The sequence below is a fragment of the Chitinophagales bacterium genome (assembly GCA_013816805.1).
Taxonomy (GTDB): Bacteria; Bacteroidota; Bacteroidia; order Chitinophagales; family UBA10324; genus MGR-bin340.
On sequence record JACDDS010000010.1, the window covers coordinates 1 to 115,343 of the forward strand.

The window sequence follows — 115,343 nt, forward strand, 5'->3', positions numbered from 1 at the left end:
CATACTCCTTGAGTATCCTGATAATTTGTTCTTCGGTGAATTTTTCTCTTTTCATGACCAGTTAAATTTAAAACTGTATTTTCTATTTTTAACTGGCCCTATTTTATGGGGAGCTTACACGTTGTCGATTCCGATATAACATCTCAATTTCAATTCCACATTGGTGCGATTAAAAGTTTCATCTGCCCTTACCGAACGGGTTAATATCCAATTTCAATTCCACATTGGTGCGATTAAAAGGTAGCAAAGAACCGGGAGGAGATATGCTACTTCGATTTCAATTCCACATTGGTGCGATTAAAAGCCTATGATGGTATTCCACTCTACCCTATCAGCCAGATTTCAATTCCACATTGGTGCGATTAAAAGTATGCTGAAATAAGCAGCTGTTCGGCTTTACTTAAATTTCAATTCCACATTGGTGCGATTAAAAGCTTCCGGACGTGATGGAAAAGGTGGAGTTCGGGTTATTTCAATTCCACATTGGTGCGATTAAAAGCAGGTAATCCGGTGCAGCAATCGTGACTACCTCGATATTTCAATTCCACATTGGTGCGATTAAAAGCCTTTACAGCATCGGCAGTGAGCTTAACCGTTACCTCATTTCAATTCCACATTGGTGCGATTAAAAGCATCATCTTATACTTATCCGAGAATACCTCTACCAATTTCAATTCCACATTGGTGCGATTAAAAGATGAGTAAAAAAACTGTTAGTAATGCCCCAACATAATTTCAATTCCACATTGGTGCGATTAAAAGAGCTGACTGCCCTGGGCAACGGTGCTTTTAAATGATTTCAATTCCACATTGGTGCGATTAAAAGCGCTCAATCCTAATATAAAAAGGGATATTGAGAACAATTTCAATTCCACATTGGTGCGATTAAAAGTGTTTCATCTGCCTTTACCGAGCGGGTGAGAATCCAATTTCAATTCCACATTGGTGCGATTAAAAGTAAATGTGATAACGCAGGCGTATGGATGGCAAACTTATTTCAATTCCACATTGGTGCGATTAAAAGACGGTATCAGCTGTGGTATCACCAAAGAAGGCGATAATTTCAAATCCACATTGGTGCGATTAAAAGCAGGCGCTGAATATGTATTGTTATCACTTCAAAATGGATTTCAATTCCACATTGGTGCGATTAAAAGAGTTCACCCTTTCGATGCATGAGAAAGCGAACCTCATTTCAATTCCACATTGGTGCGATTAAAAGCCATTACAGTTATCATCGAGGCTATTATTACATATCTATTTCAATTCCACATTGGTGCGATTAAAAGGGATGGCGCCTTACAAACTTTACAGTCCGAAACTCATATTTCAATTCCACATTGGTGCGATTAAAAGCGATAATCCTGCCGCATATAATATGGAATAGTCGCATTTCAATTCCACATTGGTGCGATTAAAAGATTGGGCTGGGAAACGTGCCAGTGACAAATTTAAACAGATTTCAATTCCACATTGGTGCGATTAAAAGCCACCTGCAGAAAGGAGCATCGATATTGTAAATGTATTTCAATTCCACATTGGTGCGATTAAAAGAGTCTGCCGGCATCGGTGCATATCACTTGCGTAAAAGAATTTCAATTCCACATTGGTGCGATTAAAAGTGCACGGTGGCATAGATCTGATTTTTTACAAAGCAATTTCAATTCCACATTGGTGCGATTAAAAGTTGATTGATGATCATTCTTTGTGCAGGAAAATATTTATTTCAATTCCACATTGGTGCGATTAAAAGTGTGGAGAGGGATTTTCTTGCGAAAGATATTTGTCTATTTCAATTCCACATTGGTGCGATTAAAAGTTACTTAGGATTACAATTTCTTGCTACACAATTCATTTCAATTCCACATTGGTGCGATTAAAAGAATTTTTAACAACAGATGGTGCAGGAAATACGTCAATTTCAATTCCACATTGGTGCGATTAAAAGCATCATCCGGATCCGTAAACACATAAGAGAAAGTTCATTTCAATTCCACATTGGTGCGATTAAAAGAACAATTCCCATATCATCCTTATTCACCCAAAACGGATTTCAATTCCACATTGGTGCGATTAAAAGTATCCTCATGCACTCCTATTGCAATGAAAATTATTTCAATTCCACATTGGTGCGATTAAAAGCATCAAACAGTGCAGGTGTGAGATCATAGAAATATAATTTCAATTCCACATTGGTGCGATTAAAAGTAGCATTGCCGAAAATATCCGGAACACAATCGCCGATTTCAATTCCACATTGGTGCGATTAAAAGACGGCACCGGATCAGGAACAAGCTTTTGTTCAAATCCATTTCAATTCCACATTGGTGCGATTAAAAGAATAATAAGAATGTGCATCCTAATGCTACTGAAGTCCATTTCAATTCCACATTGGTGCGATTAAAAGGGAAAACTCAGAAATGTTTTCAGTGATATCAAATCCCATTTCAATTCCACATTGGTGCGATTAAAAGTGCGTATTGAAAAGTCCGCGATCTCCATACCAGTTCAATTTCAATTCCACATTGGTGCGATTAAAAGTATATTCTGGCTAAAACATAATTCACAATCGGTGAATTTCAATTCCACATTGGTGCGATTAAAAGCTAATCTGATCGTGGATGTAAAAGGTGATAAGGGTATTTCAATTCCACATTGGTGCGATTAAAAGTATATGATTATCCGCGCTGAAGGCTTCAACCTTAAATTTCAATTCCACATTGGTGCGATTAAAAGTTTATTCTTATCAGTGCTTTGATCAGCATAGATCTCAATTTCAATTCCACATTGGTGCGATTAAAAGCCAAATAGGAAATATTGTAAAATCTAAAGGCCCTGACGATTTCAATTCCACATTGGTGCGATTAAAAGAATGCGCGTACTGCTTGCAAAGGCAGTGGAAATATTATTTCAATTCCACATTGGTGCGATTAAAAGGTTCCCTGGTACGCTGTATTCAATGAACTGTACTGAGATTTCAATTCCACATTGGTGCGATTAAAAGACAAGTAAAGTGCGATGGAATTTGTAGCCATATCGATATTTCAATTCCACATTGGTGCGATTAAAAGTACCGCCCAGAACAATAAGAAACAGGCCCAGGGAGCGAATTTCAATTCCACATTGGTGCGATTAAAAGTTTTTAAAACCGTGCGATGGATTTTGGGAGCGCTTTAATTTCAATTCCACATTGGTGCGATTAAAAGACATACACCATACCGTAATTGATAGCTTAGTTCACGGATTTCAATTCCACATTGGTGCGATTAAAAGTTTCGGAGATTTCGGAGGATCAACGAACAAACTTTAATTTCAATTCCACATTGGTGCGATTAAAAGTGCGGGCCGACCAGCAGATAAATCTCGGCAACGGAATTTCAATTCCACATTGGTGCGATTAAAAGCAGAATTAGAGGTCATTACTTAAAACCAATCACCAATTTCAATTCCACATTGGTGCGATTAAAAGCCGTTAAATAAATTTCCTTAAATATACAGTTTTCAAACACTTATAAAATCCAAAGACCCATTTTTTTAGGTCTATTCCCGTCAACCACCAATACTGCAATTCAAGTGCGGGATCGACAATACACCTTTTCAATGCCGGGAACAGATAAAACTTCTTTTTTCTATCTAATATGTCTCAGATCTGGTCACATCGACGCCTATAAAAACGTTTCTATCTTGTTTTTCTCGCATCCTACAATCTGCTTTTCGAGCCACTTCTCATCCCGGCTCTTGAAAATGATGATGCTGTCCTTTTCAAGAACCAAAAATTTTTTAGCACGGCTGATCAGCTCCTTCAGTTTCACCTCTGTGATCTCACCTTCAAATACCGAGTTCTGAATCCAGTTCAGGTATTGCCGGCAGAGCTTCAGCATCCTGCCAACTCTCCGCGCTTCAATGTCGTAAACGAGGATTACATACATCTACCACCACGTTTTAAAGGGTTTGTATGTCTCCACCCCCAGAATGTGCTTGCTGAGCTTATAACACTCCAGTTTTACCAGGTGCTTGTAGCTGACGCTCCTCTTCAGCGACCTATGCTGTATGGTTTCATTGATCCGTTCTTCGAAAGCCTTAACAAAAGTCTTTTTCGCTGCATCCTTCATTATGCACCGGTTCAGCTCGATGCGGAAATCATCCGCCTGAAGCTGCTTTTTATTAAGCACCGTAAAGATGGTACGGTCAACCAGGAGCGGCTTGAAAATTTCCGCAAGGTCAAGCGCAAGGGAATACCGGCGTGCTCCCGGCTCATGAAGAAAGCTGATGGTAGGATTGAGCTGGGTATGATAGATCTGTCCCAGGCAGAGGCTGTAGCACATCATGTTTCCGAATGAAATGAGTGCATTCACCTCGTTGGAAGGAGGCTGTTTGGTGCGGTTGCCCATCGTAAATTCATCGATGATGGTTTCAAACGCCTGGTAATAGCATTGCCGGATGTTACCTTCCAGCCCCATCAGCTCGTCCACCTCCGTATAACCGTGCAGCATTTCCATGAACTGCTCGATGGAATCGATTTGCGGCTGCACATTTTTCTCACGGTTATTGTAGTAGCGCAGGTTTTTGAGCATGTTAAAAGCGGCACCCTCTATAAAGAGCCGCGCCAGCACCATCCTTTTTTCTTTTTTCACGTGGTGCATCGTCTGTTCGATCTGTACCTTGCCTGCAAGCAAGTAATCCTTTGGCATGAAGGACCCGGTATAGTGCTCGTAATAGTCGAAGAAATGGACGGCGACCTGGCTCTTGCCCAGGAAGTTGTAAAGCGCAGAATTGGCATCAAGTGCGCCATAGCAATAGAGGTCGCTCACGCTTTCAATAGGGATGTATTTCGGAGGCAGCTCTTTTCCTTCCTCATCCTGAGGCGTGAATTGAAGGGTATTGTCTTTGCGGCTCATTCGCCCTGCATTGAAGAGGTAATAGGTTTTTTTCATAAGGAAATGGTTACTGTATTTATCAAAAAAATCCTTTACTGCCAAGCCGCATCCGAATGGCTTCGCGATCCGTCTTCAATATTCCTCTGACCAGCAGAAATCGAAGTAGGAGCAATACCGGCATTTCTTCTTTTCAATTTTGGGCGGGCAAGCTGGCGATGCGGTAAGTTCTTCAATATTGCGGATAGTTTTTTCTATATATATCTCATCGTCTTGAGTGAGCAATACGTCGGTGCATTGATGAAAGACCGGATATTCAATTTTCCCCGATACTCCCTCGATACCACTTTTTTTCAGCAGATAAATGTAGTATTTCACCTGCCACCCGTGTGCCACTTCGCGTGCGGCTGAGCGCTTGGTTTCATGGATCACCTTATTTTTTGCATCGTAAAAATCAATCTTTGAGCCGTCTATCTCCACTTCTGAGAACTTATCTGCCCTTCGCTCATATGAATTTTCATGGATGAACCTGCCATCTGCGACGAGGTCGGAGGTGTGCTCCATGGTGATGCCATTTGCAAAGAGCCACAGCTTGCGCCTGCAGAGGTGGTAGTAGGCGATGTGGGTGGCGGTGAGGGGCATAGTTTAAAAGTTATCTTTATCATCTAACACTAATCCCAAATCTGAATCGTAGTTGCTAGTACACCATATTGACTTCGATTCTTTATTATCTCCAATCCATATTTTATTTCTTTGATAGACTTTCCCATTTTTTCGGGCTTTTTGAAAAAGATAATTAGGGCAACTGATAACGTATTGGTTTCGGAAATACATAAATTCTTTGTAGTTGTCAAAGAAGCACTCTTTATGTTTATTCTTTTCTAAATCTTTGAATCTTTGAAGATTTTTTTCCAGATAATCATATGGATCTAAAACGTAAATATCAACTTGGGAATCAATGTCTCTGCTTTTCCACACATGCGTATTTTCTTCATCTTGTTCGGTTAGTGCTAAAGGAAGAATTAACCAATTATCGATAATATGATCTTTTAATTTATCTGCATTAATTTCCGTTCGGCTTGAAAACTTTGGCAATTCCTTATAAATCTTATTAACTAAATCAACCAATTCAAAAGCATTATAAGATTTAGGCTGCAGAAGATTAATAGTATCTTCCAAAGGTTTACTCATCGTCCAACCTTTCTTCATTATATAGTTTCCATAAGGAGCAGGATAAACTTCATTATCTTTGAATGGTATAATTACATTTAGTTTACCTGTTGCATTAATAAACTCAAATCTTGATAATCTGCCAATTCTTTGAACTAATCTATCAATAGGGCATATATCAGTTATCATATAATCAGCACTTATATTAACGCTCATTTCTCCAATCTGAGTAAGAATAGCTATTCCATTTGCCTTTTTATGTCGCCATGCCTCTTTGCCAAAATCATCCAATAGTAGTTCCTCTTTTTTTAATTTATCTGGTTCAGTAAATCTGCTATGATATAAAACTGGCAACTTTCCTCTATTCTTGAACCATTGATAAAATTCCACTGCTTTGGCGACGGTATTTGCATAAATGATAGTAGGTTGATCTAAAGATTTAACCAACAAATCCTGAAGTTCATTTACAACCTTATATTTCTTGATGTTTTCTATAGAACATCTTATTCTCAAATTCTCTGAAGTATCTTCTTTAATTTCCTTTGGTTTAAATCCTGTTGATTGATATAATTCCAAAGATGATTGAGGTAATGAAGCACTCATAATCAAAACCGGCACTTCCAAAAGTTTCAACACTTTTAATAACTGGAGAATATTAGCCTGAGTAAATTCATCATAAAAATCAGCTTCATCAATAACAACACAACTATGGGCTAAATTAAACGTAATGGAATGATGGTCTTCTCTGCTATGTGTAAGCGAGATTAATAAATGATCAATTGTACAAATAGTAACGGGAGTTTCTAAAAGCCGGGCAAATTCATGTTGCAGCTTTGCTTTATGCTCCGCTTCATAAGATTTCTTAGCTGTCTCAAAATGTCTCACAAACCAAGCACTGGAATGATATAAACCTGTTTCTGATAAAGAGCTTGCGACATTTATGGATAAAGCATTTGAAGTAAAACGTGTTGGCATTGCAATAACTAAACGATCAGCTTTGTCGTTTTCAATTTGTTTTTTTGCCCAAAGTAAAGCTGCATCTGTTTTCCCTGAACCTGTTGGTGCACGTAAAAGAAGTAACTCATCCTGCCAGTTATCTTCAGCTATTTTCTGAACATTTTTTCTTTCCCATTTGAGATTAAACCGATAATCAAATTCCCCAAATTCCGGAATTTCTTTTTTATCTTCTAATATACTTGCCCGGTGATCTGCTAATTGCAAATAGCTTCTTACTCCAGCAAATTCATAATTTTTTAAAATAGAATAACTGAAGTTTTCAGGATAGTTTAAGTCAAATGTTGTATAGCTTAATCTTTTGAATTCATTCCAAAATTCCTTGTATTTCCCATTTTCATCTTTTTCCCATCTTGTTTCCAATGATTGCCCTAATTTCCCATGATGTGCTGCTATTGATATTTTCAAAACTTCTGAAAAGGGATATTTATCATTTTGATGCAAGTAAAGACTTTCCATTTCATGACGTATGCCTGTTTTTTGCAAGTACCCACCATTAACCTTTTGAGTTTGTAAATAAATCTCATTTTCTTTCTTACAGGCAATTTGCCACTTCAAATGCTTCTTACCGTCGTCATGAAATTTTGCTGCAACCTTCAAACGCCTCTCTAAACTTTTACCAGTTAGCTGTTCATACTTTTTTATAACAAATGAATGTTTCTGAATAATTTTTTTTGCTTCGTTAGTTACATTTTCTATGTGCTCTTTTAGCGTAGTGCCTTTCGGTTTAGCTAATGGTTCATTATTCATTTGTCACAGCATTAGGCGTCTCATCAACTTGCGCAGCCTGCGGAAAAGCCTCGGTAAATGTTTTTATATTTTCATTACCACCATTTGGATCAAAGAGAGTAGATTTTTCTAATTCTTCTAAGGCTCTTTTATATGCTGTTTGAACGCTCACTTCACCAGTAGTATCATCACCAACAATATAAAATGCATCCCTTGCTTTTAATTCTTCAATGATATTTTTTTGCTGAGTTTTCCCTATTTCTGTATCATCATAATATCTGCAAGCCTTCCTACTCATCTTTGTATCAAATACAATCAATACTTTTTGTGGTTCTCCTGTTGAAGCGTTACGAGCTTCATTTGCATAATCTATCATTGATTTGGTTGCTTCTAAAAACAGCTTAACCCTTCTTCTTCTTTCAGCTTCATTTACATGCTTTACATATTCTGTTTTTACATGAAACCCCTTTTCGTAACTGAACTTTTTTGAAGCACTTAAATTGGAAATGTCAAGAAAAAAATTCATTAACATCATATCAGAATCGCTTTGCTCTTTTGTAGCCAATGCTTGCTTATCATCAGTTAAAGTGTCAACTTTTAATCTCACTAATAAGTCTCTTGTAATCTGACTTTGTTGTGTAGCGACCGCAGGTGTTACAGTTAATGGTGCTGTTCTTCTTCCTGAATAACTGCCTGCTGATGGATGCATGAACCCACCCATATCAGCCCGCAAATCAACCTCTATAGCATTTCCAATGCCATCACCATTGGAAACATAAGTATCACTTAATTTCTTGCCATTAGAAATCTCAACTTGATTATATTTCTGTTTTTCCTTTTTTTCTTCTCCGTTCGTTTTTAATACTACTTCAATATCATTAGTCTTGTTTTTTTCTTCTTCATTAATGCGGTGAATAGCACTAAATAAAACATGACGTTGCATTTGCCCGGAAATGTAAACACGTCCATCATTACGCCTTTTAATTGAGGAGGCATTACCCAATAATTTTTCACCGCCATTGGCAATGTGATTCTCCATTGGTGCGAGAATAGAAACTAGTATTCCTTTTATATTTTCCATTATTACAAATTTTTATGAGGTTTTTTAATGAGAAGCATCTGAAATTTCTTGGTCTTCATTTTCCAAGACCTGAGGAGAAGGATTGGAAGTATCCTTAGGCTGAGATGGATTTCTTATTCGTGCAAAAGCCATTAGTATACTCTTTGCATCTTCCATACTCATTTCACCAGTTAAAAATGCTTCCTGGAAAATGGTAGATTCAGAAGGTGCAGAATCTCCCGAAAGCCTGCCTGCTCTTGTAATTACATTAAGTATCTCTGCTGGTCTTCTTGAGCCGAAGATGCTACTTTCAAGCTCAACTAAACATTTTGCTTTAAGTTCATATTTCAGATGCGGTTTTTTCTGATTGTTAGCTTCTTTTAAGCCAACAAAGTAAGCTATTTGATTAAGCCATTTGCCTAGCACCAAAGCAGATTGCACCACTTCCTTTTTGATTTTAATTTGGTTCATTTCATTCATAAAAAATGTATTGAATAGTTCAATTAATTCAGGTTCATATTCAGCTCTTATTGATAGAAAATCCTTAAATGTAGATTTATTGAATAGTTGTAAAAATCGGTTGCTAAAAAGGTTAAAAGCCTCTTTACGGCTTTCAATACCCTTTTTATCTTTTTGTTTAGTTTCATCAAAAGGATGTATAAGTTTACTTTTTTGAATAGCAAAAACGATATCAGAAAGTTTATTCTCTTTGGCTAAATCAATAATATAATGATTGATGGTGACTGATTGCGCTTTGCCATATTGTATTAGATAAAGTGGTTTTTCTTTTAAACTTTCCAAAACTTCTTCTCCTTTTTTACTATAACCAGCTTCTTTACCCCATCTGCCTATAGCGCCTAATAAACCTACAACACCAAATGCAGAATTTTTCGGAGCATAAGGGAAATTACCGTCATAAATAGGTGGTCTGGTAAAAGTTGGTTTTTGACCTTCTTTTCTAAAAACCTTTTTTTGAAGCAATTTCTTTTTATTGATATTTCTATCAAGCATCATATTATAGAATTCAATAAACACCTTCATTTGATCTAAAGTTAAGTCAGGTATTATAGCAGTAGGAATAGGAGCGCTATCCCTTTTTTCTTTATAGCCAAAACATGGTTTTAAAGGTGTGCTTGTTGTTACGGCACAACAAAGAAATTCCAGAAACGATGTTTTTGTATAACCCTGAGAAGCATTGCCATTATTAATTTTTCCAGATATAGGTACAATGCTCATTGTTAGGTTACAATCCTTATACTTATCATTTCCAATAATAAATTTTTCCTTATGAATTCTCGAGATGTCAGAATTTAGTTTTAAGTTATTTCTTATTGTTTCTATGGCATCCCAAGTTTCAGACGCATCGTAATCAGATGTTAGAGTATTCGGAGCTAAATAAACGCCTTTGGAAGTGTCGCCATTTTTGGTTGAGGAAAACTCAAAGTTTATTATTTCATCATCCAGCGTATTAGTTGCCTTCAATCTAAAATGATTTAATCCTTCTTCCAAATACTTTTCAAACATAGTTGTCTGAACTTCTTGAACATTTTCTAAATTTTCTCGAAAAAGAACTAATGCTAAACCATATATGCTAAATGGATGTGTAAATTTCATAAACTTTCAATTTTTAAATCAACCCATCCTTCATTTGTTCCTAAATACAAGGGAGAAATTAGTTGATTAGTGCATTCATTCAAAAGTTTTAATAATTGAGGTGTAGACGTGACTATATAACCGTATTTATTTTTGACAATTATATATTCCCTTGTTTTTGGACTTGAATAATAATTTGACATTTTTTCATAACTTTTTTTCATTAGATCAGCTTCTAATTTTTTAATCTCTTTTTTTATTTCCTCTTGTTTTTTTTTATTTGCCTCTTTTTGTAATGATTCCCTTATTGTTTTCGATTTCGACTTAATTATTTTTAGTTCTTCTCTACCACTTTTTAAAATATTGACTTCTTGTTCCAAGGAGTAATCATAATTTCTGGAACCATCAAAATGCCTTATATCATTATGCTTTAAATGTTGCGTCCAATAATCCTCATATGAACCATAATAAGATGGTTTGAGTAATAATTGCTCAATTTTCAAATGATGTTGCAGTAAAGGCTTATAACCTACAGGGGTTTTAGCAAAATTTAAATTTAACTTGTATTGCTTCTTATAGTGACTTTTTAAATTTGTGATAATCGGGTTCCTTTCATCATCAGTAAAATGCCACCCTAATAAATTTTCCAACATTCCATAAATCATAAAATCAGATGGCTCTCGTTGACTCCTATAATATGCACCAGGCATGGAAGTGACTAACGACAAAGGAGCAAGCGGTTCAATGAATAAACTCGCTTTATGATTAAGTTCGGGCTTGTCAAAAAGTACTGATATGTCAATTGTGTTTGTCATTTTAATGCTCATTTAACCTCCCCCAGCCCCATCCCCATCGCATTCTTCTCCCCAAACCCCGCATAATATCCTACCCGCTGTAATTCTACAGGTGCTTTCAGCTCGAAGTCAAACATCCACCCGCGGATATTCGTGGCGGCTTCCGTATGGTCTTTGATCCTGATCAGCCTCGAACGTGGGGATGATAATACCTTCAATGTACATTGCTCCGGCAGGAAATCTTCCGAACTTCCTGCAACAGCATAAACACTGTGGTGCTTGTGAATGAGGTTCTGCACCAAAAAATTTTTATAATAGACATGGTCCGGTGAGAGAAACTCGTATCCTTCGCCGCCTTCATGGATGCGCGAGCGGGTGATGCACAGTGGCGAAAGCAGCCGGTAACGCATGGTATCGCTGAAGGCCGGAGCAGGCAATACTTCAATGGCAGCGATTGTAAAGCTTACATGGCTCACGCGGTCGCCGATCATGCATTCCTGGTTGCGGAAGCAGCCTGTAACAAAATGCGCTACCTGCTCATCGATGAGAAAGCTGATAAGGAGCTCCGCATTCGGTGCGTTGAGCGCCATCCGGTCGCCCTCCATCGTGAAGGAGCATTTCAGCTGCGAGAAGGTAAAGAGCTTGAAGCGCTTGCCTTGGTAAGAATATCCCTGCTCATGAAGCCACTGCGAGAAAGCCGGATCACCATGGAAAAGACATTTATAAATCCATGCCGAGACGGCATATTGGTAATTAACAGGCAGCACGCTTTGAGGAGGAACCTGAAAAGATAACCTGATACGCATGAAATATAATTGAAGGCAACAATATAAAAAATTACAGCCGCCCTGCAATAACAATTTTTTAAACACTTTTGACTTCCTTAGAAAGGGAGAGAGTCGCTATGGCTGCGATAAATTGGGAATGATCTTTGGCAGCCCAGCCTGGAAGTGGTAACGGGGAGTACTGATTTATTTCTTCCCATCTAAAACGGCTTTGCAGATTTATTCCAATCCTGCCCAGGATTTACTGATCGTAAAATTCCTGATGTTCATATTCAAAACGGGTATTGCACAATTAGAAACAACAATGGGGCTATTGTACAATTAAAACATTAACGAGAGATCAGAATACAATCACCTTTTCACTTTCTGAATTCAATAAAGGCTTATATACCAATGAGCTTTATTCTAATAACAGTTAGTACAATGGGAAATTCGAAAAACAATAAAAATCTTGGCTAATTAAACAGTTAAGCTATTCTATTGCCCTGGAGATCATCTAACGGTTCTGTTCCATACGCCTTTTAATGTCTTCAAGGGAATCAGAGCCTTCACCTGTTAATTCATTGACGTTAAAATTATGTAACCCTTCTATCTCCAGTTCATCATCATTACTAAATAAAATTTGACGCAGTTCGCTTCCTTTCATCGGAGCAAGTAATATTCCTAATACAAAGCCGGTTAGGAAGCCGGCGGCAACTGTAGAGAGTGTATTTGAATTCATTGTTTATTTTTTTTTTTCGATTATCAATTTTATAGCCAGAATGTTTAGCAGAGCATTTACTTTCTATCCCAGCCTATTTTTACTATACAATTTTTTGAACGTGAAAAATTGTGTATTAATATCAGTATTGTCAGAAGCCAGAGATAAAATATAATTATTTCATCAGCTCAAAATTGCCCTCTAAGCCGCCTTCCGAACTTCCGCCAAAAAAAACTTTAAAAGTCCCCGGCTCTGCTGCATAAACCATTTGCTTGTTATAAAATCCGAGTTCGCTGGCTTTTAAGGTTATGGTAACGGTTTTACTTTCACCGGATTTTAGTATTATCTTCTTAAAGCCCTTTAGCTCTTTTACCGGGCGTGTTACACTTCCTACCATATCACGGACATACAATTGAACTACTTCTTCACCATCAAATTTTCCTGTATTTGAAACCGTAACAGAAACCTCCAGGGAATCTGACAGGCTCAATTGTGTTTTGCTCAGATTTAAATTTGAATAACTGAATGTGGTATAGCTGAGGCCAAATCCAAATGGATACAAAGGGGTATTGGAAATATCAAGATATTTCGAAGTATACTTATTGTTTGCATCAAACGGCCGACCGGTATTTTTTGAATTGTAATAGATAGGAATTTGTCCTACACTGCGGGGAAAAGTTGTCGTTAATTTCCCGGAAGGATTATAATCTCCGTATAATATATCTGCAATAGCATAGCCAGCTTCCGTTCCTGCAAACCACGCCTCCAGAATCGCATTTGCCTGCTTATCTAACTCAGGCACTGCAAGTGGTCGCCCGTTTACTAAGACAACTACTATCGGTTTCCCTATTTTTTTTATCTGATCAAATAATTTTTGCTGAACACCTGGTAAACCAATATCGGAACGGCTTGCTGCTTCCCCGCTCATGGAAGCACTCTCCCCGAGAACCATTATTACAATTTCTGCCTTCTGAGCTGCAACCACTGCCTGAGAAAAAAACTGTGTTGAATCATCATTAATATTACACCCTTTAGCATAAAAAATTTTACCCTTTTCAACACTCCTTGCCTTTAATCCATCCAAAACTGAGATGGCTTTTTTTCCATCTCCGGCAGCAGCCCACGGTCCAATCATATTTTCAGGGTCATTAGCCAGAGGACCAATCACCGCAATAGAAGTTACATTTTTTAGGGGCAGAATTTCTTTATCATTTTTTAAAAGTACCATTGATCGTCGCGCTATATCCCGCTCCACATGTAAATTTTCTTTTGTCATAACGGAAGAAGCCTGGCGCTGTTCATCACAGTATAAATAGGGATCTTTAAATAGTCCTAAATCGTATTTTACTTTTAAAATCCGCCTGACTGCACTATCAATTTCCTGCTGGGTAACCTTTCCTTCTGTAAGCGACTGCCTGGTAAATTTTTCGTAAATGGCGCCCTGCATATCCATATCTACACCGGCGGTTAATGCCTCTTCTCCTGCCTGTTTTTCATCGGCAGCAAATCCATGCGGCACCATTTCATTAATAGATGTATAGTCTGTAACAACGAATCCATTAAAGCCCCATTCCTTTCTCAATATATCTGTAAGCAAAAAAGAATTTCCTGTTGCCGGCACTCCATTCAATTCATTAAAAGATGTCATCACGGTTGCTACACCCGCTTGTATTGCCGCTTTGTAAGGAGGAAGATAGATATCACGCAACATTTGTTCCGACATATCTACCGTATTATAATCTCTTCCTGCAGCTGCGCCTCCGTAAGCAGCATAGTGTTTTACACAGGCAGCAATAGTATTTGTCCTGGACAGATCATTACCTTGAAAACCCTTTACGCGCGCCTTTGCAATGAGCGAACCGAGATAGGAATCTTCGCCTGCACCTTCTGCTATTCGTCCCCAGCGCGGATCTCTTGCAATATCAACCATAGGTGCAAAGGTCCAGTTGATACCTTCTGCCGATGCTTCGATAGCAGCAATACGTGCTGATTTTTCAATTGCATCCAAATCCCAGCTGCATGACTCAGCAAGAGGGATCGGAAAAATGGTACGGTGGCCATGTATTACATCGTAACCGAAAATTAAAGGAATATGGAGTCGTGTCTGGTCGACCGCGACTTGTTGTAATCGCTTAACATATTTGGCAGTGAAGGCATTAAAGATTCCTCCAACTTTTCCCGCTTTTAAATCATTAAGGTAATTCTTATTCATAGTAGGTCCTGTCACATCCCAATCGGAAGTAAAAAGCGTCATCTGCCCAATTTTTTCATCAGGCGTCATAATATTTAAGAGAGAATCTACAAATTGCGCTTTTGATAGTTGAGCAACTGATTTAAATGGTAAAGCAAAACATAAGATTAACAGAACATAATAGCTTACTGATGAGATTTTATGCATGTAAGAGAATTTCCAGCGGAAAATATTTTCGAAAATTAATGTTCTTTGAAATATTTGACAAAAGTTATCAGTTACTTTATTTTGACTGAACTTTCAATTTGTAAAATCCAGCTTATCTATTGCAACGGATACTTCCGGACAACTCATAAATAAGTCCCATAACATTGCTGAGCGGTAATTTTCAATCATTACTATAATTGGCCCTTCATCTATTGCCAGGTCTGAGGTTCCATACCATCCATCCGTTGAATTAAACGCATCGTAAAAGCCATATGGCCCCCACAATTTATCACCTAATGTATAGTAAAAGAACTTAAGCGCATCCATTGAGTACTGAGGTGTGTATGGAATGGAAGAAATTGCAGCAGTGGGTGAAATAGTTCCGTTATCATTGGTAGGTGAATGCGCATCATATCCATCTGGGTCATCACTCGCAGTTAATCCCCAATCCTGATAACTGTATCCTACATAATTAAGAGGATTATCGATACAATAACCACGATTGATTTGGGTGTGATTCACGTTTTGCATCCAATAATCTGCATACTGGTCTTTCAGATTTCGGGGGTCAAAACCCAGGAAGGAGTAATGTGCAAAAAATAATGGTCCGCCATATGACTCTCCAAGCGGTAAGGTGAAGCCATAATAACTTCTTCCATTAATTATTCCTCCATTTCGCGCCCAGCCATTTGTGTACACCGCTTTATCAATAGTATGTGTGGGGGAAGCGGCCGCAAGGATATAAGTTATCAAAGCTTCATCATAACCTCCGATCTGTACATTTAAAATCCAGCCTTTATCCGGTGACCAATGCCAGTACAGTACATTCTGACCACCTTGTGTATACCAATCCCATTCCACGGTATTCCACAGAGCATTGATTTTTGTTATTAAACCGTTTTCCTGTGTATTAAACGGATCCAGGAATTGGCGGACGGTGAGCAAACCCTGCATCAGGTAGGCGGTTTCCACCAGATCACCGCCATTGTCGTTTGGGCTGAACGGAATCACTTTACCCGTGGTTCCATCCATCCAATGTGGAAATGCTCCATGAAAACGATCAGCAACGGTTAGAAAATTTACGATTTTTTCAAGCCTGTCGATGCCTTCCTGGCGGGTAATAAAATTTCGATTTATACCAACAAGGATTGCCATCACTCCAAATCCGGAACCGCCAATGGTTACCAGGTTACCTGAGTTTTCCCGTTCCCGTGCAAGACCACTTACCGGGTGAGCAAAATCCCAGAAATAGGTAAATGTTTGTTCCTGAATTTTGGTCAGCAGGTCGTCATCACTTAAAAGAGGAAATTTAGGTGTTGAATCAATGGAGGTATAAAATTCCTTTGAATATCCGGCAAAACTAAATTGATCCGTACCTTTTAACTGATTTGAAAAATATAAGGTGTATTTATCAAAATGAACTAAAAGGGAAGAGGAAGTAATAATTAAGGTTTTATTACTGTCGATAAAAGAGAAGGTTAAAGGAGCATTTTGCCCGGCTTTAAATAAAGAGACAGTAGATGGGGAGATGGACGAAGGATCAATGGAGTGATTAAATTGTACGACTGCTGAAAAACTGCGGTTTACATCAGTAACCCTGCCGGAGGTAAACAGGTTCTTACCAGAAACGATTATGGACAAAATTTTAAGTGTTCCGGAAACAGTGGTAAAGGAAACGGTGCTGCCTGTGAAAGCCCCGCCATTTGCACCTTTAAGCGTTTCCCTAATTTCAAGTGTATAGAATGTACTATTTATAAGATTGCCGGAGGGCATTATAGAGATCGTTTTATTTTCATTCAAAAATGAAAATTGTAGCGGAATGTTGTTTCCACCGTATGATAAGGATATTGAAGATGCAGCAGAAGCAGTATCGATAGCTTGATTAAATGAGACTGTTAAAGGTTGATCAGTCGGAACATTTACATTAGAGGAATCTGAGGTTAAATTTAAATTTGTGATACCTGCCTGAATAACAGAAACCTGAAGAGTATTTCCACTTTCTACAGGGGTATCTTTCTTACAGGAAATAAAGACGATAAAAAACAGGATAACAGGGATATAAAGTTTCACTCTCACTACTATTGTTGTTAGATTAAAATTCAAAAAACTTTTTATGTTAAACATTTAAATTAGTGCTTAATCACAGTGCCATAATTCTTTATTGATATTCTGACGATTAAAGTTCAATAATCTGCAAACAAAAAACCCCGGTAAGAACCAGGGTTAACAAATATCTTATTTATTAAATTAATTGGACCAGGGGGCTTGTCCTTCAATTGTTAATCCCATAGAGCGTGCTGTTCCCGCCACCATTTTCATTGCACTTTCAATTTCAAAACAATTCAGGTCACTCATTTTCTCTTCAGCAATTTTTTTCACCTGTTCCCAATTCACGCTGCCTACCTTATTTCTGTTAGGAACGGAGCTGCCCTTATCCTTTTTGGATATTTCCAGTAATGAAACTGCAACCGGAGTTTGCTTAATTATAAATTCAAAAGATTTATCCTTAAACACAGTAATGATAACAGGTAAAGTTTTTCCAATTTTATCCTGTGTTTGGGCATTGAACCGCTTACAGAATTCCATAATGTTTACCCCTTTAGCACCAAGTGCGGGTCCTATTGGTGGAGCAGGATTAGCTTGTCCACCCTTCACCTGAAGCTTAACGTAGGTTTCTATTTCCTTTGCCATAGTATTGAGAATATTAATTTATGAATGATATTATAATTAAACCAATGTTCAAATATTGATTTTACCATCATTGCTTTTCTACCTGAGCATATGCCAGTTCAACCGGCGTTTTTCTACCAAAAATTTTGACAGTAACTTTTAATTTTTTCTTTTCTTCATTCACTTCCTCTACTAATCCTAAAAAGTCGTTAAAAGGACCATCTGTAATCTTGACGGTTTCTCCTATTAAGAAAGGTTCATTAATTGTCTCCCCTACTTCTGCCATTTCATCAACCTTACCAAGAATACGGTTCACCTCAGATTTGCGAAGAGGCTGCGGCTTTTGCCCTCCTAAAAAATTGATAACCCCGGAGATATTTTTAATTGCAGAAAACATGTCGCCATTCATTTTTGTCTCTTCTGCTTCTACTAATATATAGCCCGGATAGAATGTACGTTCCTTAATTACCTTTTTGCCATTCTTAATTTTATATATCTTTTCCATCGGAACCAGCACTTGTGTAATAACTTCGTTCCATCCACTGCGATTTACTTCATTTTCAATATATTCCTTAATCTTCCGCTCTTTGCCACTAATGACGCGCATCACAAACCACTTCTTTTCATCGGTCATGATCATAAATATTTATTGGAATAAGTGATAGTAGGTGGACATTGCCAGGTCAGAAGCCTTATCCATACAAAATACAATGAGTGCAAGGATCATTGCAGCTACCGTTACAACGATAGTGCTGCTTTGTAAATCTTCCCATGATGGCCACGAAACTTTATTCATGAGCTCATTGTAGGTTTCATTAAAAAATAATTTTACTCTTTCCATATTGAAGTTAATTTCAATCCTATTTGATTAAAATGTCTAACCCATTTAATTTACAACAGCACGGGTGGAGAGACTCGAACTCCCAGCCAACGGTTTTGGAGACCGCTACTCTACCAATTGAGCTACACCCGTGTATGGCCTGGAAAGAATCAGCAGCAATACTATATCTTTCCTTTGCTATCCGCTGAAATTTTGTTACTTGACAATTTCCGTTACCTGTCCTGCTCCTACAGTACGTCCGCCTTCACGAATAGCGAAGCGTAAACCCTTTTCCATTGCAACCGGCATGATCAGCTTCACGGTCATAGCAATATTATCGCCCGGCATTACCATTTCCACTCCATCGGGTAATTTTACTTCACCGGTCACGTCAGTTGTACGCAGATAAAACTGTGGTCGATAATTATTAAAAAAAGGTGTATGACGTCCTCCTTCTTCCTTAGATAAAACATACACTTCACATTTAAATTCAGTGTGAGGTGTAATAGAACCTGGCGCGCAAACTACCATACCACGGCGAATATCATCTTTTTCCACGCCACGAAGTAAAAGTCCTACGTTATCACCAGCTTCCCCTTCATCCAGAATTTTACGGAACATTTCAACTCCTGTTACCGTAGATTTTAAGGACTGATCCTGTAAGCCAATGATTTCTACTGCATCTCCCGTATGGATCATTCCTCTCTCAATACGGCCTGTGGCTACTGTTCCCCGGCCAGTTATGGAAAATACGTCTTCAACAGGCATGAGGAAAGGTTTATCCTTAGCCCGCACCGGAACAGGAATTTCCTTATCAACAGCATCCATCAAATCCTGAACTGATTTCATGCCAGCAGGATCGTTATTTAAGGCTAACAAAGCAGATCCCCGAATCACGGCTGCAGTATCTCCGTCAAATTGATAGAAACTTAATAATTCACGTATTTCCATTTCAACAAGGTCAAGCAATTCAGGATCATCAACCAAATCCACCTTATTCATGAATACCACTACTTTAGGAACACCTACCTGTCGGGCAAGAAGAATATGTTCCCTTGTTTGAGGCATAGGACCATCTGTAGCAGCTACCACAAGTATGGCTCCGTCCATTTGTGCCGCGCCTGTTACCATATTCTTAATATAATCAGCATGGCCAGGGCAATCGACGTGAGCATAGTGACGCTTGATGGTTTGGTACTCTACGTGAGCTGTATTAATGGTAATACCTCTCTCCTTCTCCTCCGGAGCATTGTCAATAGAGTCGTATGATTTTACCTCTGCGAGGCCCTGTTTTGATAGTACATATGTGATGCCAGATGTCAAAGTAGTCTTACCGTGATCAACGTGACCAATAGTACCAATATTTACATGCGGTTTGGTACGTTCAAATTTTTCTTTAGCCATAGCTTGAATGATTAATAAAGTTAAAGTATGTTAAAACGATTATTTTAAAGTTAGAAAAGTAATAGTTACTGTTAATTATTAGATAAGAATCACTAAAAATAATAATGGTGCCTTTATAGGGCGACAAAACTTAAATTTGGAGCCAATGACCAGGATCGAACTGGTGACCTCATCCTTACCAAGGATGTGCTCTACCAACTGAGCTACATCGGCAATTGTAATGCTGCGACCACTGGAACTTTACCGAGACTACAGAGCGGGAGACGAGACTCGAACCCGCGACCCTCAGCTTGGAAGGCTGATGCTCTACCAACTGAGCTACTCCCGCTTATAACCTTAAATCAAAGAACTTTTACTTCATGTTTGGTGGGGAGAGGAGGATTCGAACCTCCGAAGTCATAAGACAACAGATTTACAGTCTGCCCCGTTTGGCCACTCTGGAATCTCCCCTGAATTTTCAGTTTAAGTTTATAATCAACAGCAGTCTTTTAAATACCCCGTATTTGCTGACTGTCGATCATCATCTTAATCTGAGCCGATGGAGGGATTCGAACCCCCGACCCACTGATTACAAATCAGTAGCTCTGGCCAGCTGAGCTACATCGGCAAAACCAGAGAAATTGAACATAAAAAATGTATCAGGAAACAATTTCAGCTGTTCCATACAGCACACCACATCCCTTCCGAAAAAGGTGCGCAAATATACATGAAAATACGAAACGAGGTAACCCTCTCTACTAATTCTCAACTTTCTGTTTATGTTTTGTTGAAGCACATTACCACTTATATTTTATAGGCACGCAAGTAACTGTATTATGCTTTGGGATGTGACTTTTTGTAGATAGCTTTTAGTTTTTCAATAGTATTATGCGTATAAACCTGTGTTGCAGCTAAACTTGAATGGCCAAGGAGTTCTTTAATAGCATTTAGTTCCGCGCCATTATTTAAAAGATGTGTCGCAAATGTATGCCGCAGCACGTGTGGACTTTTTTTGCTTACTGTTGTATTTGTTTTTAATAAAGTGCTTACTATGTAATAAACCTTTTTATCGCTCATTTTTTTACCATCATCAGAAACAATGAATGCTTCATAATGCGATGCCTGGAAATGGTTATTACGCTCGGATAGGTAATGCTCAATATGTATTTTTAAAACTTCATTAAATGGAATTATACGCTCTTTGTTTCCTTTACCCAGCACCTTGATTTGCTTACTGTAAAGATCCAAAGATTCATCTCTAAGGTTAATTAATTCTGAGCGCCGGATTCCTGTCAAATAAAATAACTGGAGGATCATCTTATTACGCAGTCCTTTGAATCCTTCACCGAAAGTGCCATGCTGCCATAATGTTTCCATCTGGTTACTATTAATAAAAACCGGCAGTCGTTTACCCACCTTGGGAGCGATCACCCTGGAAGTTGGGTCCTGTTCAATTCCTTTATTTTCCAGATGAAATTTGAAAAACGTTTTTAGGGTAGAAAGCTTCCGGTTAATGCTTCGCGGGCCGATCCCTTCTTCTATAAGATTTACAAGCCAGGAACGAATGTGCGTATGGGTTGCCTGAAAAGAATTTTCTAATTCATACGTTTGTCTGAGAAATTTGGAGAACTGAATAAGGTCGTTCTCATAGGCTATTATGGTGTGGTTGGAATAGCGCTTTTCGTACTTAAGGAATTGAATAAAATTGCGGATATCCATTTTTTCCTTATCGTAAATAAGCATAGATCCGAAAAAGCAGGTAATATCTTAACCTTCGAGGCTGCGAATCATCTCATCACGGTATACCGCACGAAGAACTTCGCCTCTACGACGTACGGAGGGTTTGACAAAAGATTGCCGCGCCCTTAATTGCTTAAGTGTACCAGCTTTTTCAAATTTCTTTTTGTACTTTTTTAAAGCTTTATCTAACGATTCGCTTTCGCGGGTGTCTATTATAAGCATACCAGAATTAAATTTTTTTTGCAAAGATAAACAATGGAAAGTAAGGCACAATAACTAAATTACTGATGATGGATTTACTCTGCAGGAAGTACTATCAACATTAATGAGATTCAGAATTTCTTGTTTCAGAATACACTTTTTGAATAGTGTTCACCATTTGCTCCCATGAGAATTTAGACTTTTCTTCAATAATATTTCTGCTAAACACCTGTTCTCTGCCTTGTTCATAAAAATCTATTATTGCTTTTGATATTTCTGAAGCATCCGGTTTTATTACGTAACCTACCTTCCCATCAGGCACTAATTCCGGCAAGCCCCCAACATTAGTTACAATCATTGGCTTATTGAACTGATATGCAATTTGAGTAACACCGCTCTGGGTAGCGTGGCGGTACGGCTGAACTACCAAATCCACTGCAGAAAAGTAATTTTTAACCTCATTATCAGGAATAAAATTAGTTCTCAAAATTACATGCTGTTGTAAATGAAGCCGTTCAATTAAATCGAGGTAGTATTTTTCAGCTTCATAAAATTCACCTGCAACAATAAGTTTTACAGGTAACTTTCTGAGCCGTTCATTTGCCATTGCATGTAACAATAAGTCAAGTCCTTTATACCTGCGGATAAAACCAAAAAAAAGCAGATAGTTAAAGGTGGGCTGCAGTGACAAGTTGTTTTTGGCTGCTTCCTTATTGATCGCTTCACCAAAATTATCATAAAGCGGATGAGGATTAAAAACAGCTGGCTTTACATTAGTGAAATTTCTTAAATCCTTTAATACAGACTGTGACATTGCAATGAATCCATCAGAAGCCCGGATATAATAATTAGTCAATAGCTTATCGCCGGCTCGCTTTTCATGGGGGAGCACATTATCCAGAATAGTGATCACTTTCGTATGATGATTATTTTTTACAACACGGGCAATAGAACCAAAGCAGGGAGCCATGAATGGCAACCAATACTTTATCAATAAAATATCCGGCCTTTTGTTTCGAATTTTAATCCCTGCAGATATCCAGTTTAAGGGATTAATGGAATTAACCTGTTGAGCAATTTTTATATCCAGTGGAGGAATTTCAGAAGAATACTGACTTTTTCCAGGAAATAAAAAAGAGGGATATTGAACAAGAAAGGTAAATATTTCGGTTTCATGGCCTAAAGCTTGAAATGCCCGGGCTAGGCGCTCGTTATAATTTGCCAATCCTCCCCTGAATGGATACGCAGTACCGAGGATCAGTATTTTTAGTTTTTGATTGAGTAGGGATGGTTGGTTTTGGTATGCCATTAACCAATCCGCTTTTCAACCTGGTATGAGTTTCTATCATTTGAATTTCTTGAAATCATTTCTGCCAGAAATCCTGCTACAAATAATTGAACCCCTATGATCATTGCGACCAATCCTAAATAGAACAGTGGCCTATCCGTCATTTTATAGACCTTAAAGAAAAATTTAGAGAAGGCGAGATAGATGGATATTACAAACCCCATAAAGAAAGAGATAAGCCCCAGCGATCCGAATAAGTGCATTGGACGCTTTCCAAATCTTGAAACAAAACTGATAGAAAGCAAATCGAGAAAGCCGGTAATAAACCTCTCCCAGCCAAATTTTGTATTACCATATTTTCTAGGATAATGCTCTACTACTTTTTCAGAGATTCTGATGAAACCTGCCCACTTTGCAATCACAGGAATGTATCGATGCATTTCACCATACACTTCAATATTTTTTACTACTTCCCTTTTATAGGCTTTCAAACCACAGTTGAAATCATGCAACTTAATTCCGCTGATGTTACTGGTTATCTGGTTAAATAATTTCGAAGGCCATCTTTTGCTAATAGGGTCACGTCTTTTCTTTTTCCATCCGGAAATAAGATCGTAATTATCAACAGCAATTCTATTATACAGCTCGGGAATTTCATCCGGACTGTCCTGTAAATCTGCATCCATAGTAATCACTACATCACCTTCTGCTACTTTAAAACCCTCGTTTAAGGCTGCGGATTTACCGTAATTCCTTCTGAATTTAATCCCCTTTATATTTAAATCTTCCGATACAAGCTTTTGAATAATATTCCACGAGCCATCCTTGCTACCATCGTCAATAAAAATGATTTCATAGGTCAGCCGATTGGCCTGCATTACTTTTCGTATCCATAAGGCAAGCTCCTGCAAAGAGTCCTGCTCATTAAAAAGCGGAACTACAACAGAAATCTGCATGGATGAACGGTTAGGTGGTTATCCATTTGTTACCACATCATCTTTGGGGGGTTCCATAAGGAATGGCCTGTTTTTCTTGATTATTGCGGATACAATTAAAGCTAATATGGTTCCGGCAATTAATAGTCCTGCAAAGCTCCAAACGGACATCCACACCGGCGTCATAAATTTTTTACTGATGTCCATAGCCATTTTAATTTGGTCTTCCGACATGCCTTTATCAAGCAATTTGCCTTCTGTCATTTTTTTTATCTGATCAATCATATCTGTGCCTATATATGAAATCATAATAAAGGATAGAACGGAAGCAGTGACAGCAGTGATCAATGAAAATAAAAATCCTGTTTTAAATGCTTCTCCAAAGGAAATAAAGCCGCCCTGTTCTTTTCGCATTTCAAGCATAGCCATTACCATGCCCAGCAAGAGCAGGATGTATGGAACCCAGCCAAGGGTGGGATTTAAATACGCTTTGGTCATATAAGTGATCATAGAAAAAACAAACATGGTAATTGCAGAAATAAGAGCCCATTTAAAAGCAGTACCAAAAGCAGATTTGTTCGATTGCATTTATTGAATTTTTAAAAACTGACCATGGTTAAAAATAGCTACAGCTTTTCCTAAAAGCTGTTTCCCGATAAAAGGTGTGTTGAATGACTTGGATAAGTTGTTCTCACTGTTAAGGTTCCATTCAGAATTAATATCAAAGATAGTTAAATTAGCATGTGAATCCTTTCGTAGAACAGGAGATGGAAGGCCGAGAATATCACGCGGTACTGTGGAGATTTTACTTATAATATCTTTAATATCTAATAGGTCTTTTAAGGCCATATATGCCAGGGCAAAACATGTTTGCAGGTTTATAATGCCAGCAGTAGCATATTCATATTCCAATTTTTTTCTTTCCTCATTTTGTGGTTCATGTGCCGAGCAAATTACATCAATGGTGCCGTCCTTTAACCCTTCTTTTAATGCTGCAATATCTTCTAATGACCTTAGTGGAGGAAAGATTTTCATATTGCCATCATATTCATTTAAAAATGAATCATCCAGGATCAGGTGTATAGGATTTACACCTGCAGTTACGGGTATATTTTTCTTTTTTGCCTCCCGAATACGATTGACGGCTTCTTTAGTTGAGATACAACTAAAATGTAATCTTGAGCCGGTATACTCAGCAAGTTCAATATCACGTACTACCATTAAATCCTCAGCAAGGTGTGGTATACCGCTCATACCGAGGTTCACACTCACAGCACCCTCATTCATCATACCTCCGGGAGCTATGGTCTCATCGTGAGGGAAGCTTATAATTACGCAACCGATCTTTTTTATATAAAGCAGCCCGCGCATCATGAGCCCTGCTACAGCAATCGGGTGCTGAGCATCGGAAAAGGCAACTGCTCCGGCTTTCGCCATATCATAAATTTCCGCCAGTTCTTTTCCTTCACATTTTTTGGTTACTGCTCCAATCGGAAAAACATCAACAATATTTCCTCGCGATTTATTGAGGACATACTCCACCTGCGATTTTGAGTCAATTACCGGAAAGGTGTCCGGCAATACCGCTACTCCCGTAAAACCCCCTGCAGCAGCAGCCCTGGAACCGCTGGTCAGATCCTCTTTATATTCATACCCGGGATCACAAAAATGCGCATACATATCAAACCATCCTGGTGATACATAAAGATTTTCAGCATTAAAAGTTTCTGTATTTAAAGGAATATCAATGTGATCTTCAATAGAGAAAATTGAATCTTCAATTATTAAGATGTCTTTTATTTGAAGATGAAATTCAGAGCGGGGATCTACAATAGTGGCAGAACGTATGAGCAAAGACATCTATTTCCAGAATTTGAGCAGCAAAATCTCTAATGCTATAAAGATCAAAACAAAAATAATTGAAACTTTCCAAAGGGGTAGTCCCAAATGCTGACCCTGAATAACTTCCTGAAGATTGCGTTTTGAATTCTCAAGAATTTTAATGCCCAAAGAAGCCCCGGATTTTTTTAAATCGTCAAGCGATAAAAATTTCAAATCCGATTCTTTACGGTCGTAGTTCAATGCATACTGAGCCTTGATTGTTCCGGCTTGATCCTGCAAAGCATAAAAGCCTGAGTGTTTAATATCATTCCCAAAAAGGAGTGTAATTGCATTATTTATCAGGCGTTGTTGCGGAATAAACTCGTCTTCATTACTCTTTAAATGCAATACGTGATCAGAGGTTGTAAAAGCACTATTTACTGTTATCTCGCTGTTTTTTCCAATAATATATGAATTCGGGGTAAAAAATTCTTTAGATACAGCCATTTTATAAAGCATCGGCGCAAAGAGAGGATTTAACGGAAGATCCGTATTCTTCTTATCGAGGGGAACAGCAAACAGGTAAAGAGTACCATTTCCAAAATGGTATTTGGAAACAAAAGATGTCCCGTCGCTGAATTTTAATAGTTGGCTGGCATTTGTAGCGGTATAATTCGTAAGCGTAAAACTTGCATTTGCCTCAGGTAAAAAAAGATTTTCAGGTATTTGCTGAAAGATGTCCGCAAATAACTGATCCTGAGTATTTATTCTATTAACTGTTTTTTTCCGGATTGTAAAATCCTTCAGCTGATCAGCATTTACGGACTGAAGAAACTGATTGTATGAATTCATACTGATACCTTCATCTGGAAAAACAATGAGGTTTCCACTGCCCGCAATAAACTTTTTTAATTCTGCAGAAAGTCCTGTTGAAAGTTCTTTTATCCCGTTCAGGATAATTAACTGCTGCCCCGGAAGGTCTGCATAATTAATCTGATTTAACCGGGAGCTTTCTGTCTGAAAAAAACTATTTTTTTCAAAGAATGCATTGAGGTAAGGATTATTACCTGATTCGTTTATGACCAGTACTTTTAAATGCTCTGCAACCTGGTAACTGAAATAGTAAGCATCATCAAAGGTAATGGGATGATCTACAATCGAAAGCTCCCCCTGATTCCAGCCATTATCCGTAATGGTATACAGGAGCGTATCAATAATGGATGTATTTAAATTTGCCGAAAAATTACTGATCGCTTTTATTTCATTGTTAATTTTTAAAGTCAACCGTCCATTGTCAATGTTATGGTTAGAATTGTTAGTGATTTGAACAAATAATAAAGAAGGTTGTCCTTTTATCTGAACAGGAGATTGCAGCCAGCAAGTGTCTATGTAGACATTTTCATTTTCCGCAGTACTTATTGGAACCAGGCTGACCTGGAGGGAGGTATCCTGTTTTAAATTAGAGATGTCGGAAAAGTTCTTCTGATAGTCCGACAAAACATACAGCAGCTTCGCCGGGCTATTAGATTTATACAATGCAACTTTCTGACGCGCAATAATTTCTGAAAGATATTTTGTGTCGGGTGAAAGATGTATTTCTTTAATCAGGTTATACATCTCATTTTTATCAACCAATCGCTGATGGCGGCCTTCAAAATCTTCTGTCAGGAGCTGAAACTGATCATCCTGGCTGTATGCATCAACAATTTGCTTCGCTTTCAACTTTGCCTGCTCCAGAAGAGGAACATCGCTGGCAAGCTGACCCATGCTGAAGGAATTATCAATAAAAATGCTAATGGCTTTCCTTCCAACTGCCTGGCTGATAGTTCTGTTTTTAATGTAAGGCTGAGCAAATGCAAATATTAAAAACACAATTGCCAGGATTCTGCAGAGTAACACCAACAGGTGCTTTAACCTTGATCTTGCATCTGTTTTTTCTTTAACATCCCGTAAAAACCTTACATTAGTAAAATAAATTGTTTTATATCTTCTAAAATTAAAAAGATGGATTATAATGGGAATGGCAATTGCAGAAAAGGCAAATAAGATAGTAGGATAAAGGAAGGACATTTATATTATCAGCAGGCGAATTGTTATCGCTTTAATTGGCGCGAAAGTAACGAAGAATAAACAGATTGATTGCAATGTAAAAGCGCCGCGCAATTCAACAATGATAGCAGAGGATAATTTTTTATTTTTTCCATTTACATTTGCAGCTTAGTTCATTTTTTCAATTCGGGGTGTGGCGCAGTTGGCTAGCGTACCAGCATGGGGTGCTGGGGGCCGGTGGTTCGAGTCCACTCACCCCGACTTGATTTTCTTCGTTTCCATTTTGAAAAGCCGGAAGGATTTTATATTGGTTCTACTACAGACCTGCGTAAAAGACTTGCTTTTTATAATGCCGGATAACAACGGTCAAGGAAGCACCGTTTTCATTTGATCGTTTATATTTTGAAGAATGTGCTGACCGAATGCCGGGCCAGAAAAGAAAAAAGCAAACTATAAAGGTGGTGATTCTTAATCCGTTAATCTTGCAACTTCAGCACGTCAAAATTAATAGTATAACCGACTGGAGCCCGGGATATATTTCAATATGTTAAAGATTAGTCCTAAAACCTTTTGGCTTTAAGCGACTATCGAATCTTATAATTGACAGAATCAATACTGTTATTGTCTTCAGGAAGGTTTACTGCTACATCCCCCTGAATCAATAATTGTTTTTGACCCTGACTGGAAATTTTAAGAATGGTTTCTGTTCGACTCGGATCAGAACAGCACTCATGTGACTCGTTAATAGAAGAAGGCACGATCATTTGTGAAGAAGGAAAAGAACCATTTGGATTATCAGTACCAGGATGCACCGCTATAGCAGGGGCTATTACCAAACTCACAATACTCATTAGTTTAATTAAGATGTTCATGGAAGGCCCGCTGGTATCTTTAAAGGGATCTCCAACAGTATCGCCCGTAACCGAAGCTTTATGCGGATCAGACTTTTTATAATACATCTGCCCCTGTATTTCCACACCTTTTTCAAATGATTTCTTTGCATTGTCCCAGGCACCACCTGCATTGGATTGAAAGATTCCCATAAGCACACCTGAAACTGTAGCACCGGCAAGCATTCCACCCAACACTTCAGGACCAAACGCAAAGCCAATCACCACGGGAGTTACCAATGCTATGGCACCCGGAGCCATCATCTTCCGTATAGAAGCCTGTGTAGAAATAGCGACACATTTATCATATTCAGGTTTGGCAGTCCCTTCCATAATTCCAGGAATCTCCCGGAACTGCCGGCGCACTTCATGAACCATGCTCATTGCCGCTTCGCCTACAGCGGAAATAGCAAGGGAAGAAAAAATAAAAGGAATCATTCCTCCAATAAATAAGCCTGCCAGAACATCCGCTTTATAAATATCAATATGTGATATGCCTGCAATGCCCACAAAGGCTGCAAACAATGCAAGCGAGGTCAAAGCTGCTGAAGCAATTGCGAAACCCTTTCCAGTAGCAGCAGTGGTATTTCCCACCGTATCAAGGATGTCTGTTTTTTCACGGACTTCCTTTGGCAATTCACTCATTTCTGCAATACCTCCGGCATTATCTGCAATAGGTCCGAATGCATCAATAGCCAATTGCATTGCAGTAGTTGCCATCATACCTGCCGCAGCAATGGCAACCCCGTATAATCCAGCAAGCTGATAGGAGCCATAAATGCCGCCTGCCAGAACAAGAATAGGAAAAACAGTCGATTCCATCCCTATGGCTAATCCACCAATAATGTTTGTTGCATGGCCTGTAAGTGATTTCTGAACAATAGAAGTAACAGGACGCTTGCCTATTGATGTATAGTATTCTGTTATCAGGCTCATCAGCGTTCCAACCACCAATCCTAAAATAATTGCTCCATAAACTCCCATTTTAGTAAAATCATGACCACGCAAGGTTAGCTGATCAGCTAATAAATAATCCACAATAAAGTAAGAAGCAATAGCGGTAAAAATAATTGCACTCCAGTTGCCCATATTGAGTGCCCGCTGAACGGAACGGGCTACAGCAGGAGCTGTTTCGCTTATCCTCACAAAGTAGGTTCCTACAATCGAAAAAATAATTCCTATACCTGCAGTCATCATAGGTAAAAGTATAGGACCAAGCCCGGAGAAGTTATCATTGGAGCGTACTTCTCTTCCAAGCACCATGGTACCTAAAATAGTAGCTACAAAGGAGCCAAAAAGATCGGCACCCATGCCTGCCACATCACCTACATTATCACCCACATTATCAGCAATGGTAGCAGGATTACGAGGATCATCCTCGGGAATTCCTGCTTCTACCTTCCCTACCAAATCTGCACCAACGTCAGCTGCCTTCGTATATATTCCTCCCCCAACACGCGCGAAAAGAGCAATGCTTTCTGCCCCAAGGGAAAAACCGGTGAGCACCTCCAATGCAGTTCTAAGCTGATTGGGATCGGTGCTGTCGTGAACGAACAGGTTATAAAAAAGAATAAATAAGGAACCTAATCCTAATACTGCAAGGCCGGTAACACCAAGGCCCATAACGGATCCACCGCTAAATGAAACAGCTAAAGCTTTTGATAAACTGGTTTGAGCTGCCTGCGTAGTCCTGACATTTGCTTTTGTAGCAATCCGCATTCCTATATACCCCGCTGTTGCAGAAAACAAAGCACCGCAGATGAAAGCCAGAGCAATCATAGGGCTTGAATTTTCATCGCTGTACCCCAGCACAATTAACAATACTGCTGCAATTGCTACAAAGTATCCGAGTATTTTCCATTCCGACTTTAAAAAAGCCATTGCACCTTCAGCAATGTACCTGGAAATTTCTTTCATTCTGTCGTTACCTGCATCCTGCTTCACTACCCATGCTGATTTTATTGCAGTAAAGATCAGCGCCACAATGCCAAAACAGGGAATCAGGTAAAACCAATTGCTCATAAGGTCAAATTTTTAAGTCCGCAAAAATAGGCGCCTAATAATGAATAAGGAAATTTTTACGAGTATTTCTTGAGAATCGAAATAAACAGCAGTAAGAAATCCAAGGATAAGGATTATTTCAACGGTTAATATCAGATTGCACAACAATGTGCGAATTACCGCTTTTAATTAGTCTTCAAAAATAACGTGTGTGGCACAAATCATTCTGTATTTATCATCCATGTCTTTCTTTACTATTGATTGAAAATTTTCTTTTATTAATAATTTTTTAATTTCCTCAGCAAACTTTTCATTTATTTCGAGAAATATTTTCCCTTTTGGAGTAAGATGAGTTCTGACAAACCGGAGAATAGATTTATAGAAAATAAGAGGATCGTGATCCGGAACAAACAATGCTTCAGGGGGCTCAAAATTCAATATATTTTTATGCATTGCATTCTTCTCCGAATCAGTTACATAGGGTGGGTTACTAACTATAACATCAAAATCAGAGAAAGGGAAATTCCATTCTTCACTTAAGATATCGTGCTGTATAAAATTAATTTGCGCTCCACATTCTTCAGCATTCTCTTTAGCTATTCTTAAGGCTTTTTCACTTAAATCTGTTGCCACAACCTGAAAAGAAGGATCAGCTAGTTTTAAGGCAATGGCAATACATCCACTCCCAGTTGCAATGTCTAATATTCTCAGCCCTTTCTTATCATTCTCTAAACTGCTATCTTTTAAAATCCATTCTACCAATTCTTCCGTTTCCGGCCTTGGAATAAGAACTGATTTACTTACTTTCAGTTTCAATCCAAAGAAATAGGAATAGCCCAATACATATTGTACAGGCTCCCCTTGCATTAAACGAAGCAAAGAATATGCAAGCTGATTGGCTTTTAATTCCGGGATATCATCGTTTCCATGAATTGGAAAAGCGGTACGATTCATCTTTATTTTATCTTCAAATACCCAATAGGAAATATTCTCCGCCTCTCTGGTTTCATATATTGAAGAAAGGGATTTTACATAAAAATCGAAAGCATTTTTCACAGTCATTAAGTGAATGTAACCAACCATTTTCTAATTCGTTTACATTTGTTTATGCCCGCAGTTGAAGAAATTTATTTGCAACGATGTCTCGATCTTGCCATTCAAGGCGCGGGAAATGTGGCACCAAATCCTATGGTTGGTTGCGTAATTGTACATGAAAACCGGATTATTGGCGAAGGCTTTCATAAACAATTTGGTGAATATCATGCTGAAGTAAATGCAATCAATTCTGTAAAAGAAGAAGATCAAAAATATTTGCCGGAATCTGTATTATATGTAAACCTGGAACCCTGCTCTCACCATGGCAAAACACCTCCCTGCGCAGACCTTATTATTGAAACAAAAATCCCGCGAATTGTAATCGGCTGTTCAGATCCAAATCCTTTAGTGGCCGGCCGGGGTATCGGGAAACTTAAGAATAACGGTTGTGACGTGCAGACCGGCGTTCTACATGAAGAAAGCAGAATGGTAAACAGAATATTTTTTACTTTTTTTGAAAAGAAACGCCCTTATATAATATTGAAGTGGGCGCAATCTTCTGATGGATTTATTGCGCCTGAAAATAGGCAGCGAATAAATATCAGCAACCCGTTTTCAAGAATATTAACCCATAAATGGCGAAGTGAAGAAGCAGCTATCATGGTAGGTACGGGTACTGCACTTCAGGATGATCCGATGCTTAATGCCCGGCTGTGGAATAATAGGAATCCAATTCGCCTGGTAATTGACCGAACCCTGCGGCTGCCCTCCTCCCTGCACCTTTTTGACCATTCCATTCCAACATTTGTATTTACAGGAATACAAAAACCAGACGAACATAATTTAAGCTTCATAGATTTTGATTTTGGAAAAAACTTACTTCAGCAAATACTGGAATGGTTATACAATAGACAAATAACCTCTTTAATTGTAGAAGGTGGTACGGCTTTGTTCAAAACTTTTATTGATAATAATTTATGGGATGAAGGCAGAATTTTTATTGCTTCTGAATTTATGGGAACAGGATTATCAGCACCTAAATTGAAACCAGCTTTTTATGGTGAGGAATCTATTGGAGATGACCGTTTACTAATACTATATAACGGATGATGATCTCGCTGCTTCTTAGCATTGCCTGTTCTACGTTTTTAGTGATATGCTTTAAATATTTTGATCGTTTTGGAATTCACCATTTGCAAGCCATCGTTTTTAATTACCTCACCTGTGTTATTACCGGCTGCATTATTTCTAAACAGTTTCCGGCATATGCAGAGTGGATGCACCAGCCCTGGTTTTTATCCGCCGCCTTTCTGGGCTGTTCTTATTTCTTCATTTTCAATCTTATGGCTTATGTAACCAGGCACATGGGAATTACCGTTACTTCTGTTGCCAGCAAGCTCTCCATGGTAGTTCCTGTAATAGCAGCAGTGATACTATACAATCAAAAATTTAATGTTATAAAAATATTGGCTTTGTTGTTAGCAATTATCTCCGTCTGTCTGACTTCTTACAGAAAAGATGACTTTCATGAAAATAAAAATCCGCTCAAGGGATTTTTACTTCCTCTGATAATTTTTACCGGCAGTGGAATTAACGATTCCATAGTTAACTACTCTTTTGCTAAATTTTTAAAACCTGACGAATTCGATTCCTTTAACATTAGCATATTTTCCTTTGCCTCCTTATCCGGACTTTTAACGCTAGTGCTAAGAAGTATTTTTTTCAATGAACCGATTGCCGTAAGGTCGATAATTGGAGGAGTTGTGTTGGGTATTCCAAATTACCTCTCATTGCTTTTTCTTTTGCTGGCCCTTGCAATCCCCGGATGGGAAAGCTCCAGAATCTTTCCACTTAATAATATGGGAATTGTAATCCTTTCAGCCGGGCTTGCCTGGATTCTATTCCGTGAAAAATTGTCAAAAAAAAATCTGGCAGGCATCATCATTGCCTTATTTGCAATCGGCTTAATGATTTACCCTGCTGATCAATAAAGCCCGATTTATTAATGCAATGCTACTTTTATGAATTCGTTATGTTACTCCATTGCCGGGCTGCCGAAAACTTCCCATTCCTCCTTAGCCGGACCATATAAGCCTGGAACTTTCAACCTGGCCTGGCGCATTAAAACCGTCATCTGGCCCCTGTGATGAATATGATGGCGAATCAAAACGGAAAGTCCAAATTTTCTTTGCCATGGTTCACGATACATCGGGACCTTCTCTTCCAGCCAATCATTATCCTGTTTACTTAATTCGGTTATAGAGGCAGCATTTACCTGATTCAATATATTCTGTAATTCTTTTGCAGTATCAGGCAGTTCCTCACTATAATCCTGTACTTGACATCCCATTTTTTTTAACATTTCAGCCGTGGTAAGAGACAAGTGAAAGGCCAATCTGGCAAGTGTTCTTCCTTCTGAATATACCTGTTGCTGCAAACCTTCATCACTTAAATATTCGAAAAGTTTTTCCGTATTAGCAGTTTCATGCCTCCAGTCAACAAAAAAATCTTCAATGGTGTTATACATATAAAGTATTTGCCTGGAATTCCTTTGAGGTTATATCATTCCCATATCAATTAATTACAGCGCTATTAAACTCCAACGAGTTTCTGCGATTGGTAACTGCCTTCTTTTAACTTTTCAGAAACTTCGCTAAAACAATTAAGCGTGAGGCGGATATCTTCTTCTGTATGAGCAGCTGTTGGAATTAACCTGAGCATCATTACACCTTTCGGAACAACAGGGTAAACCACTATTGAGATGAATATATTATAATTTTCACGGATGTCCATAATCATATTGGTGGCTTCTGCTGTAGAGCCATTCAGATAAACAGGAGTTACACATGTATTAGTTTTTCCAAGATTAAAGCCACTATCCCTTAGTCCGTTTTGAAGCATGCGCACATTTTCCCAAAGCTTGTCCTTTAATTCAGGTTTGGTACGAAGAAGTTCTAATCGCTTAAGATTGCCTGCAACTATAGGCATCGGAAGCGCTTTGGCAAAGATCTGTGAACGTGAGTTGTATCTTAAATATTCAATTACCTGCTCATCTGCGGCCATAAAAGCACCAATGCTTGCCATAGATTTGGCAAATGTAGAGAAGTAAAGATCTATCTCATTTTGAACACCCTGTTCCTCCCCTGCACCTGCGCCGGTTATGCCTAAAGTCCCAAAGCCATGCGCATCGTCAACCATTAACCGGAATTGATATCTTTCTTTTAAGGCTGCAATTTCTTTAAGCCTTCCCTGGTCTCCAGCCATACCAAAAACACCTTCTGTAATAACCATGATTGCTCCGCCAGTTTCTTTCACGAGCTCCGTGGCTCGCTGTAATTGCTTTTCACAACTTTCAATATCATTATGGGTGAAAACAAAACGCTTTCCCATGTGCATCCTCAATCCATCAATAATACAAGCATGGGATTCTGCATCATAAACAATCACATCACGCCGGTCTACAAGGCAATCTATTGCAGACATTATTCCCTGGTAACCGTAATTAAGCAGTATGGCCTCTTCCTTATCTACAAATTTTGCAAGTTCACTTTCCAGCTGTTCATGTAAGTCTGAATTGCCAGACATCATTCTTGCACCCATAGGCATTGCAAGACCATATTTCGAAGCAGCCGCTGCATCTGCCTCACGCACTTCAGGATGATTAGCTAAACCGAGATAATTATTTAAACTCCACACTATCTTTTCTTTTCCCCGGAAAATCATACGGTTTCCGATTTCACCTTCCAGCTTTGGGAACGCAAAATAACCGTGAGCAATTTTCGAATGTTGACCGATGGGACCGCGATTTTGAGCTATTTTTTCGAATAAATCCATATCGTACAGTATTAAAGATGAAGTAAAAAACTGAAAACTTAAATTTGATTTTAAAGAAAGCAGGCAAAAATAAAGAAACACAAAGAATGAAAAAATGAAAGTTATAAGTTATCAAAACGCAATTAGTATAAATTAAATATTTAAATAAATATAATTATCCACAGGTTTTATAGCTGCTGCCAGAAGTCCATCGCGTTTAGTAAGCACTAAATCCCTTGCCTTTACGTTTCGCATTTTTCAATTATCTTTGCAGCTTATGAAATTCAGGGGGAAACTCCTTTTCTTCTTAATTTTTGCAATTCAAATCGCACTTATTTCCTGCAGCCAGTATCAGGATCTTCTGAAGAGTGACGATTATACTTTGAAATTGCAAAAAGCCAAAGAATTTTACGAAAAGGGTGAATATTACAGAGCTCAGCCTCTTTTTGATGATCTTGTAAATTATTACAAGGGAACAAAGGTTATGGCCGATGTTTATTATTATTATGCATATACCTATTACGGGCTTGGTGAATATCTTCTTGCATCTTACCATTTTAAAACCTATGCCAATACCTATTCTGATGATCCCCGCGCTGAAGAGTGCCTGTTCATGAGCGCAAAGTGTTACTACAGGCTTTCACCAGGTTATGAATTGGAGCAATCTTATACAGAAAAAGCAATTGATGATTTCCAGCTGTTTGTTAATGCGTATCCATCCAGCAAGCTGGTTTCCGAAGCTAATCAGAACATTGATGATATGCGGAGAAAACTGGAGATAAAGGCATTCCATAGTGCTGAGTTATATTATAACATGGGGAAGTATGAAGGAGCCATTCTTGCATTGGAAAATTTATTAAAGGACTATCCGGAAACCCCAGATGCTGAATCTGCGTCTTTTCTGATTGTAAAATCAAATTATCTCTATGCAGTAAATAGTATTCCATCAAAACAGCATAACCGGTTTGAGAACACAATCAAGAGTTACCAATTTTATATTTCACAATATAATGAAGGAGCACATTTGAAGGATGCCCAGGATTTGTATGATTTATCCCAAAAATTTTTAAATAAAACGAAAAATAATGACCAAGAACAAGCGCAACGGAACTAAGGATATTTCTCCGGTAGTAGAAACCAGGAATCTCGAGGACTTACAAAAAAAATCAGGTAACGTGTATGAATCAATAGCAATAGTAGCAAAACGGGCAAACCAAATATCATCTCAACTAAAAGAAGAATTGCATAGTAAGCTGGAAGAATTTGCCACTACTACTGATAACCTGGAAGAAATACATGAAAACAGAGAGCAAATAGAAATATCAAAGTATTACGAGCGCATGCCTGATGCAACTCTTGTGGCAACTAATGAATTTTTAGAGGATAAAGTATATTTCCGCAATCCAACGCGCGAGAATAGTTCTTTGGAAGAATAGCGGCCCGGAACTGCTTAGCAATAAGTTGTTCTATGCTTTGTGTTAGTTCTATAGCAGACCTGTAATACTTAGCTTTTCGTATCAACGAACTACTGAACCTACTCTGATGGGTATATTATTCGGGAAAAAAATTCTGTTGGGCATTACTGGCAGCATTGCTGCTTATAAAAGTGCTTTCCTTATCAGGCTTTTAATTCAGGAAGAAGCGGTTGTTAAAGTGCTGATGACCAGGGATGCGAACTCTTTTATTTCCCCGCTCACACTTGCTACACTGTCAAAGAATAAGGTACTGTCGGAACTAACGGATAACGCAGGTACCTCTTGGAATAACCATGTTGAACTGGGATTATGGGCTGATGTATTGATTATAGCACCTGCTTCAGCCAATACCATTGCGAAATTTGCAAATGGCCTTTGCGATAATTTATTAACCACTGTTTATTTATCAGCCAGATGCCCCGTAATAATTGTCCCTGCGATGGATGAGGACATGTGGAAACATGCATCAACTCAAAAGAACCTGGCTCAATTGAAAAGTTATGGAAATCAAATTATTCCTGTGGGAACCGGAGAGTTGGCAAGCGGATTAACCGGAGAAGGAAGAATGGCAGAACCGCAGCAAATAATAAATTTCCTCAGTGATTATTTAGAGCCCATATATTTAAAAACAAAAAAAAAGTTAAGCGGTAAAAAGGCGCTTGTTACTGCAGGCCCAACTTATGAAGCAATAGATCCTGTAAGATTTATCGGAAACCGTTCCTCAGGTAAAATGGGAATCGCTATTGCTGAAGCGTTAGCAAAGGAAGGAGCTGAAGTGGAATTAATAACCGGCCCAACAGCTCTTTCAACTTCTAAATATAATATCCAAACAACCCGTATAACATCAACAGCAGAAATGCACGATGCTGTTATCAGGGCTTTTGAAAATGCGGATATTACTATCATGGCTGCAGCAGTTGCAGATTTTACTCCGGAGTACCCTTCCGTTAAAAAGATAAAAAAGCAAAACGGTACTTCTTTTAATCTTCCCTTGGTTGAAACCACTGACATTATAAATGCGTTAGGGAAACGCAAAAGACCTGATCAATTGCTTGTAGGTTTTGCTCTGGAATCTAATAACGAGATTACAAATGCTACAGAAAAACTAAAAAATAAGAATCTGGATTTTATTGTTCTCAACTCTTTAAATGATTATGGTGCCGGTTTTGAGCTGGACACCAATAAAATTATGATTATCGACCGGGATGAAAAGCAATATACTTTTGAGGTGAAACCTAAATCTGAAGTGGCAAAAGATATTGTTGATTTTATCGTTCAGAAATTAATAATATAGACAGAGATGGGGTAATGATCATCTCAAAAAATAAAACTATGCAAAAACTGCTTCTGATATTTTTTTCCATATACCTGTCAATTCCTGTTTCAGGACAGGAATTAAATTGCAAGGTGCAGGTAATAAATGCGAAGGGAACTATCAATAATCCCCAATTCATGCAAACCCTTCAAAAATCCATTTATGATTTTCTCAATAATCGCAAATGGACGAATGATAATTACGCTCAACAGGAACGCATTGATTGCAGCATGCTTATAAATATCAGTGATGAAATAAGCTCGGGAAAATATACGGCTCAATTAACCATCCAGAGCAGCAGGCCTATCTTTAATGCCAGCTATAATACTACATTGTTGAATTGGGTTGATAAAGACTTTCAATTTGATTATACAGAATATCAAACACTAGAATTCAATGATAATTCCTTTCAGTCCAATCTCTCATCTCTGCTGGCGTATTACGCATACCTCGTAATTGGCCTCGATTACGACAGTTTTACTCAGAATGGAGGCAATCCTTATTTTTTAAAAGCTCAGAATGTAGTGAACCAGGCTCAGAGTGCTCAGGAGCCCGGATGGAAAGCTTTTCAAAGCACACGTAACAGGTACTGGATGGTTAATAATTTACTTGACAGTAAAATGGCTAATTTAAGAACGGCATTATATAAATATCACAGGCAGGGACTTGATAAAATGTATGACGATCCAGATGTGGCAAGAAAGTCAATTACTGATTGCGTCAATTTATTAAACGGTATTTATGAAGAAACTCCCAGTATTATGATACTTCAGGTATTTCTTGCAGCCAAGTCAGACGAGCTGGTGAATATCTATTCAAAGGCGAATCCTAACGAAAAGTCAGGAATTGTACAAACACTTAGCCGTATAGATGCATCCAATGCAGCCAAATATGCACAAATCCTGCGTTCAAATTAGGTATTCTGCTAATAATTATTCCCACCTAAAAACTTTTATTGCTACAAAATAAATGACTATTCCCCAGATGCTGAGCACCAGCAAGTCACTTCCAATCTGCGCAATGCTCGCTCCTTCAAATGCAACCTTTCGCATCGCATCATTTAAATAAGTCAGGGGAAGAATCCTGGTTACCGGCTGCAACCATGCCGGAAAATTATCTGTAGAAAAAAAGGTGCCCGCAAGTAAAAATTGAGGCATGGTAATAATGTTTGCGATGGGCGGAACGGCTGCTTCATTTTTTGCAAGTCCCGATACTACAAATCCAAATCCCATGAATACAAATAAGCCAATAAATGACAGCAATAACATGTCAATAAAAGTTATCCAGCCGTAGATGAGCGTAAAGCCGAATGCGAAGTGCCCTAATATCAATATAACGCTTGAAGTAATTAAAGCGAATAAAATTCTGCTTAATGCTTCACCAAGTACAATGTAAGGCCGCTCAATAGGGGTAGCAAAAAATCTTTTAATTACCAGGCTTTGCCGCAGATTTAAAAAAACAAATGCAGTTCCGAAGACACCAGTGCTCAGCAGTGAAAATCCCAGCATTCCCGGTAAAATGAAATCAATAGACCGGTATTCCCTTCCAGGCAATTTCTCTTCCTTTATTTCAGCCACAGTATGCTTATCCGGGGTTGCCTGTAAAGTTGCTTTATCAATTAAAGACTGAAGTGTATTTAATAATAATTGTGCATTGCGCGAAGATTGCGAAGTCCTGACATTCACAATTAAGGGACTTTCATTATTGTTTGCATTTCGGTTTATAGTTACTATTCCGTCAATTCTTCCCTTTTTTAAATCGCTTATTAATTCCTGAGCTGTTTCTTTACGGATCAACCTAATGGCTGACATGTTATTTAAATTATGAAATAACAAATTGGAAGTGTCGCTGCTGCTTGCAATGCCTACTTCCAGTGAGAACCCCTTATTCCCAACAAAACCAAAAACAATAATGAATATGAGAGGAAAAGCAAAAGAAAAAACCACTGCTGAAGGGCTTCTAAAAATACTCCTTAAGCTCGCTTTAAATATTGCAAGCATTGCCCTGATTTGATTATACTTTTTTTGCTCTGCCATAAATTAAACAGGGATAATTAATGAGATCGTTAGCTTCCAAATCAGAGAAAAAAAACTATTCATTTCTCCATTCTTTACCGGTAAGGCGTAAAAAAACGTCTTCAAGATTTGCTTTTTTAACTTCTTTTTTTCTTTCAAAACCTGTAGATACCAACTCGTCGATAAGGAAATCGGGACTGTTAAGGGCAATTATTTTCCCGCTATCCATTACTGCAACGCGTTCACACAGCTCCTCCGCTTCATCCATGTAATGCGTAGTAATTACAACTGTGGTTCCTTTTTCACGAATCCGTCGGATCAGGTCCCATAAGTTCCTCCTGGCCTGGGGATCAAGGCCCGTGGTAGGCTCATCGAGGAAAATAATCTTTGGATGATTAATCAGCGTTGTCGAAATGCTGAATCTTTGTTTCTGGCCACCGCTTAATTCTTTGTATTTATTTTTTGATTTATCTGCTAACCCTACCATCGATAGAATTTCGTACCGGTCAACCTTCACATTATATAAACCGGAAAATAATTCGAGCAGTTCCAGTAAATTTAAACTCGGATAATATCCTGCAGCCTGCAGCTGAACACCTATAATTTTTTTTATTTCATTTTGATCGTTATCGATAGACAAGCCATTGACCAGTACCGTACCGGAAGATTTGGATCGAAGTGTTTCGATAATTTCGAGAGTGGTAGTTTTTCCGGCACCGTTTGGACCTAATAATCCGAAAATTTCCCCTTCATAAACCTGAAAGGTTATTCCTTTAACTGCTTCGAAATCACCATACTTCTTTTTAAGATCATCTACCGAAATAATTATATTTTTTTCCATAATATCCGGTGATTTGCAAAAAAAGTAATTAATACTGATGCCAGAATTCTATTGCACGATTCTTAATGATTATACAGGTTTTCTGAAGAGATAACGACTCATATATATTCCCTGGCTATTGTTACTATTAGGGCTTTGCACTCCTGTGGAGACACTGTATAACTCCCAGCCATCGGAAGAATATTGATTTAAAGTACTCACCACCAGGGCATCGTTAGAGGCGATATTTTTGAAATTAATTCCTCCGAGGCTATATATATTGATAAGGTCCTTACTGATATCTTGTCCATCTGTTGTAGATTCAATTATACGTGAGCGACCTGCACCACCGGGAATAATAGATTCAATGGAAGTGAATTGCCGGTACTGGTATTTCACTGCATCGGGTGCGCTTCCTCTAAAACTTACTGCAGAAAGAACAATTATAATAGCTAATCCAGCATACAGGAGATTTGTAAATTGTGTTTTCATAGATGGTTTTATTATTATTCTTTCAAAACTTTGTAACTGAGGTTACATACTAAAAGATTCTCTCATTTTGGTATTCACACTTAAAACAGGAATAGTTGATTCGCTTATCAGATTTCTTGCAGAAGAACCAAACAGCATTTCATTCCACTTTGATTCCTGCCCGGTTACGATAATAATTAAATCAGCATTTACTTTCGCCGCATGATCGATTACTGATTGGGATGCCGCATGATTCCTTACAATATGAGAAGTGTGCGGAATATTATTTTGATTTAATTTTATTTCAACCTCAAGCACTTTTAATTCAACATCTTTCGCCGACCCAAGCATATCTTCAAAAAATGCGGTAATAGCAAGCAAGTGAATGGTAGAACCAAAAAATTTTGCCCATCCAATAGCTATATCCAGTTTCTCAGTAGATTCATCCGTGCTGTCCAGGGGTAGTAATATATCCTTAAAACTTTTCTTCCATGGTTCTTCCCTCATAGTAATAATCGGGCTTGGGGCGCTCTGAATAGTTCGGTATGCATTTGAACCAATGATATACTTGTCAATATTGGTGATCCCTGAAACACCATGGGTTGCCATCACAATCAGTTTTACATTCTCATTACGAGCCATGCATTCGATCTGAGCATGAATCTTCCCGACTGCCACTTTTGAATTAATGGTAATATCCTTTAGATATTGATTCTTTTCCTTGATTTCCGACATTTTATTCTGAATACCTTTTTCAATTATCTCAGGAAAATCGACCACCATATCCAGATTTGTATTTTGTGAATAGGATTCATATACGTGAAGCAGCAATATTTCCGCATTCGCCTGGCGTGCAATAACTGCAGCATATTCCAGGGCTTTAATCGAGATTTCAGAAAAATCTATAGGCACTAATATTTTATTAACCGAAATCTGAGATATGCTTTGATTATTCATGAGAATGGATTTTAGATTTAAGTTTGCAAAGGTAACAACTGCTATCTAATGACGGTTATTGGTGCTTCGGAACTTATTCTTAATCCACGTGGGTCTGTCTATCATTTAGATTTACTTCCGGAAGAGATAGCAGATACTATTATCACTGTTGGGGATCCGGCAAGGGTAGCGAAAGTGTCAAAATATTTTGATCGCATTGATTTCAGGCAGCAGAATCGTGAATTTGTTACCCATACCGGCTACGTGGGTGAAAAACAATTGACAGTAATATCAACAGGTATAGGCACCGATAATATTGATATTGTGGTGAATGAACTTGATGCTCTGGTTAATATCGATTTAAGCAATCGCATTGTAAAAAGTAAAACAAAATCACTCAAATTTATCCGTATTGGCACCTCGGGTTCGTTGCAACACGATTTACCCGTTGACTCGTTTGTAGCTTCCCGGTATGCAATAGGCATGGATAACCTTATGAATTTTTATGAATTTTCTAATAATGTTTATGAAAAAGAGATGCTGATTGCTTTTCATAACCATGTGCAGGAAAAGCACATCGCTTTTACTCCCTATGTAACAGGTTGTTCTCCTTTCTTAATTTCCAAATTTGAAACGGAATTTAAACAAGGAATTACTGTTACCTGTCCCGGTTTTTACGGCCCACAAGGCAGGATGTTAAGGGGTTCTCTGATTTTTAATGATTTACTCAGCACGCTCTCCGTATTCTCTTTTTCAGGATGGCCCATTACTAATTTTGAAATGGAAACTTCAGGTTTATATGGATTGGCAAGGCTTCTTGGGCATGAAGCGCTTTCATTAAGCGCTATAGTTGCTAACCGTATAGAAAAACAGTTTAGCAACAATGCGGAAGGCACCATTGATAAATTGATCCGCGTAGCATTGGAAAAAATAACCAGTGATTAGCATAAATTGTACTGAACGAACGTTTGCAATTTATCAGAACCTCTTCCTTTATGCGACTCACGGTAAGATGTTTTATTTTTGAATTGCAATGCGATTACAACTTCCACTGCTTATAGCAATTTTTTCCCTGTTGCATCTGACACAAATGTATGCTCAGGAGCGTCCGCTTATTCAATATAGCGGTATTGTTATGTCAATAGATACCAACCATATTCCCGTATCGTTTGCCAGCGTCTATAACCGGAGCATCAACATAGGTACTATTGCAAATTATGAAGGTTTCTTTTCTTTTGCGGCTCATATAGGAGATACCATTGAAATAAGTTCTGTTGGCTACAGGAAAGGAATAGTGATAGTGCCTGAAATTCCAAATAACCAAAGTTTCACCGCTCTTATTTTTCTTAAAAAGGAGGTGCAAACTCTTCCCGAAACTAGTGTATACCCCTGGTTTTCAAAGGATCAATTCCGCGATGCATTCGTTCACATGAATATACCGGATGATGATCTTGAGCGGGCCCGAAAAAATCTTGATCCAAACCGATTAGGGGAATTGGCAGCCAATCTCAGAGATCCGAATATCAATGCAGGTAAAGTATTATCTGATAATTCTTATACCTATTATTATCAGGGTCAGGTACGTCCACAGCCTATTCTGTCACCACTTGCATGGCTTCAGTTTTTTAATATGCTGAAGAGTGGTTCTTTAAAAAAGCAATAGAACGATCTCAAATTTTTCCTTTTTGTATTTCCTTTAGATAAAACGGTGCAGGAACTGCATTATCGACGGCAGGTAATGATTTTAAATAAGCGTACAATGCTTTCATGTCTTCATCTGTTAATTAATTTATTCAATTCCAGGGCATGGTGGCAATATTTGTCTTCCGTCACTTAATAAAATAAAACATATTTGAACCATATAAAAAAACTCCACTGCGTATAGACAGTGGAGCTAAGGTCAATTGTCCGATTGACCAGACCGGATATCCTCAACAAATAATTTCCGGCATTGGTATTCTACCCTTAAAAGAAAACCGTCATCAAGACATTCTCACCACTTTGTGGTTTAATTGTTTTCAGAATTAAAAACATTTGTGGCTGTTTTATGACAGATTTCCAAAAAAAAGGCAGAAGCCATGATCTCCTGCCCTTTTCACTAAATGCCACTACTAATACTAATAATCCTGGCTGAATGAATTTTGCAATCAGCTCATAATTTTCCCTCAAAGTTGCGAACCTGATCTTCAGCAACCTTATTGGTACTGTGATACAAACCTGATTCTCCTGATTTTTGCTTCACAGGAATAGGTTGCACACCTTGATACAGATGCGATGGACGAGGAGATGTAAATGGTTTAGAGGTGGGTTCCGCATTTAGGATTGCGTCATCGGCCTTTTGACATGAAGTAAGTCCTGCCATAGTACAGGAAATAATGATAGCTACAGCTATCTGTTTAATACTTGTTTTCATAATAGATAAATATTTTTTTGAATAAATTATAAGCGCAAATATACAGGCAGCACCAGGCGGATGCAATTACCCTTTTGGGGGATTCAGATTGAAGATGGGGCTTAAAAATTTACAACGAGCCGTAAATTTATTCTTCGGGAAGTAAGATAGTTAGGAACAGCAAACACAGCATTGTCAGTGGTTTTAACCCATGAATAAGAAATTTCATTTGAGACACCGAACAAATTAAACACTTCCAAATCTATCCAGGAAGATTTGAAATTGTGCCATAATTTACTTTGTAGATTTTTTTCCTTCTTGCCATCCAGCAATAAATAGGAAAATCCAATATCTACCCTACGGTAAGGTGATAACCGTAATGTATCTCTGTCCCGAAAATGGTCGGGGGGACCAGTTGGCAAGCCAGTACCAAAAAGCACACTTAAATGCACTTTAAAATTTTCATTTCCTGGAATATAATCCTGGAAGAACATTCCGAAATTAATCCGCTGATCACTGGGTCTTGGAATGTAGCCCGGGTGTACAATTGTGGTATCAGTAGTAATATCGTGGACAGAATTATTTTCATTAAACGTAGTGTCGAATGTAAAACTGTAATCGAAATCATCTATTAGATTTTCTTTTGTCTTTAACCATGAAATCGAGATCCACGATTCGGCATCCTTTACAAAATCACCATTCAACCGCAGGTCAATGCCTTCAGCAAATCCCGTTGCATCATTCAATCCATAATAGCGAATACGAACGTTATCCAGCTCATATGGATTTAAATCAGTGAGCTTCTTAAAATAAATTTCTGAAACAAACTTAAAAGGGCGGTCCCATATTTTGAAATTATAGTCTGTTCCTACCACAAACTGAACAGATCGCTGGGCAAGCACGCCAGGATGAATATTTCCGTACAGATCTACCAGTTCCCTTAGAAATGGCGGCTGATCATAAACTCCTACTGAAGCACGAAATACCAGATCATGTTTCCACCGGGGCTGGTACGACACTTGTGCACGGGGGCTTATTAGAAATTGCCGGTTAAAATCCCAATAGGTGAACCTGGCTCCTGCATTCAGAATAAAATCTTTCTCTGCATTTAAAGTCCATGCATCCTGCAAATAGCCGCTATATCGAAAGCTGGTAATGTTAAAGGTATTTCGAATCACATTTTGAAGAAACACACTTGAAGTAGAGTAGGGAAGTGAATAGCCTGCTGAATCAATATGAGACCATTCACTCAGGTTATAGCTGTTCTCTTCTCGGTTTATTCCCAATCCCCATTGAACATAGTGATTTGCGCTGGTATAAAAGCCTTTATGCTCCAGCTTTACAACGGAAGCATCTAAAAAATCCCTGCCCCATTCCTGGTCTCCACCTACGCCGAGGCTAAACAACACATTTCCGAATCCACTGCTGCCAAAACTATTATTAACCAATCCTAAAAAATATTCACCGAGAATATCATAGGTTTCATCTTCTCTGTCCTTATAAGCAGAAGCAAGAAATTTAAGATGTAGATTTTTTACCGGTTTATAATTGAGGGCGATACCACCCATTGCATTTGTATATCGATCTATTTCCTGTCCATCAAAAAAGACCCGGAGCCGTAACGTGGTTTTTATGGTTCCAAAAGTAGTGACCTGGCTATCCGGAACGAATTGATATGTATTGCCTGAATAATTTGCAATTCCCTCCAGTGAAATCTTATCTGAAATATCATACGTTAGATAAGTTTGAAAATCAGAAAATGAGGGGTGGTAATCTCCTTTTGTAGGTAATGAGTTTAACAGATACTGATTGGATTTATACCGTGCACCTATAAGCAGCGTGAAGCGTTGATCTTTTGAAGCTTCCTCCAAAGTTAAACTTCCACCCAATAAACTTATAGATGCAGATCCTCCAAACCGCACTGGTTTTTTATAGTCTACATCCAGCACACTGGACATCTTATCTCCGTATTTGGATTGAAACCCACCGGCAGAAAATTGCAGCGAGCTTACCAGATCCGGATTAATAAAACTCAAACCTTCCTGTTGCCCGGAGCGGGTAAGATATGGACGGTAAATTTCAAAGTCATTGACGTACACTAAATTTTCATCAAAATTTCCTCCCCTTACTGAATATTGGGAAGAGAGCTCATTATTAGATTGCGCACCAAGAACTTTTAGAATTGCTTCGACACCTCCTGAAGCCGAAGGAAGCGCTGCAAAGTTTTTTGGATCAATTTTTACCATACCCGCCTGATCACGTATTTCCTGATTCTGAACGGTAACGTCATTGATTATGATTGGCTTCGAAACCATTATTACATAAAGCGGGTAACGCTGACCGGGATTTAAATGGACTAACTTTTCATAGTTTTCAAAACCGACAAAAGAAAAAGTGACCGTAACATTTTTATCGGAAGGAATTTCTATTTCATAATCCCCTGTTTCATTCGATAAAAAAATATTCCCCGTAGAGGAAAGCTTTATAGACACGGACTTAAGGGGCATATTTACTTCATCCCGTATATTTCCATAAAGGGTAGCAATCTGGCAATAGGTGCACAGAGGTATACTTATCATTATAAAAAAAAATATAAATTTTTGCATCATCAGCTAAACGTCGGTTAAACTACCGTATTACTTCTGCGGGCATTTTTCAAAAGACCAATAGTTTCAGCCGGATGAGGAGAATTGAAAACCGTATTTCCTGCCACGAGCACATCAGCACCGGCTTCTATCAATATACCAGCATTGTCGAGATCAACCCCTCCATCAATCTCAATTTTGGCCATTGATTTTCGGGAGAGAATTAAACTTTTTAGCTGTGATAGCTTCCAAAGTGTATTTGGAATAAATTTTTGTCCTCCATAACCAGGGTTAACGGACATTAAGCACACCAGGTCAATATCGGTTATTACATCTTGAAGTAAAACTACAGGGGAATGTGGGTTAATGGCCACTCCGGCTAAAATGCCATTTTCTTTAATGAACGAAATGGTGCGATGAAGATGAATACATGCTTCAAGGTGAACACTTATCAGATTAGCACCGGATTTAGCAAATTCTTCTATATATTTTTCCGGCTCTGCAATCATCAGATGCACATCAAGGGGTTTACGGGAAAACTTTTTAATGGCTTTTAAAACCGGAAAGCCAAACGATATATTCGGAACAAACCTTCCATCCATAATATCGCAGTGGATCCAATCGGCCGCGCTTTCATTAAGCATATTAACTTCGTCCTGTAAATTGCCAAAGTCTGCAGATAAAATAGAGGGTGCCACCAATGCATTCATGCGCCGAAGATAAGTGGAAATTTGATGACCAATGACTGGCCAAATGCAGATCAAAAGCATTTCGCTGGTTGCAAAAAGAAGTATAACCCAAGCTTCTGAGCACATAATCGTTGCCCTAAAATAAAAAAGCCGCCCCGGTAAAGAGACGGCTTTTAATTATTTTTTTGTATTAGCCCAGGTATGTTTTTAAAGTACGGGCTGTTTTTAATTTACGCATTCTGCGTATAGCCTTCTCTTTGATCTGCCTGACACGCTCACGGGTCAAAGCAAACCGTTGCCCTATCTCATCAAGATTCATAGGCTGTTCCCCATTCACACCAAAAAAACAGCTTACAATATCTGCATCTCTCTTATTCATTGCGGAGAGAACACGTTTAATATCCCGCTTTAATGATTCACTGTAAAGATCATCTACAACCCCTTTGGAATGGTTGTCTTCATAAAATTCAATCATTGTGCCTTCTTCATTCTCCTTAATAGGAGCATCCATAGAAAGGTGTTTTCCGGAACCCTTCATCATATCCATTATATCTTTAACCGTCACATTCATAATGTCGGCTAACTCTTCCTGGCTGGGCTCCCGCTCATTTTGTTGCTCAAAATGAATCATAGCTTTATTCAGCTTGCTTAATGATCCTACCTTATTTAAAGGTAAGCGAACCATTCTGGACTGCTCTACCAAAGCTTGTAAGATAGATTGCCTGATCCACCATACTGCATATGAAATAAATTTGAAACCTTTGGATTCATCAAAACGCTGCGCCGCTTTAATCAAGCCTATATTTCCTTCATTTATCAGGTCACTTAAAGATAATCCCTGATGCTGATATTGCTTAGCCACTGAAACCACAAAGCGCAGATTTGCTTTTGTCATTTTTTCCAATGCATCCTGATCACCTGCTTTTATTTTACGTGCCAGTTCCACTTCTTCTTCAGGAGTAATTAAGGACATTTTACCAATCTCCTGAAGATACCGTTCAAGGGAATCATTATCACGCGCGGTGATTTGTTGTGTAATTTTTAACTGCCTCATTTAATGGGTATTATTTATAAAAATTAAATACAATCACAGACTGAATTTAGTTCGGAACTGTAAATTTGATCTGAGACGAATCAAAAATCTTACCGAAGTTTGACAATAGGCTGCCTTGCAGAAATTATGACGATAATAGGACGCGATGCTTGAATTTGAGATAGAATTTGGATCCGTCATCAAAAAATCAATATGATGCATTTTAATTTTGTGATTGCTTGTCAAGCAGCGCTTTTCTGGAAAGCTTGAATTTGCCTGTTTTCTTGTCTACCTCCAGCAATTTTACTTTGATAGTATCGCCAACATTTAAAACTCCATCCAGATTTTCGAGACGTTTATATGATATTTCAGATATGTGCAACAGACCTTCCTTGCCAGGTAAGAATTCAACAAATGCACCGTAAGGCATGATCGATTTTACAGTTGCTTCATATACTTCTCCGGCCTGTGGAACAGCAATTATACCCCTGATACGGTTAATCGCTTTGTCAATAGATTCTTTATTGGCAGAGGAAATTAAGATTTCACCCTCCTCACCGATTTCCGTTATATTGATGACAGTTGCTGTCTCCCGCTGCATTTCCTGGATCACCTTACCACCAGGACCAATGATTGCGCCTATAAATTCACGTGGAATCATAATCTTCACAATTCTGGGTGCATGGGACTTATAATCCTCCCGGGGCTCAGGAATGCAATCATTCAGGATGCCTAAGATGTGCAACCGTCCTTCTTTAGCCTGTTCTAATGCAAGTGCCATGGTTTCGTAAGACAATCCAAGAACTTTAATATCCATTTGACAACCACAAATCCCTTTTGCCGTTCCCGTTACTTTAAAGTCCATATCGCCCAGGTGATCTTCATCCCCAAGAATATCAGAAAGAATTGCAACTTTTCCATCATTACGGGTAATTAAACCCATTGCAATCCCGGATACATGACTTTTCATCTTGACACCAGCATCATAAAGGGCAAGTGAACCAGCGCAAACCGTTGCCATTGACGATGAGCCATTGGACTCAAGAATATCAGAAACCACCCGGATGGTATAAGGGTTGTTATCACCGGAAGGAAGCATATGCTTTAAAGAACGCATGGCAAGATTCCCATGACCTACCTCTCTCCTGCCAGGTCCGCGGTTCGGCTTTACTTCTCCGGTAGAAAAAGATGGGAAATTATAATGAAGAATAAACTTCTGATATATTACTTCCGTAGCTTTATCAAGCATTAATTCATCAAGCTTGGTTCCTAAAGTTACAGTGGTCAATGATTGGGTTTCTCCCCTTGTAAAAATTGCGGAACCGTGCGCGGAAGGCAAATAATCTAGTTCTGCCCAGATGGGTCGTATTTCATTGGTTTTCCGACCGTCTAAACGTATACCTTCATCCAGAATTAAATTCCGAACCACTTCGTATTCCAGGTCTCCGTAATATTTTTTTCCTAACTTTTTTTCATTATCGCCTTCCCATGTTTCCATCATGGCTTTCAGGTCCTCTTTTAAGGAATTGAAAGCAGCTTTGCGTTCTGTTTTACCCAACCCTTTCCTTGCAATATTGTTTAGCTTTTCTGAAAAAGAGCTATAAATTTTTTGTTTAATATCCTCACTTTGAGGGGGTTTTTTATACTCACGTGCCGGTTTTTTCCCTCCGCATAGCTCCAAAAGCTCCATTTGTGCCTTACAATGCGCCTGTACCGCCTGATGACCGACACGGATCGCTTCCAGGAGATCAGATTCTGATGCTTCCTTACCTTCCCCTTCAACCATTACAATACTTTCCCGGGAAGCCCCTACTATAACATCTAGTTCGGCCTTCTCCATCTCAGACTTTAATGGATTCACGACAAATTTTCCTTCAATCTTACAAACCCTGACCTCGGAAATGGGGCCATTGAAAGGTATATCAGAAACCATTAAAGCAGCGGAAGCAGCAAGAGCAGCAAGTGTATCGGGCATGATGTTCTGATCGGCAGAAATCAGTGAAACCATGACTTGGGTATCAGATAAATAATCTTCAGGAAATAAAGGTCGAAGTACCCTGTCTATTATGCGTGAAATCAAAATTTCATAGTCCGAAAGCCTTGCTTCTCTTCTAAAAAATCCACCTGGAATTCTGCCTGCAGATGCAAACTTTTCCTGATAATCAACAGATAACGGAAAAAAGTCCTGACCTTCTTTGACATCCTTGCTGGAAACTACTGTAGCAAGTAACATACAATTCCCCTGACGGACTAAAACAGATCCATCGGCCTGTGTTGCTAATTTCCCAGTTTCAATCGTGATACTACGACCATCTCCGCTGTCAAATGTTTTTGATATAGCTGTTTTACTCATAGTTATGATCTATTTAAAGCATAAAGCCATCAGGAATAATCCTAACGGCCTAATAAAAAGTATGTGAATTATTTTCTAAGTTTTAATCTCTCGATTATTTGCCTATAAGATGAAAGGTTGGTATCATGGAGATATTTCAGCAGGCGTTTTCGCTGGCCAACCATTTTTAATAATGACCTTGAGGTGTTAAAATCTTTTTTTTGTCCGTCTAAATGTCCGGCTATATCATTTATACGCTCAGTAAGTAAAGCAACTTGTGCTTCTGTTGAGCCGGTATTACTCTCGCTGGCAGCAAAATTTTTAATAACTTCTGCCTTTCTTTCCTTTGTAATGGGCATGGTTGTATTATCTTTTCCTTTATTAAGGGCGCAAATATAGCAATTATTTGTTACAGAGGTACCTATTTTGAAAGCGCAAACACATCTGCCAAATCCTTCAATCGTTGTTTCAATTCTTTTCGATTCACGATAAAGTCAAGAAAGCCATGTTCCAGTAAAAATTCCGACCGTTGAAACCCTTTGGGTAAATCTTTCTTGATCGTTTCTTTAATCACCCGGGGGCCTGCAAAACCGATTAAAGCATCAGGCTCCGCCATATTTATATCCCCCAACATAGCAAAGGAAGCCGTGACACCTCCTGTTGTCGGATCGGTCATTAAGGAATAATATGGGATTTTTGCATCAGAAAGCTGGGTAAGCTTGGCAGAGGTTTTTGCCAATTGCATAAGTGAAAATGCGGCTTCCATCATCCGTGCTCCTCCTGACTTTGAAATAATGAGCAAGGGAATTCTTTGTTTTACACAGTAATCAATTGCATATGCAATCCGCTGACCCACCACACTACCCATAGAACCCCCTATAAAGTTAAAATTCATACATGCACAGACCAGTTTTTGGTCGCTCACTTTACCGACTCCAACAGAAATTGCCTCACTTACATTAACTTTTTTAGTGGCCTCAAGTCGCTCTTCATATGATTTTAAATCTTTAAACTGAAGAAAGTCCTTCGGCTTCAGTGATTCAAATAAGAGTTTGTAATCGTTATCATCAAAAATAATTTCGAAATATTCTATAGAGTTGATTCTCGGATGATAATTGCAGTTTGGGCACACATATTTATTATCAGTTAAATCTGCTGTAGGTATTGTTTTTTTACAAGCAGGGCAGTTCCACCAAATGCCATCCGGTACTTCCAGTTTTTCTTCCGTACTGGTTGTAATACCTTCCTTATTGCGCTTAAACCAGGCCATTCCTATAGAGTATAGTGATATGAAAAGTAACTATGCAGGAGTAAATTAAATTCCTGAGTTTGGGAAGTTTATCAGGCAAGATCAATCTCCGGGGCCAGATATACATCCTGAATAACATTTAATAATTCAATGCCATCTTTCATTGGCTTTTGAAACGCTTTCCTGCCTGAGATAAGACCAGTTCCTCCTGCCCTTTTATTTACGACAGCAGTAAAAACTGCTTCAGCCATATCAGATGCTCCCCTTGATTCTCCTCCTGAGTTTATAAGACCAGCTCTTCCCATGTAACAGTTGATAACCTGGTAACGGCACAGGTCAATAGGGTGGTCTGTTGTTAAATCCCTGTATACCCTAGGATGGGTTTTACCGAATTTGAGCGCTTCAAATCCTCCGTTATTTGTGGCAAGCTTTTGTTTAATTATATCTGCCTGAATGGTAACCCCAAGGTGATTTGCCTGGCCTGTTAAATCTGCTGCAGTACTATAGTCCACATTATCTTTTTTAAATCCTGTATTTCGCAGGTAGCACCACAGAATGGTCGCCATCCCCATCTCATGTGCTATCGCAAAAGCTTTTGATACTTCCTGAATCTGTCGTGCTGATTCTTCAGATCCAAAATATATGGTGGCTCCTATTGCTGCTGCACCAATATTCCACGCTTCTTTAACGGTACCAAACATGATCTGATCATATTTATTGGGATAGCTTAAGAATTCATTGTGATTGATCTTTACTATGAATGGAATTTTATGTGCGTATTTACGTGATACAGATGCCAGGACACCGTATGTTGAGGCAACAGCGTTACACCCTCCTTCTATAGCCAGTGATACAATATTTTCCGGATCAAAATACATTGGATTGGGTGCAAAGGATGCACCGGCGCTGTGTTCCACGCCCTGGTCTACTGGTAGGACAGAAACATAGCCAGTACCGCCTAACCTACCGTGATTATAGATCATCTGCAAATTGCGTATTACCTGGTTGTTTCTGTTTGTCTGAGTGAATACCTGGTCTATGAAATCCGGGCCCGGAACGTGAAGCAACTGTTTATCTACCGTTGAACAAACGTGACTGAGAAGATATTCCGCCTTATCTTCCAGCAATGAAGTGATGGTGCTTAATGCCATAGCAAATCGTTTAGGTTTGTATGAGTTGCGGCAAATATAGCAAAGTTAGCTTTGCAGGCGGAGTGAAGAGAACCGTATCTGCTACTACACCTTTAATTTTTTATGCAGTTGTAGAAAGTAGGCTGCTGACTTTAACAAACGGCTTCCATACCAGGAAAACATTTCGCCATCAACCAGTAAAACCTTTGATAAGGGCAACATGTTTTGTATTTGCTGAACGTGATTTTCTTTAAATGGATATGGTTCAGAAGAAAGAAAAATGTAGTCCGGTGTGAGATCTGATATTTCCTGTAACTCTATTACCGGATACCGTGTCTTGCCAGAAAAAATATTTTCAAAACCAGCCGTTTTAAGCATGTCATTGATAAAGGTATCTGCACCCACGGTCATATAAGGATTCCGCCAAATAAGATAGCAGATCCTATTTTTATAAGTGGTCTTGTACGGTTGAGGACCCGTTATATTAGAATTTAAATTTTTGAAATGAAACTTTATTTCGGAAACAAGCGATGATGCTTCATGATATTTTTCAACTAGTTTGCCGATTGAAATTATCATTTCATATGCCTCTTCGAGTATCCTGATGTTGCTCATCCAGACAGGAAATTCTTTCATTAACTCCTTTACTTGCTCTTCATTATTTTCTTCTTTATTTCCAATAATGAGATCCGGATAGAGAGATTTTACTTTTTCGAGGTTAATGTCTTTTGTACCACCGATTTTAATTCTCGATTTAGTTTTTTCTTTTGGGCGGATACAAAATTTTGTAACGCCAATAATTTCCTCGTTTAATCCAAGGTCGAAAAGCAATTCGCTTTGGGAAGGTACCAGGGATATAATTCGTTTGGGAGGAAAAGAGAGTAGAACATCCCGCCTAAGCTGATCGGTAAAAATCATTTTAAATACGGTAATAAATTCGCAATCTTATATAAACATTATTAAGGAGGTCAATTTCACTAGTTACAAATTCAGAGGATGGTACTTATTCGTATTCTAAAATTTATTTCAAATATAACCCTACAATTGCCAGCATGAGGGTTACAAAAATCCAAAGTCCCATTTAATGGTGTCGGTCTTATTTTCTGCAAAACATTCGTCTTATTACTCACTCCCTTATCTATTTTTGATTCTACAGACTGTACCAAAGTTTTTAACTTTTCATTTACCAGGTGTTACAAAAGCGCGTTAAACAATTTAATTTCGAATAACAGCATTTCTATAAGCATAATAATTAGATAAAGCAATGTCCTAAGATTCTATCTGTTAAAAAATAAAGCCGCCCCGAAATGCGGGACGACCTTATTTTAACATTTATATTATTTTTCAATCATAAATTTCGCAAAGGTTTTACCACTTCCGTTTTGCAGTTGCATTACATACAACCCGTTGTTGAGCTTGTTTAAATCAAGCGCATAAGAATTTTCCCCCTCAAAGGCGTGAACGGAAGATTGAGACACTAATCTTCCTACCATATCAACAATATAAATTGAAATGTCTGAGGATTTTAGTACGCTGAATTTTACATTCATAGTATTCTGAACAGGATTAGGATACAATGACAGCGAACCCTCTTCAATCCCGCTTATGGCAATGTTAGGATCCAAACGGAAAGTGCTGCTGCTTATGGCACAATTAAGGGTATAGCATTTAGTATTACTGTAAGCACCGCTATAGCCGTAGACATAAGCTTTATAGGTCCCTATAGTACTCGTGTTATAGATAATAGTTTCAGAGGTTGTTCCACCATTCTGCGATGTAGATAAAAGCGAACCTGTAGGGCTATATAATTTAAGATCGTAGTCTCCGGGTAAAGTTGTTAAGGTCACCTTAATATTCTTTTGTGTGCTGTTGTTTGCAAAAGAAAAATAATCATAATCCGTCGAGGTACTGATCTGGGAGGTAATATTGGTATTTACCGGAATGGCAGCAGCCGTAGCCAATGTGTTGTTCGATTCATATGATTCCGTGCAGCTTCCGCCGGATCCCTGCTGAATATTTAATGTATAATCTTCCACTTCTCCATAATCGAAACTGCCGCAGGAAGGCGGTGCAGAATTATAATGCATGCTCACGCGCATCCTGGTAGTTCCAATAGAAGCGGTAGAAGGAACTGAAATAGTTGCTGTTAAATTTCCTGTGCTGCTCGAGCTGGTCGAATATGCTGTTTCACCAGCGTCTGCAAAATCACCATCACGGTTCCAGTCAATAAATACAGACCAATATTCCGTATAGGTGCCACCACTCATACCTGCACTAAAAGTAAGCGTATAGCTGGAGCTTGTAGATACATTTGTAGTCAGGGAAGTTGCGTTATAATAACCCCCTGCGTCGGCGCCTGATGTCCTGCTGATAGATCCTAATAATATGTAATCAATCCATTCGTAAGAATTGGTAGTACCGTTCGAAGCACAATAGCTTCCACCACCGCTGGAGGAAGTAGTGAACGTTGCAGAAGCAGAGTAAGCAGAGCTTCCCGAGGAACATACTGTTTGCACCTGGAACTCATATTGAGTACTGGCAGTTAAAAAACTTACTGCTTTCGAATTTGTGGTAGATGTAGTAGAAGTCCATGTGCTGGTTCCGGTCGGGCGGTATTGAATATTGTAGCTTGTAGCACCACTAACTGATATCCAGTTAAGAGTTGCAGAAGAAGTGGTAATGGATGTGGCACTTAGCCCTGAAGGTGTACCGCATGAGCCTCCGCTCGGAGGCGTGCAGCCCAGCGAGGTAGTAATACTATAGCGTGCACCTCCCGAAGCAAAAAGAGAATTCATCCTGGAGCTTTGTCCGGAAGTAAACATATTCATGCAATTATCATCCGTATAATCCATGTAATTCATAAACATTACTCCCGGAGAACTTGCGGTACATGCATCGGTATGAGGATACGCAGGACAACCATAATTTTCACCTGCCTGGTTAGGAGTATCTCCAACATTATCTGTTCCGGTACAAGCGCCACCATCATCTCCCCAAATATGATTTAAGTTCAGCCAGTGACCTACTTCATGAGTTGCTGTTCTGCCTAAGTTGTAAGGCGCTCCGCTACTGGGGGATGCAATACTTCCGATAGCACTATATAGAATCACAACACCATCGGTAGAAGAAGCACCACCAGGAAATTGGGCATAACCTAATAATCCACCGCCAAGATTACAAACCCAGAGGTTTAGATAAGAGCCTGCTGCCCATGCATCATCACCGCCATTTGCCGAATGCTTTACATTGTCGTTTTGCGAAAAGGAGGTCACTGAGGTTGACTTGTGTATTATTCCCGTAGTGGCATTACCATTAGGATCTCTTTGAGCAAGGCAGAATTGTACGTTTGTATTGACTGCTGTTGACTGCCATACCGATGGTGTATTGCCAGCATCAGAATTGGTTCGTGCATAGTCCTGGTTAAGCTGGCTTATTTGCGCCTGTACCTGGGCATCCGAAATATTCTGTGATGAAGTATTATAAACCACGTGCACAACAACGGGAATGGTAACTATGGTTCTGGCCTCAGAAGGATGCGCAGCCATATAAATTTGTGTGAAATTTTCTATATCCTGCATACGCTGACTCAAGGCAGGATCCTGCTGCTTTAACCATTCCAGGTGTTCCACTGTACCGCAAGTGCGATGTGGAGTTTGAGCTGACAGTGTGCTGCTCCCGGCAAATAAAATTGCTAAAAAGAGTAAATAGATTTTCATCATGGGAAGTTTGATTTGAAGGTTGATAAACGGTGAGAACTGAACTCTAAAAGAAAGAAATTGAACGCATAACTCCAAATATTAATAATAAACCTTAAAGAGGTAATCTTTAAAATCACAACATTCAAAAGAGGTAATAAGTGCCTAGACAAAGTGAACCAGGAATGAAGTATTATCTGATCAATTATTTGCAATTGCACGGATAATATCGCTTTTGGTTACAATGTGCATATTGTTTAATCCATCAGGAATTATCACGGCGCCTGCTTCCTTATTGATGATGCCTGATAATTTATCCAGGGGAGTATCGCTGGTAAGAACAGGAAGCGGAGCATCCATCACACTTTCCACTGCAAATGATTTAATCTCATGGTTACTGAGCAACTTCATCAGCAATCCGGATTCATTTATAGAACCCACCATTTTGCTATCTTCTAAAACAGGAAGCTGATCGATATCATATTTCTGCATTAAAGCAATTGCTTCTGTAACAGTCTGATTATGGCGAACGGAGATCAATTGCTGACTGTTTTTTGATTCTACAATATCGCGTGCTGTTTTTACTTCCAGAAACCCGCGCTCGCGCATCCATTCATCATTGTAGATTTTAGCAATATAACGGCTTCCATGGTCAGGAAAAATAACCACCACAACGTCTGATGGCTTTAAGCGGTCTTTTAATTGCATTAAACCCGCAAGCGCGGATCCGCAGGAATAGCCTACAAAGATTCCCTCTTTACGGGTAATCTCACGGGCCATCAGTGCGGCGTCTTTATCGGTCACTTTTTCAAAGTGGTCAATAACGCTGAAATCATAATTTTTAGGAATGAGGTCTTCCCCAATTCCCTCGGTGATATAGGGGTAAATTTCATTCGGATCCAAAACCCCGGTTTCATGATATTTCTTAAGTGCAGATCCATAGGTATCAATTGCCCAAACCTGTATGCGCTTATTTTTTTCCTTCAGAAATTTTCCAATACCGCTTATGGTTCCGCCCGTACCAGCACCAGAAACAAAATGCGTTATCTTACCCTCTGTCTGTTCCCATATTTCGGGGGCAGTAGTTTCATAATGCGCCTGCCTGTTAGTTAAATTATCGTATTGGTTTGGATACCACGAATCCAGAGTTTCTTCAGAAAGCCTTCTTGAAACCGAATAATAGGACCGCGGATCTTCCGGCTCTACATTGGTTGGACAAACAATCACTTCGGCACCAACAGCACGAAGAATATCGGCTTTTTCTTTTGATTGCTTATCAGTAGTGGTAAAAATACATTTATATCCTTTCGCAATAGCTGCTAATGCAAGCCCCATTCCTGTGTTACCGGACGTACCTTCTATGATCGTTCCTCCTGGCTCCAGCCAGCCCTTTTTTTCGGCTTCATCTATCATTTTTAACGCAATCCGGTCTTTAATTGAATTGCCGGGATTAAATGATTCTACTTTGGCAAGCACTGTAGCCTGAATGCCTTTGGTTACCTTATGTAGTTTAACCAATGGCGTATTGCCAATAGTTTCTATGATGTGGTTGTAAAACATACAGCAAAGGTAACCATGAATCGCAAGAACAATATAGATACGGCAACAGGTAGATTATTTTGAATTATAAAATAATCAGGGCATGATTAAATTGTAGCGCTTTAGTCAGAATGTAAAGAGAAATAACCATTGCTAACTGTAATAATGTTGTTCATTTCATATCAATTACCATATGCCACAATTTTCAATGAAATCTTTCCGATCATAAAATAATTCAGCCCTGTGAAGATTACAGGGCTGACCTATTCATTCTTAATAAAAATTATTGTATCACTAAAGAAGAGTGCAATTCTTCATTTCCGGCTTTTACATTTATAAAGTACACGCCTGAATTTACATCTGTGAGAGAGATATTTTGCTCACGGCTTCCATCAGCAATCGTTGTGCTTGATTGATATATTACCTGGCCCACTACGTTCTGTACGGTAACATCAAAATTCATATTGCTAACCATACCAGAAAAGCTTACTGTGAAGTTGCCATTGCTCGGGTTTGGATAAATATTTATGGAGCTATTTGCAGCATTGGCAAGACGGAAGTAATTGGTCTGCCAGGTTGCTGTATTTCCGTAAGCAGAAGAATCCGATTCTGAACAGCGGCTAGCAACCTGTGCCTCATAATCCTGTGCAGGTAACAGCCCGGTTAAATCCATATGGCTTTCAGTGGGATGCATATAGATCCAATCTGTAGCTCCGGCAGCCCTGTAGCGAAAAGAATAATCCATTGCACCTGCCACATCTCCCCATTCCAGAGAAGAGGTACTAACGCCAATTACTGAAACAAAAAAGGATGTAGGGGTCTCGCATGCTGCCATTGAGCTAGAATCCGTAGATGCAGTAATGGGATTCCAGGAGCTTTTATCACCGCTGGTGCAAATTGCTCTAACACCAAGATCAAAGTCATGCCCTGACTTCAAGCCGGTAAACGTATAACTAAGAGAACCATCGGTGATATCTACAGGCTGGGGATAGCGCTGGCTGTTGTGCAATTTGCCGGTTACCTGGTAGTATGCAGCAGTTGAAACCGAATTCCAGCTAAGGGTGAAACCATCAGAAGTAACATTCGTAATGATCAATCCTTTAGGAGCAGGATTAATCCTGATATTGTTAGGACTAGGTGTTCCAATTAGTGATGGATTAGATGATACCACGCGGATTTTATAATCACTCCCTGTTGGCATGCCTTGAGGAATATTAGCAGTAATGGTACCGGAGTTAGTGGAAGATAAAGAGCCGATTGCTATCTCTGAATCAAAATTTCCTTTTTTATCGGAAAGCTGGGCCGTAAATACGTTTCCGGAGTTCATAACCGAGTCAACAGTAAATGAGACTTTAACCACATCTCCCCCGCAAAAAGGTCCGCCGGTAACAGACGATGTAGTAATGGAATTAGCTGCACAGAAATAAGAGCTCAGGCAGGTGACTGTAATTAAAAGTAACAGGTTTTTCATGTTTCAAATTTTAGTTTAATAAAAAAATTATTTTAAAAGATTAAATAATAGAATGAAATAAAAGCACGTAACAATTAAATTAAAAAAGTATTTTATAGATTACAGTATAGCAACCCTTTAATAAGAGTTGCTATACCGGCCAAATTTATTTTATAATAATAGAAGAGTTATATTCTTCATTTAGGGAAACAATTTTTACAAAATACATCCCGGATGCTATATTGTCTAATTTAATGCTCTCCTTATTCAGCCCTGAAACAATTGACTTCGTTTCATGATAAACTATTTGTCCAAACACATTCTGCACATATATATCCATTTTGCTGTTCCCATTGGAATTATTGAAATTAAGAGAGAATGCCCCATTAGATAGATTGGGATACACCACCAGGTAAGATCCGTCGGAGTTTCCGGCAAGACGGAAATACATCGTTTGCCATGTAGCGGTATTACCATATGTAGAGGAATCAGAAGATGAACACCGCGTTGCTACTTGTGCTTCATAGTCCTGTGCCGGTAATAAGCCGGTTAAATGGATCGTGCTTACTGTAGGGTGCTTATAGGTCCAGGTAGACGTGTTAGTTGCGCGGTACCGGAAAGAATAATCCATTGCGCAAGTTGCATCCGGCCAGTCAAGATCACTGGTTGTAGTGCCTATAACAGATACAAAGAGATTACCCGGTACAGGACAAGCAATAGTAGAGGCAGTAGCTGCCGAATAGGAACTGTTGGAACCGGTTGGGCACTTTGCCCGCACATCAAATTCATAGCTGGTGCTGGATTGTAGACCCGTGAAGGTATAACCCAGACCAGTAGTGTTTACCGCACTTGAAAATGATCCTCCGTTTGTTTTCTTATAACGAACATCATAGCTAGTGGCTGTAGAAACGGAGCTCCAGTTCAAGGTAGCCGAGCATGCAGTAATATTTGTAACTGTTAAATCCTTGGGAGAAGGATTTATCTTAAAAGAGTTTGGTGAAGGCGTGCCAATTACGGAGGGATTACTGGATACTACACGAATCTGGTATTTACTTCCAGTATTCGTGTTCATTGGAATAGTAGCTGTAATGGTACCCGATGTGGTGCCTGCAATGCTGCCAATATCTACCGGAGAACCAAACTTCCCGGATTTATCAGAAAGTTGTGCGGTAAAAACATTGCCCGATTTCGCCGGGGCATCAACGGTATAGCTTACGTCCACCATTTCGCCGCCGCATAAGGGTGTGCCCTTAATTTTTTGCGTGGTAATAGTAGTAAGCGCTGCCCACGAAAATGAATACAGGCAAACGCAGGTTATCAATAGGAAAATTTTTTTCATGTTGTATTTTTTAATGTTGCAGAGTTGTTTTTAGGAAGTATCAAAAGTAGAAAGAAATTGATGACAGCAATAAAAAAAGATTTTATTTTTTATCATTAAACCATACCAGTTTTTTTATGTCTAAGCTTGTTTTCATTAGTGCCTCGTGAGTTGAATGCGGAGAAGTATATTTTAATTATACTGAATAAAAGATAAAGAGATGAAAGTGTATGTTCCATAATTTCTAGTTGGATAACACTAATTTTGCATCATCCATTTAGATTACCCTAAAAAACAATGCCTTTTAGTTTTATTTCTTTGGTCTGTAAGTTGCATGGGGTAATGTTTATACTAAAATTCTATAAATTAAAATTCCTTTAATGGTATCTTCTTTACGGTGGTGTCTGACTGTTATTATTATTTACACTTTTATTGAAAAATCTTCTGCACAGTTTCAATACATTTCACCTGTACCGGGAAGTATTTACCATAATCCTTCCACAAACATCATTTTAAAAAATGGTAATTTAATTGATAGCCTGTCCTTAACCCCCGGCTTATTTACTGTGGTTGGTTCTGTGAGCGGAGTTCATTCCATACGGGTTACTTTGTCTGATGACCAACAGACCATAGTCGCATATCCTGCAACCTACTTTGCAGACAGTGAAACAGTAAATGTTTCTGTTGCGACAGGCATAAAAACTTCAACCGGGTTGGTTCTGAGAGATACTGCCTTCCAGTTTCAAACGCATCCTGATTACTATTTTAACAGAGGCTATGGAAAAAGATCTTATGATTTGGATGGGGAAATTCCGCATAAAGCATATTTACCAGTTGACACAAGAACGGATTCTTCTGAAATCCCCTTGCCGCAATTTCTAATTACTGATAATGGAAACGAATATCCTTCCAGGGTCTTTTACTACAATTTTAAATCCAGCGGCGAGCAGGACACCACCGATGACTATCAATTCAAAACCATTTTAAATGACAATGGTGACTCTGTTTATGCATCCTATGATAACAATACCGGTATCGACTTCAAATTAAATAACAACGGATACCTGACCTTTTTTAATGGGTACGACAGTTCATTTCAAATGATGGATTCTTCATATCACCTCATTGATAGCTTTTTCGCCGGCAATGGATATTATGCGGATGGCCATGACTTTCAAATTTTTCCCGACGGGCATAGCTACTTACTTGCTTACGATGAACAAATAATTGATATGAGCAAGGTGGTGAACAACGGAATAGATACTGCACACGTTACCGGTCTGATATTACAGGAGCTGGACAAGAAAAAGCAGGTTGTTTTTGAATGGAGAAGCTGGGATCACTTCGATATCCGGGATTCTTATGAACTTTTACATAACCACGCTGATATTGATTTGGTACACGGGAATTCCATTGAACTGGAACAGGATGGCAATATCCTTCTCTCATCACGCCACTTGAGTGAAGTGACTAAGATTAACCATGCTACAGGTGAAACTATCTGGCGCTTCGGCGGAAAGAACAATCAATTTGCTTTTATTAATGACCCCGATTCCATCCCTTTCTATTACCAGCACGATGCCAGGCAGCTTGCTAACGGTCATATCACACTATTCAACAATAATAAGCAGGAAGGTATACCCGCCTCTGTAAAAGAATATGCTCTTGATGAAATTAATAAAACGGCCATGCTGGTCTGGTCTTACGTTCATCCCAGCCTCGACAGCGGCGCCATTATCATTAGCAATGCAATGGGTAATGCGCAGCGGTTACCAAATGGCAATACATTTATTTGCTGGGGTTATTTTATCAAGACTGCCCAGGTATCTTATCCGAATTTTACCGAAGTCGATTCACTCGGTAATATTGTATGGGAATTCCGGTTTACCGGGAATGAGAATTACATCTCCTACAGGGCTTTTAAATTCGACTGGAAGCCTTGTGGATTGCCGGTACCTGCATCACTGGTAGTCAATAGTGTTACCTATAATTCAGCTGGCCTGAGCTGGGCGGTCCCCTCCTTTGCCAGTAACTACGAAGTGGACTATAAGGAAAGTGCTGCTGCAGACTGGATTGTGTTAACCACTTTCAACAATAGCTACTTGCTTACCAGCCTCGTGCCCGAAACGCAGTACGACTGGCGGGTGAAAACAATTTGCACTGCAATGAGTGATAGCTCAGATTATACACCCGTTGAGCATTTTAACACCTTATCTACAGGGATTTCTTCGCCGCTGTCAGAAAAATTTTCTTTCTTCCCAAATCCCACCAAAGAAGTCTTGAACCTGGATTACATACTAAATAAAAATAGCCCTGTTAATTGCTTCATTATAAATATGCTTGGAGAAATAGTGTTTAATAAGGCGTGGCATGAAACAGAAGGACATCATCTTTCTATCATCACTTTGCCATATTTGAATAAAGGGATTTACCTAATTGGCTTTAAAACAGAAGGTCAGGAATTCTACAAAAAAGTAATCATTCAATGATCAGAAAGTAGAAGCTGACTTTCAAATGCCCTTTATAATTAATTGTATAATCCAGATTTTAGAGGGAACATTGCGGAAAATTTAGTCATTTTTTAGTAACTAATTACAAATGAAAAAATATTTTTTATTAGGTTTCTTATTAATAAGTTTTTTACATGTTAAAAAAGGTTTTGCCCAGTTTGAATACATTTCTCCCAAACCGAATAGCATATATCATAATACCACTACAAATATTATTCTAAAAAACGGGGCACTTATAGACAGTACCTCACTGTCAGACAGCCTCTTTACGGTTACCGGCACACTCAGCGGAAATCATACAGTTACTTTAATCCTTTCCGACGATAAAAAAACTATATTAATATATACCCAGCTTCCTTTTTCCCAAGGTGAAACTGTAACTGTAACGGTAGATTCTGCAATAAAAAAGCAAACCGGTGAGATCATCGCTGGTACCAGGTTTCAATTTCAAACGCATCCTGCGTTTACTGCTGGCAGACAGGCAGAGATGAAAAATGCTTTGGAAAAAATTTATAGCGATGAGCGTGGACTTAATCAGCTTAAAGTAAACCGGTCACAGTCAGATTCTATACCTCTTCCCCAATATGAGATTACTTCCACCGGAAAAGAATTTACAGGTGATGCTTTCTTCTACAATTTTAAAAGCACAATTCCGGGAGATCAGACTGATGATTACCAGTTCCGAACCATACTTAAAGATAGCGGCGATTCCGTATATGCAGTTCGCAATAATAATGCAGGCATAGATTTTAAGATAAATCATAATGGATATCTTACCTACTATAATGAAGAAGACAGTGGTTTTGAAATGATGGACTCTAATTACCGTGTTATAGATTCATTTTTTGCAGGAAACGGGTACCAGGCAGATAACCATGAATTCCAGATTTTCCCTGACGGTCATTGCTTTTTTCTGAGCTACGATGTACAGGTGCTAAACATGAAATTATATTATCCCAATGGCGATACAGCAGCCAATGTTACCGGAACCATATTACAGGAACTGGATAAAAATAAACATGTAGTTTTTGAATGGAGAAGCTGGGATAACTTTGCCATTAATGATTCTTACATAGATGCTAATAATATACACGACGTAGACCTGGTTCACGGAAATGCTATTGAAATTGATGCAGATAGTAATATTCTTCTCTCATCCCGGCATTTAAGTGAAATCACAAAAATTGATCACAATACTGGAGGAACTATTTGGAGATGGGGTGGCAAAAACAACCAGTTCACGTTTATAAACGATACGGTAAACCGTAACCAGTTTTATTACCAGCACGATATTCGTCGCTTACCTAATGGAAACTATTCTCTTTTTAATAATAATAACACGCAACCCACTCCCTCTTCCGCAAAGGAATATACACTGGATCCTATAAATAAAACTGCTACATTGAAATGGATCTTCATCCGTCCCCCCATTGATGACAAAAAGTTAAACAGCAATGCAATGGGTAATGTGCAGCTACTGCCGAACGGCGATCGTTTTATTTGCTGGGGACTTATTGCACCTACGGACCCGCCAGCGCCAATGCCCAATTTTACAGAAGTGGATTCTCTTGGTAACATTGTGTGGGAATTCCGATTTACAGGCAATGAGGGATATTTTTCTTACCGCGCCTTTAAATTTAACTGGGAACGATGTGGAGCACCGTTGCCCGAATCACTTGCCATTAGCGATATTACCTCAAAATCTGCGAACTTTTCCTGGGGAGTACCTTCTTATGCCTCTCAATTCGAGTTTGATTATAAGACCGATTCCAGCACTGAATGGACCAGCTTCGTAACCGCCGACCATTCCTATTTTTTAACTGATTTGATGCCTGAGACCGTTTATGACTGGCGGATCAGAACGGTATGCACTGTTTTTAATGACAGCTCTGAATATTCCCCGATCCAGAAATTTAATACTATTGCGAGCACTATTTCTCAATCGGCCGGAACGAATTTTTATTTTTATCCAAATCCTGCAAGTGATCGCTTACGGCTGAATTTCGATTTACAAAAAAGCAGCACCGTTACATTCTTTATTTCCAACGTGATTGGGGAAGCTATTTACTCAAAGCAATGGACTGCGAAAGAGGGCTTCAATTCAAATGAGATTTATTTACCCGCACTTTCTTCCGGCATTTATTTTACAAACTTTAAAAGTAATACGGGGGAGGCCCACAAGCAATTAGTTATTAGGTGAATTAAAGAGTCAAATATTTCGGGGCCTAAACCTTTTGCCGGATCTCTCGTAAAAGAGCTTGCACTTTTCAAAATAAATCCACTCTGAATTTGAACCTTATCCATTCATCCGCAGGTGGTTTATACTGCGGAAAGTATTTTATCCAAACACCATTTCTTAACAACCTGTAATCGTAATCATGAAAAAAAAGCGCTCTTTAATAGCTTCCTGTTTATTTGTATGCCTTTCAGTAATTGTTAATGCCCAATTCAATTATATCAGCCCTGTTCCCGGGTCAAAGTATCATTATCCGCAGGAAACAATTATTCTTAAAACCGGTGAAGCCTTTGATGAAAATTCAACTCTGAAAAAAGACATCGTCGAAATCTACGGTTCCAAAAGCGGCAAACACGGGTGGAAGACAATTCTTTCTGAAAATAAAACACTGATCATTAAACCTGAACCGGAATTTGCATGGAATGAAACAGTAACTGTAATCGTCCATAATAATCTTAAAAAGAAAGATGGCACTACCATAACAGGCAACTCTTTTTCTTTCGATATCAGAAATGGAATCTCAACAGAGGAAAGAGAGCGCTATCTCCGGAGCGATAAAGAAATAATACGGGAAGATTTTCCGAATAATATATTACCTGAACAATTACGAACAGGCAATCTGGATTCCATGCCCACCTTTGTTATCAATGTAAATAATAACCCCGCGCATGGACAAATCTTTTATGATAACCAGTCGGATGATGAAAATGATACAAACTCTTTTCCCACCATTATCAATAACAACGGCTCCATAATTTGGGCAAAGGATTTAGGCATGAACGGACACGATTTTAAGATTAATTATAATGGCTATCTCACCTATTATGATCTGGTAAATTTTCAGTGGATCATTATGGATTCAAATTATAACCGGATTGATTCTGTTCAATGCGGAAACGGATATGAATTAGAGACCAACGGCCACGATTGTGTTATCTATCCTGATAAGCATACATTCCTCCTTGCGTATGATGATCAAACTATTGACATGAGCCAGGTAGTCGCGGGGGGGAATTCGGATGCAACCGTAAAAGGCCTGATTGTGCAGGAACTGGACATCAAAAAGAATGTAGTATTTCAATGGAGAAGCTGGGACCACTTCCAAATAACGGATGCCGACTCAAACACTGTGCTCACCGGGCTTACCGTGGATTACGTTCATGGAAACGCAGTGGAGCGCGATAACGACGGCAATATAATGGTCTCCTGCCGCAATCTGTGCGAGATTACTAAAATCAATACCTCTACCGGCGATATTATATGGAGGATGGGCGGAGAAAATAACCAGTTTAAATTTTTGAAGGACAATATTCCGCAGCATTTCAGCTACCAGCATGATATCCGCAGAATCACAAATGGCCATGTTACCCTTTTCAATGATGGAGATTATCTTCCTGTTCAAATATCGAGCGCCAAGGAATATGCATTGGATGAAGTAAATAAGGTTGCCACACTTACCTGGTATTATGAGCATCCGGATATTAATGGCAATCATGTGTACGGACGCGCTTCCGGAAGCACTCAACGCCTGCCCAATGGAAATACCATGATCAGCTGGGGAACGATATATGCCGACCAGGGAATTCCAAATATTACGGAGGTTGATCTCAATAAAAACATTACCTGGGAAATGACTTTCGACGATGGAACTCAAAGAAGTTACCGCACGCATAAGTATGCATGGAATCCCTGCAGCCGCATTACCTCTTACACCATGAATGCCGCACCCGGAAAAACACAAGTGACTTTATCGTGGGGGGATGCCACCGGCGCTACTAAATACAAGGTATACTACCGGATGGCAGGAACCGGCACCTGGATCACTGCAGGAAAAACAAGCAGCACCCAATTGGTTATAAAAAATCTTATAACTTCCACTAAGTATGAATGGAGGGTAAAAACGATCTGCTCCGGCAATGGGACTTCCCATTATTCTGAAACAGCTTCGTTTACTACACTTTCGGCCAGAGAAACAGATCCTCTAAACAGTGGCACTGATTTGCTTGATGCTGAAGTTTATCCTAATCCTGCATTCGCGGTGATTACCCTATCAATAAAAGGAGATAGTGGAAATGAGCCTGCTTTAGTCACTATCCGTAATATGCTCGGTGAAATTCAAATGACACAGGAAATTGCTAATGCAGGGCAAATACAGTTGAACGTTCAGAATTTATCTAAAGGCTTTTATACTGCAGAAATACGTTGCGGAGCGAAATCGGTTATTAAAAAATTTATAAAGGAATAGATTCCTGATAAATTGGTAAGCCGGAATATTCCTTTATCAATTGTGGCAATGGCGGGTTTTAATGAAGCGGTTTTAAAAGCTGTTGTTGCGAACGAAGTGAAGTAATCTGCCTATAAGACCATTTGATAATTTATGGAGATTCCTGTGACTCTTACCTTCGCAAAGACGCAGTTAGCAAGCTTAAATGGCTTGGGAGATTTAACTGGTAATGGGTGAACATCTATATTGTCAATAACTTTAACTTTGAGTATGCTCACAAAAGATGTTCAGCAAACAATCATCGAACGAATAAAGCCTTACAAACCAACACGGATTGGGATTTTTGGCTCGTATTCAAGAGATGAGCAAACAGAAGGAAGTGATCTTGATATCCTGATAGATTTTAAAGACAGCATCGACCTATTCGACCTCGTTGGCCTGGAACAGCAACTCAGTGAATTGATTGGTGTGAAAGTAGACCTGGTTACCGAAGCTTCCGTGCATCCATCTCTCAGAACGTATATTCTGGCTGATTTGAAATTGCTCCTTAATGAAGAGGGATGATCATGTCTACGTCAGACATATTCTATTTTGCATTGAAGGCATTGAAGAATATACTCAGCAATTGACTTTTGAAAAATTTATTATCAATAAGTTAATTCAGGATGGTGTATTGGGAAATCTTGAAATTATTGGCGAAGCAGTAAAAAATATCTGTGACGAGTTTAGGAATCTCCATACTGAAATTCCATGAAGAAGATGTCAGGAATGAGATAAAAACTTATTCATGATTACAGGGGTGTTGATATGCAATCTGTTTGGAAAGCAGTTCACCACTCAATCCCGGAATTGAAAACTTACTGCAGAAAATTAGGTCGATCAGGACATATTTACAGCTCTTCTTTACGGAAGGGCTTTTTTATTTGGTTTGGAATCAGACCGACAATTTGATTCCGGAACTTATAACCAGTATAAAAGATCACTGAAAAGAGAATGAAAAGTGTTCCGATATAAAATCCTGCATTCAATTCGTTTTGCTCGTTGAAAAAAATAAACGCCAGTATTATTCCATATACCGGTTCCATATTCAGTGATAGACTAGCCGTGAAGGCCGAAACGTAACGCAGGGATTTCATGGAAAGATTAAAAGGAATTACGGTACATACAATGGTAAAGATCATCAGCAATAACCAGTCCTGTGAATCCGGGATGTATTTGTCGGTAGGAAAAAGGTATAAATAAGCCGGCATTAAAAGCGTGAGGTAAACGAACCCGCTGCACAGCTCATAGGTGGTTACCGTCTCCGAATTGTACTTCATCATCAGCTTCCTGTTTAGTATGGTAAAATACGAACCGAGTAATGCAGAGATCAGTCCGAGGATAATACCGGTACGGTAGATCTCATGAAAGGTGAAGATCAAAAACATTCCTATCACGGCAAACAGGGCAAGAAAAAATTCCTGCCAGCTAAACTTCTGCTTCATGATCAGCGGTTCCATGATGGCTGAGAACACTGCGATCATGGCAAGGCAGCTCATGCCAACGGAAATGTTGGAATACTTAATCGAACCGTAAAAGAAAAGCCAGTGAATAGCTACCAGCAACCCCACTAAGCTGATGCGCATCGTTTCTTTCCACGGGAGCCATTTTACATTTTTTGTAAATAGTGAAATGATGATCCAGCAGGCAGAAGTCAGCAGCAGGCGGTACCATACTAATAATCCTTCTGTCAGTTGAATGGCTTTGGCAAAGAGGCCGGTAAAACCCCATAAAAAGATACTGATGTGCATAAGAATTAAAGAGCGGCGCATGTAAATATCTGCAAAAGTAATAGATACCCACTGAGGTTTAAGTGTGCCTGAATAATATTCAATTGTGCAACGGAAATCACTGTAATTTGGTTATAATGATCAATAAAACAAGGTATTGACCCGGAGAGAAGTGAATGGTGAATTATCAATCTTGTTAAGAAAGTATCTGCATTCGTGGATACATATTTGTAAGTAGTGGTTCAAATAGAATTATTTATAAATTTAAATCATGAATAACTTGAAATCACTATTACTAGTCGCTTCCCTTTCCTTTGCAACCTTCAGTGCTTATTCGCAGGCAACGGTTACTTCCACCAGTATTGAAAAAGAAAACCGCAATGCCGTGATGGTAGCGATCGACCAGCCGGTTAATATTACAGAAAATGCCCTGGAGCAGCGTTTGAAGCACTCCGGGCTAAGCGGCAAAACGCGTAACAATGCTACCAGTTACAAGGCAGTTACCCTTTCGGAAATAGCACCGGAAAAGGTGGACATCTATACTAAGGTAGAGCCGGGACAAAACAAAAACACCAGCATTGTGTATATGGCAGTATCTAAAGGGTACAATAATTTTACGAATTCTGAAGGTGACAGCATGATCACGGAGCATATTAAAACGTTCCTGAACTCCTTTGTAAAAGATGCGAGCGCTTTTTCAGCCGATCTTAATGTTGCCAGTCAGCTCGATGAGGTAAACAGCCTGCAAAAAGACTACGACAATCTAATGGATGATTTAAAGGCTTTGGAAGCAAAGAAGGCAGATATTGAAAGCAGCATCGCCAATAAGACGAAAGATATCCAGGCAAAAAAAGAGGACCTTGATCAAAAGAAACAAGCGCTTGAAGATCTGAAAACTAAAAGGGCCGGATTGGACGATACACTTAAGCATTAACTTAAAAACCTGTGGCTCCACAGGTTTTTTTTATTTGGGGTTCTTCCCGCTTATCTCACTATACTTAGGCAGGTATCGGTAAACCGACGGATTTACGTCGATCCTGGTTACCATTCTATTTTTGTAGCATTATTTTATATTGACAATTTCCTCTCTAAAAATATGCTCTCCAGCATTTGATAGTAATCGATTTTTGTAACAATTATATTTTTTGAAACAGTCACGAACATCATCATTATCGTGAATCTTTTTTTCTGTAAAAAGAAGTTTTCCAAGAATTTTAGAAACATGATCACGGGGACTGATTAATCTCGTATCAACTAAGTTCAAAATATAATTTCCAAAACCTCCCGGCCTACCTGCCTTTGCTTTTTCATTAATTTTTTGTAGCAGCTCATACTTTGAATCTTCTTCAGAGAGTCTCTCTCCAAGAAACCAGCATCTGTAAATCATAATACCGGTGTTATCAACCAAATGATCAAAAATGATTTTTGCATACCTAAACAAATTAGAACCGGATTTTTTGAAATCATAGCGCCATCTTGTTTCTTCAAGAAAGAAATTCATGTTTAGCCATCTCCAAAACCCCCAATTGGATAAAAGGTATCTATCAATGGACAGGTTGCGATGTAGAATCAGAGCAAATTCAAAATCAATCCTGCTTCTATCGCCTCCCTTAAAACTTTTCATTACAGCTTTCATTTCTACTTTCGCTTTTTCAACTGCGTCTATAAATTCATCAGAGCCAATTCCTTCTTCGTGAAATCCCAAATTTTTTAATTGCTTATTAAACTCTTCTTGTTTAAAAGTTACAAGAAATTTAAGTCTCTCTGAGAATTCAATTCCTTCTGTAGGACGCAGATAGAAATTGTAAAACTCTCGCTTATCAGAGTAGTGTTTCATCGATTTAAAATTTTGATTCTTTTTTCTTTTTCAATCAAACTTTTCAAATGCTTTTTGTATTTGAACTTTTTTTTGATTTGAAAATTTTCAAAAAGTTTTTTTGAGTAGTTGAGATATATCTCAATTAAATCTTCAGCTTCAGGTTTATTAATAATGATCTCTCTTAACTCTATTGATCGAACTTCCACTAACTCAGAGATGAAATCTATCAATGCTGTGTATCGTTTGTTTTGATCATCGTATATGCTTTTAAAGAGCAACCACTTTAGGTAGTTATCGGCAAACGAAAGAAAAGAGAACATAAAGGCCGTATCGACACAAAGTAAATCGTCTTGCTTAAAGTGGTTATCAAAATCTTGGTGGTAATGAATTTCCGGCAACTCTGATCCGGTATTATCAAGTCCAGAAATCTTAAACAAAAATTGACCTGTATCGTCGGGGCTTATTGGAAGAAAGTTCTTCTGTGTTCTTTCTGTTTCAATGTCATCAATTATTATTTCAATTTCTTTACTTGCACTGAGGATGGAAAGTGGTTTCTCTGCAATGTCAAAGTAATCCCCTTTTACTGCTGAGTCTCTTGCGATACAATACTCAATGATGAGACTTCCAAATACTTTACTGAGATCGACAAGAAATTCAGTTTCATTCTTGATAGATATATCTTGCAGATTGATGACTTTCTGATCGAGACAAAATTTTGAAAATGGTGAATAAAGCTGAATGCGTAAGTGAGCTTCTTCCATGGGGTTTTCAATTTTTGCCAAAAGATCTTTAACATCACTTAAGTTTCTCCCTTGTTCCCAATCAAACGACAGAATGATTTTGAGTAGCTTCGTTTCGATACGCGGTATAATGATTTTTGCTCCAACTTCAAGATTGTACAAATCAATATCGTAAGCTGGACCAAAAGATTGTTCGATGTCAGTTCCATCAAACACGATTTTAATAGAATGTCTTACAAGATTATTCTTGCGCCTGTAAGACGGAATTGGAATTGTATTGATGCTCATTTAAAGTGGTCTTTTCAGAAAGTTTTATCAATGGGGAAAGATTTTTGTATTCAGATCGATTTTGTATTGAACATGTTCTAATAATTATTTCCTTGGTTTCTTCTGGAAGAATTGTTATCGAAGGTGAACTACCTTCCTCGATAAGAAGAAAATTTTCATTGAATATTTGCAAATGAGCAAATTCGGGAATGCGTAGGATTTGTAGTAATTCAAAACTTACTTTCTCTTCGCCTTCAAGAGTATTAAGTGCCGATTGGAACGATAAAGCAAGTTCATCCCGCCATTTAGAAATAAGTTTCATTTTGACAACGTAGCGATCATGATCATCAAAATAGCTTTCTAAAATGTTCGCCTGATATTTTGCTTTAGAAATCGGAGTATCTCCTTTTGTTTTCAATCCCCCAAGAAGCTTAAACATTTTACAGATGTCTTTATTCGGTGGAATCGGTTCAGTCTTTATGAATATTTTTTTAAGTCCCTCAAGAATTTTGTTTTTGATTTGCCGCACTCGATTTGTTGGGTTTTTCAAATCGAATCTTTCCAAATGACAAATTGATATTTCTTCCTTTGTAGAGCACCACGTGTTGTGTGCTGGATTTTCTGAGTATGCAAGAAATAAATCCATGTGTTCTCTTGCCTGCTGATTCTTTTCAGTTCTGGAAAGAACACCTGCAAACAGAATACTTTCAGTTTTCACTTGATCATTTACAAGTTCTGTTAGTGCTTCCCCCTGATAATAACTTACTATCATTCCATTGTTTCTTGCGAGCGCTACTGTATCGCTGGTTTTCCATGTGTCCTTGAAATCCTTAAATTCTTCTTTATTAAGAATTCTTACAGCCAAATCAATTGCAACAGATGTTTTATTATGCCATGCAGATTGATTTTTCTCTGATCGATATGCGTCACTTAATTTCGGCAAATCAATGCTGATCTTTTCCATTTTAAATCCTTCACTTTCAGGATACCCGTCATCACGCCACTGTAATAGTTTTAGTTTATATTTCAGTTCTGGCACATTAAACAAATAGTTTCTGTCAATCGTAATCGTTTCGCCACTGGTCGTAATCTGACATTTTAGTCTATTGTGAAAAATTGGGATAAACCAGTTCTTTAAAATTTCATCTCTGAATTCTTGAATCATACCTTCAAGCGAATAGTCTTCAATTACAGGACAGAATCCCGGAATAAAAAGCGTAGTTCCATATTCAGAATTTTCCCTGGAATTCAATTCAAATAAATCTGCTTCTCTGTCAGCGTCATCATTCACAAAAGGCAATGCATCGGAAGCTGTTCCATTCTCTACGCGACAATAAAATGATTGACCAGAGTATTTAAAATCTTCTTTGTTATTATAAAATGGCGAGAACACGCCTCTTCCTAGAAATCTCTTCGTAGTAGACTTCCATTTCTGCGATAAAACTGAGTATGCGAAAAAAAACCATACCCCTGAAATAAAAGTATAAATAGAACTTCCCTTACCCCATGTACCCCCTTGAACTGAACTATCCTTTTCGCTTGAATTTATTATTCTCATCAGCGCATTGAAGTTCGACTTTTCATCATCAAGTGGTTTTTCATCTCCCACAAGTCCTTTGCAATTCTTTTCAATTATTTGCAGCGAAAACCATTTCTTCTTTCGAGCCAATAATTTGATTCCATTCTGCATCAATTCTTTTGCATCCTGATACTTGGTATTCTTATAAGATTTTTTGAAATAGTTTTCAAAATATTCATCCCCCATGCGCCGAATGAATCTGTCAACTGAAGCTTTGGACATTTCGGACAGTTCATAAGTTACTTCTACAGGTTCCCTTACATCAAATGGAACATCGAGTTTGTTTTGAATATCCTCACGAATTAACAAAGCAATATTATGTTCACCCAAGTCTTTGATTCTTCCAGGAATGTTGTCTGAACCAGCAGTTCCGCTCTGACCTTTGAGCTCAATGTTTTTCATACTTAAAATTTAAAAATGTTCTTCGACTTCTTATTGAGTTGATCGTGAAAACTTGCTTCAGCAATCTTGACTCTCTCTCGGATAGCTAAAAACATTTTCCTCACATCGACATCTGTGTACTCATAGTTGTTTTTATTTGAGCAATTGGAAAGTGAATCTAATTTATCAAGCAGGGCCTGTACTCGTTTTCCTGCTACATTTTCAAATCTTTTTCTTCTTTCCGATTTATCAGTCATTGCTAAATTTTAACTTAATTATTCAAATATATTCAAACTTTCTTATTCTATTGAAAAATATTTATGCGGTTCTTGGACTATATTGTTAAACTATATACATAATATAACGGAATTTTAGTAATTATTTACGGTTTTATAAACAATCGTAGCTATTTTGATGGCAAGAAGTGGAGGAACCGCATTTCCCACTTGAATGTATTGTGCAGTCCTCTGCCCACAGAAAAAGTAATTGTCCGGAAATGTTTGAATTCTTGCAGCTTCCCTCACACTGAAGCTACGGCATTGGGAAGGATCAGGGTGTATGTAATAATGACTATCTTTTGAGATATGACTGGTAATAGTATTTGAGGGCTTGTAAGGTAATTGAACTTTGAATCGATCAACAAATGTTCCGTATTGAATTGCCTTATTAACATTTTGATGTACAGGTAAAAGTTGAATTGGAAAATCGTATAACCTTGGAGAGACTTTATGAATTACGGTGTAACATGAGCTAAAAAGGTACCGGTAAAGGTCTTTAATGATATGTCCCCTTGAAGAATGATTTACTACACCAAGTATTCTTTTATCCAAAAACCAATCGGGCTTATAAGAAACAAATGGTGAGAATCTAATAAACTCTTTTCCATTATCGTATTTGGGTGGTTTGAGCTCCTTGAGAACTTTATTAATCTCCTTTTTCACCGCTCTTTCAATTTTCAATTCCTTGAGCTGCTTCTTGAGCGCTTTCAGATTCTTCACCCATAAGGTCTTAGAGTCTTTCGCTTTTGAAATTGTACTACGGATTCTCGGTAAACCATCGATAACAACTTTCAACGGAACTGAAGGTTCCTTTATAAGGAGGGGAATGTCATTGATTGACAAATCATTTCTTACTCCCAAAAGAATAACTCGATGCCTTGCCTGTGGAATACCATACTCTTCTGCGCGAATTACAAAATCGAATGAATTGAATTGTGGCACATCAAACAATTGCAGTTGTTTATTTCGCCGTGATGAGACAAGAGAGAAAATTTTGTAACCAGGACAGACGAACGTAATATTTTTTTTGCCTTTTAATTTTGAGTATGCTTCAAATGGATTTTGAAGGTCGAGTATTAGTTGCTTAAAAATTAATTCATCATCAATCTTAGAGGACAATAGTCCCTTTACGTTTTCCATGACAAAGAGATGAGGATTATGCACCGCTAGGATTCTGAAATATTCTCTGTACAAATAAACTCTTTCATCCTCTTTGTTCAATCCTTTCGTTTCTCCCCTGCGAGCGCGGCCAACAAGTGAATATGCCTGACAAGGTGGACCACCAATAAGAACCCATGGTTCCGCTCCGTCTAATGCAGTTTTGATTCGTTCATCGATTTCTTCTTCAGAAGTTTCACCAAGAGTTGCTTGCCATGCTTCCTTGGAAGCTCTAATAAATTCATAATGATGCCTTGCAAATAACTCTTGACGCGAAATCTCTCCTCTTAAATGACTATAATAATCATCCGGTACCTCTGATTTTTTATACTGTCGATAAAAACTTCTCAATAAAAGCGTGTCGTATGCCCATTTTTCTTTCTCAATAGACAAAGCAACTTTAAATAGTGGATTTTCATTTTCATCAACCAATGAAGAGAACCCTTCACCTAATCCCCCGGGACCTGCAAAAATGTCAATGACTTTAATAGGCATCATTCTGCTTTTTTTGAGGCCTATTTGAAAGAAGCAGTATTAAAAAATTCTTGGATCGAAGTATCAAGAGCTGTAATAATCTTTTCAAGATTAATTACCGAGACATTTCGTTTACCATTCTCAACTTCATTGAGATAGGTTTTGTCAACTTCTGCTTTGAATGCAAGTGATTCCTGAGTGAGTTTTAATTCTTGCCTGAGTTCTTTGATGCGAAGCCCAATCTTCTTGCGGATATCCATGCCCGCAAGCTATCCGTCATTCGACTATAAGTCAATCGGAAATAAGTGAACTTTTGAGTTATTTAATAAATTCTTGGGTTAGTTTCTTTAGTGTTTTTGCAGATTTTCCAGCTTTGAAAGCGCACTCCCAAATATTTATAATTTTCCAATTTTCTTTTTGAAGCTTTTTCAAAACACCCTTATCTACCTCTCTATTTCTATTTATCTTTTGCAACCACCATTCTGTTCTTGTCTTTGGAACCACAAAATATTTGCATCCCTTATGTCCATGCCAAAAACATCCATGAACAAAAATCACCGTTCTGTATTTCTTTAAAACTATATCCGGCTTGCCTGGTAGCTTTTTATCATGCAGCCGAAACCGAAAACCATTTTTGTGAAGAAAGCTTCTGACAATTAATTCAGGCTTCGTATTCTTAGAGCGAATACGAGACATGTTAAAGCTGCGGGTTCTCTTATCGTGCACATCCATCTTTATCAGGGCTTTCAAAAGATAAACTCCTCCATGCTTATAATCTCTTATATAGCTTCCGAAAATCGGCAAGAGAAATACAATTTAATTCCTTCATAAACATTCAATGCAAGCATGATTTATCACCTGTCACAATCTGGTTTGTCTGTGATGAGTGCAAACCGCAATGAGAGAGTCTTCATCATCGTTAATAAATTGAAATGAGGGTCTCAGCAGGTATTTTCAGCTTTTCATGAAGTTCTCTTATCATAGTAAGGGATAGTTTGCGCTTGCCCCGTAATATTTCGGATTTGCGACTGCGCCCGCCCAATATTTTATTTAGCTCTTTTTCGTCAATTCCCATTTGATCGAGACGAAATTTAATTGCCTCAATAGGATTTGGAGGGGGAATAGGATAGTTCTTTGCTTCATAGGCTTCTGCCAGTATAGAAAGTGCTTCCATTTCATCTGAAAGAGGAGAATCCGCTCTCAGATTCTTTTGCATCAGTTCATAAATGCGCTCAAGCGCAGCTTCATGATCTTTTTTTGTTTTAATGAGTTTTAACATACGCAATAGTTTTTGCATCAATTTTATTATACTCTTCATGTGTACCAAGCCATACTATAAAAATAATTTGTAACCGGTATTCAATATCAACAATGAGCCTGTACTTATTGCCATGAATATTAAACACCGCCCTTTTTTTGCCGATTACAGAAGCATTGCCCACCTGTTGCTTTAGTTCATTGTGATTTTTCCAGTGAGCCAAACGTGCTTCATCATACCATGAAAATAGAGACTGTTCTGCTTCCCTTTTCTTTTCTGTATAAAGCTTAATGGATTTAATAGCTATTACTCTCATCGCCTCGTACAAATATACAGAATGTAACCAATTTGGGAACGATGTCCTCAAAATTTCATAAAATTATATTGTCTTCTATTTTTCAGCAAACTGTATTACAGTTACATACATTACGAAAAGTAAGTTTTAAATTATATCATGGACTTAATTCCACGTATCACTTTTTTTTATAAGATTATCCGGTTTTCCACATTTTTCTTTTGTATGGCAAAATAGGTTTTGCTTCTTTCGCGGGGAAGAAATTCTACAATAGTCTTTAAGTACTAACCCAACGCCATGCTAAAAAAACACCCATTTTTTAGGCATGCACTACGTGTATGCTTATTCTTAACCCTTCTGAAAACTGCCGCTTCCGCACAAAATATACAGCTTACCCTCGGAGTCAGGCAACCCTTATCTCTTGATTACGTCGGCTATAATGGAATGAACACCACTCACAGCGGTGAGTGGTGGAACGAGCCCGACCTGATGAAGCACATCCCATTGCTGAAACCAAAGACAATCCGCTACCCGGGCGGCAGCATTGCCAACTGGTGGGACTGGAAAAGCGGGTGGTTTATTGACCGGAAAGACCTGCCTCAAAAATATAAGGACCTTACACCTCAGCCTAATACGCTTGAGAACTTCAAGAAAACACTCGACAGCTGCCATGCCACTACGGTCTACGATCTTAACATGATGACATCCACCGTCAGTGACCAGATTAAGATGCTGAAGCACGCCCAATCCATAGGCATGGATGTTACTTATATAGAGCTGGGTAATGAGTTCTACATCCTTGGTACTAATAATGGCGAAGGTGATGGAGATTCTGCCTTGCTTATAAAAGAATTTCCCACTGCAAATGCCTATGGCGATACCTGCACCGTCTGGATCGATTCTATCCGGCGTTATTTTCCGAATGCTAAAATTGCAGCCCAGGGCACTTTTAACAAGACTGGTGAGGACCGCCGGGAAACCTGGGATGAGCTGGTGGCTACCACACTGAAAGGTGAAGATGCCATTACCTACCATTGTTATTATGCAGGAGAAAACCCCAATTGTAAAAACCCCGGTAAATATCTTTCATCTGATATTGCCGAATTTCTATGGCGGCCCTTTGATGCCTGGAACATTTTATATTCAAAAGATTTAAGCATCTTAAAAAAGGGGAATGAAGCCTGGATAACAGAATATAACCTGGATGATGCGAAGAAGCCTGTTCACGGCTCCTGGAGTCATGCCCTTTTCATTGCAAGCTACAGTATGCAGTTCCTGCAGGATGCAAGGATTAAGATGATAGAGTGCCATGACATGAATGGCAATGCAGTACACGGTACCTATTTTGAAAGCGTAAGCGGCCTCAATTTTTCGAACGATGATAATGATTATATATCGCCGCCCAATCCACAGAGCACCACTCCATGGGACCTCACTGCTGCTGGTATCGCCATGAAGGTAATGGGCGTTGCTATGGATAAAAATAGCTATACAGCACCGCTATACTTCGGCACCTCACCCTCCGTCACCTTTAAGGATGAAGACGGTGTTAGTATCAGCTATCCTGCCCTTTTCGGATTTCACTTCTCCAACAGCAATTCCTCTGATGCCGTTATCCTGAACCTTTCAGATAAGACTTATAATCTGACTACCACTGATATCTTTCCAAAGGGCGGTACTTACGATCGCTATGATGCGGATCCCCTTTCCTATCCCGCAAAAGAATCACAGGTAAATGATGTATCCGGAAATCTCTCATCTGCTACCCTTACATTGAAGCCATATTCTATTACGCATATTACTTCCAACAGTGTTCCCGATCCACCGCCTGCTGCATTAAAAATTAAAGTAACCGGCTCAAAAACTTTTTGCGAAGGTGATAGCCTTCAGTTGGATGCCGGCTCACAATACATTAACTATAAGTGGTCAACAGGTGCGACATCCCAAAAGATCTGGGTGCGCGATTCAGGCCTCTATACGGTAAGAGCTTACACCGATCAATTCGGTTATGCCGTAGGAGATACCGTTTTTATTCATACCAATCCACTTCCTAAGGCACCTCACATAAACCTTACTTCAGGGAAGAAGGAATTTTGTAAAGGTGGAAGTGCCAAACTCAGTCCAAGCTTTGATCTTTCTGATTATGAAGTTTTATGGAACAATGGAATGACAACCCAGTCGATAACGGTTACCACCAGTGGTGATTACTGGCTCACCATTACCGATAAGAACGGTTGTCAAAGCAACTCTGATGAGGAAACGATTACGGTTGATCCATTACCAAAGCCTGTAATTACCGCCAATGGACCAACCTCATTTTGTTATAATGAAAGTGTAACACTCGATGCAGGAAAAGTATATGAGAGTTATGAATGGTCGGATGGAAAGCATGGACAAACTGTAGAAATAGATGACGAGGGATCTTATACCGTTACCGTGAAAAATGATAATAACTGCGAGGGAACTTCTCCTGCAATAGCTGTTACAGTATGGACCCCTGGAGATCCAAATGTTACGGTGAATGGCCCGAAGGAGTTTTGCGATGGAACTTCTCCTACGTATTTAAGCACCCAGTCCGGGTATTCTTATCAATGGCAGAGAACGGGAACAAACATACCTGGTGCCACGGCCAAGACATACTATCCAACAGAAAATGGAAATTACCGCGTTATAATAAGTGATAACCATTCCTGTACAAAAACCTCAGATGCAAGCACTATAACGGTTGATAAATTACCATCTGCAAAGATTAGTATTGATGGCCCTTTGAATCTTTGTTTGGGAGGATCAACTATACTGCAGGCCAAAACGGGAACAGGCTACAAATATCAGTGGCTGAAAAACGGAGTAATTATTTCAGGCGCCACACTTCTCACCTATGTTGCCATTAAACCCGCCGACTATACCTATACAGTAACGGATAATAATGGATGCTCATCCACTGCAGATGCTGTGAGTATCACTTCAAATTGTAAAGATGGTTTAGAACCGGATTTCGGAAATGGAATATTGCAGGAAAATATGCAGATTTATCCAAACCCGGCATTAAATCAAATTCACGTGCAGGTGGTATTCAGCGCTCCATCATCTGAACCTTGTTTGCTGCAGATCACCAACCTTTTGGGTGCAGTGCTGTACAGTGCAGAAAAGATGGCGGATGGTGCTCTTTTTTCAGACGATATAATTTTAAATACCGGCATTAAAGATGGAGTTTATATCGTGGCGGTCCGGTGTGGAAAGGAAATACAGCGTAAAGAATTTATAGTGGCATCCGGAAAAAAATAACGATATAGTTTTCAGGGCAATCATGCCGCCGGGGCTAAACGCTTCGGCGGTATTTTTTTACAGTTGATGCAGTGAGTAAGCTTAATCTTTAATTTCTCAGCAGATATAGAATCTGTATGCAAATGCAATCAATTAAGGGACAATAAGCTCATTGTCCTCCTTTATGAATAGGTCCACTATATGTACGCACGCAAGATATAAGTAGCATGGTATTAACTAAATTGCACCATGAAAATTCAATTTTTAGGTACTGGCGGCGCCTTTGATCCCGAATATGGAAATGCCGCTGCGCTCGTTCGCAGTAATGGAAAGGCTTACCTGGTCGATTGTGGGTTTACTGTGTATGCTAAGTTAAAAGAGCACAACCTTTTTAATGAAATTGATTATATCCTGCTAACGCATCTTCACAATGACCATACCGGCAGCCTGGCCAATGTGCTGTTGCATTATAATTTAATCAGCAATCCGGGAGAAAAAATGAAAATTATTTACCCTGCTAAAAAGTACAGAAGGCAGATAAGCGATTTTCTTTCGGTGGCACTGATCGATACGGATAAATATGTTGACTGGGTTTCTATAAAAGATACAGGTAATGTGCAGGCGATAGATACCTATGGGTTGCATGTTAAAAATTATCAAACGTATGGTTATTATTTTCGTGAAGGCAATGATGTAATAGCATATTCCGGAGATATTGGCGATGGTAATTTCATTTTCCAAAAACTAAAGAAGAATAAAATAACCGGTGCTATTGTCTTTCACGATATAACCTTTGATAAAGATCCATGTCACACACATTACCCTGTTCTTATGGAGCATTTAGAGGATCATCAAATCCATGGTTACCATTGTAATCCCGAAAAAAATAAAATTGATAATGTGATTCCGCTGGTTGCAGATCAGCCCAGGTTTTTGGTTAAAAAAAACCTTTAAGCATCAATCATGGAATATAGGGCTTCACTGGATACTCTGTCAAGAATGATTACTGCGGGAACAATTTTACTTTTTATAATACTGGGATATGGAAGTGTTCGCAGCCAGGACAAAAATATGGTCAGTAATATATCACTGTATTCCGTGATAATAATATTTTTGTTTCTGGTCATTATCATTGGAAGTTACCTGTACAGCACAGAAAAATACATTGTGGAAAATGGAGAGCTGGTTATTAAGGGACCGGCAAAAGAACGCAGAATCCGGATTGCCGATATTACAGAGGCTCGCCTTCTTGAAAGTGCAGAAACAAAAATGATCCGCATCTTCGGCGTGGGAGGTCTCTTTGGCTATTATGGCAGGTATTATAGCAGCAGTCTGGGGAAGATTACTCAGTATGCTTCACAAAGAAGAAATAAAATTCTACTGCATACTTCAGATAGTGAAAGCATAATAATAACCCCGGATGATATCGGTTTGCTGAACCTGCTTCAGATTGCAAAACCGAAATAAGAAATGATCTCTCAATAATTTATTAATGTATATAGCTGTATTTTCGGAAGATCCCGAATCAGCTATTTTAAATAAATATTACGCATGCCATTTCACGCCGGGTTTGTTTCAATAATTGGAAAACCCAATTCCGGCAAATCCACATTGCTCAATGCTTTTGTAGGAGAAAAAATTTCAATTATAACAGCAAAAGCACAAACTACACGGCATCGCATCCGGGGAATTTTATCCGGAGAAAATTTTCAAATTGTCTTTTCCGATACACCCGGGCTTATCGATAGCAAATATGAGCTGCACCGGAACATGATGAAAACTGTGGAGGAATCGCTGAAAGATGCTGATATTTTGCTGGTGATGGCTGATGCAACAAAAAATCTGGAAAGTATCATTGAGCTCGCGGAACGGTTAAGGAAAATCAATCTGCCAAAAATTATTGCATTAAATAAGAGTGATGCGGTAAAAAAGGAACAGTTGCAGGTCTTGGAAGAGGCAGCGAAAAAACAGTTTCCGGATGCCTCTGTTATTTCCATCTCCGCCCTGCTTAAACAAAATATTGATAAGTTGCTTGATACTATTATTAAAAAGCTGCCGGAGCATCATGCATATTATACATCGGATGAGCTGACCGATCGTTCTGAACGATTTATTGTTTCAGAGACTATACGTGAAAAAATATTCCAGCAGTTTCAGCAGGAAGTACCCTATTCTTCGGAAGTAATAATACAGGAATGGAAAGATGAAATTAACATCATAAAAATACGGGCCGAGATTATAGTGGAGCGTGACTCTCAGAAAGGTATCATACTGGGCAGGAACGGCCAGTCAATAAAACAACTGGGCATAGAAGCAAGGAAGGATATTGAATCATTTCTGAATAAAAAAATTTTTCTTGGATTAACTGTCAAGGTCAACCCCGGCTGGCGAAATGATGAAAAAGCATTAAAATATTATGGGTATTAAATCAGGGATGAGCTTTCACTTACCTGAATGAAAGGAGATATGAAATGAACAACACCGTTGCAATTGTAGGCCGTCCAAATGTTGGTAAGTCAACACTCTTTAACAGGCTGATTGGGAGCCGTAAGGCTATTATTGATGATACCAGCGGAGTAACCCGTGACCGGATTTACGGCATTGGTGATTGGGGAGGAAAATCGTTTAACGTAATTGATACAGGAGGATTGGTGTCTCACACGGAAGATAAATTTGAGATAGAGATTAAAAAACAGGTATTAGTGGCGATGGAAGAAGCCACTGTAATCTTATTTATTGCAGATGTAACGGTTGGTATCACTGACCTGGAAGTCGACATTGCAAAACTGCTGCGCAAAAACAAAAAAAAGATAATTCTGGTAGTAAATAAGGTGGATAATATCCAGCGGCAATATGCTGCCAATGAATTTTATAAGCTTGGCTTTGAAAAGATTCATTTTGTCTCAAGTATAAGCGGCAGCGGTACAGGCGAGTTGCTCGATGATATTATTCCTATGATTGAAGAGCCAGCTCACGATTTATCAGAATATCTTCCGAAGTTTTCAATTATAGGTCAGCCCAATGTTGGTAAATCATCGCTTGTTAATGCGCTGATGGGTTATGAGCGCAACATCGTTACAGATATTGCGGGCACCACACGTGATGCCATTCATTCACACTATAAGCTATTTCAAAAAGAATTCATTCTGATAGACACTGCCGGTATCCGGAAAAAGGCTAAAGTAAATGAGGACCTCGAATTTTATTCCGTTATAAGAGCAGTAAAGGCGATTGATGAGGCAGACGTTTGCATCCTGATGATTGATGCGCAAACCTCAGTCGAAAAACAGGATCTCAATATTTTAGGGATGATCGAAAAAAAGAGAAAAGGTGTGGTGCTGGTTATTAATAAATGGGATCTTGTTGAAAAAGAAACAAATTCAATGAAGAAAGTTGAAGATGAAATTCGCAATAAGATAGCACCCTTTAAGGATGTGCCTGTTATTTTCACATCCGTAATTGAAAAGCAAAGGATTTTCAAGGTGATTGAAATAGCATTAACGGTTCATGAAAACAGGAAGAGAAAGGTTGATGACCAGGAGCTGAATGATTGTATAATAAAAGCTATATCTGAATTTCGCCATCCCACTATTCGCGGCCGGTTTTTAGAGATCAGTAAAGTGGAGCAGGTTCCTGCCTCCAGCCCTACCTTTATTTTTTATACAAATTTCCCAAACGATATTCAAAACTCGTACAGGCAATACCTGGAAAATCAATTAAGGATTCACTTCAGACTGACCGGCGTACCAATCAATCAATTTTTTAGAAAAGGATAGTAAAAAACATTTCTATATTTGCCCCGCAATTTTAAACCTTAAAAAATTAACATCCCAATGAAACAAATATTTTTTGCTCTCTTTGCCTCTGCGGCATTTTCTTTCACCGCATGTAATACAACAACTCATAAAGCTGAAATGACGGATTCAACCCAGGTAAATAGCATGATGAACGAGGCTATGGATTCAGTAAATTCATCAACAAATACCGGAATGGATACTGCAAGACATATGATGAATGACATGAATGACACAATGATGAACAGAAACGATACCATGAAGCATAAGATGAAGTAGAATAGTGCCGATACCGTGCACTTTAGTTCCGCAGATTTTTAAATTAATTAACCCTTCCTTAATGGAGGGGTTTTTATTTTGAGACTATAATTGCTGTTAAGGCAGTATGCTTTGATTGATTGCCTCTACTGCCTTTTGCAATACAGGATCACTGTCATTGATAACAGCATAAAATGCATCTGCATTAAATTTTTCTCTTGCCAAAAAGGCTTTTATACGGATAGTTATATATGGCTGAGCGCTTGCCTGCTCCATTGCAGTTGATGAAATGTTATTTTTTCCCGCAAAAGCGAGAAACGCTCCATAGATATTATCATCAACGGAAAAATTTTTTCTGAATTGAGTTAATGAGGAATAAGAGCTTAGCAGGGAAGGATGATTTTGATAATAATCATATGAAAATTGCTGTATCAACCCCTGGCTGAAAGCTTTGTTTAAAAAGTGATTGGAGTTATTGGTAGTGTCGAGCGGAACAAAAATATCAGGAGTAATTCCACCTCCTCCATATACCACTCTCCCTTTAGACGTATAATACTTCATAGTATCATTCAGGTGTATACTGTCTTTATTTGACAATTCACCGTTATGAAATCTGTCACGCACTTCATTATAGTATGCATCCAGATCATGATTATAAGGTTTCTGAATACAGCGACCGGATGGTGTATAATAGTGGGCAACTGTTAAGCGAAGCGCCGATCCATCACTAAGGGCATATTGTTCCTGCACTAAACCTTTTCCGAACGAACGACGGCCCACCACCACACCACGGTCCCAGTCCTGAACAGCGCCTGTAACAATTTCGCTTGCAGATGCAGAACCTTCGTCAACCAAAATCGCTAAAGCACCTTCCTCGAACTGGCCCAGAACTCTCGTCTTATAATCAGTGCGGGAATACACACGTCCTTTGGTATAGACCATCAGCTTTTGCTGATCTAACAGCTCATCAATTATATCTGTTGCAGCATTTAGTAATCCTCCCCCATTCTGTCGCAGGTCAATTACCAGGCTGCTCATGCCCTGCTGCTTTAATTTTTTAATTGCACTAATAAATTCGTTATAAGTTGTTTCGCTGAAGCGGTTAATTTTTATAAAGCCGGTTTTATCATCAATCATATATGATGCATCAATACTATACATAGGAATTTTATCCCTTGTAATGGTAAAATCCATCAACGACTTATTCCCCTTTCGGAGCACCGCAATGGTCACTTTGCTTCCTTTTGAACCCCGCAGATGATGGATCACATCCAGGTCCTGCACCTTTTTGCCTGCAAAAGTGGTGTCATTGATCTTTATGATCTTATCTCCTGAAAAAATACCTGAGGATTCAGCCGGCCCGCCGGATACAGTGGATACCACCATAATGGTATCATTGACGATATAAAATTCTATGCCTATTCCTTCGAAGTTTCCTTCAAGTTCTGAGTTTACATCTTTCAGCTCACTGGCAGGAATAAAGGTAGAGTGAGGGTCAAGGTTCTCTAAAACTTTATCAATTGCGCCGTCTTCCAGATTACTTACGTTGATAGTGTCTACATATTTTGCCTGAACATAGCTTAGCACTTCGTTAAGTTCACCTGTACGCTTATTTGGGGTGAGTGCCATTTCCTGATGGCTGCTGAGAAGTAATCCAATTTGTATTCCGGCTATAAGTATAATGGCCATAATTACCGGAAGCCAGATAGAAAATTTTCCATTCATTTATTACAAAAAATTCCGGCAAAGAAACAATATAATTTCCGATAAGTTTTGGACTGATTAAATCAATTGAATGTGAAAGCGAGCACTTAAAAATGGATGAGCTTAGTGAGTCCTCTTTTTTACAACAGAGATAACCTACAACACAAAAGGTCGTAATTAAAATTCAGGGTGCCGGCTTAGCAAACTTGCTCCCTTTTGAATTTGAGAAAAAACATTGAAAGGGAGAATATCAGCAATAGAGCAAATGTGAAGTAGATTTTTATATGTGAAATTTAAAATGATTAAATATGTATAATGATTATTAGAAAACGCAGATACATTTTGGCTATTGTTTTTTCTGACTGGTCAGAAAGTTTTAATCTGATTCTTTGTTAGCTTGTTGATTTTGATCAAGAAAAAAGATTATGCAACCAGATATAAAAAAAATAACTGAGTCAGGCTCCCGGTATCATAACCTTGAAGAAATGAGTATTCAGGAGCTACTGATCAGCATTAATAGTGAAGATAAGACAGTGCCGGAAGCAGTGGAAAAAGCAATTCCGCAAATTGAAAAGCTGGTAGAAGCTGTCCTGCAAAAAATGAAAAATTCAGGGCGCCTCTTTTATATCGGGAGCGGAACCAGTGGGCGGTTAGGAATAGTGGATGCATCTGAGTGTCCGCCCACTTTCGGTGTGCCATACGGATGGGTAGTAGGATTGATTGCAGGTGGTGATGGAGCAATTCGTAAAGCAGTTGAATTTGCTGAAGATGATGAAAACCAGGGATGGAAAGATTTGCAGGAATATGAAATTTCATGCCTGGATATAGTAATTGGAATCACGGCTTCCGGAAGTACTCCGTATGTAACAGGTTCCATTAAAAAATGCAGGGAGCATGGAATTGTTACAGGCTGCATAACCTGCAATACGCAAACTGCACTCGCATCCATTGCTGATTTTCCAGTTGAAGTTGTGGTAGGTCCTGAATTTATATCTGGCAGCACACGCATGAAGGCGGGCACAGCCCAAAAGCTTGTTTTAAACATGATCAGCACATCAGTAATGATACAAATGGGAAAAGTATTAGACAACAAAATGGTAGACATGCAACTAAGTAATGAAAAGCTTATTGACCGGGGAACAAAAATGCTTACCCGGGAGTTTGCATGGGATTATAGACGTGCACGTGCAATTTTGCTGGAGTATGGCAGCGTAAGGAAAGTATTGCAGGTTCACCAGCGCAATAAAAAAAAATAGTTCGTACACGGTCAGCTTAAAATCCTTTTGTAATTTTAATTATCGGTTTACCATACAGTATGTAACCGGTAATTTGTAGTTAAAAAAAATGCATAACATAGAACCATATTATAACTGGCTGGACTTTTACGTTTCTGAAGAAGATAAATCATCGCCGTTCTATGGAAAGGAATACAGTGAGTTTGAATTCACCAACACCATATATAATTTCTTTATTCATCCACAGTGGGATAATTTCGGCTCTCCCACCTTATATATGAAAGTTTTATTTGCAGATTATGAACACCATTTCGTAATCATAGAGCTTATAGGAGAATGGAATGATGCAATCAGTAACGATGTAATGTTTTTGAAGCGGGAAGTAATGGACATTTTTATTGGTCATGGCATCAATAAATTTGTCCTGATTGGTGAGAATGTTCTGAATTTTCATGAAAGCGATGATTGTTATTATGAAGAATGGTATGAGGATATCCGCGATGAAGGTGGCTGGATAGCACTCATTAACTTTCGGGACCATGTTCTGGATCAGATGCGCCGGCTGAGACTGCAAAACTTTATTCTTTTCGGAGATCAGTGGAATCAAATAAACTGGCGTGTTATTAAGCCATACCACTTTCCGCATCTTATTGAAAACAGGATGCTGCAGGAATCTGCCTCATAACTTTATAAGACATCAGCTTTAAGTTTTATTTACTTTTCCCGACGCCATAAATTCGTTCTATAATCTCAACTACTTTCATGCCTTCTAAGGCATTGGTGCTTATAGTTGAATTTCCCAGTAAAACATCTACCACATTTTCTATTACAAAATGATGGTTCGCAGCACTCCCTTTATATCCGCCGTAGTCATTCGGAGGGTTTGATGGTGGAAGCTCCGGCATAGTATAATTGCGGATATGGCAGTACTCTACCTTTTCCATGTATTGCCCTCCTACTTTCACACTTCCATGCTCGCCTATTATGGTCATGCTGCTTTCCAGGTTAGTATCCCACACTGAGGTGGAATAGTTGAAGCAGCCCATTCCCCCGTTTAAAAAATGAAAGCTCACCAGCCCTGAGTCGTCTAAAAACTGAGTGCTTTGCTGATGATTATTATTTTCGAATCGCGCCTGAATATCCCGGATATCTCCAAAGAGCCAGTACATCATATCCACAAAGTGACTGAACTGTGTAAAAAGCGGGCCGCCATCCAATTCTTTAGATCCCTTCCACGAATTTTTTTTATAGTAACGCTCATCCCTGTTCCAATAACAATTCACCTGCACGGTGTAAATTTTTCCCAGCCTTTTTTCATTGATTAAACTTTTGAGCCATTTTGCCGGAGGACTATACCGGTTCTGCATCACACAAAAGACCTGTTTGGACATCTGAAGTGATTTAAAAATCACTTCCTCACAGTCAGCTTTGCTCAATCCCATCGGCTTTTCAATTACTACATTGCATCCTTTTTCCAAAGCGGAAATAGCAAGCTTTGTGTGCAGGCCATTAGGCGTGCAAATGCAGACTACATCGGGTTGTAATTCGGCTTTTAGTAAATCCTCAGTCGAATTATAAAATGGTGTGTGAAAATCATCTTGAGCTACTTCTGCACAAAGTGGATTGATATCTGCAACGCCCAGAAGCTGTGCGTTTGGATGTTCCAAAATCATTTGAGCATGACGTCTCCCAATATGCCCAAATCCAACTATCGTAAAGCCTATTTTTCGATTCATCTCAAAATCATTTGGAATATGTACCGCGCCAGCCGTTTCTGAATGTCATTATGAGTGCGTAGTTGAAATAAAAGACCCGGAACGTTTAATAGGCGTTTTTCTCACCTTTCACCATATTCCATACAGTAAGCAAAATGATTTTAATATCCAGCAGAAAGCTCCAGTTTTCAATATAAAAGACATCTGCAAGCACCCGCTGATGCATTAATTCCGGATCGGTCGTTTCACCCCGGAAACCTCGCACTTGTGCTAATCCTGTTATGCCTGGTTTGGCTAAATGGCGCACCATATATTTCTCGACTATCGGGCGGTAAATTTCATTCAGCTTAATCGGGTGCGGACGCGGACCTACTACACTCATTTGGCCTTTCAATACGTTTAAAAACTGCGGCAATTCATCGATATTAAATTTACGCAGGTATTTTCCCACTCGTGTAATCCGAACATCGTCCTTAGTGGCTTGCACGAATTCATTATCACCCTGCGTAACGGTCATAGTCCGGAATTTGAAACATTGAAAAGTCTGATAATTTCTGCCGGATCGGTTTTGCAGGTAGAATATGGGACCCTTAGAATCCAGTTTAATAAGATATCCTATAAGGGGGATGATCCAGCTAAGCAGAAGCAGCGTTACCATCAGTGAAAAAACGATATCGAAACCCCGCTTAACCATCCTGTTAAATATTTCACCCAGAGGCTCCGGCCGTATGGATATTACAGGATAGAAGCCATAAAAATCGACGGTGATCATCCTGTTCTGAAAAGCGCTGAAATCAGGCACCACTTTAAAACGAATGAGATTATCTTCAGCAAAACGCATGAGGTCATTTATCTTATCCCGTTCTCTTAATGGTAAAGCACAAAAAATTTCATCTATCTTTTTTTCGAGTGAAAAACGCTTCCCGTCTTCTATACTACCGTCGAGGTTGTATTGTGAATCTACCGGAAGCTTATCATCAAAAATTCCAAGAGGTTTAAAGCCATAACCGGTATACTCATTCAAAGTATCAAACATCCGCTTCCCCATTTGATCGCCTCCGAAAACCACTACTTTAAAAGTGTTTCTTCCCGACTGTCGTTCCTGCTTCAGCAAATACATAAGGCCTAATCGGAGCAATGAATCAAATATTAGAAAAAAGAAATAACCGTAAACGAAGAGAATGCGGGATATGGAAAAATTTTTTAACAGCAGTACCACCATAGAAAGAACCATGGCGTGAAAAGCAATTGATTGAAAGTGTTTTGTAAAAGATTTTTCAAATTGCTCAAAGCGCTGTGGTGAATAGAGTTTTAAAAAATAAGATACAACCAGCCAGCTGCCAATAAGGGCAAACGATACCTTGAAAAAAAAATCCTTAAAATTTGGCTTGAAGTGGCCCCAGATGAGAAGATAACCTACCAGAAAGGAAAAAAGAAGCAGGGTAAGATCTCCTAAAAGATTAATCAGTGAATAAATTCGAAATTTTTCCCGGAGCATTAATTGGAAAAATGAGCTAAGCTGACTTTTGACAAGCGCCAAAAGTAATTATTTCAAGGTAATAATAACAGACAGATATTGTTTATCTGATAAGGGAGCTACATTCTTCCAACTATCAATTTTAATTTGAGAACACAGGAAAGAGTGACGTTCAGTTGCGAGCCATATGGTTTCACATAGATAACCAGTAACAGTTTAATTTCTTAGACCGATCCACTATTTAAACTCAGCAAGTGTTATTTTAACGGCGAGAAAGATTATAAACACTCAATATTTCAAAAATTTTCTTTTCCAGAAAATTGAAAAAATAATAACAACAAATCCCGATAGTACCACAATAGTAGAAAGCGTAATTCTTCTGAAGCTATAAATAACATTAGGATCCCACTTATCAGGAGGTTGATTTCCCCCTGCCATTAATAAATAGCCAACAATTAATAAGGCTAAGCCAATACCCAAAACGATATAGTTTTCACGGTTAAACAGAAAAACATGCTGAACCAAATTCCGTTGGGATGAAATTGGATTTACAGTTTTTTTTGAACGGATAATGGTGGATTGCTTAGGGAGCGGAGATGTTTGAGTTTTCGCCATAATAAAATGTGAAAAGCAAAGATAGTTGGTTCCTTCAACTTTTAATAAAGCTCATCCAGGTTCATTCTGAGGTATTTGCCGATAGCAAAACGGGTGCTTATCAAAGAAAAAAGTAATCCGGCAACCATAATACCTGCCAAAACACCGAATGTTACTTTGATGTCGTTCAGCACATTTAAATCAGGAATCTGTTTTAATGAAAAATTTAAAACTGATAAAAGAGCAAGAATGGCAACTACAGAAGCAATAAAGCCATCGATGAGGCTTCGTTTGATAAACGGCCAGGTAACAAAGCTTCTCGTAGCTCCTACTAATTGCATGCTACGTATCAGGAATCGATTGGAAAACATAGAAAGTCGTATAGTACCATCTATAAGAGATATGGCAATTATCAGGAACAGTAAACTTATGGCGCTCATGATCCAGCCAATTTTCCGAAGGTGATCATTTATTACCGATACCAGTTTACGCTCATAATAAAATTCGCCGGCAGCAGGATTTGACATCACCCGGTTTTCAATTACATCAATACTATCCTGGCTTGTGTAATCTGCATTAAGCTTTAAATTAATAGAGGCAAAAAGCGGGTTGTAGCTAAGCAGATCTTTAAAATTTTCCTCATTATCCTGCATAAAAATTTTGGCTGCCTGCTGTTTTGAAATATAATCAGCACTTTTTACCCATGGCTGTTCCTGTAGTTTTTTCTCTAAGTCAATAATTATCTTTTCGCTCGTATTGTCTTTAATAATTACAGTAAATTCAAGATTTTCTTTGAACTCGTTCGTGAGTTTTGTGCCTTGAACAAATAGAAAAGCAGCTATTCCAAGCATAAATAATACTAATGCCGTCATGAAAATAATATAGAAATGCGACGGCTTGAAACGTCGCCTGGTTTGAATATTATGAATATCAGCCATCTTAAGATTTCCGTGCGAAAATAAAAAATCCTTTTTTGGAATTTCGTTCGATGGCTTCATCGTATACCGCCAGAGAATTGCAGACCGTAACCATTTTTTAATATCAATTACTTGTTTAATAGCAGTTCGTCAATCCATCGGCCATATATTAGTTTTGCAGACATTTAGATGTAATAGTAATGAAGGAAATTGATTTTTTCGAAGTTGAAAAAAGGGTGAAAGAAATCTGGAAGGCACAGGATGTATTCCGGGTAAACTCCGATCCTTCCAGACCAAAATATTATGTGCTGGATATGTTTCCATATCCTTCAGGAGCAGGGCTTCATGTGGGTCATCCTCTCGGGTATATTGCGTCTGATATTATTTCCCGGTATAAGCGATTGAAGGGGTTTAATGTATTGCATCCAATGGGATACGATTCTTTTGGACTTCCTGCGGAGCAGTATGCCATTCAAACCGGCCAACATCCTGCAATTACTACCGAAACAAATATTAAAACATTTCGTGAACAGCTCGATAAACTAGGACTTTCTTATGATTGGAGTCGCGAAATACGAACCAGTGATCCTGAATTTTATAAATGGACCCAATGGATTTTTATACAACTCTTTCATTCGTGGTATAATAATAAAACAGACCGGGCAGAGGGCATTGACGTTCTTATCAATGAATTTGAAAATTCGGGAAATAAAAATGTTCATGCGGCTTGCAATGAAGTAAATATTTTTTCAGCAGATGATTGGAAAGGATTTTCTGAAAAAGTAAAATCTGTTATCCTGCTGAACTATCGTCTTGCCTACATAGCAGACTCCTGGGTAAACTGGTGTCCGGCTTTGGGAACTGTTCTTGCCAACGATGAAGTAAAGGATGGCGGAAGCGAACGAGGTGGTTATCCTGTGATAAGAAAAATAATGAAGCAGTGGAGCCTTCGCATCACTGCTTATGCTGAACGGCTATTATCGGCCTTGGAAAAACTAGATTGGAGTGATTCTATAAAGGAAACCCAAAAAAATTGGATTGGAAAAAGCGCAGGCTGCACCATCGCGTTTCAGGTTGAAGATTCAAAGGTTCATGGCGGAACTTCAAATCTTAAAATTGAAGTGTTTACCACAAGACCCGATACTATTTTTGGAGTATCGTATCTCGCCCTGGCTCCGGAACATGAGCTTATTGAAAAGATTACTACTCCGGAATATAAAAATGCAGTTGATGAGTATGTGAACTATGCAAAAAACCGCAGCGAGCGAGACCGCATGGCGGATGTAAAAAAAATAACGGGTCAATTCACCGGCGCATATGCAGTACATCCTTTCACGAAAAGAAACATTCCTGTCTGGATTGCAGAGTATGTCCTTGCCGGCTACGGCACGGGCGCATTGATGGCCGTTCCTGCCCACGACCAGCGGGACTGGAACTTCGCAAAACATTTTGAAAAGGATTTAATGGAGCAGTTGAGGCACAGCCCTATAATAGAAGTTATTTCAGGAGGAAATGTCAATAAGGAGGCATATGAAGAATTCTATTCAGCCGGACACTTAGTAAATTCTGAAATGTTTAATGGCAATTCCCCCGTAGTTGCAAAAGTTCAAGTGATAAACTTCATTGTGGATGAGGGAATAGGTAAACGCAAAATAAATTACAAAATGCGCGATGCCATTTTCGGAAGGCAACGCTATTGGGGAGAACCTATTCCTATTTACTATGACGAAGAGGGAATTCCCTATACTGTTGATGAAGATGATTTACCAGTCATTTTGCCTGAGGTAGATAAATATCTTCCCACTGAAACCGGCGAACCACCATTGGCAAGGGCAAAGGATTGGACCTACTCACCGCCGTCTCACCTTTCCTTAGATGAGGAAGATAGCAGGCATGCGCGCACGCAAGTCCTCTCCCTGGGAGAGGACTTGCGTGAGGTAAAAAACATAGAAAGAACTAGCGATGAAAATGAAGTAAGGAAGCCTGGCTACATGACTGCCGATGAGCAAACATGGTTTAGGCATAAAAATAATGCTAATGAATTAAGAAGAGAGGCTACCCCCGCAGAGATGATTTTATGGGGAGCACTTCGAAATAAAAAATTAGGAGTTCGATTCAGACGACAGCATGTGATTGAAAATTTTATTGTTGATTTTGTAAGCCTGGAAAAAAAATTGGTTATAGAGCTGGATGGTGAAGTTCATAAGCAGCAACAAGATCATGACGATTACCGCACACAAAGATTAATGGAATACGGGTACCATGTATTGCGTTTTTGGAATGCTGAAGTTATTGATAATACAAGAAAGGTGATTGAAAGGATTGAACAGGCGCTTCGGGACCCTCACCCAGAAATGGGGATTGAAAGAACAAAACAGGCATCTCAAGAATCTCCTCCCCAACCCTTCTCCAAAGGAGAAGGGAATATTCCTACCCACAAGGAAGATTTGGAGGGTGCCTACCCTCTTGAAACCACCACCATGCCCGGCTGGGCAGGCAGCAGCTGGTATTATTTGCGCTACGAAGATCCCGGCTACCCTGATCGGTTCGCATCCAAAGAAGCTGTTGATTACTGGCAGAACATTGATCTCTATTTAGGTGGTGATGAGCATGCAACCGGTCATCTGTTTTATTTCCGCTTCTGGACAAAATTTTTATTCGATAGAGGATGGATTCCTTTTGATGAGCCTGCAAAGAAATTGGTTAATCAGGGTAAGATACAGGGGGTATCTAAATTTATATATGAAATAAAACCAATAGGTACATTAAACACAGTGTCCGTAGTAGTAGAGAAATCCAATGAGATTTATATATCCTCAAGTCTTTACGAAAAATATCGAACACAAAAAATAGATCCCAAAACTTTACTTTCTATCATTAACTCGCAATTTCCAGGCTATGTTGATATTGAAGATGTACTGGAAGATCAACATTTTTTGATAACACCTAAACGTGTAAATGTAAAATATGTGAATGGAAATGAATTGAATACTGAAGCTATTAAAAAGGAAACTTTTGAATTTGGTAATTCCGCATTTATAAAAGATGATGGAAAATATCTTTGTGGCAATGCAGTTGAGAAAATGTCTAAAAGGTATGGCAACGTCGTCAATCCCGATGATGTCTTAAAAGATTATGGTGCCGATTGCTTTCGGATGTATGAAATGTTTCTTGGTCCTTTGGAGCAAAATAAACCCTGGGATACGAAAGGCATTGACGGAGTTTCCCGCTTCCTAAAAAAATTCTGGAAATTATTTTGTGACAGCAACGGCAACTGGACGGTTAATCATGACAAGGCAACTAATGAGGAATTAAAAATTCTTCATCGTACCATAAAAAAAACAGGTGAAGATATTGATCGTTTATCCTTCAACACTTCAGTAAGTTCATTTATGATTTGTGTGAATGAATTGACGGAACGCAATTGCCATAAACAGGAAATACTGGAACCATTGCTGATTATTCTTTCTCCTTTCGCTCCTTTTTTAACAGAATACCTGTGGGAAAAAATGGATTATAAAGAGTCTATTATCCAAGCTTCTTTTCCTCAATACGATGAATTATTGTTGGTTGAGAAAACTTTTGAATATCCGGTAGCCATAAACGGAAAAACCCGGATCAGGTTAATCCTTTCACTCGATTTATCCTCGGCAGAAGTGGAAAAAGAAGTGCTTCAGATAAGTGACCTTAAGAAATACTTTGATGGTAAATCACCAAAAAAAATAATTTATATAAAAGGAAAAATGATCAATGTGGTGGTCTGAACTGTGAGGCGACGATAAACCCATATTGAGGCTTTAGTTGATAGGGATTCTTCAAACATCAGAACTATTGCTCCACTTTATAAAATCTATAGAATAGACTTTATCATTATCCAATCATTATCCACCTGATCGCCCAAAGTGAATTTATGAGTTCCGGCCTTCATAAATCCATGCCGTTTATAGAAGCCAATTGCTGTATTATTTTCCCATACTCCCAGCCAGATCAGATCAAATCTTTTTTCTTCCGCAAACAGGAAAATCTGGTCCATAATTTTAGCTCCGATTGATTGTCCCGTAAGCTGCGGAGATACATATAACCTTGAGATCTCAAGCGGATTTTGATATTTAATAACAATGCCAGGTTCCGGCGTCTCAATGTCAGGATCTGCCTGCAGCAGTTTTGCATAACCTAATAACCGGTCATCTTTCTCTGCTACAAAATAGGTGATCAGGGAATCTGAAAGCTCCTCGTGCAATTTTTCAATTGTGAAATTCTCTTTTAAATAAATATTCATATTTGCAGATGAGGTAGTTGTAACCCACTTTTCGTAAAAAGAAGTCCTTCCTAACTCGCATAGTTTCTCTGCATCATTATAGGTTCCTTTCCGGATTACTGCATCCATAACCATATCATTGTAGGTTTACTGGTCATAATTTTGAACTTTATCCCAGACAGAGTCTGTTCTTATACTGTACAAAAATATAAATGATTTAAGTGTATGGCTGAAAGAATAAGGATTATCGAATGCCCCCGGGATGCTATGCAGGGTATTAAACACTATATTCCAACCGAAGAAAAAATTGTCTATCTCAATCTATTGCTTGATGCCGGATTTGATACTATTGACTTTGGAAGTTTTGTTTCTCCCAAAGCAATACCACAGCTTTCAGACACAGCACTGGTATTATCTAAATTAAACTGGACTGCTGAAAAATCACGCCTGCTTGCAATAATAGCCAATACGCGCGGTGCTAAGGAAGCTGCAATGTTTGATGAAATTTCCTATCTGGGGTTTCCTTTTTCTGTCTCAGAAACATTTCAGCAACGTAATGCAAATGCTTCTATTAAGGATTCTTTGAAGAGAGTGGAAGAAATTCAGAACCTCTGCGTGAAGCATAAAAAAGAACTGGTACTCTATATATCGATGGCATTCGGAAATCCATACGGAGACGCATGGAGCCCGGATACGGTGATGTACTGGACAGAAAAAATGGTTCAAATGGGAATAAAAATAATTTCTCTTGCTGATACTGTTGGGGTTGCTACAGCAGCAATTATTTCTTCACTTTTTAAAGATCTTATTCCCCGATTTTCGGATATTGAATTTGGGGCGCACTTTCATACTACACCTGAAACATGGAGAGAAAAAATGGAAGCTGCCTACACAAATGGATGCAAAAGATTTGATGGTGCTCTCCGGGGATTTGGCGGTTGCCCTATGGCGATGGATAAATTGACCGGTAATATGCCTACTGAAAATATTATTGATTTTTTTACTGAAAAAAATATAGAAACAGGTATTCGTGAAGATTATTTTTTAAGAGCTTTAAAAAAAGCGAATGAGGTATTTCACTAGTTTTATAGAATGAATAATTTTAATTAGTTCCACCTGCCTTATTCTCACGCTTACCGAAAATCAGGCTTCCTATACGCACCATGGTACTGCCTTCATCTACAGCAATTTCATAGTCACCGCTCATACCCATTGACAGTATATCAGGATTAAAATTTGATCCTTTATATTGAGCTGACAGCCTGTAAAAATTATTTAGCTCCCGGAATTCTTTTCTAACCTGGTCAGCATCATCAGTAAATGTTGCAATTCCCATAAATCCCCGGATAAAAATATGTTTCATGTTCCTTAAATCACCATCCATCAGTATTTCTTTTGCCTCTCCATAGTTAAAACCAAACTTCGTTTCTTCATGCGCAATGTGAATTTGCAGCAACACATCAACTACACGATTAATTTTTTTTGCCTCTTTATTAATTTCGCGCAGCAGCTTAAAGCTATCTACCGATTGAATAAGCTTTACAATCCGGATCACGGATTTTACCTTATTGGTTTGAAGGTGACCTATCAGGTGCCATTCAATATCATCTGGAAGTAACGGATGCTTTTCTATTATTTCCTGAACTCTATTTTCACCGAAAATATGCTGCCCTGCATTATATATCTCTAAAATTGCCGATGCAGGCTGAGTTTTACTTACAGCAACCAGCTTAACTTTACGCTCATTCAGGTAATTAATTAAATAAGAATAATTGGTCATCAGCTCCGGTAATTTAAAACAAGATACTTTTGGATTTTGTAAAAACTTATTTCAATTTATATTCTGAATGATAAGAATAATTGGACTTTATGTGTGCTTAATATCCTTCCTTCTTTCCTGTGGTGAGGAAACTGAACAAGTGCCACCCGATTTATTACCCAAAAATAAAATGACAGCAATACTTACGGATGTGCACATTGCTGAAAGCGCTCTAAATACTAACGGACTCACAAGAGAACAAATTGACCGTGCAATGGCGATACGATACCAGCAAATTATGAAAAAGGACAGTGTTACCTATTCACAATTTTCAAACACCTATGATTATTACCTGCACCATCCCGCAGATATGGATGATGTATATCAGGAAGTAGTAAATCGCCTTACTGCCCTTGAGAGTCGAACAAAAGTAAAGGATAGAAAATCTTTAAATATCGATTCACTACGGTTACTTAGAAAGAAAGTACCTATTTTAGAAAAGTAAAAACCTCCCGCTACTTTATTCAAATAATTACTTTCGTAAAATAATTCAAATGATAGATAAAACTGTTTCGGGGGCTGATGAGGCGATTCAAGATATTTTCGAGGGCGCTGTGCTGATGTTGGGAGGGTTTGGTTTATGTGGCATTCCTGAAAACTCTATTTCTGCGTTGGTTAAAAAAGGAATTAAAAATCTTACCTGCATTTCGAATAATGCGGGAGTGGATGATTTTGGCCTGGGGTTGTTACTCAAAACCCGGCAGATAAAAAAGATGATTTCATCCTATGTTGGTGAGAATGCTGAATTTGAGCGTCAATTGCTCGCCGGGGAATTAGACGTTGAATTAATTCCTCAGGGAACCTTAGCTACCCGCTTACAAATGGCAGCAATGGGAATCCCTGCATTTTTTACACCTGCAGGCTACGGAACAGAAATAGCAGAAGGAAAAGAAATACGGGAATTCGATGGTAAGATGTATTTGATGGAACATGCACTGCATGCTTCTTTTGCAATGGTGAAAGCTTGGAAAGGCGATACTTCAGGTAATCTGGTATTCAGAAAAACTACAAGAAACTTTTCGACATCGATGGCTAAAGCTGGAGATGTCACCATTGCAGAAGTGGAACACCTGGTACAACCCGGAGAGCTGGATCCTGACCATATCCACGTTGCGGGAATTTATGTTCACCGCATTTTTAAGGGTGCGAATTATGAAAAAAGAATTGAACGCCGAACGGTGGCAATAAAATAATTATTTAATTAGCATGGCACTGGATAAATTTAGTATTGCAAAGCGAATTGCTCAGGAGCTAAAAGATGGTTATTATGTAAATCTGGGTATTGGAATTCCAACATTGGTTTCCAACTACATACCAAGAGGAATACGGATTGTGCTGCAATCGGAAAATGGGATTTTAGGTATGGGACCCTATCCGGATGAATCTGAGGTAGATCCGGATTTAATCAATGCCGGAAAAGAAACTGTTACCGTAATACCTGGTGCATGTTTCTTTGATTCAGCGGAAAGCTTTGGCATGATTAGGGCAGGAAAAGTAGATCTAACGGTATTAGGAGCTATGGAAGTTTCAGATGAAGGCGATATTGCCAATTGGAAAATACCTGGTAAAATGGTGAAGGGAATGGGCGGTGCAATGGACCTGGTAGCTGCAGCCAAAAACATCATTGTTGCTATGATGCATACCAATCCGAAGGGAGAATCAAAACTATTACCCAGGTGTACATTGCCATTAACCGGTGTTAAATGTGTAAAAAGAATTGTTTCTGACCTTGCGGTTATTGATATTACCCCTGAAGGTTTTAAGCTACTGGAACGCGCACCAGGTGTTTCTGTTGAGGAAATAAAAATTAAAACAGCCGGCCGATTAATTATTGAAGGAGAAATTCCGGAAATGATGATCAGCTAGAACTACAGTTATTATGTGTAGAGCATAAACTTCTTTATAATTTTAGTTTCCGTAGCTACAATAAACCGAACCCTTTATTCCTTTAGCCCGTTTACAATAAATCTTAAGCACACTTAAAAAAATTCCCAATGGAAACACTTAGCGAAGTTGCTGTAAAATCTGAGGTTGACTTTTTGCCAATCAATGGAACAGATTATGTAGAATTTTATGTAGGAAATGCAAAACAGGCAGCACATTATTATCAAACTGCTTTTGGGTTTACGCCTGTTGCATTTGCCGGACTAGAAACCGGTCTCCGGGATCGCGCATCGTATGTGATGCAACAAGACAAGGTTCGCTTTGTGCTTACAGCGTCACTGGTCGACGATTCGCCTATTGCCGAGCACGTAAAAAAACACGGTGATGGTGTGAAGGTAATTGCTCTTTGGGTAGATGATGCACGAAAGGCATATGAAGAAACAGTAAAACGGGGAGCGAAATCATACTTGAAGCCGGTATTAGATAAAGATGATTTTGGTGAAGTGATTAAATCTGGAATTTATACTTATGGTGAGACAGTGCATATTTTTATTGAAAGAAAAAATTACCATGGAGCTTTTTTGCCGGGTTATAAACAATACTCATCACCTGCTCAAACAAATGATGTCGGGATCAAGTATGTAGATCACATGGTTGGTAATGTAGGTTGGAATGAAATGAACCAGTGGGTTAAATTTTACGAAGATGTAATGGGATTCAAAAATATTCTGTCATTCGATGATAAAGACATAAGCACAGAATACTCTGCTCTGATGAGTAAGGTTATGAGCAGTGGCAATGGAAGAATTAAATTTCCGATCAATGAACCTGCTGAGGGGAAAAAGAAATCTCAGATTGAAGAATACCTTGAATTTTATGGAAGCCAGGGAGTTCAGCATGTGGCTTTAGCGACCGATAATATTATTGAGACTGTAACAACACTTCAAAACAGGGGCGTTGAATTTTTGAAAGTACCTTCCTCTTACTACGAAAGTATTCTCGATCGTGTTGGAACTATTGATGAAGAATTAGCATCGCTCAAAACATTGGGAATTCTTATAGATCGTGATGATGAAGGTTATTTACTTCAGATTTTTACAAAGCCTGTCGAAGACCGCCCTACATTGTTCTTCGAAATTATTCAAAGGAAGGGAGCCAGGTCATTTGGTAAAGGAAATTTCAAAGCTTTATTTGAAGCTATTGAGCGGGAGCAAGAACTCAGGGGAACTCTGTAATTGTTTCTAATAATTATAAAAGAAGCGAAACTTTCCATCGCTTCTTTTTTTTGTAAATAATTTCATCGCGGATAATTAACTCAAAAAGTACTTTTCATAAAATTGAATTTGGAATTTAAAAATTCCAATAGCTGATGTCATTCATCATAAAACAATGGGTTGGCGATTTACAATTCAGCTTCTGAAATTTTTTTTTGAAATCAAAATTTTAATGATTGTTCGCATCGTTTAGAAAATTTTTTCCCTTATTCACATTATTGTGTTTATAAAAATGTAAAAGAAAATTTTTGTTAAGAATTAATTCAGACGTATTTTGATGAAAATTTTAAACTATGGCTACAAAAAAGAAAGCAGCAAAAAAGGCTGCAAAGAAAGCGGCTCCTAAAAAAGGTGCTGCAAAAAAAAGTGGTGGCAGTAGCGGTGGTGCTAATAAAAAAATGAAATAATTAGCACACGCTATTTTAATAAGGGGCGCTAAAAATTTAGCGCCCCTTATTTTTTTGTAAAGAATCCAACCTTGATTGATATTACCGATCAGCGTTTAATTAAAATATTCCTGGCTGCAATTAATCTAAGCCCGGTGAACGTTGAAAATTTTCAGCAATAAATAATTAAACGATCAATTGTTTGCTGTAACTATATAGCAATACAAAACAAACTTAACCCATGAAAAATGTGAAAGCCCAAAGTGTTTTTACATTAAATTTGCCATCCTTAGAATTAATTTCGGGGTGTAGCGCAGTTGGCTAGCGTGCCACGTTCGGGACGTGGAGGTCGGAGGTTCGAGTCCTCTCACCCCGACATAATTACATCTTAAACCTGTTTTATCCTGCTTCCGGTGTAATACACTTGCAAATTAACATTTGCCTCCTTAGCTCAGTTGGTAGAGCAACTGATTCGTAATCAGTAGGTCGAGGGTTCAAGTCCCTTGGGAGGCTCTGGTGTAATATGATATCTTAATAATATAGCTGCCATTCCTTGTTTGTTTATTTTATGGAGAAGAATTTAGTTTTCTAAATGTATCTTCCATTCTTAATAAAAGTATAGTAACAATAGTAAGTCGGAAATTCCTATAACATTTTACAGTATATGGAAAATAGTCTGCTGGCAAACTTGCGCAAGGATTATCAATCAAAACTTCTGGATGAAAAAAGTATTAATGTAAATCCCCTTCAGCAATTTGAAACCTGGTTCGATGAGGCCATTGAATCTAAGCTTCCTGAACCAAATGCCATGACGATTGCAACCTGTGGTATTGATTTTAAACCTTCAGCACGCATCGTTTTATTAAAGGGAATTGAAAACGGTTCGTTTTTATTTTATACTAATTATCAAAGCCGGAAAGGAAAAGAACTACTATGGAATCCCTACGCAGCGTTGCTTTTTTTCTGGAATGAATTACATCGTCAGGTCAGAATTGAAGGACGGGTTGAAAAAACTTCATCTGAAATCTCAGATGCTTATTTTGAGAGCAGACCTTTCGGTAGTCAATTAAGTGCACTTGTTTCGCCGCAAAGTGAAATAATTCAGGACAGAGATTGGCTCGAAGAAAAGCTGGATATAGCAAGAAAGCAGTTTGATCCAAATCCCCTCAAGCGACCACGGCAATGGGGAGGTTACCGGCTAATTCCTAATTCATTCGAATTTTGGCAGGGACGCCCTAACAGGTTGCATGACCGTATTCTGTTTACCCAAATTGCTAATGGGTGGAAGATGGAAAGGTTAGGTCCATAAACGCCGTAATCGCAATTCAAAAAAAACTAGTATTTATTTAGGTTCTTTTTTTCGTACCGTTCTTTTTACCGGTTCTGCCTTTGGTGGCTCGGACTCAGTAACGGTTGCAGGTTTTACTAAAGGTGTAGTTTCAGTTTTCCTTTTACGACTATTGCCATATGACCCTTTAAATATTTTTCCTTTCTTACTTTTTTTATCTCCTTTACCCATAAGAAACTTTTTAGTAATTAATATGACTCACAAAGGTGCTTTATAAATGATACATTCCTCAATCGATATGTTAAATTTTATGTTTGACTATTATTTAACCTTTGAGGCAAACTCTTTACCTGCCTTAAACCTGACAACCTTTTTTGCAGCAATATTAATGGTAGTTCCCGTTTGCGGATTTCGGCCTTTACGGGCAGAACGACGGGAAACACTAAAAGTACCAAAACCAACAAGGGTGATCTTACCTCCTTTTTTTAACGTCATCATTGTAGTGCTGATAAAAGAATCTAATGCGCTACCTGCTTGAGCTTTGGAAATTTTTGAATCGCCGGATATTTTTGCAATCAGTTGCCCTTTATTCATTATTGGAGTTTTATTAGTGAAACAATCGTTGTCTTAAGCAGTTCAAAAATATGTGCTTTCATGCATATTCCAAATGTTTAGTAAGTTATTTTAGTTAAAGATAAACAGCTATAGGATTAAAAGATGTCATTCCCTCTATTTGTGAGAAAATATTGAGACTTATTCCTTAATAGAATAGTTGCACATTGTGTTATTTACTTTGCAATTTAGCTGGTATCAGGAGATTTTACTCCACTGTTTTTCTTTTTTAGATTGTGATACCAGGAATCTTTTAATCATAATATGATCAGGCCGTTCTAACTCGGAATCGATTTCCAAAATCTTTTCTGCTTCCATCCTGGCGCTTTGAAGAATTTTTTGATCTTTTGTCAGGTCTGCAATTTGGAAAGTATCAATACCGGATTGCTGAGTTCCCTGAATGTTACCCGGCCCCCTCAATCGCAGATCTTCATCCGCTATTACAAAACCATCAGTTGTTTTGGTCATGATTTGCATGCGTGCGCGAGCTTCACTACTAAGCCTTTCTCCTGTAAGCAAAATACAATACGATTGATTAGCCCCTCTCCCTACCCTTCCACGTAATTGATGCAACTGCGAGAGGCCAAACCTTTCAGCACTTTCAATCACTATTACATTGGCATTTGGGATATCTACACCTACCTCAATCACGGTAGTCGCAACCATAATATTCGTTTCATTCCGGATGAACCTATCCATTTCAAAATTACGGGCGTCGGCCTTCATCTTTCCATGAACAATGCTTATTGCAAACTCCGGAAGTGGAAAGGCCCGGGAAATACTTTCGTATCCATCCATTAAAAACTTATAGTCCTGTTTTTCAGATTCTTCAATCAGCGGGTATACTACATATATTTGTCTGCCCGATTTAATTTGCTCCTTCATAAAACCAAAAACTCTTAACCTGGCAGCATCGCTGCGATGGACCGTTTTAATATTCTTTCGACCCGGAGGCAATTCATCAATAACAGAGAGATCGAGATCTCCATATAATGTCATTGCAAGAGTTCGTGGTATCGGTGTTGCAGTCATCACTAGTACATGTGGTGGGCGTTTATTCTTCGACCAAAGAAGGGCACGCTGCTCTACACCAAAACGGTGTTGCTCATCAATTACTGCCAGTCCCAGGTTGCTGAATATCACCTGGGCTTCAATTAAAGCATGAGTGCCAATGATCAATTGAATCTCACCGGATTTCAGTTTTTCCAGGGTATTCTTTCTGGAACTGCCTTTTACGCCGGAAGTTAGTAAGTCAATATTTATTGAAAGCCCGGCTGCAAGATCAGTCAGATTTCTGAAATGCTGCTGCACTAAAATTTCTGTAGGCACCATCAGGCAGGCCTGAAATCCGTTATTAATCGCCATTAATACTGTTAGGAATGAAACAATTGTTTTACCGCTTCCAACATCTCCCTGCAAGAGTCTATTCATTTGTTTGCCTGATAGCAGATCGGTTCGGATTTCTTTAATAACCCGCTTTTGAGCATTCGTGAGCTCAAAAGGTAATTTCTCTTTGTAAAAAATATTGAAAAGCGGATCCAGCCTGGGAAACAGAAACCCAGCAGAATCATTTTTTCTTCCAAGTTTTAATTGGAGAATGTGCAACTGGGAAAAAAAAAGTTCTTCAAATTTAAACCGAAAACGAGACTGCTCTGCATCGATTTCACTATGTGGCTGGTGAATTTGTTTGAATGCAGTAAAACGATCCGGTAGTTTAAAATGATCTAAAATTTCGCCATTGAGATTTTCCTCAATATCTGCCCGGTTCAACATTAGGAGCAGATCTCTTACTATTTTTTCAATTCCAATACTATGTAATCCCCGCGACTTTAATTTTTCCGTAGAAGAATATACAGGCTGCAATCTTCCTTCTATCGCCGGTGAATTTGTTTGATAGGCTGAAATTTCAGGATGAACGATTGAATATTTTCCTTTAAATAAACCCGGTTTACCAAACACTACATATTTTTTTCCAACCTCTATATTTTTTTCAATCCACCGTATTTCCTTAAACCAAACCAGTTCTATTTCCCCTGTTTCATCCACGAGATAGGCAATAAACCTCTTCCCTTTCTTTTCGCCGAGCATATTAATTTCTGCAATTTTTCCTACAATCTGGGCAAAGGCGGTAGCCGGGGTTAGCTGGTTTATTTTGTAAAATTTTGTTCTGTCTACATAACGAAATGGAAAGTGTTGCAATAAATCTCCAAAGGTGTAAATACTCAGTTCCTTTTTTAATAAATCAGCACGTTGAGGGCCTATACCTTTAAGGTATTCAATAGGAGTTAAAAGAATTTTGTTAATCTGAGCCATTTTAAAAATAGTCGAAAATAAAATTGAGTAAAAGGTTAATAAATTAGTTTACTAAAATTATATTGATACATTTTCAGTCATTGAGAAACTTCAATTTGTTTAAAACTGATAACCATGTTTACTAGCTTATTGGCACGAAAAGAGAAAATAAAACGATTTGGCAACGGTTACCAATTACTACAGAAGGTAATACAACCATTACAAAGAGAAGTATTGTTTTTCCGGGCACGACGCAATGTCTGGAACATTAATGAAATAGTAATTCATATTGCTGATCTGGAGGCAGGTGCTTATGTGAATTTCAGAAGAGCTATTGCAGAACCTACAGAAACAATTTTCGCTTTTGATAAAGATTTGTGGGTGGAATCTCTCGGATACTATAGTCAGCCACTAGAAGCATCACTAAAACTTTTTCGCCTATTAAGAGCCAGCAATTATCTATTGCTTAAAAACATACCTTCTGATGCCTGGTTAAATACAGTAAATTATCAAAGACACGGACAAATTTCTCTGGAAGATTTGATGGACCTGTATGATCAACAATTAAGTAAAGCTTTTGAAGAAATAGAAGATATTCACTCAGCCTGGAAAAAGCAACAGGTAAATATTTAAAATATTCCAGAGTTTGAGGCCTTGTTAATACCATGCAATTTAATTGTTCGTTCGTAACTATTAAGGAATCTGTGTTCTTATTATTGTACAATTGTAAATTAGTAATCACAATAGGATTGTACCTTGCGCCCCTTCTATTAAAATTATCCATAAAATAATCCTATAAATGAAGAAAATACTTACAGTTGCTCTTTTTATAGTAACTACCCAATCGTTTGCTCAGACAGTGGGAAGCGTTCGGTTTGGATTACAATTTAGCCCACAGTTGAGCTGGATGGGTAATTCAGGTAACGTTACAAGAAGTGGAAGCAGGTTTGGACTGGCTTACGGCCTGTTAACTGAATTTTATATTCCAAAGAATTATGCTCTAGCTACTGGTTTAGGTGTTTCATATGAGGGCGGAGAACTGACTTACAATGATGCTTCTACTATGTTCAATTCCTTTGCAAACAGATCTTTTTCTTCCGGTACTTCAGTTGTCTATCGTCTTGAATACATAGAAATCCCTGTATCAATAAAGCTTAAAACAAATCAGATTGGTTATGTTACCTATTATGGGCAATTTGGTCTGATGGGAAGCATAAATATTAAATCGCGGGCAGACATTACTTCACAGACGGGCACTATTACTGAAATAATGAACAAGGTAGATTTTGGAAAAGATGTTACACCAGCAAACCTCGCATTATTAATCGGCGGTGGAATTGAATATGAATTATCCGGAAATACTGCTGTCAATGCCGGTTTGCAATTCACAAACGGCTTTATTGACATTACTGATAATCCAAAAAATTTCGTTTCAAAAAATATAATGAACCATCTTCGGCTTCAACTCGGAATTTTCTTTTAATAAGAGATTCCTGACTATGTTAATATACCATCTAAGCTTAAAACAATTTAAAATTACCCTAAGTAAGAATTTCCGATAAGTATAAAGGGATAATAATTGCGAATTGATAGAATACTATATTTAACTCCAATAATCCCGGTAAATGAAGATTGCGCTTGCACAGCAGAACTACCTGATAGGAGATTTTGAAGGTAATCGGACAAAAATTATTGCTGGAATCCGGGAAGCCAAAACGATGGGCGCTGATTTGGTATTATTCTCTGAACTGTGCGTATGCGGCTATCCACCCAGAGATTTTCTGGAATTTTCAGATTTTATAAATCAATGCAAAGAATCGGTCAGCCTCATTGCTCAGGAGGCCCAGGGAATTGGTGTTTTGGTCGGTGCTCCATCTGTCAATTCTAGTCCGGAAGGAAAAGATTTATACAATTCAGCGCATTTTCTGTATGATGGCAAGGTGCAGTACATCATCAATAAATCGCTATTACCAAACTATGATGTATTTGATGAATACCGTTATTTTGAACCAAATCAAAGTTTTGGAGTGTATGATTTCATGGGAAGAAGAATAGGGTTAACGGTATGTGAAGATATCTGGAATGAAGGCATCAATCCATTATACATTACTACACCGGTTGAAAAACTTAAAGAGTTCGGTCCTGATTATTTACTCAATATTTCCGCATCTCCATTTGATCACAATAAGGCTGTTAACAGAATTGAATTACTAAGTGGTTTAGCAAAAGAATATCACCTTCCTATTTTTTATTGCAACTGTGTAGGGGCACAAACTGAATTAATTTTCGACGGAGGCTCCCTCGTAATTGCTCCTGACGGGAAAGTATTCGATGAAATGAATTATTTCTCCGAACAGGTAAAAGTGTATGACCTGGATGAAGTAATTACGAATAAAAAAAAATCGTTTGAGCAGCCAAAAAAAAGAATTAACCTAATGCAAGATGCATTACTTACCGGCATCAGGGACTATTTCTCTAAGATGAATTTCCAGAAAGCCATTCTGGGATTGAGCGGAGGTATTGATTCAGCAGTTGTGGCGTGTCTGGCAACAGATGCATTGGGTAAAAAGAATGTGAAGGCCTTGCTGATGCCATCAGAATATTCTTCAACAAGCTCCATTACTGACGCCAGGCAATTGGCAGAAACTTTGGGAATCGATTACAGCATAATTACCATAAAAGAAGTTTATGAATCGTGCTTAGGTGTACTTAACCCATTGTTCCAAAATCAGCCTTTTGATGTTACTGAAGAAAATATCCAGGCCCGCATACGAGCTATTTTTTTAATGGCCATGTGTAACAAGCATCATTATATTTTGCTCAATACTTCTAATAAAAGTGAAATGGCAGTTGGATATGGAACTTTGTATGGTGATATGTGTGGTGGTATTTCTGTTCTCGGTGATGTTTATAAAACGGAAGTAATAGAACTCGCCCATTATATTAATGAGAAGGAAGAGATCATTCCTGTAAACACTATAACCAAACCTCCTTCTGCAGAACTGCGGCCAGATCAAAGAGATTCAGACTCACTTCCCGAATATGAAGTACTCGATAAAATTCTGTTCCAATATATAGAACACCGGAAAGGCCCTTTAGAGTTAATTAAGATGGGTTTTGAAAAGCCGCTTATTGATCGTATCCTGAAGCTTGTAAACACCAATGAGCACAAACGCTACCAGGCAGCCCCTGTACTGCGGGTCTCCCAAAAAGCTTTCGGCTCTGGGAGGCGGTTGCCGATTGTTGCAAAATATCTTGCCTGATCCAAATGGATTTGTTAATTTTAAGAGGCATCAACTTATGGAAACTTTTATACTTAAAACGTCTGCTTTTCATATGACAGAGGAGGAGTTCTTTGATTTCTGCCAGCAAAATGACACGCTGCATATTGAGCGGAATGAAAATGGCGAAATTATAGTTAGTGAGCCGTCCGGAAATTATACCAGTATGTTAAACATTAAGCTGGTAACAAAACTCGAAAATTGGAATGAGCAATACCAGCTGGGATATGCATTCAATACCGACGCAGGTTTTACGCTTCCAAATCACGCAGTTCTATCACCGGATGCTGCCTGGATTCGGAAAGAACGGTTTGATAGCCTTTCTGAAGCAGATAAAGAACGGTTTGCACATATTTGTCCCGACTTTGTGATTGAATTAAAATCCCCATCGGACTCACTTAAAGATTTAAAACTAAAAATGCTGGAGTGGATACAAAATGGTTGCCGTTTCGCATTACTTATTAATCCACAGGAACAGAGGGTATTGATTTACAGGGAAAATGGAACAACAGAGGACCGGTCTTTCAGGGAAAAAATTTCAGGTGAAGAGATCCTTCCCGGTTTTGAGTTGGATTTAAATTTTATTAAAATATAGACCTTAATCAAGTCTTCGAATATATTAATCCAGAAAGGAATTGGCCCTTAATATTTGAAAGTCAAAATTTAATTCAATAAAATTTCTTCCCCCTCCTTATCATAGAAATGATATTCCATAATGCCCATGTTATCAGTAGAATCAACATTCACCCAGCGCTTCAGCGTTAACCACCAGTTCATTCTCATGGAAGGAAATCCTTTGGTTATATATGCTTCTATATAAGGATGCACGAAAAGTGTAATCTTTTTCTGATTATTTTTAGTTACAATGTGCTTTAGATTTTTTACAATTTCATCCATAATAAGAATGGAAGGTCCAATCTTTCCTGTGCCATTACAGGAAGGACATGCTTCATCTGTTTCGATATTAACCTGAGGTTTAACTCTTTGGCGTGTTATCTGTATAATTCCAAATTTATTCAGGGGCAAAACAGTATGCCGGGCTTTGTCAAGCTTCATAGCATCTGTTATTTTTTTATTTAACAGACGTTTATTTTCCAGACTTTTAACATCAATAAAGTCAATAACAATAATTCCTCCTATATCTCGCAGCCGGAGTTGCCGGGCAATTTCTTCTGCCGCCTCCAGGTTTACGGTCATTGCATTGGCTTCCTGCGTTTCGTCATTAGACATCTTATGACCACTATTCACATCAATAACATGTAGTGCTTCGGTATGTTCAATTATGAGATAAGCACCGCTGGCGAGATTTACTGTTTTACCGAAGGCAAATTTTATTTGCTTCGTAATGTCAAACTGATCGAATAATGGCGTACGGCCAGTATAAAGCTGGACTATATCTTCTTTTTCAGGCGCAATCCTTTCAATGTAATTCCTGATCTCCTGAAAAATGTCTTTTGAATTTACTACAATACGATTAAAGGACGGATTAAGCATATCCCTTAGAAGCGTTGAAGTTTTACTCATTTCGCTGGAAACTTTTTTGGGCGCTTCAGATGCCCTCAGGTTAGCTTTCAGCTGCTTCCATTTCTCCATCAAATGTGACATATCTTCATGAAGATCCTGCACTGACTTGCCTTCAGCGAGTGTTCGCAGAATCACTCCAAAATTTTTTGGCCGGATACTTTCCAGTAAACGCAGCAGTCTCCGCCTTTCATCACTTGAAGTGATTTTTTTAGAAATGCTGATGGTATTTGTAAAAGGAATTAAAACCAGGTATCTGCCTGGCAGCGAAATATCGCAGGATAGACGATGGCCTTTAGTTGAAATGGGTTCTTTTGTGATTTGAACCATTAAAGGCTGCCGTTTGGAAATATTATTCGCAATTTTTCCCGTTTTTTGAGTCTCGGGCTCGAGCTTAAAATCGGCAAGATCATCTCCTATGGTTCCATCAAAAGCAAGCTTGGAGAATTTCTGAAGGGACCGTATTTGCGGTCCGAGATCGGAATAATGCAGGAATCCATTTTTGGGCTGTCCAATATCAATAAAAGCAGCATTTAAGCCCGGCAATATTTTAACCACTTTGGCTAGAATAATATCGCCAATGGCCATGCTCTGATTGAGCTTCTCCTGGTGAAGCTCAACTAATGTTTTATCCTCGAGCAAAGCAATTTCCACTCCGTTTGATCCGGAGTCAATTATAAGTTCCCTATCCACAGTACATTATTTTCAAAATCCCTCTCGGGAATGCACCACGTTGCAGGAAAAGTGGAAAGCCAATGGAAGAGAGCAGAACCAGGAAATATCAGACTAATTCATAAACTGAGGTTCTTGCCGAAAATCTTTTTCGTAACACAATGTTGCCTGGTGGATGAAATTTGTATGAAAAATCATTCTAAGGATATTCTTCCAGAAGAAGAAGCCAATTTATTATAGGCAACTGACGGAAACCGGTGTTATCTCTATTTCTTCTTATGGCGATTCTTACGCAACCGCTTTTTACGCTTGTGCGTCGCCATTTTATGTCTTTTCCGCTTTTTACCTGAAGGCATGGAGTTATGAGTTTTTTATTTGTTTTATATAATTATCTATTTGCGCATCAAAATCAGCACTGTTAACCAATGACTTACAAGATTCAAACGCTTTAATTGCTTCGCTTTTTCTTCCCAATGCGCGATACGCTTCGGCTAAATGAAAATATGCTTCGGAATTTTTAGGATCTACTGATACCAGCTTCTCCAATCGGGTCACCGCTTTATCATACTGTCCGGAAAGAACCGCTAATCTACCTAAAATTAAATTCATGTATTTATTGTCCGGTTCTTTGTTCTCTACATCCTTCAACAATAACACACCCTGCATAACCTGCCCCAAGCCATCAACATAGCAGATTGCTTCTTTCACCGGATAATCCATATTATCTGAATCCAGTATGGCTAATTGATGATAACATTTTGCAGCTTCCTGTGCTCCATAAATTTTAGCAAGGCTATCTGAAGTGGTAGGAAAGCCCATGAATAAGCGGTTCGCTGCTTCCTCCCATGTTTTTTTTTCATTATTAATTTCAGCTGCATCTTCAAAATATTTACCCCCTACAATAATATTTCCTGTCCTGGTCCAGGCATTGCCAATTGATTGCAACAGTAATGCTTTTTCACTGTTTCCTCTTACTTTTAGCAAAGAAAGTTGCAATGCTTCTATAGAATCTTTTTGAATATCTGTTAAGGTGGCTTTCGCTTTAACAACCAGCTTCTCAAAATCAACTGTTACAGCGTGAGAGGCTGTACCTTGCATGGTACCCGATAATGACGGAGCATCCGCCGTTTTTTCCTGTGGTGGCTTGGTATTGCCATATAGATAAAGAGCAATAACTAACACGGCACCAATTATTATTAAAGAGATTTGCTGAAGTCGCAAGGAAGAATTATTTTTTAACCTGAACACTGCTTTTTACTTTATCCATAAATGTTTTGGCAGGCTTAAATGCCGGAATAAAATGTTCAGGAATTATAATGGCTTCATTCTTTTTTATATTTCGACCAATCTTTTGTTTACGTTTCTTTACAATAAAACTTCCAAAACCCCTTACATATACGTTCTCCCCTTGTTTCAACGAATCTTTTATTTCCTTAAAAAATGATTCCAGGGCCACTAATACATCCACTTTAGCAATTCCGGTCTTATCAGAAATCTTATTTATCAAATCCACTTTTCTCATAGTTCCACTTAATTTATAACTAATTAATTATTAAATTATTCCATTATGAATGTCGCAAATTTCGAAAAAATTATTTAACCCAAAAGAAACTCGTTTTTTAAAAGAATTTAACCATGTTTTATGTGCCTTTTCTTTGTTGGGTAAAATCTAAGAAGAATAATTAATTCAGTATACCTCAATGAATGAAATCTTAAAAAAGCAAATCGACTTTCCAAAGAAATTACTTAGGTGGCATTCTGAAAATAATCGCCAAATGCCATGGAAGGAAACAACGGACCCTTACAAAATATGGTTGTCTGAGATTATCCTGCAGCAAACCAGGGTGGAACAAGGACTTCCGTATTATCTGGAAATTGTTAAGAAATTTCCCAATGTAAAGGA

General features: G+C 38.6%; 100 protein-coding genes, 8 tRNA genes, 1 pseudogene and 1 CRISPR repeat array (1 of these 110 running past the window's edge). Of the genes and pseudogenes, 38 read left to right on the top strand and 71 right to left on the bottom strand.

Features of this window, described 5'->3' with window-relative positions; all coding sequences use genetic code 11:
• Positions 1-146: 146 nt before the first annotated feature.
• Positions 147-3,469: direct repeats of the CRISPR family, unit length 30 nt; unit sequence ATTTCAATTCCACATTGGTGCGATTAAAAG.
• 196 nt (positions 3,470-3,665) lie between these two features.
• The 27 genes from cas2 to H0W62_09675 all read right to left on the bottom strand — a co-directional run bounded on the left by cas2 (position 3,666) and on the right by H0W62_09675 (position 28,045).
• A complete protein-coding gene (gene cas2, locus H0W62_09545) occupies positions 3,666-3,929 on the bottom strand; it encodes a CRISPR-associated endonuclease Cas2 (protein MBA3648779.1) in 264 nt (87 codons plus the stop codon).
• Positions 3,930-4,934, bottom strand: coding sequence for a type I-B CRISPR-associated endonuclease Cas1 (gene cas1b / locus H0W62_09550; GenBank protein MBA3648780.1), 1,005 nt, complete (start codon positions 4,932-4,934; stop codon positions 3,930-3,932). It lies immediately after the preceding gene.
• Between the two features lie 75 nt (positions 4,935-5,009).
• Entirely contained in the window at positions 5,010-5,516 is a 507-nt protein-coding gene (cas4, locus tag H0W62_09555) for a CRISPR-associated protein Cas4 (GenBank protein MBA3648781.1), read from the bottom strand.
• A gap of 3 nt (positions 5,517-5,519) precedes the next feature.
• Entirely contained in the window at positions 5,520-7,808 is a 2,289-nt protein-coding gene (cas3, locus tag H0W62_09560; GenBank protein ID MBA3648782.1) for a CRISPR-associated helicase Cas3', read from the bottom strand.
• Positions 7,801-8,868, bottom strand: a complete 1,068-nt coding sequence (locus H0W62_09565; protein ID MBA3648783.1) for a DevR family CRISPR-associated autoregulator — start codon at positions 8,866-8,868, stop codon at positions 7,801-7,803. Before H0W62_09565 ends, cas3 begins: the two co-directional genes overlap by 8 nt.
• Positions 8,869-8,892: 24 nt before the next feature.
• Entirely contained in the window at positions 8,893-10,461 is a 1,569-nt protein-coding gene (locus H0W62_09570) for a hypothetical protein (protein ID MBA3648784.1), read from the bottom strand.
• A complete protein-coding gene (gene cas5p / locus H0W62_09575; protein ID MBA3648785.1) occupies positions 10,458-11,255 on the bottom strand; it encodes a type I-PGING CRISPR-associated protein Cas5p in 798 nt (265 codons plus the stop codon). The genes H0W62_09570 and cas5p overlap by 4 nt, the downstream gene beginning before the upstream one ends.
• Before the next feature lie 8 nt (positions 11,256-11,263).
• A complete protein-coding gene (gene cas6 / locus H0W62_09580) occupies positions 11,264-12,040 on the bottom strand; it encodes a CRISPR-associated endoribonuclease Cas6 (GenBank protein MBA3648786.1) in 777 nt (258 codons plus the stop codon).
• A gap of 475 nt (positions 12,041-12,515) precedes the next feature.
• On the bottom strand, positions 12,516-12,740 hold the full coding sequence (locus tag H0W62_09585; protein MBA3648787.1) for a YtxH domain-containing protein: 225 nt from the start codon (positions 12,738-12,740) through the stop codon (positions 12,516-12,518).
• 154 nt (positions 12,741-12,894) lie between these two features.
• The gene (gene bglX, locus H0W62_09590; GenBank protein MBA3648788.1) at positions 12,895-15,117 is read right to left on the bottom strand and encodes a beta-glucosidase BglX; all 2,223 of its coding nucleotides are present in this window, start codon (positions 15,115-15,117) and stop codon (positions 12,895-12,897) included.
• A gap of 93 nt (positions 15,118-15,210) precedes the next feature.
• Positions 15,211-17,241: an Ig-like domain-containing protein gene (locus tag H0W62_09595; GenBank protein MBA3648789.1), complete on the bottom strand. Its 2,031-nt coding sequence runs from the start codon at positions 17,239-17,241 to the stop codon at positions 15,211-15,213.
• A 123-nt stretch (positions 17,242-17,364) separates the two neighbouring features.
• The gene (gene rplK, locus H0W62_09600) at positions 17,365-17,808 is read right to left on the bottom strand and encodes a 50S ribosomal protein L11 (protein MBA3648790.1); all 444 of its coding nucleotides are present in this window, start codon (positions 17,806-17,808) and stop codon (positions 17,365-17,367) included.
• A 67-nt stretch (positions 17,809-17,875) separates the two neighbouring features.
• Positions 17,876-18,421: a transcription termination/antitermination factor NusG gene (gene nusG / locus H0W62_09605; protein MBA3648791.1), complete on the bottom strand. Its 546-nt coding sequence runs from the start codon at positions 18,419-18,421 to the stop codon at positions 17,876-17,878.
• 12 nt (positions 18,422-18,433) lie between these two features.
• Entirely contained in the window at positions 18,434-18,628 is a 195-nt protein-coding gene (gene secE / locus H0W62_09610; protein MBA3648792.1) for a preprotein translocase subunit SecE, read from the bottom strand.
• Positions 18,629-18,687: 59 nt separating this feature from the next.
• Positions 18,688-18,760, bottom strand: a tRNA-Trp gene (locus tag H0W62_09615).
• Between the two features lie 63 nt (positions 18,761-18,823).
• Positions 18,824-20,011, bottom strand: a complete 1,188-nt coding sequence (gene tuf, locus H0W62_09620; GenBank protein MBA3648793.1) for an elongation factor Tu — start codon at positions 20,009-20,011, stop codon at positions 18,824-18,826.
• A gap of 137 nt (positions 20,012-20,148) precedes the next feature.
• Positions 20,149-20,224, bottom strand: a tRNA-Thr gene (locus H0W62_09625).
• Between the two features lie 42 nt (positions 20,225-20,266).
• Positions 20,267-20,339: transfer RNA gene (locus tag H0W62_09630), tRNA-Gly, on the bottom strand.
• A 36-nt stretch (positions 20,340-20,375) separates the two neighbouring features.
• Positions 20,376-20,461 (bottom strand) — tRNA-Tyr (locus H0W62_09635).
• 83 nt (positions 20,462-20,544) lie between these two features.
• Positions 20,545-20,618: transfer RNA gene (locus tag H0W62_09640), tRNA-Thr, on the bottom strand.
• 206 nt (positions 20,619-20,824) lie between these two features.
• Positions 20,825-21,709, bottom strand: a complete 885-nt coding sequence (locus H0W62_09645) for a tyrosine-type recombinase/integrase (GenBank protein MBA3648794.1) — start codon at positions 21,707-21,709, stop codon at positions 20,825-20,827.
• A 48-nt stretch (positions 21,710-21,757) separates the two neighbouring features.
• A complete protein-coding gene (locus tag H0W62_09650) occupies positions 21,758-21,952 on the bottom strand; it encodes a 30S ribosomal protein S21 (GenBank protein ID MBA3648795.1) in 195 nt (64 codons plus the stop codon).
• Positions 21,953-22,052: 100 nt separating this feature from the next.
• The gene (locus H0W62_09655; GenBank protein MBA3648796.1) at positions 22,053-23,240 is read right to left on the bottom strand and encodes a glycosyltransferase; all 1,188 of its coding nucleotides are present in this window, start codon (positions 23,238-23,240) and stop codon (positions 22,053-22,055) included.
• Complete coding sequence (locus tag H0W62_09660) at positions 23,240-24,175, bottom strand: glycosyltransferase family 2 protein (GenBank protein MBA3648797.1); 936 nt, start codon at positions 24,173-24,175, stop codon at positions 23,240-23,242. Before H0W62_09660 ends, H0W62_09655 begins: the two co-directional genes overlap by 1 nt.
• An 18-nt stretch (positions 24,176-24,193) precedes the next feature.
• Positions 24,194-24,742, bottom strand: coding sequence for a DUF4199 domain-containing protein (locus H0W62_09665; protein ID MBA3648798.1), 549 nt, complete (start codon positions 24,740-24,742; stop codon positions 24,194-24,196).
• Positions 24,743-26,014: a dihydroorotase gene (locus H0W62_09670; GenBank protein ID MBA3648799.1), complete on the bottom strand. Its 1,272-nt coding sequence runs from the start codon at positions 26,012-26,014 to the stop codon at positions 24,743-24,745. It abuts the gene before it with no gap.
• The gene (locus tag H0W62_09675; protein MBA3648800.1) at positions 26,015-28,045 is read right to left on the bottom strand and encodes a BatA domain-containing protein; all 2,031 of its coding nucleotides are present in this window, start codon (positions 28,043-28,045) and stop codon (positions 26,015-26,017) included.
• Positions 28,046-28,211: 166 nt separating this feature from the next.
• On the opposite strand from H0W62_09675, the gene H0W62_09680 reads away from it, so the two are divergent.
• Positions 28,212-28,285 (top strand) — tRNA-Pro (locus H0W62_09680).
• A 323-nt stretch (positions 28,286-28,608) separates the two neighbouring features.
• Here H0W62_09680 and H0W62_09685 read toward each other — a convergent pair.
• Both H0W62_09685 and prmC read right to left on the bottom strand, forming a co-directional pair.
• A complete protein-coding gene (locus H0W62_09685) occupies positions 28,609-30,936 on the bottom strand; it encodes a sodium-translocating pyrophosphatase (GenBank protein MBA3648801.1) in 2,328 nt (775 codons plus the stop codon).
• A gap of 168 nt (positions 30,937-31,104) precedes the next feature.
• The gene (gene prmC, locus H0W62_09690; protein MBA3648802.1) at positions 31,105-31,977 is read right to left on the bottom strand and encodes a peptide chain release factor N(5)-glutamine methyltransferase; all 873 of its coding nucleotides are present in this window, start codon (positions 31,975-31,977) and stop codon (positions 31,105-31,107) included.
• 45 nt (positions 31,978-32,022) lie between these two features.
• Here prmC and ribD point away from each other — a divergent pair, with 45 nt between their 5' ends.
• Positions 32,023-33,060: a bifunctional diaminohydroxyphosphoribosylaminopyrimidine deaminase/5-amino-6-(5-phosphoribosylamino)uracil reductase RibD gene (gene ribD / locus H0W62_09695; protein MBA3648803.1), complete on the top strand. Its 1,038-nt coding sequence runs from the start codon at positions 32,023-32,025 to the stop codon at positions 33,058-33,060.
• Positions 33,057-33,941, top strand: coding sequence for an EamA family transporter (locus H0W62_09700; GenBank protein ID MBA3648804.1), 885 nt, complete (start codon positions 33,057-33,059; stop codon positions 33,939-33,941). Before ribD ends, H0W62_09700 begins: the two co-directional genes overlap by 4 nt.
• Before the next feature lie 44 nt (positions 33,942-33,985).
• Here the strand turns inward: H0W62_09700 and H0W62_09705 are convergent, their stop codons facing one another.
• On the bottom strand, positions 33,986-34,477 hold the full coding sequence (locus H0W62_09705; protein MBA3648805.1) for a DinB family protein: 492 nt from the start codon (positions 34,475-34,477) through the stop codon (positions 33,986-33,988).
• A gap of 65 nt (positions 34,478-34,542) precedes the next feature.
• Positions 34,543-35,784 carry an aminotransferase class I/II-fold pyridoxal phosphate-dependent enzyme gene (locus H0W62_09710; protein ID MBA3648806.1) on the bottom strand — a complete coding sequence of 414 codons (1,242 nt, stop codon included), beginning with the start codon at positions 35,782-35,784 and terminating at the stop codon, positions 34,543-34,545.
• A 256-nt stretch (positions 35,785-36,040) separates the two neighbouring features.
• Here H0W62_09710 and bamD point away from each other — a divergent pair, with 256 nt between their 5' ends.
• From bamD to H0W62_09730, 4 genes are all read left to right on the top strand, one after another.
• Positions 36,041-36,877 carry an outer membrane protein assembly factor BamD gene (bamD, locus tag H0W62_09715; protein MBA3648807.1) on the top strand — a complete coding sequence of 279 codons (837 nt, stop codon included), beginning with the start codon at positions 36,041-36,043 and terminating at the stop codon, positions 36,875-36,877.
• Positions 36,849-37,199, top strand: coding sequence for a DNA-directed RNA polymerase subunit omega (locus H0W62_09720; GenBank protein ID MBA3648808.1), 351 nt, complete (start codon positions 36,849-36,851; stop codon positions 37,197-37,199). Before bamD ends, H0W62_09720 begins: the two co-directional genes overlap by 29 nt.
• 112 nt (positions 37,200-37,311) lie before the next feature.
• Positions 37,312-38,532 (top strand): bifunctional phosphopantothenoylcysteine decarboxylase/phosphopantothenate--cysteine ligase CoaBC, encoded by a 1,221-nt coding sequence (gene coaBC, locus H0W62_09725; GenBank protein MBA3648809.1) that lies wholly within the window; start codon positions 37,312-37,314, stop codon positions 38,530-38,532.
• Between the two features lie 38 nt (positions 38,533-38,570).
• Entirely contained in the window at positions 38,571-39,470 is a 900-nt protein-coding gene (locus H0W62_09730) for a DUF4835 family protein (protein MBA3648810.1), read from the top strand.
• A 15-nt stretch (positions 39,471-39,485) separates the two neighbouring features.
• Here H0W62_09730 and H0W62_09735 read toward each other — a convergent pair whose 3' ends face one another.
• The 4 genes from H0W62_09735 to H0W62_09750 form a co-directional block, all read right to left on the bottom strand.
• Positions 39,486-40,589: an ABC transporter permease gene (locus H0W62_09735; GenBank protein ID MBA3648811.1), complete on the bottom strand. Its 1,104-nt coding sequence runs from the start codon at positions 40,587-40,589 to the stop codon at positions 39,486-39,488.
• A 55-nt stretch (positions 40,590-40,644) separates the two neighbouring features.
• Positions 40,645-41,409 (bottom strand): ABC transporter ATP-binding protein, encoded by a 765-nt coding sequence (locus H0W62_09740; GenBank protein ID MBA3648812.1) that lies wholly within the window; start codon positions 41,407-41,409, stop codon positions 40,645-40,647.
• Positions 41,410-41,478: 69 nt separating this feature from the next.
• Positions 41,479-41,838, bottom strand: a complete 360-nt coding sequence (locus H0W62_09745; GenBank protein ID MBA3648813.1) for a hypothetical protein — start codon at positions 41,836-41,838, stop codon at positions 41,479-41,481.
• 84 nt (positions 41,839-41,922) lie between these two features.
• Positions 41,923-42,816: a universal stress protein gene (locus H0W62_09750; protein ID MBA3648814.1), complete on the bottom strand. Its 894-nt coding sequence runs from the start codon at positions 42,814-42,816 to the stop codon at positions 41,923-41,925.
• A 48-nt stretch (positions 42,817-42,864) separates the two neighbouring features.
• On the opposite strand from H0W62_09750, the gene H0W62_09755 reads away from it, so the two are divergent.
• Together H0W62_09755 and H0W62_09760 are read left to right on the top strand one after the other, a co-directional pair.
• A complete protein-coding gene (locus H0W62_09755) occupies positions 42,865-43,740 on the top strand; it encodes a nucleoside phosphorylase (protein ID MBA3648815.1) in 876 nt (291 codons plus the stop codon).
• 88 nt (positions 43,741-43,828) lie between these two features.
• The gene (locus H0W62_09760) at positions 43,829-44,458 is read left to right on the top strand and encodes a hypothetical protein (GenBank protein MBA3648816.1); all 630 of its coding nucleotides are present in this window, start codon (positions 43,829-43,831) and stop codon (positions 44,456-44,458) included.
• A gap of 489 nt (positions 44,459-44,947) precedes the next feature.
• On the opposite strand, the gene H0W62_09765 is transcribed toward H0W62_09760, so the two are convergent.
• From H0W62_09765 to H0W62_09825, 13 genes are all read right to left on the bottom strand, one after another.
• Complete coding sequence (locus H0W62_09765) at positions 44,948-45,208, bottom strand: hypothetical protein (protein MBA3648817.1); 261 nt, start codon at positions 45,206-45,208, stop codon at positions 44,948-44,950.
• Positions 45,209-45,309: 101 nt separating this feature from the next.
• Positions 45,310-47,766 (bottom strand): TonB-dependent receptor, encoded by a 2,457-nt coding sequence (locus H0W62_09770; protein MBA3648818.1) that lies wholly within the window; start codon positions 47,764-47,766, stop codon positions 45,310-45,312.
• Positions 47,767-47,810: 44 nt separating this feature from the next.
• Entirely contained in the window at positions 47,811-48,482 is a 672-nt protein-coding gene (locus H0W62_09775) for a ribulose-phosphate 3-epimerase (protein ID MBA3648819.1), read from the bottom strand.
• Between the two features lie 169 nt (positions 48,483-48,651).
• Positions 48,652-49,515: an RNA polymerase sigma factor RpoD/SigA gene (locus H0W62_09780; protein MBA3648820.1), complete on the bottom strand. Its 864-nt coding sequence runs from the start codon at positions 49,513-49,515 to the stop codon at positions 48,652-48,654.
• A 202-nt stretch (positions 49,516-49,717) separates the two neighbouring features.
• Positions 49,718-51,847 (bottom strand): polyribonucleotide nucleotidyltransferase, encoded by a 2,130-nt coding sequence (pnp, locus tag H0W62_09785; GenBank protein MBA3648821.1) that lies wholly within the window; start codon positions 51,845-51,847, stop codon positions 49,718-49,720.
• A 68-nt stretch (positions 51,848-51,915) separates the two neighbouring features.
• Positions 51,916-52,185, bottom strand: a complete 270-nt coding sequence (rpsO, locus tag H0W62_09790; protein MBA3648822.1) for a 30S ribosomal protein S15 — start codon at positions 52,183-52,185, stop codon at positions 51,916-51,918.
• Between the two features lie 62 nt (positions 52,186-52,247).
• Positions 52,248-53,096, bottom strand: a complete 849-nt coding sequence (locus H0W62_09795; protein MBA3648823.1) for an acetyl-CoA carboxylase carboxyltransferase subunit beta — start codon at positions 53,094-53,096, stop codon at positions 52,248-52,250.
• Between the two features lie 71 nt (positions 53,097-53,167).
• Positions 53,168-54,226 carry a class I fructose-bisphosphate aldolase gene (locus tag H0W62_09800; GenBank protein ID MBA3648824.1) on the bottom strand — a complete coding sequence of 353 codons (1,059 nt, stop codon included), beginning with the start codon at positions 54,224-54,226 and terminating at the stop codon, positions 53,168-53,170.
• An 84-nt stretch (positions 54,227-54,310) separates the two neighbouring features.
• Complete coding sequence (locus H0W62_09805) at positions 54,311-55,123, bottom strand: ABC transporter substrate-binding protein (GenBank protein ID MBA3648825.1); 813 nt, start codon at positions 55,121-55,123, stop codon at positions 54,311-54,313.
• Between the two features lie 419 nt (positions 55,124-55,542).
• On the bottom strand, positions 55,543-57,924 hold the full coding sequence (locus tag H0W62_09810) for a T9SS type A sorting domain-containing protein (protein MBA3648826.1): 2,382 nt from the start codon (positions 57,922-57,924) through the stop codon (positions 55,543-55,545).
• A gap of 177 nt (positions 57,925-58,101) precedes the next feature.
• A complete protein-coding gene (locus tag H0W62_09815; GenBank protein MBA3648827.1) occupies positions 58,102-59,460 on the bottom strand; it encodes a pyridoxal-phosphate dependent enzyme in 1,359 nt (452 codons plus the stop codon).
• A gap of 262 nt (positions 59,461-59,722) precedes the next feature.
• Positions 59,723-60,910: a fibronectin type III domain-containing protein gene (locus H0W62_09820; protein MBA3648828.1), complete on the bottom strand. Its 1,188-nt coding sequence runs from the start codon at positions 60,908-60,910 to the stop codon at positions 59,723-59,725.
• A gap of 145 nt (positions 60,911-61,055) precedes the next feature.
• The gene (locus tag H0W62_09825; protein MBA3648829.1) at positions 61,056-62,228 is read right to left on the bottom strand and encodes a fibronectin type III domain-containing protein; all 1,173 of its coding nucleotides are present in this window, start codon (positions 62,226-62,228) and stop codon (positions 61,056-61,058) included.
• Between the two features lie 359 nt (positions 62,229-62,587).
• Here H0W62_09825 and H0W62_09830 point away from each other — a divergent pair, with 359 nt between their 5' ends.
• The 6 genes and pseudogenes from H0W62_09830 to H0W62_09855 all read left to right on the top strand — a co-directional run bounded on the left by H0W62_09830 (position 62,588) and on the right by H0W62_09855 (position 70,128).
• Positions 62,588-64,696 (top strand): aryl-sulfate sulfotransferase, encoded by a 2,109-nt coding sequence (locus tag H0W62_09830; protein ID MBA3648830.1) that lies wholly within the window; start codon positions 62,588-62,590, stop codon positions 64,694-64,696.
• 109 nt (positions 64,697-64,805) lie between these two features.
• On the top strand, positions 64,806-66,917 hold the full coding sequence (locus H0W62_09835; GenBank protein MBA3648831.1) for an aryl-sulfate sulfotransferase: 2,112 nt from the start codon (positions 64,806-64,808) through the stop codon (positions 66,915-66,917).
• A gap of 178 nt (positions 66,918-67,095) precedes the next feature.
• Complete coding sequence (locus H0W62_09840; protein ID MBA3648832.1) at positions 67,096-69,198, top strand: aryl-sulfate sulfotransferase; 2,103 nt, start codon at positions 67,096-67,098, stop codon at positions 69,196-69,198.
• Positions 69,199-69,447: 249 nt separating this feature from the next.
• On the top strand, positions 69,448-69,741 hold the full coding sequence (locus H0W62_09845; GenBank protein ID MBA3648833.1) for a nucleotidyltransferase family protein: 294 nt from the start codon (positions 69,448-69,450) through the stop codon (positions 69,739-69,741).
• Positions 69,728-69,954, top strand: a pseudogene (locus tag H0W62_09850) (DUF86 domain-containing protein). Before H0W62_09845 ends, H0W62_09850 begins: the two are co-directional and overlap by 14 nt.
• 30 nt (positions 69,955-69,984) lie before the next feature.
• The gene (locus tag H0W62_09855; protein MBA3648834.1) at positions 69,985-70,128 is read left to right on the top strand and encodes a hypothetical protein; all 144 of its coding nucleotides are present in this window, start codon (positions 69,985-69,987) and stop codon (positions 70,126-70,128) included.
• Here H0W62_09855 and H0W62_09860 read toward each other — a convergent pair.
• The gene (locus H0W62_09860) at positions 70,068-70,967 is read right to left on the bottom strand and encodes an EamA family transporter (protein ID MBA3648835.1); all 900 of its coding nucleotides are present in this window, start codon (positions 70,965-70,967) and stop codon (positions 70,068-70,070) included. The two genes, H0W62_09855 and H0W62_09860, sit on opposite strands and share 61 nt — an antisense overlap.
• Positions 70,968-71,217: 250 nt before the next feature.
• Here H0W62_09860 and H0W62_09865 point away from each other — a divergent pair, with 250 nt between their 5' ends.
• On the top strand, positions 71,218-71,880 hold the full coding sequence (locus H0W62_09865; protein MBA3648836.1) for a hypothetical protein: 663 nt from the start codon (positions 71,218-71,220) through the stop codon (positions 71,878-71,880).
• A 129-nt stretch (positions 71,881-72,009) separates the two neighbouring features.
• Here the strand turns inward: H0W62_09865 and H0W62_09870 are convergent, their stop codons facing one another.
• From H0W62_09870 to H0W62_09910, 9 genes are all read right to left on the bottom strand, one after another.
• Positions 72,010-72,783 (bottom strand): hypothetical protein, encoded by a 774-nt coding sequence (locus H0W62_09870; GenBank protein ID MBA3648837.1) that lies wholly within the window; start codon positions 72,781-72,783, stop codon positions 72,010-72,012.
• Complete coding sequence (locus tag H0W62_09875; protein ID MBA3648838.1) at positions 72,780-73,793, bottom strand: hypothetical protein; 1,014 nt, start codon at positions 73,791-73,793, stop codon at positions 72,780-72,782. The genes H0W62_09870 and H0W62_09875 overlap by 4 nt, the downstream gene beginning before the upstream one ends.
• A complete protein-coding gene (locus H0W62_09880) occupies positions 73,747-75,753 on the bottom strand; it encodes a hypothetical protein (protein ID MBA3648839.1) in 2,007 nt (668 codons plus the stop codon). Before H0W62_09880 ends, H0W62_09875 begins: the two co-directional genes overlap by 47 nt.
• A 2-nt stretch (positions 75,754-75,755) precedes the next feature.
• Positions 75,756-75,989 (bottom strand): hypothetical protein, encoded by a 234-nt coding sequence (locus H0W62_09885; GenBank protein MBA3648840.1) that lies wholly within the window; start codon positions 75,987-75,989, stop codon positions 75,756-75,758.
• Between the two features lie 114 nt (positions 75,990-76,103).
• Positions 76,104-77,666, bottom strand: coding sequence for a DNA cytosine methyltransferase (locus H0W62_09890; GenBank protein MBA3648841.1), 1,563 nt, complete (start codon positions 77,664-77,666; stop codon positions 76,104-76,106).
• Positions 77,667-77,683: 17 nt separating this feature from the next.
• The gene (locus H0W62_09895; GenBank protein ID MBA3648842.1) at positions 77,684-77,902 is read right to left on the bottom strand and encodes a helix-turn-helix transcriptional regulator; all 219 of its coding nucleotides are present in this window, start codon (positions 77,900-77,902) and stop codon (positions 77,684-77,686) included.
• Between the two features lie 58 nt (positions 77,903-77,960).
• Positions 77,961-78,374 (bottom strand): DNA mismatch endonuclease Vsr, encoded by a 414-nt coding sequence (gene vsr / locus H0W62_09900; protein MBA3648843.1) that lies wholly within the window; start codon positions 78,372-78,374, stop codon positions 77,961-77,963.
• Positions 78,375-78,561: 187 nt separating this feature from the next.
• The gene (locus H0W62_09905; GenBank protein ID MBA3648844.1) at positions 78,562-78,921 is read right to left on the bottom strand and encodes a transcriptional regulator; all 360 of its coding nucleotides are present in this window, start codon (positions 78,919-78,921) and stop codon (positions 78,562-78,564) included.
• Positions 78,905-79,216: a type II toxin-antitoxin system HigB family toxin gene (locus tag H0W62_09910; GenBank protein MBA3648845.1), complete on the bottom strand. Its 312-nt coding sequence runs from the start codon at positions 79,214-79,216 to the stop codon at positions 78,905-78,907. Before H0W62_09910 ends, H0W62_09905 begins: the two co-directional genes overlap by 17 nt.
• Positions 79,217-79,492: 276 nt before the next feature.
• Between H0W62_09910 and H0W62_09915 the strand changes: the two genes are divergently transcribed.
• From H0W62_09915 to H0W62_09940, 6 genes are all read left to right on the top strand, one after another.
• Positions 79,493-82,480, top strand: coding sequence for a T9SS type A sorting domain-containing protein (locus H0W62_09915; protein MBA3648846.1), 2,988 nt, complete (start codon positions 79,493-79,495; stop codon positions 82,478-82,480).
• A 228-nt stretch (positions 82,481-82,708) separates the two neighbouring features.
• A complete protein-coding gene (locus tag H0W62_09920) occupies positions 82,709-83,413 on the top strand; it encodes a ribonuclease Z (GenBank protein MBA3648847.1) in 705 nt (234 codons plus the stop codon).
• A gap of 9 nt (positions 83,414-83,422) precedes the next feature.
• The gene (locus tag H0W62_09925) at positions 83,423-83,926 is read left to right on the top strand and encodes a hypothetical protein (protein MBA3648848.1); all 504 of its coding nucleotides are present in this window, start codon (positions 83,423-83,425) and stop codon (positions 83,924-83,926) included.
• Positions 83,927-84,010: 84 nt separating this feature from the next.
• Positions 84,011-84,886 carry a GTPase Era gene (gene era, locus H0W62_09930; protein ID MBA3648849.1) on the top strand — a complete coding sequence of 292 codons (876 nt, stop codon included), beginning with the start codon at positions 84,011-84,013 and terminating at the stop codon, positions 84,884-84,886.
• 44 nt (positions 84,887-84,930) lie between these two features.
• Positions 84,931-86,235, top strand: a complete 1,305-nt coding sequence (gene der, locus H0W62_09935) for a ribosome biogenesis GTPase Der (GenBank protein ID MBA3648850.1) — start codon at positions 84,931-84,933, stop codon at positions 86,233-86,235.
• A 57-nt stretch (positions 86,236-86,292) separates the two neighbouring features.
• A complete protein-coding gene (locus H0W62_09940; GenBank protein ID MBA3648851.1) occupies positions 86,293-86,532 on the top strand; it encodes a hypothetical protein in 240 nt (79 codons plus the stop codon).
• A 96-nt stretch (positions 86,533-86,628) separates the two neighbouring features.
• Here H0W62_09940 and H0W62_09945 read toward each other — a convergent pair whose 3' ends face one another.
• Positions 86,629-88,236, bottom strand: a complete 1,608-nt coding sequence (locus H0W62_09945) for a S41 family peptidase (protein ID MBA3648852.1) — start codon at positions 88,234-88,236, stop codon at positions 86,629-86,631.
• Positions 88,237-88,640: 404 nt separating this feature from the next.
• Here H0W62_09945 and murQ point away from each other — a divergent pair, with 404 nt between their 5' ends.
• Entirely contained in the window at positions 88,641-89,471 is an 831-nt protein-coding gene (gene murQ / locus H0W62_09950; protein ID MBA3648853.1) for an N-acetylmuramic acid 6-phosphate etherase, read from the top strand.
• Positions 89,472-89,559: 88 nt separating this feature from the next.
• Positions 89,560-90,135: a hypothetical protein gene (locus H0W62_09955; GenBank protein ID MBA3648854.1), complete on the top strand. Its 576-nt coding sequence runs from the start codon at positions 89,560-89,562 to the stop codon at positions 90,133-90,135.
• A 25-nt stretch (positions 90,136-90,160) separates the two neighbouring features.
• Here the strand turns inward: H0W62_09955 and H0W62_09960 are convergent, their stop codons facing one another.
• From H0W62_09960 to H0W62_09975, 4 genes are all read right to left on the bottom strand, one after another.
• Positions 90,161-91,186, bottom strand: a complete 1,026-nt coding sequence (locus H0W62_09960) for a Gfo/Idh/MocA family oxidoreductase (GenBank protein MBA3648855.1) — start codon at positions 91,184-91,186, stop codon at positions 90,161-90,163.
• A gap of 85 nt (positions 91,187-91,271) precedes the next feature.
• Positions 91,272-92,705 (bottom strand): undecaprenyl-phosphate glucose phosphotransferase, encoded by a 1,434-nt coding sequence (locus H0W62_09965; protein MBA3648856.1) that lies wholly within the window; start codon positions 92,703-92,705, stop codon positions 91,272-91,274.
• Between the two features lie 225 nt (positions 92,706-92,930).
• Positions 92,931-93,257, bottom strand: coding sequence for a DUF3098 domain-containing protein (locus H0W62_09970; GenBank protein ID MBA3648857.1), 327 nt, complete (start codon positions 93,255-93,257; stop codon positions 92,931-92,933).
• A 41-nt stretch (positions 93,258-93,298) separates the two neighbouring features.
• A complete protein-coding gene (locus H0W62_09975) occupies positions 93,299-94,108 on the bottom strand; it encodes a cell division protein FtsX (GenBank protein ID MBA3648858.1) in 810 nt (269 codons plus the stop codon).
• A gap of 245 nt (positions 94,109-94,353) precedes the next feature.
• Between H0W62_09975 and H0W62_09980 the strand changes: the two genes are divergently transcribed.
• On the top strand, positions 94,354-97,917 hold the full coding sequence (locus H0W62_09980; GenBank protein MBA3648859.1) for a leucine--tRNA ligase: 3,564 nt from the start codon (positions 94,354-94,356) through the stop codon (positions 97,915-97,917).
• An 86-nt stretch (positions 97,918-98,003) separates the two neighbouring features.
• Here the strand turns inward: H0W62_09980 and H0W62_09985 are convergent, their stop codons facing one another.
• The gene (locus tag H0W62_09985) at positions 98,004-98,540 is read right to left on the bottom strand and encodes a GNAT family N-acetyltransferase (protein ID MBA3648860.1); all 537 of its coding nucleotides are present in this window, start codon (positions 98,538-98,540) and stop codon (positions 98,004-98,006) included.
• Between the two features lie 96 nt (positions 98,541-98,636).
• On the opposite strand from H0W62_09985, the gene H0W62_09990 reads away from it, so the two are divergent.
• Positions 98,637-99,494 (top strand): hydroxymethylglutaryl-CoA lyase, encoded by an 858-nt coding sequence (locus H0W62_09990; GenBank protein MBA3648861.1) that lies wholly within the window; start codon positions 98,637-98,639, stop codon positions 99,492-99,494.
• Positions 99,495-99,513: 19 nt separating this feature from the next.
• Here the strand turns inward: H0W62_09990 and H0W62_09995 are convergent, their stop codons facing one another.
• On the bottom strand, positions 99,514-100,191 hold the full coding sequence (locus H0W62_09995; protein MBA3648862.1) for a YggS family pyridoxal phosphate-dependent enzyme: 678 nt from the start codon (positions 100,189-100,191) through the stop codon (positions 99,514-99,516).
• Positions 100,192-100,258: 67 nt separating this feature from the next.
• Between H0W62_09995 and H0W62_10000 the strand changes: the two genes are divergently transcribed.
• The 7 genes from H0W62_10000 to pdxH all read left to right on the top strand — a co-directional run bounded on the left by H0W62_10000 (position 100,259) and on the right by pdxH (position 105,083).
• Complete coding sequence (locus tag H0W62_10000) at positions 100,259-100,675, top strand: DUF4296 domain-containing protein (GenBank protein MBA3648863.1); 417 nt, start codon at positions 100,259-100,261, stop codon at positions 100,673-100,675.
• A gap of 49 nt (positions 100,676-100,724) precedes the next feature.
• Positions 100,725-101,423, top strand: a complete 699-nt coding sequence (locus H0W62_10005) for a CoA transferase subunit A (GenBank protein MBA3648864.1) — start codon at positions 100,725-100,727, stop codon at positions 101,421-101,423.
• Between the two features lie 13 nt (positions 101,424-101,436).
• Positions 101,437-102,096, top strand: coding sequence for a CoA transferase subunit B (locus H0W62_10010; protein ID MBA3648865.1), 660 nt, complete (start codon positions 101,437-101,439; stop codon positions 102,094-102,096).
• Positions 102,097-102,224: 128 nt separating this feature from the next.
• Positions 102,225-103,349, top strand: a complete 1,125-nt coding sequence (hppD, locus tag H0W62_10015) for a 4-hydroxyphenylpyruvate dioxygenase (protein MBA3648866.1) — start codon at positions 102,225-102,227, stop codon at positions 103,347-103,349.
• A gap of 727 nt (positions 103,350-104,076) precedes the next feature.
• Positions 104,077-104,150, top strand: a tRNA-Pro gene (locus H0W62_10020).
• Positions 104,151-104,214: 64 nt separating this feature from the next.
• Positions 104,215-104,287 (top strand) — tRNA-Thr (locus tag H0W62_10025).
• Between the two features lie 151 nt (positions 104,288-104,438).
• Positions 104,439-105,083: a pyridoxamine 5'-phosphate oxidase gene (gene pdxH / locus H0W62_10030; protein ID MBA3648867.1), complete on the top strand. Its 645-nt coding sequence runs from the start codon at positions 104,439-104,441 to the stop codon at positions 105,081-105,083.
• A gap of 33 nt (positions 105,084-105,116) precedes the next feature.
• On the opposite strand, the gene H0W62_10035 is transcribed toward pdxH, so the two are convergent.
• From H0W62_10035 to recG, 3 genes are all read right to left on the bottom strand, one after another.
• Positions 105,117-105,293 (bottom strand): 30S ribosomal protein THX, encoded by a 177-nt coding sequence (locus tag H0W62_10035; GenBank protein MBA3648868.1) that lies wholly within the window; start codon positions 105,291-105,293, stop codon positions 105,117-105,119.
• A 90-nt stretch (positions 105,294-105,383) separates the two neighbouring features.
• Entirely contained in the window at positions 105,384-105,656 is a 273-nt protein-coding gene (locus H0W62_10040; GenBank protein MBA3648869.1) for an HU family DNA-binding protein, read from the bottom strand.
• Positions 105,657-105,872: 216 nt separating this feature from the next.
• Positions 105,873-107,987 carry an ATP-dependent DNA helicase RecG gene (gene recG, locus H0W62_10045; protein MBA3648870.1) on the bottom strand — a complete coding sequence of 705 codons (2,115 nt, stop codon included), beginning with the start codon at positions 107,985-107,987 and terminating at the stop codon, positions 105,873-105,875.
• A 114-nt stretch (positions 107,988-108,101) separates the two neighbouring features.
• On the opposite strand from recG, the gene H0W62_10050 reads away from it, so the two are divergent.
• The 4 genes from H0W62_10050 to H0W62_10065 all read left to right on the top strand — a co-directional run bounded on the left by H0W62_10050 (position 108,102) and on the right by H0W62_10065 (position 111,842).
• Positions 108,102-108,599, top strand: coding sequence for a hypothetical protein (locus H0W62_10050; GenBank protein ID MBA3648871.1), 498 nt, complete (start codon positions 108,102-108,104; stop codon positions 108,597-108,599).
• 166 nt (positions 108,600-108,765) lie between these two features.
• Complete coding sequence (locus H0W62_10055; protein ID MBA3648872.1) at positions 108,766-109,449, top strand: PorT family protein; 684 nt, start codon at positions 108,766-108,768, stop codon at positions 109,447-109,449.
• Positions 109,450-109,591: 142 nt separating this feature from the next.
• Positions 109,592-111,229: an NAD+ synthase gene (locus H0W62_10060; GenBank protein ID MBA3648873.1), complete on the top strand. Its 1,638-nt coding sequence runs from the start codon at positions 109,592-109,594 to the stop codon at positions 111,227-111,229.
• A 37-nt stretch (positions 111,230-111,266) separates the two neighbouring features.
• Positions 111,267-111,842 carry a Uma2 family endonuclease gene (locus H0W62_10065; protein ID MBA3648874.1) on the top strand — a complete coding sequence of 192 codons (576 nt, stop codon included), beginning with the start codon at positions 111,267-111,269 and terminating at the stop codon, positions 111,840-111,842.
• A gap of 68 nt (positions 111,843-111,910) precedes the next feature.
• Here the strand turns inward: H0W62_10065 and H0W62_10070 are convergent, their stop codons facing one another.
• The 3 genes from H0W62_10070 to H0W62_10080 form a co-directional block, all read right to left on the bottom strand.
• Positions 111,911-113,461: an Rne/Rng family ribonuclease gene (locus H0W62_10070; GenBank protein MBA3648875.1), complete on the bottom strand. Its 1,551-nt coding sequence runs from the start codon at positions 113,459-113,461 to the stop codon at positions 111,911-111,913.
• A 339-nt stretch (positions 113,462-113,800) separates the two neighbouring features.
• Positions 113,801-114,661 carry a tetratricopeptide repeat protein gene (locus H0W62_10075; GenBank protein ID MBA3648876.1) on the bottom strand — a complete coding sequence of 287 codons (861 nt, stop codon included), beginning with the start codon at positions 114,659-114,661 and terminating at the stop codon, positions 113,801-113,803.
• Between the two features lie 7 nt (positions 114,662-114,668).
• Positions 114,669-114,962 carry an integration host factor subunit beta gene (locus tag H0W62_10080; protein ID MBA3648877.1) on the bottom strand — a complete coding sequence of 98 codons (294 nt, stop codon included), beginning with the start codon at positions 114,960-114,962 and terminating at the stop codon, positions 114,669-114,671.
• Between the two features lie 178 nt (positions 114,963-115,140).
• Here H0W62_10080 and mutY point away from each other — a divergent pair, with 178 nt between their 5' ends.
• Positions 115,141-115,343 carry the beginning of an A/G-specific adenine glycosylase gene (gene mutY, locus H0W62_10085; protein ID MBA3648878.1) on the top strand. Its footprint extends 868 nt past the window's final position, so the window shows 203 of its 1,071 coding nt (coding positions 1-203); it begins with the start codon at positions 115,141-115,143; the stop codon falls past the right edge of the window.

Bases quoted from the DNA above. Each gene is read 5' to 3' on its own strand.
- cas2 (MBA3648779.1), bottom strand. From the start codon at position 3,929: ATGTATGTAATCCTCGTTTACGACATTGAAGCGCGGAGAGTTGGCAGG.
- cas1b (MBA3648780.1), bottom strand. From the start codon at position 4,934: ATGAAAAAAACCTATTACCTCTTCAATGCAGGGCGAATGAGCCGCAAA.
- cas4 (MBA3648781.1), bottom strand. From the start codon at position 5,516: ATGCCCCTCACCGCCACCCACATCGCCTACTACCACCTCTGCAGGCGC.
- cas3 (MBA3648782.1), bottom strand. From the start codon at position 7,808: ATGAATAATGAACCATTAGCTAAACCGAAAGGCACTACGCTAAAAGAG.
- H0W62_09565 (MBA3648783.1), bottom strand. From the start codon at position 8,868: ATGGAAAATATAAAAGGAATACTAGTTTCTATTCTCGCACCAATGGAG.
- H0W62_09570 (MBA3648784.1), bottom strand. From the start codon at position 10,461: ATGAAATTTACACATCCATTTAGCATATATGGTTTAGCATTAGTTCTT.
- cas5p (MBA3648785.1), bottom strand. From the start codon at position 11,255: ATGACAAACACAATTGACATATCAGTACTTTTTGACAAGCCCGAACTT.
- cas6 (MBA3648786.1), bottom strand. From the start codon at position 12,040: ATGCGTATCAGGTTATCTTTTCAGGTTCCTCCTCAAAGCGTGCTGCCT.
- H0W62_09585 (MBA3648787.1), bottom strand. From the start codon at position 12,740: ATGAATTCAAATACACTCTCTACAGTTGCCGCCGGCTTCCTAACCGGC.
- bglX (MBA3648788.1), bottom strand. From the start codon at position 15,117: ATGCATAAAATCTCATCAGTAAGCTATTATGTTCTGTTAATCTTATGT.
- H0W62_09595 (MBA3648789.1), bottom strand. From the start codon at position 17,241: ATGTTTAACATAAAAAGTTTTTTGAATTTTAATCTAACAACAATAGTA.
- rplK (MBA3648790.1), bottom strand. From the start codon at position 17,808: ATGGCAAAGGAAATAGAAACCTACGTTAAGCTTCAGGTGAAGGGTGGA.
- nusG (MBA3648791.1), bottom strand. From the start codon at position 18,421: ATGACCGATGAAAAGAAGTGGTTTGTGATGCGCGTCATTAGTGGCAAA.
- secE (MBA3648792.1), bottom strand. From the start codon at position 18,628: ATGGAAAGAGTAAAATTATTTTTTAATGAAACCTACAATGAGCTCATG.
- tuf (MBA3648793.1), bottom strand. From the start codon at position 20,011: ATGGCTAAAGAAAAATTTGAACGTACCAAACCGCATGTAAATATTGGT.
- H0W62_09645 (MBA3648794.1), bottom strand. From the start codon at position 21,709: ATGGATATCCGCAATTTTATTCAATTCCTTAAGTACGAAAAGCGCTAT.
- H0W62_09650 (MBA3648795.1), bottom strand. From the start codon at position 21,952: ATGCTTATAATAGACACCCGCGAAAGCGAATCGTTAGATAAAGCTTTA.
- H0W62_09655 (MBA3648796.1), bottom strand. From the start codon at position 23,240: ATGGCATACCAAAACCAACCATCCCTACTCAATCAAAAACTAAAAATA.
- H0W62_09660 (MBA3648797.1), bottom strand. From the start codon at position 24,175: ATGCAGATTTCTGTTGTAGTTCCGCTTTTTAATGAGCAGGACTCTTTG.
- H0W62_09665 (MBA3648798.1), bottom strand. From the start codon at position 24,742: ATGCAATCGAACAAATCTGCTTTTGGTACTGCTTTTAAATGGGCTCTT.
- H0W62_09670 (MBA3648799.1), bottom strand. From the start codon at position 26,014: ATGTCTTTGCTCATACGTTCTGCCACTATTGTAGATCCCCGCTCTGAA.
- H0W62_09675 (MBA3648800.1), bottom strand. From the start codon at position 28,045: ATGTCCTTCCTTTATCCTACTATCTTATTTGCCTTTTCTGCAATTGCC.
- H0W62_09685 (MBA3648801.1), bottom strand. From the start codon at position 30,936: ATGAGCAATTGGTTTTACCTGATTCCCTGTTTTGGCATTGTGGCGCTG.
- prmC (MBA3648802.1), bottom strand. From the start codon at position 31,977: ATGACTGTGAAAAATGCTTTCGATTTTTATGTAAAATCCCTTTCTTCA.
- ribD (MBA3648803.1), top strand. From the start codon at position 32,023: ATGCCCGCAGTTGAAGAAATTTATTTGCAACGATGTCTCGATCTTGCC.
- H0W62_09700 (MBA3648804.1), top strand. From the start codon at position 33,057: ATGATGATCTCGCTGCTTCTTAGCATTGCCTGTTCTACGTTTTTAGTG.
- H0W62_09705 (MBA3648805.1), bottom strand. From the start codon at position 34,477: ATGTATAACACCATTGAAGATTTTTTTGTTGACTGGAGGCATGAAACT.
- H0W62_09710 (MBA3648806.1), bottom strand. From the start codon at position 35,784: ATGGATTTATTCGAAAAAATAGCTCAAAATCGCGGTCCCATCGGTCAA.
- bamD (MBA3648807.1), top strand. From the start codon at position 36,041: ATGAAATTCAGGGGGAAACTCCTTTTCTTCTTAATTTTTGCAATTCAA.
- H0W62_09720 (MBA3648808.1), top strand. From the start codon at position 36,849: ATGACCAAGAACAAGCGCAACGGAACTAAGGATATTTCTCCGGTAGTA.
- H0W62_09730 (MBA3648810.1), top strand. From the start codon at position 38,571: ATGCAAAAACTGCTTCTGATATTTTTTTCCATATACCTGTCAATTCCT.
- H0W62_09735 (MBA3648811.1), bottom strand. From the start codon at position 40,589: ATGGCAGAGCAAAAAAAGTATAATCAAATCAGGGCAATGCTTGCAATA.
- H0W62_09740 (MBA3648812.1), bottom strand. From the start codon at position 41,409: ATGGAAAAAAATATAATTATTTCGGTAGATGATCTTAAAAAGAAGTAT.
- H0W62_09750 (MBA3648814.1), bottom strand. From the start codon at position 42,816: ATGAATAATCAAAGCATATCTCAGATTTCGGTTAATAAAATATTAGTG.
- H0W62_09755 (MBA3648815.1), top strand. From the start codon at position 42,865: ATGACGGTTATTGGTGCTTCGGAACTTATTCTTAATCCACGTGGGTCT.
- H0W62_09760 (MBA3648816.1), top strand. From the start codon at position 43,829: ATGCGATTACAACTTCCACTGCTTATAGCAATTTTTTCCCTGTTGCAT.
- H0W62_09765 (MBA3648817.1), bottom strand. From the start codon at position 45,208: ATGAAAACAAGTATTAAACAGATAGCTGTAGCTATCATTATTTCCTGT.
- H0W62_09770 (MBA3648818.1), bottom strand. From the start codon at position 47,766: ATGATAAGTATACCTCTGTGCACCTATTGCCAGATTGCTACCCTTTAT.
- H0W62_09775 (MBA3648819.1), bottom strand. From the start codon at position 48,482: ATGAATGCATTGGTGGCACCCTCTATTTTATCTGCAGACTTTGGCAAT.
- H0W62_09780 (MBA3648820.1), bottom strand. From the start codon at position 49,515: ATGAGGCAGTTAAAAATTACACAACAAATCACCGCGCGTGATAATGAT.
- pnp (MBA3648821.1), bottom strand. From the start codon at position 51,847: ATGAGTAAAACAGCTATATCAAAAACATTTGACAGCGGAGATGGTCGT.
- rpsO (MBA3648822.1), bottom strand. From the start codon at position 52,185: ATGCCCATTACAAAGGAAAGAAAGGCAGAAGTTATTAAAAATTTTGCT.
- H0W62_09795 (MBA3648823.1), bottom strand. From the start codon at position 53,096: ATGGCCTGGTTTAAGCGCAATAAGGAAGGTATTACAACCAGTACGGAA.
- H0W62_09800 (MBA3648824.1), bottom strand. From the start codon at position 54,226: ATGGCATTAAGCACCATCACTTCATTGCTGGAAGATAAGGCGGAATAT.
- H0W62_09805 (MBA3648825.1), bottom strand. From the start codon at position 55,123: ATGATTTTTACCGATCAGCTTAGGCGGGATGTTCTACTCTCTTTTCCT.
- H0W62_09810 (MBA3648826.1), bottom strand. From the start codon at position 57,924: ATGATGAAAATCTATTTACTCTTTTTAGCAATTTTATTTGCCGGGAGC.
- H0W62_09815 (MBA3648827.1), bottom strand. From the start codon at position 59,460: ATGTTTTACAACCACATCATAGAAACTATTGGCAATACGCCATTGGTT.
- H0W62_09820 (MBA3648828.1), bottom strand. From the start codon at position 60,910: ATGAAAAACCTGTTACTTTTAATTACAGTCACCTGCCTGAGCTCTTAT.
- H0W62_09825 (MBA3648829.1), bottom strand. From the start codon at position 62,228: ATGAAAAAAATTTTCCTATTGATAACCTGCGTTTGCCTGTATTCATTT.
- H0W62_09830 (MBA3648830.1), top strand. From the start codon at position 62,588: ATGGTATCTTCTTTACGGTGGTGTCTGACTGTTATTATTATTTACACT.
- H0W62_09835 (MBA3648831.1), top strand. From the start codon at position 64,806: ATGAAAAAATATTTTTTATTAGGTTTCTTATTAATAAGTTTTTTACAT.
- H0W62_09840 (MBA3648832.1), top strand. From the start codon at position 67,096: ATGAAAAAAAAGCGCTCTTTAATAGCTTCCTGTTTATTTGTATGCCTT.
- H0W62_09845 (MBA3648833.1), top strand. From the start codon at position 69,448: ATGCTCACAAAAGATGTTCAGCAAACAATCATCGAACGAATAAAGCCT.
- H0W62_09855 (MBA3648834.1), top strand. From the start codon at position 69,985: ATGCAATCTGTTTGGAAAGCAGTTCACCACTCAATCCCGGAATTGAAA.
- H0W62_09860 (MBA3648835.1), bottom strand. From the start codon at position 70,967: ATGCACATCAGTATCTTTTTATGGGGTTTTACCGGCCTCTTTGCCAAA.
- H0W62_09865 (MBA3648836.1), top strand. From the start codon at position 71,218: ATGAATAACTTGAAATCACTATTACTAGTCGCTTCCCTTTCCTTTGCA.
- H0W62_09870 (MBA3648837.1), bottom strand. From the start codon at position 72,783: ATGAAACACTACTCTGATAAGCGAGAGTTTTACAATTTCTATCTGCGT.
- H0W62_09875 (MBA3648838.1), bottom strand. From the start codon at position 73,793: ATGAGCATCAATACAATTCCAATTCCGTCTTACAGGCGCAAGAATAAT.
- H0W62_09880 (MBA3648839.1), bottom strand. From the start codon at position 75,753: ATGAAAAACATTGAGCTCAAAGGTCAGAGCGGAACTGCTGGTTCAGAC.
- H0W62_09885 (MBA3648840.1), bottom strand. From the start codon at position 75,989: ATGACTGATAAATCGGAAAGAAGAAAAAGATTTGAAAATGTAGCAGGA.
- H0W62_09890 (MBA3648841.1), bottom strand. From the start codon at position 77,666: ATGATGCCTATTAAAGTCATTGACATTTTTGCAGGTCCCGGGGGATTA.
- H0W62_09895 (MBA3648842.1), bottom strand. From the start codon at position 77,902: ATGGATATCCGCAAGAAGATTGGGCTTCGCATCAAAGAACTCAGGCAA.
- vsr (MBA3648843.1), bottom strand. From the start codon at position 78,374: ATGGATGTGCACGATAAGAGAACCCGCAGCTTTAACATGTCTCGTATT.
- H0W62_09905 (MBA3648844.1), bottom strand. From the start codon at position 78,921: ATGTTAAAACTCATTAAAACAAAAAAAGATCATGAAGCTGCGCTTGAG.
- H0W62_09910 (MBA3648845.1), bottom strand. From the start codon at position 79,216: ATGAGAGTAATAGCTATTAAATCCATTAAGCTTTATACAGAAAAGAAA.
- H0W62_09915 (MBA3648846.1), top strand. From the start codon at position 79,493: ATGCTAAAAAAACACCCATTTTTTAGGCATGCACTACGTGTATGCTTA.
- H0W62_09920 (MBA3648847.1), top strand. From the start codon at position 82,709: ATGAAAATTCAATTTTTAGGTACTGGCGGCGCCTTTGATCCCGAATAT.
- H0W62_09925 (MBA3648848.1), top strand. From the start codon at position 83,423: ATGGAATATAGGGCTTCACTGGATACTCTGTCAAGAATGATTACTGCG.
- era (MBA3648849.1), top strand. From the start codon at position 84,011: ATGCCATTTCACGCCGGGTTTGTTTCAATAATTGGAAAACCCAATTCC.
- der (MBA3648850.1), top strand. From the start codon at position 84,931: ATGAACAACACCGTTGCAATTGTAGGCCGTCCAAATGTTGGTAAGTCA.
- H0W62_09940 (MBA3648851.1), top strand. From the start codon at position 86,293: ATGAAACAAATATTTTTTGCTCTCTTTGCCTCTGCGGCATTTTCTTTC.
- H0W62_09945 (MBA3648852.1), bottom strand. From the start codon at position 88,236: ATGAATGGAAAATTTTCTATCTGGCTTCCGGTAATTATGGCCATTATA.
- murQ (MBA3648853.1), top strand. From the start codon at position 88,641: ATGCAACCAGATATAAAAAAAATAACTGAGTCAGGCTCCCGGTATCAT.
- H0W62_09955 (MBA3648854.1), top strand. From the start codon at position 89,560: ATGCATAACATAGAACCATATTATAACTGGCTGGACTTTTACGTTTCT.
- H0W62_09960 (MBA3648855.1), bottom strand. From the start codon at position 91,186: ATGAATCGAAAAATAGGCTTTACGATAGTTGGATTTGGGCATATTGGG.
- H0W62_09970 (MBA3648857.1), bottom strand. From the start codon at position 93,257: ATGGCGAAAACTCAAACATCTCCGCTCCCTAAGCAATCCACCATTATC.
- H0W62_09975 (MBA3648858.1), bottom strand. From the start codon at position 94,108: ATGACGGCATTAGTATTATTTATGCTTGGAATAGCTGCTTTTCTATTT.
- H0W62_09980 (MBA3648859.1), top strand. From the start codon at position 94,354: ATGAAGGAAATTGATTTTTTCGAAGTTGAAAAAAGGGTGAAAGAAATC.
- H0W62_09985 (MBA3648860.1), bottom strand. From the start codon at position 98,540: ATGGATGCAGTAATCCGGAAAGGAACCTATAATGATGCAGAGAAACTA.
- H0W62_09990 (MBA3648861.1), top strand. From the start codon at position 98,637: ATGGCTGAAAGAATAAGGATTATCGAATGCCCCCGGGATGCTATGCAG.
- H0W62_09995 (MBA3648862.1), bottom strand. From the start codon at position 100,191: ATGACCAATTATTCTTATTTAATTAATTACCTGAATGAGCGTAAAGTT.
- H0W62_10000 (MBA3648863.1), top strand. From the start codon at position 100,259: ATGATAAGAATAATTGGACTTTATGTGTGCTTAATATCCTTCCTTCTT.
- H0W62_10005 (MBA3648864.1), top strand. From the start codon at position 100,725: ATGATAGATAAAACTGTTTCGGGGGCTGATGAGGCGATTCAAGATATT.
- H0W62_10010 (MBA3648865.1), top strand. From the start codon at position 101,437: ATGGCACTGGATAAATTTAGTATTGCAAAGCGAATTGCTCAGGAGCTA.
- hppD (MBA3648866.1), top strand. From the start codon at position 102,225: ATGGAAACACTTAGCGAAGTTGCTGTAAAATCTGAGGTTGACTTTTTG.
- pdxH (MBA3648867.1), top strand. From the start codon at position 104,439: ATGGAAAATAGTCTGCTGGCAAACTTGCGCAAGGATTATCAATCAAAA.
- H0W62_10035 (MBA3648868.1), bottom strand. From the start codon at position 105,293: ATGGGTAAAGGAGATAAAAAAAGTAAGAAAGGAAAAATATTTAAAGGG.
- H0W62_10040 (MBA3648869.1), bottom strand. From the start codon at position 105,656: ATGAATAAAGGGCAACTGATTGCAAAAATATCCGGCGATTCAAAAATT.
- recG (MBA3648870.1), bottom strand. From the start codon at position 107,987: ATGGCTCAGATTAACAAAATTCTTTTAACTCCTATTGAATACCTTAAA.
- H0W62_10050 (MBA3648871.1), top strand. From the start codon at position 108,102: ATGTTTACTAGCTTATTGGCACGAAAAGAGAAAATAAAACGATTTGGC.
- H0W62_10055 (MBA3648872.1), top strand. From the start codon at position 108,766: ATGAAGAAAATACTTACAGTTGCTCTTTTTATAGTAACTACCCAATCG.
- H0W62_10060 (MBA3648873.1), top strand. From the start codon at position 109,592: ATGAAGATTGCGCTTGCACAGCAGAACTACCTGATAGGAGATTTTGAA.
- H0W62_10065 (MBA3648874.1), top strand. From the start codon at position 111,267: ATGGAAACTTTTATACTTAAAACGTCTGCTTTTCATATGACAGAGGAG.
- H0W62_10080 (MBA3648877.1), bottom strand. From the start codon at position 114,962: ATGAGAAAAGTGGATTTGATAAATAAGATTTCTGATAAGACCGGAATT.